This is a genomic window from Streptomyces sp. A18 (assembly GCF_059026065.1).
In genome coordinates, this window is the sequence record NZ_JBWLKL010000008.1 from 1 (window position 1) to 111820 (window position 111820).

The 111820-nt window shown below is 70.0% G+C and carries 106 protein-coding genes and 2 pseudogenes (1 of these 108 cut by a window edge); 55 read left to right on the plus strand and 53 right to left on the minus strand.

Going from position 1 to position 111820, the window contains the following annotated elements:
* Positions 1-614: 614 nt before the first annotated feature.
* The 12 genes from AC5P1C_RS15265 to AC5P1C_RS15320 form a co-directional block, all read right to left on the minus strand.
* Entirely contained in the window at positions 615-770 is a 156-nt protein-coding gene (locus AC5P1C_RS15265) for a hypothetical protein (RefSeq protein WP_493866356.1), read from the minus strand.
* A gap of 1002 nt (positions 771-1772) precedes the next feature.
* Entirely contained in the window at positions 1773-2456 is a 684-nt protein-coding gene (locus AC5P1C_RS15270) for an OmpA family protein (RefSeq protein ID WP_493866357.1), read from the minus strand.
* Positions 2457-2458: 2 nt separating this feature from the next.
* Positions 2459-3052 (minus strand): hypothetical protein, encoded by a 594-nt coding sequence (locus AC5P1C_RS15275; RefSeq protein WP_493866358.1) that lies wholly within the window; start codon positions 3050-3052, stop codon positions 2459-2461.
* 32 nt (positions 3053-3084) lie between these two features.
* A complete protein-coding gene (locus AC5P1C_RS15280; RefSeq protein ID WP_493866359.1) occupies positions 3085-3696 on the minus strand; it encodes a pilus assembly protein TadG-related protein in 612 nt (203 codons plus the stop codon).
* Positions 3693-3884 (minus strand): hypothetical protein, encoded by a 192-nt coding sequence (locus AC5P1C_RS15285; protein WP_493866607.1) that lies wholly within the window; start codon positions 3882-3884, stop codon positions 3693-3695. The genes AC5P1C_RS15280 and AC5P1C_RS15285 overlap by 4 nt, the downstream gene beginning before the upstream one ends.
* Before the next feature lie 508 nt (positions 3885-4392).
* Positions 4393-5283: a DUF5936 domain-containing protein gene (locus AC5P1C_RS15290; RefSeq protein WP_493866360.1), complete on the minus strand. Its 891-nt coding sequence runs from the start codon at positions 5281-5283 to the stop codon at positions 4393-4395.
* 30 nt (positions 5284-5313) lie between these two features.
* Positions 5314-6258: a type II secretion system F family protein gene (locus AC5P1C_RS15295; RefSeq protein WP_493866361.1), complete on the minus strand. Its 945-nt coding sequence runs from the start codon at positions 6256-6258 to the stop codon at positions 5314-5316.
* Positions 6259-6327: 69 nt separating this feature from the next.
* Positions 6328-7686, minus strand: coding sequence for a TadA family conjugal transfer-associated ATPase (locus tag AC5P1C_RS15300; protein WP_493866362.1), 1359 nt, complete (start codon positions 7684-7686; stop codon positions 6328-6330).
* A 10-nt stretch (positions 7687-7696) separates the two neighbouring features.
* Positions 7697-8026, minus strand: a complete 330-nt coding sequence (locus tag AC5P1C_RS15305; RefSeq protein WP_493866363.1) for a TadE/TadG family type IV pilus assembly protein — start codon at positions 8024-8026, stop codon at positions 7697-7699.
* A gap of 149 nt (positions 8027-8175) precedes the next feature.
* Complete coding sequence (locus AC5P1C_RS15310; RefSeq protein ID WP_493866364.1) at positions 8176-9783, minus strand: CpaE/TadZ family protein; 1608 nt, start codon at positions 9781-9783, stop codon at positions 8176-8178.
* Positions 9784-9871: 88 nt separating this feature from the next.
* Entirely contained in the window at positions 9872-10591 is a 720-nt protein-coding gene (gene cpaB, locus AC5P1C_RS15315; RefSeq protein ID WP_493866365.1) for a Flp pilus assembly protein CpaB, read from the minus strand.
* A 116-nt stretch (positions 10592-10707) separates the two neighbouring features.
* Positions 10708-11607 carry a hypothetical protein gene (locus AC5P1C_RS15320; RefSeq protein ID WP_493866366.1) on the minus strand — a complete coding sequence of 300 codons (900 nt, stop codon included), beginning with the start codon at positions 11605-11607 and terminating at the stop codon, positions 10708-10710.
* 317 nt (positions 11608-11924) lie between these two features.
* Between AC5P1C_RS15320 and AC5P1C_RS15325 the strand changes: the two genes are divergently transcribed.
* Complete coding sequence (locus AC5P1C_RS15325; protein WP_493866367.1) at positions 11925-12887, plus strand: chitinase; 963 nt, start codon at positions 11925-11927, stop codon at positions 12885-12887.
* A 70-nt stretch (positions 12888-12957) separates the two neighbouring features.
* Here AC5P1C_RS15325 and AC5P1C_RS15330 read toward each other — a convergent pair whose 3' ends face one another.
* On the minus strand, positions 12958-14289 hold the full coding sequence (locus AC5P1C_RS15330; protein WP_493866368.1) for an Nramp family divalent metal transporter: 1332 nt from the start codon (positions 14287-14289) through the stop codon (positions 12958-12960).
* Between the two features lie 157 nt (positions 14290-14446).
* Between AC5P1C_RS15330 and AC5P1C_RS15335 the strand changes: the two genes are divergently transcribed.
* Both AC5P1C_RS15335 and AC5P1C_RS15340 read left to right on the plus strand, forming a co-directional pair.
* The gene (locus AC5P1C_RS15335) at positions 14447-15787 is read left to right on the plus strand and encodes a M14 family metallopeptidase (protein WP_493866369.1); all 1341 of its coding nucleotides are present in this window, start codon (positions 14447-14449) and stop codon (positions 15785-15787) included.
* A gap of 139 nt (positions 15788-15926) precedes the next feature.
* Positions 15927-16748, plus strand: coding sequence for an MBL fold metallo-hydrolase (locus AC5P1C_RS15340; protein WP_493866370.1), 822 nt, complete (start codon positions 15927-15929; stop codon positions 16746-16748).
* Between the two features lie 110 nt (positions 16749-16858).
* On the opposite strand, the gene AC5P1C_RS15345 is transcribed toward AC5P1C_RS15340, so the two are convergent.
* From AC5P1C_RS15345 to AC5P1C_RS15360, 4 genes are all read right to left on the minus strand, one after another.
* Positions 16859-18355 (minus strand): GntP family permease, encoded by a 1497-nt coding sequence (locus AC5P1C_RS15345; RefSeq protein ID WP_493866371.1) that lies wholly within the window; start codon positions 18353-18355, stop codon positions 16859-16861.
* A 131-nt stretch (positions 18356-18486) separates the two neighbouring features.
* A complete protein-coding gene (locus AC5P1C_RS15350) occupies positions 18487-18897 on the minus strand; it encodes a RidA family protein (RefSeq protein ID WP_355803368.1) in 411 nt (136 codons plus the stop codon).
* 6 nt (positions 18898-18903) lie between these two features.
* Positions 18904-19662, minus strand: a complete 759-nt coding sequence (locus AC5P1C_RS15355) for an IclR family transcriptional regulator (RefSeq protein ID WP_493866372.1) — start codon at positions 19660-19662, stop codon at positions 18904-18906.
* Positions 19659-20648 (minus strand): sugar kinase, encoded by a 990-nt coding sequence (locus AC5P1C_RS15360; RefSeq protein ID WP_493866608.1) that lies wholly within the window; start codon positions 20646-20648, stop codon positions 19659-19661. The genes AC5P1C_RS15355 and AC5P1C_RS15360 overlap by 4 nt, the downstream gene beginning before the upstream one ends.
* A 200-nt stretch (positions 20649-20848) precedes the next feature.
* Between AC5P1C_RS15360 and AC5P1C_RS15365 the strand changes: the two genes are divergently transcribed.
* The 3 genes from AC5P1C_RS15365 to AC5P1C_RS15375 all read left to right on the plus strand — a co-directional run bounded on the left by AC5P1C_RS15365 (position 20849) and on the right by AC5P1C_RS15375 (position 25628).
* Entirely contained in the window at positions 20849-22156 is a 1308-nt protein-coding gene (locus AC5P1C_RS15365; RefSeq protein WP_493866373.1) for an amino acid deaminase, read from the plus strand.
* A 104-nt stretch (positions 22157-22260) separates the two neighbouring features.
* Positions 22261-23874, plus strand: coding sequence for an N-acyl-D-amino-acid deacylase family protein (locus AC5P1C_RS15370; protein ID WP_493866374.1), 1614 nt, complete (start codon positions 22261-22263; stop codon positions 23872-23874).
* Positions 23875-24206: 332 nt separating this feature from the next.
* Positions 24207-25628, plus strand: a complete 1422-nt coding sequence (locus tag AC5P1C_RS15375; protein ID WP_493866375.1) for an FG-GAP-like repeat-containing protein — start codon at positions 24207-24209, stop codon at positions 25626-25628.
* A gap of 67 nt (positions 25629-25695) precedes the next feature.
* Here the strand turns inward: AC5P1C_RS15375 and AC5P1C_RS15380 are convergent, their stop codons facing one another.
* The gene (locus tag AC5P1C_RS15380; RefSeq protein ID WP_493866376.1) at positions 25696-26565 is read right to left on the minus strand and encodes a trypsin-like peptidase domain-containing protein; all 870 of its coding nucleotides are present in this window, start codon (positions 26563-26565) and stop codon (positions 25696-25698) included.
* A 204-nt stretch (positions 26566-26769) separates the two neighbouring features.
* Positions 26770-27603 (minus strand): trypsin-like serine peptidase, encoded by an 834-nt coding sequence (locus tag AC5P1C_RS15385; RefSeq protein WP_493866377.1) that lies wholly within the window; start codon positions 27601-27603, stop codon positions 26770-26772.
* A 188-nt stretch (positions 27604-27791) separates the two neighbouring features.
* Here AC5P1C_RS15385 and AC5P1C_RS15390 point away from each other — a divergent pair, with 188 nt between their 5' ends.
* Complete coding sequence (locus AC5P1C_RS15390; RefSeq protein WP_493866378.1) at positions 27792-29003, plus strand: pyridoxal phosphate-dependent aminotransferase; 1212 nt, start codon at positions 27792-27794, stop codon at positions 29001-29003.
* Positions 29004-29084: 81 nt separating this feature from the next.
* Positions 29085-29495, plus strand: coding sequence for an SCO4983 family protein (locus AC5P1C_RS15395; protein ID WP_493866379.1), 411 nt, complete (start codon positions 29085-29087; stop codon positions 29493-29495).
* A gap of 126 nt (positions 29496-29621) precedes the next feature.
* Here the strand turns inward: AC5P1C_RS15395 and AC5P1C_RS15400 are convergent, their stop codons facing one another.
* Entirely contained in the window at positions 29622-31475 is a 1854-nt protein-coding gene (locus tag AC5P1C_RS15400) for a phosphoenolpyruvate carboxykinase (GTP) (protein WP_493866380.1), read from the minus strand.
* Positions 31476-31785: 310 nt separating this feature from the next.
* Between AC5P1C_RS15400 and trhA the strand changes: the two genes are divergently transcribed.
* From trhA to AC5P1C_RS15420, 4 genes are all read left to right on the plus strand, one after another.
* Positions 31786-32529 carry a PAQR family membrane homeostasis protein TrhA gene (gene trhA / locus AC5P1C_RS15405; RefSeq protein WP_493866381.1) on the plus strand — a complete coding sequence of 248 codons (744 nt, stop codon included), beginning with the start codon at positions 31786-31788 and terminating at the stop codon, positions 32527-32529.
* Positions 32530-32657: 128 nt separating this feature from the next.
* The gene (locus AC5P1C_RS15410) at positions 32658-34217 is read left to right on the plus strand and encodes an MFS transporter (RefSeq protein ID WP_493866382.1); all 1560 of its coding nucleotides are present in this window, start codon (positions 32658-32660) and stop codon (positions 34215-34217) included.
* Positions 34218-34222: 5 nt separating this feature from the next.
* On the plus strand, positions 34223-34879 hold the full coding sequence (locus tag AC5P1C_RS15415) for a TetR/AcrR family transcriptional regulator (protein WP_493866383.1): 657 nt from the start codon (positions 34223-34225) through the stop codon (positions 34877-34879).
* Between the two features lie 41 nt (positions 34880-34920).
* Entirely contained in the window at positions 34921-35673 is a 753-nt protein-coding gene (locus AC5P1C_RS15420; RefSeq protein WP_493866384.1) for a Mut7-C RNAse domain-containing protein, read from the plus strand.
* A 171-nt stretch (positions 35674-35844) separates the two neighbouring features.
* Here the strand turns inward: AC5P1C_RS15420 and AC5P1C_RS15425 are convergent, their stop codons facing one another.
* Entirely contained in the window at positions 35845-37869 is a 2025-nt protein-coding gene (locus tag AC5P1C_RS15425) for a thioredoxin domain-containing protein (protein WP_493866385.1), read from the minus strand.
* Between the two features lie 167 nt (positions 37870-38036).
* Here AC5P1C_RS15425 and AC5P1C_RS15430 point away from each other — a divergent pair, with 167 nt between their 5' ends.
* Positions 38037-41237 carry a tetratricopeptide repeat protein gene (locus AC5P1C_RS15430; protein ID WP_493866386.1) on the plus strand — a complete coding sequence of 1067 codons (3201 nt, stop codon included), beginning with the start codon at positions 38037-38039 and terminating at the stop codon, positions 41235-41237.
* On the opposite strand, the gene AC5P1C_RS15435 is transcribed toward AC5P1C_RS15430, so the two are convergent.
* Complete coding sequence (locus AC5P1C_RS15435) at positions 41234-41497, minus strand: hypothetical protein (RefSeq protein WP_493866387.1); 264 nt, start codon at positions 41495-41497, stop codon at positions 41234-41236. The genes AC5P1C_RS15430 and AC5P1C_RS15435 overlap by 4 nt on opposite strands.
* Positions 41490-42371, minus strand: coding sequence for a mycothiol conjugate amidase Mca (mca, locus tag AC5P1C_RS15440; protein ID WP_493866388.1), 882 nt, complete (start codon positions 42369-42371; stop codon positions 41490-41492). Before mca ends, AC5P1C_RS15435 begins: the two co-directional genes overlap by 8 nt.
* Positions 42372-42485: 114 nt before the next feature.
* On the opposite strand from mca, the gene AC5P1C_RS15445 reads away from it, so the two are divergent.
* Both AC5P1C_RS15445 and greA read left to right on the plus strand, forming a co-directional pair.
* A complete protein-coding gene (locus AC5P1C_RS15445) occupies positions 42486-42893 on the plus strand; it encodes a DUF4307 domain-containing protein (RefSeq protein ID WP_493866389.1) in 408 nt (135 codons plus the stop codon).
* Between the two features lie 244 nt (positions 42894-43137).
* Positions 43138-43635: a transcription elongation factor GreA gene (gene greA, locus AC5P1C_RS15450; RefSeq protein WP_493866390.1), complete on the plus strand. Its 498-nt coding sequence runs from the start codon at positions 43138-43140 to the stop codon at positions 43633-43635.
* An 82-nt stretch (positions 43636-43717) separates the two neighbouring features.
* On the opposite strand, the gene AC5P1C_RS15455 is transcribed toward greA, so the two are convergent.
* The 3 genes from AC5P1C_RS15455 to ilvA all read right to left on the minus strand — a co-directional run bounded on the left by AC5P1C_RS15455 (position 43718) and on the right by ilvA (position 47048).
* Positions 43718-44566, minus strand: coding sequence for an ABC transporter permease (locus AC5P1C_RS15455; protein ID WP_493866609.1), 849 nt, complete (start codon positions 44564-44566; stop codon positions 43718-43720).
* 5 nt (positions 44567-44571) lie between these two features.
* Positions 44572-45582: an ATP-binding cassette domain-containing protein gene (locus tag AC5P1C_RS15460; RefSeq protein WP_493866391.1), complete on the minus strand. Its 1011-nt coding sequence runs from the start codon at positions 45580-45582 to the stop codon at positions 44572-44574.
* 236 nt (positions 45583-45818) lie between these two features.
* Positions 45819-47048 carry a threonine ammonia-lyase gene (gene ilvA / locus AC5P1C_RS15465; protein WP_493866392.1) on the minus strand — a complete coding sequence of 410 codons (1230 nt, stop codon included), beginning with the start codon at positions 47046-47048 and terminating at the stop codon, positions 45819-45821.
* Positions 47049-47193: 145 nt separating this feature from the next.
* Here ilvA and AC5P1C_RS15470 point away from each other — a divergent pair, with 145 nt between their 5' ends.
* From AC5P1C_RS15470 to AC5P1C_RS15480, 3 genes are all read left to right on the plus strand, one after another.
* Positions 47194-47697: a MarR family winged helix-turn-helix transcriptional regulator gene (locus tag AC5P1C_RS15470; protein WP_493866393.1), complete on the plus strand. Its 504-nt coding sequence runs from the start codon at positions 47194-47196 to the stop codon at positions 47695-47697.
* A 116-nt stretch (positions 47698-47813) separates the two neighbouring features.
* Positions 47814-48296: a sigma factor-like helix-turn-helix DNA-binding protein gene (locus AC5P1C_RS15475; protein WP_493866394.1), complete on the plus strand. Its 483-nt coding sequence runs from the start codon at positions 47814-47816 to the stop codon at positions 48294-48296.
* On the plus strand, positions 48293-48547 hold the full coding sequence (locus tag AC5P1C_RS15480; protein WP_493866395.1) for a hypothetical protein: 255 nt from the start codon (positions 48293-48295) through the stop codon (positions 48545-48547). Before AC5P1C_RS15475 ends, AC5P1C_RS15480 begins: the two co-directional genes overlap by 4 nt.
* A gap of 29 nt (positions 48548-48576) precedes the next feature.
* Here the strand turns inward: AC5P1C_RS15480 and AC5P1C_RS15485 are convergent, their stop codons facing one another.
* A complete protein-coding gene (locus AC5P1C_RS15485) occupies positions 48577-49731 on the minus strand; it encodes a cystathionine gamma-synthase (protein ID WP_493866396.1) in 1155 nt (384 codons plus the stop codon).
* 89 nt (positions 49732-49820) lie between these two features.
* Here AC5P1C_RS15485 and AC5P1C_RS15490 point away from each other — a divergent pair, with 89 nt between their 5' ends.
* From AC5P1C_RS15490 to AC5P1C_RS15500, 3 genes are all read left to right on the plus strand, one after another.
* On the plus strand, positions 49821-50939 hold the full coding sequence (locus AC5P1C_RS15490) for a hypothetical protein (RefSeq protein ID WP_493866397.1): 1119 nt from the start codon (positions 49821-49823) through the stop codon (positions 50937-50939).
* 162 nt (positions 50940-51101) lie between these two features.
* Entirely contained in the window at positions 51102-51812 is a 711-nt protein-coding gene (gene msrA / locus AC5P1C_RS15495) for a peptide-methionine (S)-S-oxide reductase MsrA (RefSeq protein ID WP_493866398.1), read from the plus strand.
* 184 nt (positions 51813-51996) lie between these two features.
* Positions 51997-52410, plus strand: a complete 414-nt coding sequence (locus AC5P1C_RS15500) for a hypothetical protein (RefSeq protein ID WP_493866399.1) — start codon at positions 51997-51999, stop codon at positions 52408-52410.
* Positions 52411-52480: 70 nt separating this feature from the next.
* Here AC5P1C_RS15500 and AC5P1C_RS15505 read toward each other — a convergent pair whose 3' ends face one another.
* Complete coding sequence (locus tag AC5P1C_RS15505) at positions 52481-53602, minus strand: helix-turn-helix domain-containing protein (RefSeq protein ID WP_493866400.1); 1122 nt, start codon at positions 53600-53602, stop codon at positions 52481-52483.
* Positions 53603-54144: 542 nt separating this feature from the next.
* Here AC5P1C_RS15505 and AC5P1C_RS15510 point away from each other — a divergent pair.
* From AC5P1C_RS15510 to AC5P1C_RS15520, 3 genes and pseudogenes are all read left to right on the plus strand, one after another.
* Positions 54145-54399, plus strand: a complete 255-nt coding sequence (locus AC5P1C_RS15510) for a hypothetical protein (protein ID WP_493866401.1) — start codon at positions 54145-54147, stop codon at positions 54397-54399.
* Positions 54396-54662: a DUF7848 domain-containing protein gene (locus tag AC5P1C_RS15515; protein ID WP_493866402.1), complete on the plus strand. Its 267-nt coding sequence runs from the start codon at positions 54396-54398 to the stop codon at positions 54660-54662. Before AC5P1C_RS15510 ends, AC5P1C_RS15515 begins: the two co-directional genes overlap by 4 nt.
* A gap of 508 nt (positions 54663-55170) precedes the next feature.
* Positions 55171-55335: pseudogene (locus AC5P1C_RS15520) on the plus strand (peptide-methionine (S)-S-oxide reductase MsrA); the annotation flags it as partial.
* Between the two features lie 51 nt (positions 55336-55386).
* Here the strand turns inward: AC5P1C_RS15520 and AC5P1C_RS15525 are convergent.
* On the minus strand, positions 55387-55824 hold the full coding sequence (locus AC5P1C_RS15525; protein WP_493866403.1) for an ester cyclase: 438 nt from the start codon (positions 55822-55824) through the stop codon (positions 55387-55389).
* A 276-nt stretch (positions 55825-56100) separates the two neighbouring features.
* On the opposite strand from AC5P1C_RS15525, the gene AC5P1C_RS15530 reads away from it, so the two are divergent.
* Positions 56101-56742, plus strand: coding sequence for a ClpP family protease (locus AC5P1C_RS15530; RefSeq protein WP_493866404.1), 642 nt, complete (start codon positions 56101-56103; stop codon positions 56740-56742).
* Between the two features lie 2 nt (positions 56743-56744).
* On the plus strand, positions 56745-57353 hold the full coding sequence (locus tag AC5P1C_RS15535) for a ClpP family protease (protein ID WP_493866405.1): 609 nt from the start codon (positions 56745-56747) through the stop codon (positions 57351-57353).
* Between the two features lie 26 nt (positions 57354-57379).
* Here the strand turns inward: AC5P1C_RS15535 and AC5P1C_RS15540 are convergent, their stop codons facing one another.
* Both AC5P1C_RS15540 and AC5P1C_RS15545 read right to left on the minus strand, forming a co-directional pair.
* Entirely contained in the window at positions 57380-57820 is a 441-nt protein-coding gene (locus tag AC5P1C_RS15540) for a helix-turn-helix domain-containing protein (protein ID WP_493866406.1), read from the minus strand.
* Positions 57821-57910: 90 nt separating this feature from the next.
* Complete coding sequence (locus AC5P1C_RS15545) at positions 57911-58849, minus strand: aminoglycoside phosphotransferase family protein (RefSeq protein WP_493866407.1); 939 nt, start codon at positions 58847-58849, stop codon at positions 57911-57913.
* 55 nt (positions 58850-58904) lie between these two features.
* Between AC5P1C_RS15545 and AC5P1C_RS15550 the strand changes: the two genes are divergently transcribed.
* Positions 58905-59723, plus strand: a complete 819-nt coding sequence (locus AC5P1C_RS15550; protein ID WP_493866408.1) for an alpha/beta fold hydrolase — start codon at positions 58905-58907, stop codon at positions 59721-59723.
* Here the strand turns inward: AC5P1C_RS15550 and AC5P1C_RS15555 are convergent.
* The gene (locus AC5P1C_RS15555; protein ID WP_493866409.1) at positions 59720-60112 is read right to left on the minus strand and encodes a VOC family protein; all 393 of its coding nucleotides are present in this window, start codon (positions 60110-60112) and stop codon (positions 59720-59722) included. The genes AC5P1C_RS15550 and AC5P1C_RS15555 overlap by 4 nt on opposite strands.
* 230 nt (positions 60113-60342) lie before the next feature.
* Positions 60343-61404, minus strand: coding sequence for an NAD(P)-dependent alcohol dehydrogenase (locus tag AC5P1C_RS15560; protein ID WP_493866410.1), 1062 nt, complete (start codon positions 61402-61404; stop codon positions 60343-60345).
* Between the two features lie 117 nt (positions 61405-61521).
* On the opposite strand from AC5P1C_RS15560, the gene AC5P1C_RS15565 reads away from it, so the two are divergent.
* On the plus strand, positions 61522-62415 hold the full coding sequence (locus tag AC5P1C_RS15565) for a helix-turn-helix domain-containing protein (RefSeq protein ID WP_493866411.1): 894 nt from the start codon (positions 61522-61524) through the stop codon (positions 62413-62415).
* 268 nt (positions 62416-62683) lie between these two features.
* Positions 62684-62779 (plus strand): annotated as a pseudogene (locus AC5P1C_RS15570) (DUF4440 domain-containing protein); the annotation flags it as partial.
* Between the two features lie 18 nt (positions 62780-62797).
* On the opposite strand, the gene AC5P1C_RS15575 reads toward AC5P1C_RS15570, so the two are convergent.
* The 5 genes from AC5P1C_RS15575 to AC5P1C_RS15595 form a co-directional block, all read right to left on the minus strand.
* Positions 62798-66079 (minus strand): S8 family peptidase, encoded by a 3282-nt coding sequence (locus tag AC5P1C_RS15575; protein ID WP_493866610.1) that lies wholly within the window; start codon positions 66077-66079, stop codon positions 62798-62800.
* A gap of 198 nt (positions 66080-66277) precedes the next feature.
* Complete coding sequence (locus AC5P1C_RS15580; RefSeq protein WP_493866412.1) at positions 66278-66961, minus strand: ABC transporter ATP-binding protein; 684 nt, start codon at positions 66959-66961, stop codon at positions 66278-66280.
* 60 nt (positions 66962-67021) lie between these two features.
* Positions 67022-68488 (minus strand): ABC transporter permease, encoded by a 1467-nt coding sequence (locus AC5P1C_RS15585; protein WP_493866413.1) that lies wholly within the window; start codon positions 68486-68488, stop codon positions 67022-67024.
* 132 nt (positions 68489-68620) lie between these two features.
* On the minus strand, positions 68621-69880 hold the full coding sequence (locus AC5P1C_RS15590; protein ID WP_493866414.1) for a L,D-transpeptidase: 1260 nt from the start codon (positions 69878-69880) through the stop codon (positions 68621-68623).
* 252 nt (positions 69881-70132) lie between these two features.
* On the minus strand, positions 70133-70501 hold the full coding sequence (locus AC5P1C_RS15595) for a hypothetical protein (RefSeq protein WP_493866415.1): 369 nt from the start codon (positions 70499-70501) through the stop codon (positions 70133-70135).
* A gap of 110 nt (positions 70502-70611) precedes the next feature.
* Here AC5P1C_RS15595 and AC5P1C_RS15600 point away from each other — a divergent pair, with 110 nt between their 5' ends.
* Entirely contained in the window at positions 70612-70965 is a 354-nt protein-coding gene (locus AC5P1C_RS15600; RefSeq protein WP_493866416.1) for a hypothetical protein, read from the plus strand.
* 376 nt (positions 70966-71341) lie between these two features.
* On the plus strand, positions 71342-72112 hold the full coding sequence (locus tag AC5P1C_RS15605) for a PepSY domain-containing protein (RefSeq protein WP_493866417.1): 771 nt from the start codon (positions 71342-71344) through the stop codon (positions 72110-72112).
* A 74-nt stretch (positions 72113-72186) separates the two neighbouring features.
* On the opposite strand, the gene hutH is transcribed toward AC5P1C_RS15605, so the two are convergent.
* The 5 genes from hutH to AC5P1C_RS15630 all read right to left on the minus strand — a co-directional run bounded on the left by hutH (position 72187) and on the right by AC5P1C_RS15630 (position 78611).
* Complete coding sequence (hutH, locus tag AC5P1C_RS15610; RefSeq protein WP_493866611.1) at positions 72187-73725, minus strand: histidine ammonia-lyase; 1539 nt, start codon at positions 73723-73725, stop codon at positions 72187-72189.
* Between the two features lie 158 nt (positions 73726-73883).
* On the minus strand, positions 73884-75116 hold the full coding sequence (locus AC5P1C_RS15615) for a GGDEF domain-containing protein (protein ID WP_493866418.1): 1233 nt from the start codon (positions 75114-75116) through the stop codon (positions 73884-73886).
* A gap of 73 nt (positions 75117-75189) precedes the next feature.
* Complete coding sequence (locus tag AC5P1C_RS15620; RefSeq protein ID WP_493866419.1) at positions 75190-75987, minus strand: enoyl-CoA hydratase/isomerase family protein; 798 nt, start codon at positions 75985-75987, stop codon at positions 75190-75192.
* Positions 75988-76112: 125 nt separating this feature from the next.
* A complete protein-coding gene (locus AC5P1C_RS15625; RefSeq protein ID WP_493866420.1) occupies positions 76113-77285 on the minus strand; it encodes an adenylate/guanylate cyclase domain-containing protein in 1173 nt (390 codons plus the stop codon).
* Between the two features lie 399 nt (positions 77286-77684).
* The gene (locus AC5P1C_RS15630) at positions 77685-78611 is read right to left on the minus strand and encodes a biotin--[acetyl-CoA-carboxylase] ligase (RefSeq protein WP_493866421.1); all 927 of its coding nucleotides are present in this window, start codon (positions 78609-78611) and stop codon (positions 77685-77687) included.
* Between the two features lie 148 nt (positions 78612-78759).
* Between AC5P1C_RS15630 and AC5P1C_RS15635 the strand changes: the two genes are divergently transcribed.
* The 4 genes from AC5P1C_RS15635 (at position 78760) to AC5P1C_RS15650 (ending at position 81513) form a co-directional block, all read left to right on the plus strand.
* Positions 78760-80409, plus strand: coding sequence for an acyl-CoA carboxylase subunit beta (locus AC5P1C_RS15635; protein ID WP_493866422.1), 1650 nt, complete (start codon positions 78760-78762; stop codon positions 80407-80409).
* Positions 80410-80435: 26 nt separating this feature from the next.
* Complete coding sequence (locus AC5P1C_RS15640; protein ID WP_493866423.1) at positions 80436-80642, plus strand: acyl-CoA carboxylase subunit epsilon; 207 nt, start codon at positions 80436-80438, stop codon at positions 80640-80642.
* Positions 80643-80737: 95 nt separating this feature from the next.
* Entirely contained in the window at positions 80738-80866 is a 129-nt protein-coding gene (mmpB, locus tag AC5P1C_RS15645) for a morphogenic membrane protein MmpB (RefSeq protein WP_272902837.1), read from the plus strand.
* A gap of 29 nt (positions 80867-80895) precedes the next feature.
* Positions 80896-81513, plus strand: coding sequence for a nucleoside triphosphate pyrophosphatase (locus tag AC5P1C_RS15650; protein WP_478754419.1), 618 nt, complete (start codon positions 80896-80898; stop codon positions 81511-81513).
* A 37-nt stretch (positions 81514-81550) separates the two neighbouring features.
* Here AC5P1C_RS15650 and AC5P1C_RS15655 read toward each other — a convergent pair whose 3' ends face one another.
* Positions 81551-82027, minus strand: coding sequence for a hypothetical protein (locus AC5P1C_RS15655; RefSeq protein ID WP_493866424.1), 477 nt, complete (start codon positions 82025-82027; stop codon positions 81551-81553).
* 349 nt (positions 82028-82376) lie between these two features.
* Between AC5P1C_RS15655 and AC5P1C_RS15660 the strand changes: the two genes are divergently transcribed.
* Complete coding sequence (locus tag AC5P1C_RS15660) at positions 82377-84152, plus strand: acetyl/propionyl/methylcrotonyl-CoA carboxylase subunit alpha (RefSeq protein WP_493866425.1); 1776 nt, start codon at positions 82377-82379, stop codon at positions 84150-84152.
* A gap of 258 nt (positions 84153-84410) precedes the next feature.
* Positions 84411-85067, plus strand: a complete 657-nt coding sequence (locus tag AC5P1C_RS15665; RefSeq protein WP_493866426.1) for a TetR/AcrR family transcriptional regulator — start codon at positions 84411-84413, stop codon at positions 85065-85067.
* On the opposite strand, the gene AC5P1C_RS15670 is transcribed toward AC5P1C_RS15665, so the two are convergent.
* Together AC5P1C_RS15670 and AC5P1C_RS15675 are read right to left on the minus strand one after the other, a co-directional pair.
* On the minus strand, positions 85053-86018 hold the full coding sequence (locus AC5P1C_RS15670; protein WP_493866427.1) for a DeoR/GlpR family DNA-binding transcription regulator: 966 nt from the start codon (positions 86016-86018) through the stop codon (positions 85053-85055). The two genes, AC5P1C_RS15665 and AC5P1C_RS15670, sit on opposite strands and share 15 nt — an antisense overlap.
* Positions 86019-86228: 210 nt before the next feature.
* Complete coding sequence (locus AC5P1C_RS15675; RefSeq protein WP_393473638.1) at positions 86229-87677, minus strand: NAD(P)H-quinone dehydrogenase; 1449 nt, start codon at positions 87675-87677, stop codon at positions 86229-86231.
* Between the two features lie 118 nt (positions 87678-87795).
* On the opposite strand from AC5P1C_RS15675, the gene AC5P1C_RS15680 reads away from it, so the two are divergent.
* From AC5P1C_RS15680 to AC5P1C_RS15695, 4 genes are all read left to right on the plus strand, one after another.
* Complete coding sequence (locus tag AC5P1C_RS15680; protein WP_493866428.1) at positions 87796-88233, plus strand: gamma-glutamylcyclotransferase family protein; 438 nt, start codon at positions 87796-87798, stop codon at positions 88231-88233.
* A 111-nt stretch (positions 88234-88344) separates the two neighbouring features.
* On the plus strand, positions 88345-89169 hold the full coding sequence (locus tag AC5P1C_RS15685) for a purine-nucleoside phosphorylase (RefSeq protein WP_493866429.1): 825 nt from the start codon (positions 88345-88347) through the stop codon (positions 89167-89169).
* A gap of 231 nt (positions 89170-89400) precedes the next feature.
* A complete protein-coding gene (locus AC5P1C_RS15690; protein WP_493866430.1) occupies positions 89401-91050 on the plus strand; it encodes a phospho-sugar mutase in 1650 nt (549 codons plus the stop codon).
* 258 nt (positions 91051-91308) lie between these two features.
* Positions 91309-92559, plus strand: coding sequence for a hypothetical protein (locus AC5P1C_RS15695; protein ID WP_493866431.1), 1251 nt, complete (start codon positions 91309-91311; stop codon positions 92557-92559).
* 17 nt (positions 92560-92576) lie between these two features.
* Here the strand turns inward: AC5P1C_RS15695 and AC5P1C_RS15700 are convergent, their stop codons facing one another.
* Entirely contained in the window at positions 92577-93227 is a 651-nt protein-coding gene (locus AC5P1C_RS15700; RefSeq protein WP_493866432.1) for a PH domain-containing protein, read from the minus strand.
* Positions 93228-93359: 132 nt separating this feature from the next.
* On the opposite strand from AC5P1C_RS15700, the gene deoC reads away from it, so the two are divergent.
* From deoC to AC5P1C_RS15715, 3 genes are read left to right on the plus strand one after another with little or no spacing between them, the layout of a single operon-like run.
* Positions 93360-94328, plus strand: coding sequence for a deoxyribose-phosphate aldolase (gene deoC / locus AC5P1C_RS15705; RefSeq protein WP_493866612.1), 969 nt, complete (start codon positions 93360-93362; stop codon positions 94326-94328).
* 3 nt (positions 94329-94331) lie between these two features.
* Positions 94332-95786, plus strand: a complete 1455-nt coding sequence (locus tag AC5P1C_RS15710) for an aldehyde dehydrogenase family protein (RefSeq protein WP_493866433.1) — start codon at positions 94332-94334, stop codon at positions 95784-95786.
* Entirely contained in the window at positions 95779-96669 is an 891-nt protein-coding gene (locus AC5P1C_RS15715; protein WP_493866434.1) for an aldehyde dehydrogenase family protein, read from the plus strand. The genes AC5P1C_RS15710 and AC5P1C_RS15715 overlap by 8 nt, the downstream gene beginning before the upstream one ends.
* A 103-nt stretch (positions 96670-96772) precedes the next feature.
* Here the strand turns inward: AC5P1C_RS15715 and AC5P1C_RS15720 are convergent, their stop codons facing one another.
* Positions 96773-97510 carry a TetR/AcrR family transcriptional regulator gene (locus AC5P1C_RS15720; RefSeq protein ID WP_493866435.1) on the minus strand — a complete coding sequence of 246 codons (738 nt, stop codon included), beginning with the start codon at positions 97508-97510 and terminating at the stop codon, positions 96773-96775.
* 127 nt (positions 97511-97637) lie between these two features.
* Here AC5P1C_RS15720 and AC5P1C_RS15725 point away from each other — a divergent pair, with 127 nt between their 5' ends.
* Both AC5P1C_RS15725 and AC5P1C_RS15730 read left to right on the plus strand, forming a co-directional pair.
* Positions 97638-98237: an NADPH-dependent FMN reductase gene (locus tag AC5P1C_RS15725; RefSeq protein WP_493866436.1), complete on the plus strand. Its 600-nt coding sequence runs from the start codon at positions 97638-97640 to the stop codon at positions 98235-98237.
* 27 nt (positions 98238-98264) lie between these two features.
* A complete protein-coding gene (locus AC5P1C_RS15730) occupies positions 98265-99776 on the plus strand; it encodes an MDR family MFS transporter (RefSeq protein ID WP_493866437.1) in 1512 nt (503 codons plus the stop codon).
* 11 nt (positions 99777-99787) lie between these two features.
* Here the strand turns inward: AC5P1C_RS15730 and AC5P1C_RS15735 are convergent, their stop codons facing one another.
* Positions 99788-100189, minus strand: a complete 402-nt coding sequence (locus AC5P1C_RS15735; protein WP_493866438.1) for a hypothetical protein — start codon at positions 100187-100189, stop codon at positions 99788-99790.
* Positions 100190-100312: 123 nt separating this feature from the next.
* Between AC5P1C_RS15735 and AC5P1C_RS15740 the strand changes: the two genes are divergently transcribed.
* Complete coding sequence (locus tag AC5P1C_RS15740; RefSeq protein ID WP_493866439.1) at positions 100313-100951, plus strand: uridine kinase family protein; 639 nt, start codon at positions 100313-100315, stop codon at positions 100949-100951.
* A gap of 206 nt (positions 100952-101157) precedes the next feature.
* Here AC5P1C_RS15740 and AC5P1C_RS15745 read toward each other — a convergent pair whose 3' ends face one another.
* Positions 101158-101928, minus strand: a complete 771-nt coding sequence (locus AC5P1C_RS15745) for a SigE family RNA polymerase sigma factor (protein WP_493866440.1) — start codon at positions 101926-101928, stop codon at positions 101158-101160.
* A gap of 181 nt (positions 101929-102109) precedes the next feature.
* On the opposite strand from AC5P1C_RS15745, the gene afsQ1 reads away from it, so the two are divergent.
* From afsQ1 to AC5P1C_RS15770, 5 genes are all read left to right on the plus strand, one after another.
* Positions 102110-102787, plus strand: a complete 678-nt coding sequence (gene afsQ1 / locus AC5P1C_RS15750) for a two-component system response regulator AfsQ1 (protein ID WP_030562528.1) — start codon at positions 102110-102112, stop codon at positions 102785-102787.
* Positions 102784-104373 (plus strand): ATP-binding protein, encoded by a 1590-nt coding sequence (locus tag AC5P1C_RS15755; protein WP_493866441.1) that lies wholly within the window; start codon positions 102784-102786, stop codon positions 104371-104373. The genes afsQ1 and AC5P1C_RS15755 overlap by 4 nt, the downstream gene beginning before the upstream one ends.
* Positions 104370-104972 carry a hypothetical protein gene (locus tag AC5P1C_RS15760; RefSeq protein ID WP_493866442.1) on the plus strand — a complete coding sequence of 201 codons (603 nt, stop codon included), beginning with the start codon at positions 104370-104372 and terminating at the stop codon, positions 104970-104972. Before AC5P1C_RS15755 ends, AC5P1C_RS15760 begins: the two co-directional genes overlap by 4 nt.
* A gap of 57 nt (positions 104973-105029) precedes the next feature.
* Positions 105030-105620 (plus strand): VanZ family protein, encoded by a 591-nt coding sequence (locus tag AC5P1C_RS15765; protein ID WP_493866443.1) that lies wholly within the window; start codon positions 105030-105032, stop codon positions 105618-105620.
* 111 nt (positions 105621-105731) lie between these two features.
* Positions 105732-105935 (plus strand): PspC domain-containing protein, encoded by a 204-nt coding sequence (locus AC5P1C_RS15770; RefSeq protein ID WP_493866444.1) that lies wholly within the window; start codon positions 105732-105734, stop codon positions 105933-105935.
* 92 nt (positions 105936-106027) lie between these two features.
* On the opposite strand, the gene AC5P1C_RS15775 is transcribed toward AC5P1C_RS15770, so the two are convergent.
* Positions 106028-106447 carry an ATP-binding protein gene (locus AC5P1C_RS15775; protein WP_493866445.1) on the minus strand — a complete coding sequence of 140 codons (420 nt, stop codon included), beginning with the start codon at positions 106445-106447 and terminating at the stop codon, positions 106028-106030.
* 143 nt (positions 106448-106590) lie between these two features.
* The gene (locus AC5P1C_RS15780) at positions 106591-107760 is read right to left on the minus strand and encodes an adenosine deaminase (protein ID WP_493866446.1); all 1170 of its coding nucleotides are present in this window, start codon (positions 107758-107760) and stop codon (positions 106591-106593) included.
* 114 nt (positions 107761-107874) lie between these two features.
* Here AC5P1C_RS15780 and AC5P1C_RS15785 point away from each other — a divergent pair, with 114 nt between their 5' ends.
* Complete coding sequence (locus AC5P1C_RS15785) at positions 107875-108639, plus strand: alpha/beta fold hydrolase (RefSeq protein WP_493866447.1); 765 nt, start codon at positions 107875-107877, stop codon at positions 108637-108639.
* A gap of 100 nt (positions 108640-108739) precedes the next feature.
* Here AC5P1C_RS15785 and AC5P1C_RS15790 read toward each other — a convergent pair whose 3' ends face one another.
* Complete coding sequence (locus AC5P1C_RS15790; protein WP_493866448.1) at positions 108740-109741, minus strand: LysR family transcriptional regulator; 1002 nt, start codon at positions 109739-109741, stop codon at positions 108740-108742.
* Between the two features lie 62 nt (positions 109742-109803).
* On the opposite strand from AC5P1C_RS15790, the gene AC5P1C_RS15795 reads away from it, so the two are divergent.
* Positions 109804-111096, plus strand: coding sequence for an MFS transporter (locus tag AC5P1C_RS15795; protein WP_493866449.1), 1293 nt, complete (start codon positions 109804-109806; stop codon positions 111094-111096).
* A 118-nt stretch (positions 111097-111214) separates the two neighbouring features.
* Positions 111215-111820: the 5' portion of a sigma-70 family RNA polymerase sigma factor gene (locus AC5P1C_RS15800; RefSeq protein ID WP_493866450.1), read on the plus strand. It continues 402 nt past the right edge of the window; 606 of the gene's 1008 nt are visible here — the first part of the coding sequence; it begins with the start codon at positions 111215-111217; its stop codon lies beyond the right edge, outside the window.

Below are 111820 nucleotides of genomic sequence, written 5' to 3' on the forward strand. Positions count from 1 at the left end.
CGGCTGCGCCGATTCCGCTGCGCTCCACCCTTGACACCCGTCCCTCCACCGCGCGAGGGAAGACGACCGGACGGCCCGAGGAGCGGGACTCTCGACCACTCCCGGTGGCTGTGCGGCTTGCCTGCCGGGTGCGGACCGGATCTTCCGGCGTGACCGTCACGGGCCCCTCACCGCCGGGCGCGCGGCCGGTCCGGGGATGGGTGCCGGTCTCGTCAAGCGTCTACCGACCGGATCTCCCGGGGCGGCGCAAGGCGGGAGAGGTGCGCGCGGCGGGCCCGGGGGCGGGTGGCGCTCGGTAAGCGGCCGGCCGACCGGACCTTCCAGGGTGGGCGGTGGGCGGTGGGCGTCGCGGGGCAGGTGTGCGCTGGTGGCGGCGCAGCTCGTTGTCAGTGGGTGGGAGTTGTGACCTCCGTTGCAGGAAAGTCTCACTCCGCCACGCGTATGGGGCTGGCTTGGTGCGACTTTCTTGCAAGCCGTGGGGTGTGGCTCACCTACTTTGGGAAAGTTGTGTTCTGGCAGACAGGGGGCGCACGCGTTCCGTGATGCGCCTTCTCGGGATTTGGTGCCGGCCACCCCCCTAGCACCCGCCCCAACAGCGGGCGGCTGCTGACCCGCTAGCCCATGGGGTTCGGGACCTTGCCGGGGCCCTGGCGGGGCCAGTCGCTCGGGGACGGGGCGGCTCGGTCCTTGAAGTCCTCCTCGCGCCAGCTGCCGTCTCGGCACACGTAGGACCGGGCCTTGCCGCTGACGTCCCATGCGCCCTCGTCCACACAGGGCTCCTTCCCCTGAGGAGGGGTACGCCAGCGCCATCGTCCGCTGATCTGCTCGCACCACACCCGCGTACCGTGTCGGGTCACACCAGCCCTACCCCGCTCCTCCGCCCGACAACTGGGGTTGTGCCAGCCCCACTTCGCATCCTCCTCCGGAGCCATGGTCACCGTGGGCAGTGGGCTGGGGGACGGCTGCTCCGGGCAGCCGGTGGGCGTCCGGTGGCTCGGCGGCGGTTCTGTGCCCGGCCGGACGCAGAACATCCCTCCCTCCCCGCCTCGGGACTCCCCGGCGGAACGCGGCTCAACAGCCCCACCGCTCCCACACGCGGTGATCAGCGCCAAGACGCCAACGCCGAACAGAAGACCGGGTGTTCGTATCCGCCCCATAGGGCCGCAGCCTACTGAGCCATGCCCGGCGCCCCCGCCCCCAGAAAAGCCGGTCGGCCGACGCTTGACGAGACCGGTGCCCACCCCTGGAGCGACCGCGTGCCCCGTCCCCTGACGGTCACCCCAGAAGATCCGGTCCGCGCCCGGCAGCGAGACCGGACGACCCAGCTCGCTCCCCGATAGCCCCGCCTCCTGGGCCGTCCGGTCGTCTTCCCCTCGCGCGGTGGAGGGGCGGGTGTCAAGGGTGGAGCGCAGCGGAATCGGAGCAGCCGACGCGACCGAAGGGAGCGCCCTTTACACCCGGCCCGCAACCGCCAACCTCGCGACAACCGGGCGGCCCCGGCACGCAGCAAGGCCGCAGGCCCGCCGAAGCCCGGCCTCCGGCGCTCTCACCGTGCGGGACCAACGAGCGAAGCACCCGCGGCCTTCCCCATCTGATCGAGCTGGCCGAGGACGTCGATACGAACTCGCCGTGGAGGCCGTGGAGATCGTCTCGCCGTCCTCGGTGGACCCTTTTCACGGACCCCGCCCCGATCGTCTACCGGGAACGCGCTTCCGAGCCCTACGGCAAGAAGCTGAAGCCGGCCTACTGGGGCCAAGGGCTGCCGGGAGATGTCACTCCTGGCTCCCGGAGGGGGCTGTCCCTGTGTCCGACCCGGTAGAACCCCGTGGGAAGGACACCTCGACGCGGCGGTTCTTCTTGCGGCCCTCCTCGGAGCCGTTGTCCGCGATCGGATAGTCCTCGCTGTAGCCGCGTACGGAGTACGTGACCTCGGGGCCCAGGTAAGCGGCCATCTTGTCGTGCACCGCCTCCGCGCGTTCGCGGGACAGTTTCTTGCCGTGGTTGTACGAGCCGAGGTCGTCCGTGAAACCGAACACCCGGACATTCGTGGCCTTTTGAGCCTTCGCCTCCTCGGCGATCGCCTTGATACGGGCGTTCGCCTCGGGGTTCAGCTTCGGGCTGTCCTTCGGGAACAACACCTCCGCCTGCAGCGCGAACTTCACGTCCGTGTTGGTGTCCTCGCGCCGCTCCTCGCCCCCGAGGTCTTCGACCACGGACTTGATGTCCAGGACCTTCGCGGGCGCGAGGGTCGCGCCGTCGGCAAGCTTCAGGCCGGGGCTGTTGGAGTCGACCTCCTGGGGCGGGGTGGAAGTTGTGCTGCCGGGGGGTGCGCTGGGGTCTTCGTCGTCGGCGGAGGCGGGGGTGGCAGTGCCTGTCAGGAGGAGCAGGGCGGCCGTGAGGGTGGCGGTGGCGGTGGCTGTCGCCAGGGTGCGGGGGCGTGGTCGGGGGTGGGACATGGTCACTCACCCTCGGCGAGTTCGATGGAGGCGGGGGGCATCCCGCCTACCTGGAACGACACCTTCTTCGTCCCCTCCGGCGGGGCGGGGAACTGCGCGAACCAGTCGGCCGTGTTCCCCGAATCGATGCCACCCTCGAACTTGGTGCAGAGGCAGCGCCCGGTGGTGTCACGCAGGACCAAGTACCGCTTCTTCCCCTGTTCATCCACAAGACTTGCACCAGCAACGGACCCGCCGTTCTTCTGCAACTCCTGTTCGTCTCCGCGCCATTGACCACCGGTCCAAAGACCGCCAGAGGTGTTCGTCACCTTGCCTGAAACGGTAAGGAAGCCACCCTCATCGCGTTTGGCCGAGTTGATGACCAGAGTCACCCCGTCCCCCTTGGACTCAGCGAGAGTCTGGTCGGCAGCGGGTGGCTGCGACTCCTTCTCGTCGCCCCCATCGTCGTCCTTTGCCGGCGCGGAGGGCTTGGAGTCCTTGTCGGACTTGTCGTCGCCCCCACCGCCGCCGCAGCCAGCGACCGTGAGGACCAGCCCAGTCGTGATCGCCACAGCGGTCATTGCTCTGCGAGTCATCATGGTGCGCCGAATGTTCATCGCTACGGCTTCCTTCTTTCGTCGATCACTAATCAGTCGGCCAGGTGCACGGAGAAGAGGACGGATGCATCCGGGAGATCCTCGAGATCGAATTCCTCCGGATCGAGCTCGAAGGAATCGCCGCCGTCACACTCGAACTCCACTTTCTTCTCCGGGTCGGAAGATGGAGCGATCCCGCAGCGCGGCTTGATGATGGCGGTTGCCCCGGCCTTGGCGTGCTGGGACTCCGTGCCGGGAATGATCGAGTCGCCAACGGTGTAGTTGGTCTCGATCTCCACCCGGTAGCCCGGGTATCCGTTCACTTCGTCCGGGCCAAAGCCAGTTACGGCCGAGTCGTTGTCGGCGGCCAGTTCATCAGCCGCAGCCTGGGCCCCGTCGCCGGTGAACTTGTCACCGTCCAGCCAGTCGAGCCAGGCATCGCCATCCCCAATGGATTTGCCCAACCCTTCGACCAGCTCATCCCTGGAGTCCTGTGCAGCGGCCAACGCTGCGGCGTCCGCTGCCGACTGGGCGCCGTTGCGCGCAGATGCCGCTTGGGCAAACGCAAAGAAGGCGAACGCAACGAAAAGCAGAATCCCCGTCATCCAGATGTAGATGGGGAGAGTCTGCCCTCGGTCGCTTCGCAGTGAGAGGCGCTCCGTCACCCGCCGCCGATGACGTCGCCCACCGCGTTGCCGATTGCCGTGGAAATCTTGTTGTCCAGGGCCAGGCTGTCGATCAACGTATAGATCCCGGCAATCAAGATCATGAGCCCCGCATACTCCACAAACCCAGCCCCCGCATCCCGCCCCCTCCCCCGAACCCGGGAAGCCACGGTCACGGTCCAGTCCACCCAGACTCTGAGTACGCGATCCTTCAGCACGACGGCCCCTTCTCTCCCACCCGATACACGCATAAGCACAAGCACAAGAACCCGCACCGCCGGCGCAACCCATTCCGACGCCGCTGTCGCCATAGGCAACGTACGCGAGATCTTGTGACCCAACAGCCACTCTCCGCAACCAATGTCGTTTGATACGCGGAAGTTGTGGAAGTTGGCGAGTTCCCTTCCCCGGCGGTGAGGTCATCACGCACCCCGGAGGCATGTGGCAGAGGTCCGCGACCGGGCCGGTGGTGATTCCATCCGTCTCACGACTTCCCCTCCCGCGAATCCCGTGAACTCGTCTTTTGCAAAGGCCAGTCGGGGAATCCGACCCCGGCAGGGGCCACCCCCGGAGTCACCGCGCCCTTCCCGCCCTCCGGGCGACTGTCCCACATCGGGTTGCAGCCGCGAAGAGGTTTCGCCGAGTGGCTTGATACCAGCTCCCACCGCAGGGCCCGCCGCACCGGTCACAGCACCCTCACTTCCCCAGGATCGAGCCGAAGTCCGACCCCGAGCCGAGGAACATTCCCGCCGCGATCAGAATCATCGTGGCCGGAAGCATGAAGACCAGGGTCACCATCGTGGCCTTGGGGATCGTCTTGGCCGCCCTGCGGCGCGAGTTCTGCGCGTCCGTGCGGCGCATGTCCGTCGCCAGTTGGATGAGCGTGTCCGCGATGGGCGAGCCCAGCTCCTCGCCCTGTTGGAGTGCCGAGACGAACTGCGACACCTGCTCCGAGGCGTTCCTGCGGCGCAGTTCGTCGAACGCCTGGCGGCGGCTGACTCCCATGTCCATCTGGCGCAGGGTGATTCTCAATTCGTCTGCCCACGGGCCCTCGTAGCGCTCCGCCACGCGGTCAAGCGCCTGGCGGAAGCCCAGGCCCGCCGACACCACCACCGCCAGTACGTCCAGGAAGTCCGGCAGCGTGCGGTCGATGACCTCGCGCCGCTCCCGTATCGCCTGCCAGATCAGCGCGTCCGCCGCCGTCACGCCGAAGGCGAAGGTCAGGAGGCCGAAGAGCGATGAGCCGTTGGAGAAGAAGACCAGGCCCATCACGAAGCCGAACAGTCCGTACACCGCACGCCTCGCCGCGTAGCGGTCGATCGTCAGGCCGCCTGGGTTGCCCGCCATGTCGATCTTGCGGCGCTTGGCGTCCACCCGTTTCGGGCCCATCAGGCGCAGGACCAGCGGTGCGAACCGCATGCCCAGGCGGTCCACCGCCGAGCCCGCCGTCGAGACGCGGGTGGCGCCGACCTCCAGGGCGATGGCCAGGTCCGTGGGGAGCTTCGCCTCCGCGCGGTACATGCGCACGCCTTGGCAGACGCCCGCCACGGCGAGTCCCATCACCACCGCCAGAGCCAGTGCCAGCAACGTGACTCCCCCTCCCACTCGAATCGGTTCTCAGACTTCGATCTTGCCCAGGCGTCTGATCACGAAGAAGCCCACCGCGTACAGGCCCAGCGCGATCAGGATCAGCATCTGGCCCATCGGTGAGCCCGTCACCCTCGCCAGCGCTCCCTCATTGGAAGAATTGATGAGCAGCAGGGAGCCGAGGCCCAGGAGCGGCACCGTGAACGCCGTCGCGTGGACCTCCGAGAGCATCGTGCGGACCTCGCGGCGGGTCTCCTTGCGGTCCTCCAGGGTCTGGGTGAGGTTCCGGAGGGAGTTCACCACCGACCCGCCCGCCTTGTTGGAGAGCACCAAGGTCGTGACGAGGACGATCAGTTCGCGGGACGGGAGGCGTTCCGCCAACTCCCCCAACGTGTCGTCGACCGAGCGGCCCAGCGTCAACTGATCTGCCACCATCGACAGTTCCTCGCCTGCGGGGGCCTCCAGCTCCTCCGCCGCCATTGCCAGCGATGTGCGCAGGGCCAGACCCGCCGCCGTCGCGTTGGCCAGGATGCGGGCCACGTCCGGGAGTTGGTTGATGAAGGCCTCGATCCGCTTCTGGCGTTGCCAGTTGAGGAACACCACCGCGCTCCAGACCGCCACCACTCCCGCGATCGGGCCGAAGAACGGCGCCAGCGTCGCCGCCGCCATCAGCCAGAGCGCGGCGACCACCGCCACGACGTAGACGAAGAACTCGCCCGCCGTCAGGTCGAGTCCCGTCGCCGAGAGGCGCAGGTGGATGGAGCGGCCCAGGCGCGTGCGGCGCAGGCGGCGGTCCACGGCAGAGAAGCGGCGGCCTCGGCCGGCGGTGTCGCCCGTGCCGGGGCCGATCGAGAGGCGGTCCACCAGCGCCTGGCGCTGGGCACGCCCCGACGCGTACGCGTGGATTCCCGCGACGGCGAGCGTGCCGGTCAGGATCGTCGCGCCGAGTGCCAGGAGAGCGGCTTGGTTCTCCATCAGCCGCTCGCCATTCTCGTACGCTCCCTCGCGTTCATGCCACGACCTCCCAAGTACGCTCCCCCGCGCTCATCCGATCGCCTCTCTCGTGTTCAGTACGTCGATCGCCTGCGCCACCCCGAAACCGGGCGGCACCGGCTCCCCCGCCACGTACAGCCGCTCGGCGACGGAGCGCGGCAGCGGCAGGTGCTCGAAGTAGCCGTGCACCCGGCGGTCGAAGCCGCCGCCGCCCGGTTGGTGCGGGACGAAGCGGGTCGCCGGGGCGATGCGGAACTGTTCGCGGCCGTGCGAGACGAGCAGGACTATCTCGGCGATCTTGCGGGAGCCGTCCGCGTGCCGGGCGAGCTGGACGACCACGTCCACCGCCGAGTTGATCTGGTCCTTCAGCGCCTCGAAGGGGATCTGGACCTCCGACATCGAGCCGAGGGTCTGCAGGCGCATCAGGGCGTCCTCCGCCGTGTTCGCGTGGACGGTCGCCAATGATCCGTCGTGGCCCGTCGACATCGCCTGGAGCATGTCCAGGGTCTCGCCGCCTCGTACCTCGCCGACGATGATGCGGTCCGGGCGCATACGGAGGCTGTTGCGGACCAGGTCGCGAATGGTGATCTGGCCCTTGCCCTCGACGTTCGGGGGGCGCGATTCGAGGCGGATGACGTGGTCCTGCTGGAGCTGGAGCTCCGCCGAGTCCTCGATGGTGATGATGCGTTCGTGGGCGGGGAGCAGGCCCGAGAGCGCGTTGAGGAGCGTTGTTTTCCCGGAGCCTGTGCCGCCGCTCACGATGATGTTGAAGCGGGCGCGTACGAAGGCGGAGAGCAGGAGCAGCATGTGCTCGTCGAGCGAGCCGAGCCCGATGAGCTCGTGCAGCGTGTACGCGCGGGGGAAGCGGCGGATCGTGAGCGTCGCGCCGGTGAGGGCCAGGGGCGGGATGATCACGTTCACTCGCTCGCCCGTGGGCAGGCGCGCGTCGACCATCGGGTTCGACTCGTCGACGCGGCGGTTGACCGTGGAGACGATGCGTTCGATGGTCTGCATGAGCTGCTCGTTCGACGCGAAGCGCAGGGGGAGTTGTTCGACTCGGCCCGCTCGCTCCACGAAGATCGAGTCGGGGCCGTTGACCATGATCTCCGTGATGGAGGCGTCGGCGAGGAGCGGTTCCAGTACGCCGAGTCCCAGGGCCTCGTCCACGACGCGGCGGATGAGCTGGGAGCGCTCCGAGGTCGAGAGGACAGGGCCCTCGCGGCTGATGATGTGGCCCATGACGCGTTCCAGGCGCACCCGGCGGTCCGCCGTCGTGAGGGACGACATCTCGGCGAGGTCGATCTCTTCCAGGAGCTTGGCCCGGTAGACGGCCACGAGGCCGTCGTCGCGGCTGGGGTCGCTGCCCTTGCCGTGGTCCTGCGGGGTCGCTATGCGGTCGCGGAGGCTCATCGCTTCTCTCTCAGCTCCCGTCTTCGTCTTCGTCGTTGGGCATGGTGGCCGACTTCGTGACGGACCACCCCGCGTCCACGAAGGGCAGCAGGGTGGGGACTTGGACGGTGACATCAGCCGTGGTCGTGGCGCCGCCTCCACCGAGGGCGACCTGAGCGTCGAGGTTGCCGTCCATCGCCGCCAGGCCCGCCGCTTCGCCGCCCTCGCCCTGGGAGGCGACGCGTGCTGCCGCGCGGGCGCCCGAGCCTGCTTGGTTGACGGCGTAGCCGACGAGGCCCAGCTGGATGGTGGCCAGGCCGATGAGGAGCAGGATGGGCAGGAAGCCGGCGAATTCCAGCATGGATACGCCTCGGTCGTCGAGGCGCGCTCTCTTCAGCCGAAGCCGCCGGTGATCCAGTCGAAGCCGCCGGTGATCCAGCCCGTCCGGCGTTCGAGGACGAACTCGGCGGAGCCGGTGATCGACGGTGCGCAAAGGCCGGCGGCAACCTGTCACCCGTCCTCACCCTCCTTCGCCGCCCCCGCCTCCCCGCTCACGCTCCACCCCGCGTCGATCCCGGGGAAGAACAGCGGGACGTCCGCGTCCACGTGGGCCTTCCACACCGCCCCGTCGTCCGTGCAGGACACCTCCGCGCCCTGCCATGCCGACGGCAGATGCTCCTTCGCCGCGGACTCGCACGCCGCGGCCCCGCCCTCGCCCACCGCGTACGCGGCCGTCGCCGCCCGCGCCGCCTCGTCCGCTGCGTTTCCCGCGAGGGAGAACGTGTAGCCGTACAGCGCGCACTGCCACAGGAGGCCCATCACGGCGAGCAGGAGCGGGAACATTCCGGCGAACTCCAGCGTGACCGCGCCCCGGTCGCCCCCGACGCGCTTCCGCAGGGTGAGCCGCTTGGCTCCGGCGGACGCCGCCTCCGGGTCCACCAGGCCCAGTTCGCCCGCGAGGGCCCACAGCGCCTGCTTCACCGTGGACTTGCTGTCCAGGTCCTGCATGCGGCCCGCGTCGACCGCGCCCTGCAGCTCCTTGAAGTTCGCGGGGACGGTGGTGCGGGCCGCCCGTGTCCCCGTCACCCGTTCCACCAGGGAGGGCTGGATCTCCGCGCCCTTGCCGTGGCGGTTGACGACGGTGAGCGTCTCCTCCGCCTTGCGGATCTGGAGGCGGTCCCACAGGCGCACCATGCGCTTGGCGGCGCGTACGGAGACGACGTCCGGGGTGACCAGCAGGAGGGCTTGATCGGCTAGTTCGATGGCCGCCGCGCTCGCCCCGGTGACGTACGTACCGCAGTCGACGAGCACGACGTCGTAGCGGCTGCGCAGGGCGCCGAGCGTCTGGCGGGCCACCCGGTCGGTGATCTCCTCGCCCCGCTCGCCGTCGCCGGGGGCCAGGAGGAGGCCGATGCCGGTCTCGTGGGTGTAGACGGCATCCTGGAGGACGCGGGGCGTGATGTCGGTGATCGCCGCGAGGTCCGCGATGGAGCGGCGGAACTGGACGTCCAGGTAGGACGAGACGTCACCGGACTGCAGGTCCAGGTCGAGGAGGGCGACCGTACGGCCGGACGCCCTTGCCGCAAGGGCGAGTTGGACCGCGGCGAGGGTCGTGCCCACGCCTCCCTTGGCCCCGCTCACCGCGACCACGTGCCCGCCGCCCGGGGACTCCCCTGTACCGGTGTAGAGCTCGAGGCCCGAGCCGCCCAGGTGCCTGCGCATCCCGGCGGACCAGGCCGCCGCCGCGTGCACCCGCTCGGCGAGCGCGTCGTAGGCGAGCGGGAAGCCGACGATGCCGCGGGCGCCGGAGTCCATGGCGGCGGTGAGGAGGGTGGGGCTGGTGTCGGCGGTGATGAGGACGACGCCGACCGCGGGGAAGCGCAGGACGAGGTCGCGGATGAGGTCGAGGGCGGGGACGGGGCCGATGCGCTCGTGGATGAGCACGACCTCGGGAAGCTCGTCGAGCGACTCCGCGGCGAGGCGCGCCAGGGTGTCGAGCAGCGCGGTCGAGTCCGCGACCGGCAGCGCGGGTTCCGCGTCCGGCAGTTGTCCCGTCAGCGTCGAGAGCGCTCGGGCTGCGTCCATGTCCCCCACGGCGGGCAGGATGCGGACCGTCATGCGGGATCACCTCCCGCCAGCAGGCGCTGACGATCAGACCTCTCCCGCCCACCCGACCGATCGCCCCGAAGCAACATCCGCAGGCCCCCTACTTGTCCTCGTCGAGTGTGTAAGTCCGGTCGCCCCGCGGGATGGCGCTCTCCCCGCCCTGCCCCACCAGGGCGAGCCGCACATGCGTGGCGAACGACTCCGCGTAGGCCACGCGCTGTGCGTCCGCCGTGTCCAGGGCGAAGGTGATGGGCACCGCCTCCGTCGCCGTACGACGGCTGTTGGAGGCGCGATCGTCCTGGTCGGGGTCGAGCGCCGTCAGCCTGCCGACGTCGATCACCTTCGCGGACTCGACGATGACCTTCGACTGGTCCTTGGCGTTGTCCGTCTCGCCCTTGAAGGTGGCGTAGATGTTGACCGTAGAGCCGGGCGTGATCTTGCCCGCCACGCCCGTCGCCGCGTCGATCATGATGGCGATCTCCTGCTGCCCCGGCTGGAGTTCGGGGCGGTTCACGATCATGTCCGTCTGGAGCAGCGAGCCCTTGCGCAGCTCCGTCACCGCGATCTTGCCGCGCACCTGGCGGAGATCGGTGACCGCGTTCTCCGAGAGCCACCGCTCGGGCATCTCGACCTTCTCGAACTGGTCGGCGCTCAGCTCCTTGTAGGGGGCGATGTCCCCCTTGAGCTTGTACGCGGCCACCTCCGGCCCCACCTTCGAGTTCACGTCCCGGATCACCGAGAGGACGCCCGCGAACGCGCCGAACGCGGCCAGGACCGACAGGACCAGCAGGATGACGCCGCGGCGCTGGCGTGAGTTCATGAACCGGACTACCTCGATCGGGAGCGGATGGCTACGGACAGTGATCGGTGTGGGGCGCGTTCAGTTCGGGTCGTATCGGGTTCGTATCGGGTTCGTACGCACAGGGGACCTGGTCCCTATGTCGCGCCTCGCGGCAGCGCTCGTAGAGCGGGGGCGGGGGCGGATGCGGGCGCCGAGCGTTCAGGGGGCGGCGGCAGTGGCGCGGCGCAGAAGCCGCAGCGGTCGCCGATGAGTTCGAGGCCGCACCAGTGGCAGTCGTCCCGCCGGACGGACGACACCAGTTGGTAGAGCACGGAGATGTCGGGGATCGCCGCGGCGAACTCGACGAGCTTGCCCGTCGCCCACCAACGCGCGGACTCGCCCGGAAGGCGCGCCTCCGACACCCCCTGGGTCCGCCACGCGGGGGCGAGTGTCTCGGTGACCCAGTCGGATGTCAGTTGGCCGGTGGCGTACAGCATCTTCGTACTGAATCCGGGGCCGGGGAGCGTCGCGTCCCCCGTCACCTTGATCAGCTCGGGGCGCGGCGTCGCGAGGACGGCGAACTGGGTGCCGGGCACCCATGACTTGGCGTGCGACTGCAGGGTGACGGGTACCCGGTCCAGCTTCGCCACCGATCCGAGCAGCGCGCCCGCGTAGATGTAGTGCGACAGGAGACGGGCGGCCGAGGCGAGTACGCCGGGGCTGAAGTCGCAGATCGACAGCTGGCGGAGCTGGAGCGCGAGGACCGCCATGCCGAGCGGCGGCAGGTCGGGGCGGAGGATCGAGATGCGGTCGCTCTCCAGGACGGAGCGGATCGCGTACATGCGCTGGACCACGGCGGACGGCGCGGAGGCGGGGCACAGGACGATCACATAGCCGTGGTGCTCGACGAGCGTGTGCATCTCGGTGAGCGCCTGGTCCAGGGAGTACGTCCGCGGTGACTGGACGGCGCTCTGGAGGACGGCCGCCGACGGGGTGTGCCGGTCGGGTGATGGCAGCACCAGGTCAGGGCCGGTGACGGCTATGGCGGTCGGCATATGCACACCCCCCGGTCTTCGTGCACTTCGCACCGGACTCTGCGCACTTCGGCCCGGTCTCCGTGCACTTCTGCACTTCTGCCTCAGCACCTTATCCAGGTCATCGCCACCTCAACACCCAACTTCCCACTGTTCACATTGAGGTTGGCCGGACTGGCGAGGTCCCGGTGGTGTCAGAGGTCTTGACAACTCAATTGGTCTGGACCAGCTTGTACGACCAAGTGAGAGCTCTCCGAATGCCCCAACTCCCCCCACCGGAGGCAGAAGTGGACCACGCACGCGGCAGGACACGCAGGAAGGCAGGTTCCGTCATCGGGATGGCAACGGCACTCGCCCTCGCGCTCACCGGCCTGCTCACCGGCGGCGCCGACGAAGCCGACGCCGAGACCCGCGCGGTGCCCAAGCACGCGGTGACCGGCTACTGGCAGAACTTCAACAACGGCGCCACGGTCCAGAAGCTGAGCGACGTGCAGGACGAGTACGACATCATCGCGGTCTCGTTCGCGGACGCGACCGGCACACCGGGCGAGCTGGCCTTCAACCTCGACTCGGCCGGGCTCGGCGGGTACACCGTCGACCAGTTCAAGGCCGACATCAAGGCCAAGCAAACGGCCGGGAAGTCAGTGATCCTCTCGGTCGGCGGCGAGAAGGGCGCGGTGTCGGTCAACGACTCGGCGTCCGCGACCGCCTTCGCCGACTCCGCGTACAAACTCATGCAGGAGTACGGTTTCGACGGCGTCGACATCGACCTGGAGAACGGGCTCAATTCGACCTATATGTCGCAGGCCCTGAAGTCCCTGTCCGGGAAGGCCGGTTCGGGGTTCGTCCTGACCATGGCCCCGCAGACGATCGACATGCAGTCGACGTCGAACGAGTACTTCAAGACGGCGCTCGCCGTGAAGGACATCCTCACCGTCGTCAACATGCAGTACTACAACAGCGGTTCGATGCTGGGCTGTGACGGCAAGGTCTACAGCCAGGGCTCGGTCGACTTCCTCACCGCGCTCGCCTGCATCCAGCTGGAGGGCGGCCTCGCCCCCTCGCAGGTCGGCATAGGCGTCCCGGCGTCCGCGAAGGCGGCCGGCGGCGGCTACGTCTCGCCGTCCGTCGTGAACCAGGCCCTGGACTGCCTGGCGAAGGGCACCAGCTGCGGTTCCTTCAAGCCGTCCAAGACGTACCCCGACATCCGGGGCGCGATGACCTGGTCGACGAACTGGGATGCCGCGGACGGCAGTTCCTGGTCCAAGGCGGTGGGACCGCACGTCCACGGCCTGCCGTAGCCGGCGGGCACGCCCTCACACCTGCAGCGCCGCCGCTCCCCCGGCGGCGCTGCGGCATGCGCGCCGACCGTCAGAAGAAGTTCCCCCAGTCCTGGTCGTAGATCTGCTTGACGCACAGCACCAGGAACAGCAGGCCCGCGATCGTCAGCATGCCGTTGCTGAGCCAGCCGTTGCGCCACTCGCCGGGCGTGCGCGAGGAGTTGAGCAGCCAGACCAGGGTCAGCGCCAGGAACGGCATGAAGGCCGCGCCGAGAACGCCGTAGATGATGATCAGGCGGAAGGGCTCTCCCTGGAAGAGGAGAACCATCGGCGGGAACGTGAGCCACAGCAGGTACGCACGGAACGGCACCGACTTCTCGCGGGCCCCGGACGCCACCTCGGTGCCGGAGAGCGCCTTGTCGTCGGCGCCCGCCCGCAGCTTGCGGTAGCGCTCGACGAAGTCCGCGAACATCAGGCTCACGCCGTGCCAGACGCCGATCAGCGAGGTGAAGGACGTGGCGAGGAAGCCGATCAGGAAGAGCTTGGCGGTGGCGCCTCCGTACTCCTTCTCCAGGATGTCGGAGAGCTGCACCAGACCCTTGTCGCCGCCGGCGATCGCGATGTTCGCGGAGTGCAGCAGCTCGGCGCCGACGAAGAGCATGGAGACGACGAAGATGCCGGTGGTGATGTACGCGACGCGGTTGTCGAGCCGCATCACCTTCATCCAGCCCGTGTTCGTCCAGCCCTTGGCGTTGACCCAGTAGCCGTACGCGGCAAGGGTGATGGTGCCGCCGACGCCGCCGATCAGGCCGAGCGTGTTGAGGATGGAGTCCTTCTCGTCGGGCAGCACCGGCAGCAGGCCCGCGAACGCGTCGCCCAGGTTCGGGGTGACGCGGATGGCGAGATAGAGGGTGACGACGAACATGATGCCGACGAGCACCGTCATGACCTTCTCGAAGACGGCGTACTTGTTGAACCAGACGAAGACCAGGCCGACGAGGCCGGTCAGGATCGCCCACCACTTGAGGTCCATGACGTCGGGGAAGAGGGCCTGAAGCGGCAGCCCGGACGACGACATGGCCGCCGCCCCGTACACGAAGCCCCAGATCACGACGTAGATCCCGAAGTACCACGACGTCCAGCTGCCCAGGCTCGCCCAGCCGTCGAAGAGGGTGCGCCCGGTCGCCAGGTGCCAGCGTCCGCAGGCCTCGGCGAGCGAGATCTTCACGACGCAGCCGATGACGGCGGCCCAGAGCAGGGTGTAGCCGAAGTTGCTGCCCGCGATGAGCGTGGCGACGAGGTCGCCCGCGCCGACGCCGGTCGCGGCGACGACGATGCCGGGTCCGATGTATTTCCAACTGGACTTGCGCGGCTGGGGAGCCGCATCTCCCGTGGCAGTGCCACTGCCTGTCGTTTCAGCCATGCCGATCAAGAAACCGCATGGCGGCCCACGGCACAAGGGGTTGGCCGAAGACAGCGTTGACCTGAGCATGCCAGAGCTCCACGATGGGGCCGCGCAACCCGCACCGCACACCTCGCACGCGTCGCACTGAACCACCCCCCCACCCCCAGGAGACTTCATGCGACTCCGCATACGCGGCAGAAGATCCGCCGCACTCGCGGTCCTACTCGCCCTCGCAGTGGCGGCTCCCATCACCGCCAACGCCTCACCGGACTCCACCGACCGGACCGCACGCAGCACGGCGGCCGACAGCGACGAAACGCGCCAGTACGAGATCCCCCTCGGCGACGACCGCGCCGAGCGCACCGCGCTCGCCCGCACCGGCGTCGCCATCGACGAGGTCCACGCCCGCGCGGTGGTCGTCTCGGCCGACACCCGCGAGGCGGCACGGCTGAGGGGCGCGGGCTACGAGCTCAAGGCCCTGGCCGGCCCCCCGAAGCGTACGAACGGCCTGCCCGTGGAGGCCAAGGACTTCCCGCCCGCGGACGCGAGATACCACAACTACGCGGAGATGAACGCGGAGATCGACCAGCGCATCGCGGCCCATCCGAACCTGATGAGCAAGAAGGTCATCGGCAAGTCCTACGCGGGCCGGGACATCGTCGCCATCAAGATCAGCGACAACGTCGCCACCGACGAGGCCGAGCCCGAGGTCCTCTTCACCCACCACCAGCACGCCCGCGAGCACCTGACCGTCGAGATGGCGCTCTATCTGCTGCGCGAACTCGGCGACGACTACGGCACGGACGCGCGCATCAAGAAGATGGTCGACGAGCGCGAGATCTGGATCGTGCCGGACCTGAACCCGGACGGCGGCGAGTACGACATCGCGACCGGCTCCTACCGCAGCTGGCGCAAGAACCGCCAGCCCAACAGCGGTTCGTCGAACGTCGGCACCGACCTGAACCGCAACTGGGCCTACCGGTGGGGCTGCTGCGGCGGCTCGTCCGGCTCCACGGGCTCCGAGACCTACCGCGGTCCGAGCGCCGAGTCGGCCCCCGAGGTGAAGGTCGTGTCCAACTTCGTGCGCAGCCGCATCGTCGGCGGCAAGCAGCAGATCAGAGCCTCCATCGACTTCCACACGTACAGCGAGCTGGTCCTGTGGCCGTACGGCTACACGTACAGCGACACGGGCCCCGGCCTCACCCAGGACGACCGCGACGCGCACGCCGCCGTCGGCCGGAAGATGGCCGCGAGCAACGGCTACACGCCGCAGCAGTCCAGTGACCTGTACATCACGGACGGGTCGATCAACGACTGGCTCTGGGGCAACCAGAAGATCTTCAGCTACACGTTCGAGATGTACCCGTCCTCCGCGGGCGGCGGCGGCTTCTACCCGCCCGACGAGGTGATCGAGCGGGAGACGAACCGCAACAGGGACGCGGTCCTGCAGCTCATGGAGAACTCGGACTGCATGTACCGCTCCATCGGCAAGGAGCAGCAGTACTGCACCGGTTGACCGGACCGGGCGGTCCGAAGGGCTGTCGCCGTGCGGCGGCGGCCCTTCGCGCAGGTGCGGCGGCGCCCGAACAGGACGACGATGGACACATAGAGGCCGCGGCACGATCACCGTCCCAGAGGGGGGATGGAGATGTGTCATGCGCGTCCACAAGGTACGCCCCGACATCAGCGCCCTGAGCGACAGCCTGGAGGTCCCGGGGATCGGGCACATTCCGGTCAACGCCTTTGTGCTGCACGCCACCCAGCCCGTCGTCGTCGACACCGGTCTCGGGCTGCCCGACCGCAACTTCCTGGAGTCTCTCGCCACCGTCATCGACCCCGCCGACGTGCGCTGGATCTGGCTCACCCACCCGGACCGGGACCACACCGGCGGGATCTTCGATCTGCTGGTCGCGGCGCCCAAGGCGCGGGTCGTGACCACGTTCGCGGGCGCGGGGATCATGTCCTGTGAGCGCCCGCTGCCGCTCGACCGCGTCTATCTGCTCAACCCGGGGCAGACCCTGGACGTCGGCGACCGCACCCTCACCGGGTTCCGGCCGCCCCTGTTCGACAATCCGGCCACGGTCGGCTTCTTCGACGACAAGTCGGGGGCCTGTTTCAGCTCCGACTGCTTCGGAGGGCCGATGCCCACCGCCGATCTGGCAGAGGCGGACGACGTCCGCGACGTGCCCGTGGCGGATCTGCGGGCCGCGCAGCTGCTGTGGGCGACGGTCGACAGCCCCTGGGTGCAGATCGTGGACCAAGGGAAGTTCCTGGACAGCTTCCAGCCGCTGCGGGACGGTGCGCCCGAGGTCGTCCTCTGCACGCATCTGCCGCCGGCCCTCGGCATCACCGGGACGATGATGGACACGCTGGGCTCGGCGCCCGGGGCCTCGCCGTTCGTGGGTCCCGACCAGGCGGCGCTGAAGCAGATGCTGGCCGGCTTCGAGCCCGCGGGCGGGCACCCGGTCGCGACATGACGAGGGCGCCCCGGACCGTCGCGGCCCGGGGCGCCTTCGGTGACGTACGAGAGTGACGCCGTACGAAGCTGACGTCGTACGAGACTGACGTACGAGAAGGAATGGTGCGGCTAGACGAACAGACTCACCACGGCCGCCACCGCGAACCCGGCGACGGAGAGCACCGACTCCAGGACCGTCCACGTCTTCAGCGTGTCCCGCTCCGAGATGCCGAAGTACTTCGCCACCATCCAGAAGCCGCCGTCGTTGACGTGCGAGGCGAAGATCGAGCCCGCCGAGATCGCCATGATCACCAGGGCGACGAAGGCCTGCGAGTGGTTCCCCTCGGTGAGCAGCGGGGCCACGATGCCCGCCGTCGTCACGATCGCGACCGTCGCCGAGCCCTGGGCGACGCGCAGGACCAGGGAGAGCAGGTAGGCGAGGACGATGATCGGCAGGCCGACGTCCTGGAAGGTGTCCGAGAGGGCCGTCGCCACACCGCTCGCCTTGAGGACCGCGCCGAAGATGCCGCCGGCGCCGACCACGAGCAGGATGTTGCCGACCGGCTTCAGGGACGACGTCGACACCGTCTCCAGAGACTTGCGCGACCAGCCGCGGCGGATGCCGAGCAGGTAGTACGCCATGAGCAGGGCGATCGTCAGGGCCACGAACGGGCTGCCGAAGAACTCGATGACGCTTCGGAGGGTCGAGGGGTCGAAGGCGATCGACGAGAAGGTCGCGAGGAGGATCAGGAACAGCGGCGTTCCGATGATCGCGAAGACCATGCCGAGCGGCACCGGCTTCTCGCGCGGCTCCACGCCCGCCGCACGCTGCTCGGCGACGACCGCCGCCTTCGCCTCTTCGGCGGCCTCGACCATGTCCTGCGGGACGGGCACGAAGATGCGCTTGCCGATCCACGCGGAGTAGACCCACGCGGCGATGACGGCCGGGATACCGCAGACGATGCCCATCAGGATGACCCAGCCGAGGTCCACCTTGAGCAGTCCCGCGGCGGCCACCGGGCCGGGGTGCGGGGGCAGGAACGCGTGGGTCATCGACAGACCCGCGAGCAGGGGCAGGCAGTAGATCAGGATCGACTTGCCGCTGCGCTTGGCGGCGGCGTACACGATCGGCGCGAGGACGAAGATGCCGACGTCGAAGAAGACCGGGATACCGAAGATCAGGCCCGTGAGGCCCATCGCGAGGGGCGCACGCTTCTCGCCGAAGAGGCCGAGGAGGCGGGATGCCAACACCTCGGCTCCGCCCGAGACCTCGAGGATCGCGCCGAGCATCGTACCCAGGCCGATGATGATCGCCACATGGCCGAGGATGCCGCCCATGCCGGACTCGATGACGGAGACCACGTCGGACTTCTGGACCGTGCCGAAGAGTTCGGTGACGGAGAGACCGGCCGAGAGGCCGACGACTATGGAGACCGCGAGCAGCGCCACGAAGGGCTGCAGCCTGACCTTGATGATCAGGAAGAGGAGAAGCAGGATGCCGAGCGCGGCGACGGTCAGCAGACCGGCCGTGCCGTCGATCAGGGCGAGGATGCCGCCGGTGTGGGGTGGTGTATCGGCGGGGGCGGCGGCCGCGAGCGCGGCGAAGGGGGACGGAGACGGGGACATCTTTGACCTCGTAAGTGCATGGGGCTTTCGGGGCAGGGGGGATCACGGCGCGGCGCCACCAGGGGAGTTGGCGCCGCGCCGTGAAGACGTACGGCTTGCGGGAGGTTGTTCAGTTCAGGAGGCGCGCGGCGTCAGCCGAGGACGGCGAGCGCGTCGATCTCGATGAGCAGCCCCTTGGGCAGGCCCACGTAGACCGTGGTGCGGGCCGAGGCGGGGGCCTTGAGGCCCTGCTCCTCGAAGTACGCGTTGTAGATCTCGTTCATCTCGGCGAAGTGGTCCACGTCCGTGAGGTAGACGCGCATCATCATCACGTCGTCCCAGCTCGCGCCGCCCTCTTCGAGGATCGCCTTGACGTTGGCGAACGTCTGGAGGGTCTGCTCGCGCAGGGTCGGGCCCGCGGGGGTGGGGGCCTTGCCCTCCTCGGCCGGGAGGAAGCCGACCTGACCGGCGACCTGAAGGATGTTGCCCTTCTTCACGCCGTGGGAGAACTTCGCGGGCGGGGTGGTGTGGGTGGCCGGGGTGAGCGCGGTCTTCTCGGTCATGGTCGTTCAGGCTTCCTTGAGGGGTGACTTGCCGGAGTACTCCCGGCTGATGGAGTCCGCCGTACGGCGCACCAGCGGGAGCAGCGTGAGGAGTTCGTCGGCGGTGACGACGACATTCGGCGCGGAGACCGACATGGCGGCGACGACCCGGCCGTCCGCACCGCGGATGGGGGCCCCGATGCAGTTGATGGACTCCTCGTGACCACCGAGGTCGGTGGCCCATCCCTGCTCGCGCACGGCGCTGAGTTCCTTGAGGAACGCGGCGGCGTTGGGCGTCGAACGGGACGTGTACGTGGGGTAGTCGAGCTTCTCCGCGATGGCGCGGCGCTCGGCCTCGGGAAAGTCGGAGAGCAGCAGCTTGGCCACGGCGGCGACCGTGATCGCCACCGGCTTCCCGATGCGCGAGTACATCCGCACCGGGTAGCGGCTCTCGACCTTGTCGATGTAGAGGACTTCCTGCTCCTCGTAGACCGCGAGGTGCACGGTGTGGCCGCACTTCTCGTTGAGCGCGAGGAGGTGGGGGTGCGCGATCTCGCGTACGTCGAGGTTCTCGACGGCCTCTTGGGCGAGCGCGAAGAGGCGGGCCCCCAGGCGGTAGCGCTGGTCGGACTGGCGGTAGACCAGGCCGTGTTCGTGCAGCGTGCGCAAGAGACGCAGGGCGGTGGACTTGTGCACTTCGAGGCGCTCGGCGACCTGGCCGAGGTCCGCGGGGCCTTCGGCGAGCAGCGGCAGGATGGACAGGGCGCGGTCGACGGTCTGGCTCATGTACGTGCCTCCTCCTTGGCCTCAGTGTTCATGGGGACGCCGTCCGTCCAGCCGGGGCCGAGGTGCAGTCTCCCCCAGGCGGTCGCGTCGAGGGCGGCGAGACGGTCGGCGTGGTCGCGGGACGGCGGCGTGGCGAGGTCGCCGGGGACGGTGAGGGCTGCGGCGGCCATGAGGTGGCCGTGGCGAAGGCGCTGCCTCACGGGGAGCTTCCGCAGAGTCGCGGACAGGAACCCGGCGGCGAAGGCGTCACCGGCGCCGACGGCCGCGACGACATCGACGCGGGGTGCGGGCTCCTCGTACCGCACGCCGCCGCTGCCGTAGGCGACGGCGCCGTCCGCTCCCCGCTTGACGACGAGGAGCTGAGGCTCGGGCAGGGCGGCGCGGATGGCGTCCGGGCCGCCGGTGACGCCCCAGGCTTCGGCGGCCTCGTCCTCGCCGACGAAGACGAGGTCGGCGCCGCGGGCGAGGTCGAGGAGGACTTCCTGGCCGCCGTCCGGCCACAGGCCCGGCCGGTAGTTGACGTCGAAGGAGACGCCGTCCGCTCCCTTCGCGGTGTCCGTGAGCGCGCGCAGCAGGTCCAGGCAGTCCGTGGAGAGCGCGGCGGTGATCCCGGACAGGTGCAGGAGGTACCCGGAGCGCAGTGCGGCCTGGTCGATGTTGGCCGTGGACATCGCGGAGGCGGCCGAGCCCGCGCGGTAGTAGAGGACCTCGTGGGCGTCGGTGTCGCGGTCGTCGGCGGTGCGGAAGTAGATGCCGGTGGGGCGGTGCGGGTCGCGGCCGACGCAGCGGGTGTCGACGCCGTAGCGGGCGATCGTCTCGACGAGGTGGTCCCCGAAGCCGTCGGCGCCGACGCGGCTGACCCAGCGGGTGCGGTGTCCGGCCGCGGCGAGCGCGCAGACGACGTTCGACTCGGCGCCGCCGATCCCGCGATCGAAGGAGGGTACGTCGGCGAGGCGGCCGGCGCGGGAGGGCAGGAACGTGACCATGGACTCGCCGAGCGCGACGACGTCCACTGCTGCCTGCGCGGCCTCTGCGGCGTTTGCGGCCTCTGCGGTCACGATCTTCCTGCCCCTCAACCGACTGTCCGGATCCGTTGACCCGGCGTTGGCTCGGATGTTAGACAGCAGTAAGCGACATACGCAATGACCGTTGCATATCATGCAACGCACCTTTTGGAGGAGGCGCCATGGCCGCCGACAACGCCGCAGACCACTCCGCCGGACGTGCAGCCCGGGAGCTCGACCGGCTCGCCCAGGAGCGGGTCGACCACCGCTTCAAGGGCCTGCCGCCGGACGCGGAGGGCCTGACGGTCGGCGAGCTCGCGGCCCAGCGCCGGAACCTCTTCACGGACGGCTTCACCACCCCGGTCCTCGCGCTCTCCGCCGAGCGCCTCGAGCACAACCTCGCGCTGATGGAGTCGTACTCCACGCGGCACGGCCTCGCCTTCGCCCCGCACGGCAAGACGTCGATGGCACCGCAGCTCTTCGCGCGTCAGATGGAGCACGGCGCGTGGGGCATCACCCTCGCCGTGCCGCACCAGGTGCGGGTGGCGCGGGCCTACGGCGTGGAGCGGATCTTCCTCGCCAACGAGCTGGTGGATGCGTCGGCGCTGCGCTGGATCGCGGCCGAGCTGGACGCGGACCCCGCCTTCCGCTTCATCTGCTACGTCGATTCCGTGCCCGGCGTCGCCCTGATGGACGCCGCTCTGCGCGAGGCGGGCGCGACGCGTCCCGTGGACGTCGTGGTGGAGCTCGGCGCGGGCGAGGGTGCGCGCACGGGTGTGCGTACCGAGTCCGAGTGCGTCGACATCGCCAACGCGGTCGCTGCGGCGGACACACTGCGTCTGGTGGGTGTCGCCGGGTACGAGGGCGAGGTGCCGGAGGCCACGCCCGAGCGCGTGCGGGCCTGGCTCGAGCGGCTCACCTCGCTCGCGGTCGAGTTCGACAAGGCGAACCGGTTCGCGGACCTGGACGAGGTCGTCGTCAGCGCGGGCGGCAGCGCGTGGTTCGACGCGGTGGCGGACGTGTTCGCGGAGATCCCCGAACTGTCGGTGCCGGTCCTGAAGTTGCTCCGCTCAGGCGCGTACGTCTCTCATGACGACGGCCACTACCGCCACTTGACGCCCTTCAACCGCGTCCCGGACGAGGGCACGCTGCACCCCGCCTTCCGCCTCTGGACGCAGGTGGTGTCCCGGCCGACGTCCGAGCAGGCGTTCACGAACGCGGGCAAGCGGGACGCAGCGTACGACATCGACCTGCCCGAGGCGCAGGTCGTGCACCGGGACGGGGTGGACCGGCCCGCGACGGGGGTCACGGTGACGGGCCTCTCCGACCAGCACGGGTGGGTCCGCACGACCCCGGAGGCGGATCTCGCCGTGGGCGACTGGGTTGGCCTGGGCCTCTCGCACCCCTGCACTTCGTTCGACAAGTGGCAGCTGATCCCTCTGGTCGAGGCGGACGGAACGGTCACGGATTACATCCGTACCTATTTCTGACCCCTGGGTCTTGGGCGGATTCCCTGCACCGCCGCTTCGCGGCGGATGTCTCCCACCCGCCCCACCCGATACCCCGTAGTCGAGCAAAGTAGAGAGGCACCCCCATGGACCTGGTGATCCGGGACGCACGCGTCATCGACGGCACCGGAGGTGCCTCCTACCGAGCCGACGTCGGCGTACACGAGGGCAGGATCACCACGATCCACCGCGAGGGGGACGCGGGGCCCCGCCCCACGGGGACCCGCACGGTCGAGGCCCACGGCCTGGCCCTCGCCCCCGGTTTCATCGACATGCATGCCCACAGCGACCTCGCCCTCCTCCGCGACCCGGACCACAGCGCGAAGGCCGCCCAGGGCGTGACCCTGGAGGTCATCGGTCAGGACGGGCTGAGCTACGCCCCGGTCGACGACCGCACCCTCGCCCAGGTCCGCCAGGCCATCACCGGCTGGAACGGCGACGGCAGCGACATCGACTTCGACTGGCGCACGGTCGGCGAGTACCTGGACCGCCTCGACCGCTCCCACGGCGGCCACGGCATCGCCGTGAACGCGGCCTACCTCATCCCCCAGGGCACCGTCCGCATGTACGCGGTCGGCTGGGACGACCGTCCGGCCACCCCCGCCGAGGTCGAGCGCATGAAGCAGCTCGTCGCGGAGGGAATGGAGCAGGGCGCCGTCGGCATGTCCTCCGGGCTCACCTACACGCCCGGCATGTACGCCGACGACTCCGAACTCACCGAGCTCTGCAAGGTCGTGGCGCAGTTCAACGGCTACTACTGCCCCCACCACCGCAGTTACGGCGCCGGCGCCCTCCAGGCGTACGAGGAGATGGTCAACCTCACGCGGACCGCGAACTGCCCGCTCCATCTCGCGCACGCCACCATGAACTTCGGCGTGAACAAGGGCAAGGCCCCCGACCTGCTCGCCCTCCTGGACACCGCGCTCGCGGGTGGCGCCGACATCAGCCTCGACACCTACCCCTACACCCCCGGCTGCACGACTCTCGTCGCCATGCTGCCCAGTTGGGCCAGCGAGGGCGGGCCCGACGCGATCCTCACCCGTCTCCAGGACGACGAGACCGCCGAGAAGATCCGCCACCACATGGAGGTCATCGGCGCCGACGGCTGTCACGGCGTACCGATCGAGTGGGACAAGATCGAGATCTCCGGCGTGAGCGACCCGGGTCTTGCCTCCTGCGTGGGCAAGACCGTCGCCCAGTCCGCCGAGCAGCGCGGCGAGGAGCCCTGGGTGACCGCCCGGCGCCTGCTCATCAACGACAAGCTCGGCTCGACGATCCTCCAGCACGTCGGCCACGAGGAGAACGTCCAGGCGATCATGCGCCACCCCGTGCACACGGGCGGCAGCGACGGCATCCTCCAGGGCTTCAAACCGCACCCGCGCGCGTACGGCACGTTCCCGCAGTACCTGGGGCGTTACGTACGCGAGCTGGGCGTCCTCACCCTCGAAGAGTGCGTCGCCCACCTCACCGCACGCCCGGCCGCCCGCCTCCGCCTCCCCGACCGGGGCATCGTCCGCGAGGGCTACCGCGCCGACCTGGTCCTCTTCGACCCGGAGACGGTGGCGGCGGGCTCCACCTTCGACGCCCCTCGTACGCTCCCGACGGGCATCCCACATGTCCTGATCGACGGCAAGTTCGTGATGGAGGACGGGCGACGCACGGACGTCCTCGCGGGACGGTCGGTACGCCGGACTCCCTAGATCCCGCGCCGTCGAGGCGGGAGGCTTCGCTGGGCCTGCGGCCTTGCTGCGTGCCGGGGCCATCCGGTGTCCCCGACCTGCCCCTTGCCGAGCGCCGCTTGTCCTCGATCTCGGTCGAGTAGAGCCGGGGGCAGGGCGATGCGGCAGGGCCACAGCCCGCCACCGGCGCCGCGCTGTCACCCCACGAGGTACGTCGTCGAGTGGCGGCACCCAAAAGCCGTAAAAGCCTTACCGCTTAGGGAATCGCGCTCGTACCGCCCGTCCCGTACAACCCTCCGACTCCTTGGATGGTCTTTGGCACCGTCCAGCACAGCTCCAAGGAGTGAACCTTCATGCCCCTGCCCTTCCGCACCGTTGTTGCCACCGCGGCCGTCACCGCGCTGACCGGCGGTCTGTTCGTCGTCGGTCCAGTGGCTTCGGCCGCCGCTGCCCCTGCCAAGCTCGCCGATGACTTCAACGGCGACGGGCACCGGGACATCGTGATCGGCGCGCCGTACAAGACCGTCGGCGGGGCGGAGGCCGCGGGTGAGGTGGTCGTGGCTTTCGGGACGGCCGACGGCCTGACGACCACCGGCAAGGTCTCTCTCACCCAGAGTTCCGCGGGAGTGCCGGGTACGCCGGAAGACAGTGACCATTTCGGGATCTCGATCGCCGGCGGCGACCTCGACGGTGATGGATACGCGGACCTAGTGGTGGGCGCCGACGGCGAGGACGTGGGGGCCTACGAGGGCCAGGGCAGCGTCACGATCCTGTGGGGCGGCACCAAGCCGTTCACCAGCAGCACCACGACCACCGTGCAGAATCCGCAGCAGTGGCAGGCCCACGGCTGGGACGTCGCGGTGGGGGACTTCACCGGTGACAGCGGCGCGGACCTCGCGGTGATCGAACCGGACGGGGCCGTCGTGTACAAGGGGGGCCTCGAACGTGGAAGCAAGCCGGTTCCCGCGTTCACCCTGTCGTCCCCGGGTCTCCGGTACACGGAGGCCGCCGTGGGCGATGTCAACGGGGACGGCAGGGACGACCTGGCGGTGACCGGCGACGCGGGCACCGGCCGTCCGGGCACCGACATCTTCACGGGCCAGGAGGGGACCCCGAACCGGATTCAGCGCGTGGACGACGGGGACACCTCCGTCGCTCTCGGCGACATCAACGGCGACGGCTTCGACGATATGGCCACCTCTCTGACCTGGCCCGATTTCTTCTCCATCGACGACCCCAGCAACGGCTCCGGCTACGTCACCGTCCGCTACGGCAGTCGGACGGGCTTCGGCGACCCGGTGACCCTGCACCAGGACAGCAGTGGCGTGCCCGGCGTCAACGAGGACGGCGACAACTGGGGCGCCTCGGTGGCGATCGGTGACGTCACCGGAGACGGCAAGGCCGAACTGGTGGTCGGCGCCAACGGCGAACAGCTCGGCGACCTGGACAACGCCGGTGACGTGACCGTGTTCCGCGGTTCCGCCTCCGGTGTCTCGCAGTCCGGCGTCGTGCGCGTTTCCCAGGACTCCACCGGAGTTCCGGGCGCCGTCGAGGCCGGGGACCTCTTCGGCGCGCAGGTCCGGATCGCCGACTACGACAAGAACGGCAAGGGCGACCTGGCCGTGACGGCCTCCTTCGAGAACAACCGCAGCGGTGGCCTGTGGACCCTGCCGGGCACGTCCTCCGGCCTCACTGGTTCCGGCTCCAAGTCCCTCAGCTCGGCGGAGTTCGGCCTCGCGACCGGCTCGCGGTTCGGCGAGAGCCTGCTCGACTGAGAACGGCCCCTGTCTCGGTCCCTGTCCCTGTCCCCGTCACCGACGGGGACAGGGGCAGGGACGGGCGCTACCTCTGAGCGGCGGCCGGACGCGGCAGCTTGCAGCCCTTCCGGCCGAGGTCGATCTTGCTGTCGTGTCCGACGCACGGCACGATCCCGTACGTCTGCTGGGCGTAGTTGATGCCCTTGCGGACCGTCACCTCGCCCTTCCGGTCGACCTCACACGGGTTGTTGAGGGTGCAGCGCTCGCCGTCCTCGTTCCCCGTGTTGTTGACGGCCGTGACCTTGCCGGTCTTGTGGTCGATCACCGGCGAGCCGGACGTGCCGCCGATGGTCTGGCACTCGGGGGTGTAGCGGACCGAGTCCTTCCAGGTCCACTCGCCCTCCTTCATCCGGTACACGAACCCGTCGATCTTGCAGGTGTACGTCTCTTTCCAGTACCCGGAGACGACGGTGATGGCCCGCTTCTTGACCGGGTGGTCGTCCTCGATCTCCAGCGCCTTGATGCCGTACTTCTTCTTGATGTCGGCGTAGCTGGTGGTGAGTTGGTACAGCGAGATGTCCGTGTCGGTCATCGTCGCGTACGAGATCTTGCTCGCCTTGAGCGTGGCCTTCTCCGCGCCCTTCGCGTCCAGGAGCTTGAAGGTGCGGGTGGACGGCTGGTCGACGATGACTTCGCCCGCCGCGGGGAATCCGCTCTCCAGACAGTGGCCGTTGGAGAGGACGAGCGCGGGGTCGTCCGACTTCGACTGCGGCATGCGGACGACGGAGCCCGAGCAGTTGCTGAGCGCGACGGTCCCGGCGAAGTCGACGCCCTTCTTCACGGCCTCCCCTGCCGCCTGCTCCTTCGGTGCGCTGTCCGGTACCGCGACCGCCGGTGCGGATCCGACCCCTACGAGGGTGAGGGCGAGTAATCCGCCCGCGAGAGCCTTCTTCATGTGTGGAGCCCCCCTTGTAGCTGTGCCCTGTGTTGTTGTCATGGGCATTCTTCGGGGGCCACGGATGGGGGACAAGGGGTGAGAACTCTTGCATTTCGGTGCGTCCGCCGGGACGGGTGCGCACGAAAACGGCGGGACGGTGGTGGGGCCGACCCCTGCGGAGCCGGCCCCACCACCGTCAGAAGCCTTACGGCTTGAGAAGCCTTACGGCTTGGGCAGCTCACAGCCCTCGCGGCTCAGGTCGATCTTGTTGCCGGGTGCCACGCACGGCACGACCCCGTACGTCTGCTGGGCGTAGTTGATGCCCTCGCGGACCGTCACCTTGCCGTTCTCGTCGACCTCGCACGGGTTGTTGTCCGTGCACTCCTCGCCGCTCTCGTTGCCGGTGTTGTTGACGGCGACGACCTTGCCGGTCTCGTCGTCGATCACCGGTGAGCCCGAAGTGCCGCCGATCGTCTGGCAGTCGGGGGTGTAGCGGACCGAGTCCTTCCAGGTCCAGTTGCCCTCCTTGAGGCGGTACGCGAAGCCGTCGATGCTGCACTTGTACAGCTTCTTCCAGTAGCCGGACGCGACGGTGATGGCCCGCCCCTGCTCCGGACGCGCCGCGTTCAGCTCCAGCGCCTTGATGCCGAATTCGCTCTCGATCTCGCTGTAGGTGCTGGTCAGTTCGTAGAGCGACAGGTCGGTGTCCGTCATGGTCCCGTACGAGATCTTGCTCGCCTTGACCGTTCCCGCCTCGCCGCCCGCGGCGTCCAGGAGCCTGAAGCTGCGCGACGACGGCTTGTCGACGACGACCTCACCGGGCGCCGGGAATCCGCTCTCCAGGCAGTGGCCGTTGGACATCACGAGCGCCGGGTCGCCGGGCTGCGAGTCGGGCACGCGCACGACGGAGCCGGAACAGTTGCTCAGCGCCACGGTGCCCGCGAAGTCAACCGCCTTGGCTTTGGCGGGCCGTTCATCGCTGACGGCCGCCGCGGGCGCCGCCGTCGCTCCGAGGAGCAGAGCGGCGAGGCACGCACCGACGAGAGGCTTGTTCATGTGGGGGTCCCCTCTGATGACTGTGTGACCGAAGTTGCTTCGGTTTTGTCATGCGCATTGTTGGGGTACTCGGCCGCGAGGACAAGACCGCATGCGGACACAACTGACCGCTGACAGGACACCCCCCTCTGCGCTACGTGGCGCAAAACACGAGGCGGGTCTCGTTAAGCGCCCGTAAGCTCGCGGACATGCAGGTCATCCAGTCGACGAAGCTCGCCAACGTCTGTTACGAGATCCGGGGCCCGGTGCTCGAGGAGGCGATGCGGCTGGAAGCTGCGGGCCACCGCATCCTCAAGCTGAACACCGGCAACCCCGCGGCCTTCGGGTTCGAGTGCCCGCCCGAGATCCTGGAGGACGTCCTCCGCAACGTCGGCGACGCGCACGGCTACGGCGACGCGAAGGGCCTGCTCGCGGCCCGCCGCGCGGTGGTCATGCACAACCAGACCCTGGGCATCGAGACCGACGTCGAGCACGTCTTCATCGGCAACGGCGTCTCCGAGCTGATCGTCATGGCCATGCAGGGCCTGCTCGACGACGGCGACGAGGTCCTCGTACCGGCGCCGGACTATCCGCTGTGGACCGCCGCGGTCTCGCTCTCCGGCGGCACGGCCGTGCACTACCGCTGCGACGAGCAGGCGGACTGGATGCCTGACCTCGCCGACATCGAGCGCAAGGTGACCGACCGCACCAAGGCGCTCGTGATCATCAACCCGAACAATCCGACGGGCGCCGTCTACAGCGAGGAGATGCTGCGCGGCCTTACCGACATCGCGCGCCGCCACAATCTCCTGGTCTGCTCGGACGAGATCTACGACAAGATCCTCTACGACGACGCGGTCCACACCCCCACCGCAGCCATCGCCCCCGACCTGCTCACCCTCACCTTCAACGGCATGTCGAAGGCCTACCGGGTGGCCGGTTACCGCGTCGGCTGGGTGGCCATCTCAGGGCCGAAGGCGCACGCGTCCTCGTACATCGAGGGCCTGACGATCCTCGCGAACATGCGCCTGTGCGCGAACATGCCGGGCCAGCACGGCGTGGTCGCCGCGCTCAGCGGGCGGCAGACGATCAACGACCTCGTGCTTCCGGGCGGCCGACTCGTGGAGCAGCGCGACACGGCGTACGACCTGCTCACGCAGATCCCCGGCGTGAGCTGTGTGAAGCCGAAGGGCTCGCTCTACCTCTTCCCGCGGCTCGACCCGAAGGTCTTCAAGATCAAGGACGACCGCCAGATGGTGCTCGACCTGCTGCGCGCCGAGAAGATCATGGTCGTCCACGGCACCGGCTTCAACTGGCCCGAGCCCGATCACTTCCGCGTCGTCACCCTGCCCACGGCGACGGACCTGACCGAGGCCGTGACCCGGATCGGCAACTTCCTGGACGGCTACAGCCAGACGTAGGCCCCGAAGAGCAACCCGAATCAACTTTAGACAGAATCTAATGTAGGATGGCTTTCAAGCTACCCGCCAGGAGGCCATCCCATGTACGAGCCGATCCGCACCAAGTCGGTCCACGCCATGGCCGACCCCGGCGACTTCCCGCACCGCTCCCGCGAGGAGGAGCTGGACATCCAGCTCGCCGCGCACCTGGCCGCGCTCCTCGCCGTCACGGACGAGCTGCGTGCCCTCGCGCCCGCCACCGACCTGGACGACGCGGCCGAGCAGTTGGCGGCCGAGGTGGCACGGCTGCGCGGCGGCCTGGCGCCGGTCCGCTCCGCCGTGGTGACCGCGATCCACGAGCCGCATCTCAACGCCCTGCACCAGCGCGCCCACGCCCTCGCCGGGCGTGCGCTGGTTGTGGCCGCGTCCCGGGCGGACACGGCCGCCGCGATTCTCGCCGCGCGACGTATGGATGCGCATGAAGGCGCGGCCCGGCTGGTCGGCGCCCTCTAGACGGCCCCGGTCCGCGGCCGGTGAGGCCGTGGACCGGGTGCCACACACCCGCCGCGTGTCACACCGCACACGGAAGGGCCCCGCACGCCTTTGTGCGGGGCCCTTCCGTGTCGTACGACGGGACCGTCAGCCCAGGCGCTGCACCAGGGCGCGGTACTCGTCCCACAGCTCCTTGGGCGTGTGGTCGCCGAAGGTGTTCAGGTGCTCGGGGATCAGCGAGGCCTCGTCGCGCCAGACCTCCTTGTCGACCGTGAGCAGGAACTCCAGGTCGGCGGTGGGCAGTTCGAGGCCCTCCGTGTCCAGCGAGTCCACCGTCGGCAGGATGCCGATGGGGGTCTCGACGCCCTCCGCCTTGCCGTCGAGGCGGTCGACGATCCACTTCAGGACGCGGCTGTTCTCACCGAAGCCGGGCCACACGAACTTGCCGTCGGCGTTCTTGCGGAACCAGTTCACGTAGTAGATCTTCGGGAGCTTCGACTGGTCCGGCTTGTCCGCGCCGACCTTGACCCAGTGGGCCATGTAGTCGCCCATGTTGTAGCCGCAGAACGGCAGCATCGCGAACGGGTCGCGGCGCAGCTCGCCTACCTTGCCCTCGGCCGCGGCGGTCTTCTCGCTCGCCACGTTCGCGCCGAGGAAGACGCCGTGCTGCCAGTTGAAGGACTCCGTCACCAGCGGCACCGCGCTGGCGCGACGGCCGCCGAAGAGGATCGCCGAGATCGGCACGCCCTTGGGGTCCTCCCACTCGGGCGCGATGATCGGGCACTGCGAGGCGGGCGTGGTGAAGCGGGCGTTCGGGTGGGCCGCCGGGACGCCCGACTCGGGCGTCCAGTCGTTGCCCTTCCAGTCGGTGAGGTGGGCGGGAGTCTCCTCCGTCATGCCCTCCCACCAGACGTCGTTGTCGTCGGTGAGCGCGACGTTCGTGAAGACCGAGTTGCCCCACAGGGTCTTCATGGCGTTGGCGTTGGTGTGCTCGCCGGTGCCGGGCGCGACGCCGAAGAAGCCGGCCTCGGGGTTGATCGCGTAGAGCCGGCCGTCCTCGCCGAAGCGCATCCAGGCGATGTCGTCACCGATGGTCTCGACGGTCCAGCCGCGGACCGTCGGCTCCAGCATGGCGAGGTTGGTCTTGCCGCAGGCGGACGGGAAGGCCGCCGCGACGTACTTGCTCTCGCCCTGCGGGGGCGTGAGCTTGAGGATCAGCATGTGCTCGGCCAGCCAGCCCTCGTCGCGCGCCATGACGGAGGCGATGCGCAGGGCGTAGCACTTCTTGCCGAGCAGGGCGTTGCCGCCGTAACCCGAACCGTACGACCAGATCTCGCGGTCCTCGGGGAAGTGCGAGATGTACTTCGTGGAGTTGCAGGGCCACGGCACGTCGGCCTCGCCCTCCTCCAGCGGCGCGCCGAGCGTGTGGACGGCCTTGACGAAGAAGCCGTCGTCGCCGAGTTCGTCCAGGACCGCCTGACCCATGCGGGTCATGGTGCGCATGGAGACGGCGACGTACGCGGAGTCGGTGATCTCCACACCGATGGCGGACAGCGGCGAGCCGACCGGGCCCATGCAGAAGGGCACCACGTACATCGTGCGGCCACGCATCGAGCCGCGGAAGACGCCGCCCTGCTCGTCCTTGCCCCGGAAGATCTCCCGCATCTCGGCGGGGGCCTTCCAGTGGTTGGTCGGGCCCGCGTCCTCCTCCTTCTCGGAGCAGATGAAGGTGCGGTCCTCGACGCGCGCGACGTCGGTCGGGTCGGAGGCCGCGTAGTACGAGTTCGGGCGCTTGATCGGGTCGAGTTTCTTGAAGGTGCCCTTGGCGACGAGCTCCTCGCACAGGCGCTCGTACTCGGCCTCGGATCCGTCACACCAGACCACGCTGTCCGGCTGCGTCAGTTCGGCGATCTCGCTCACCCAGGAGGCGAGGTCCTTGTGGTTGGTGGGAACGGTGCCCAGGGACTCGGAGAGAAGGGGAGCCGCGATGTCGCGCGCCACGATTGCTCCTATATGAGGGGTTTATAGGTTTGTTGCCCCGTGGGGGCTGCGACCCGGACGCTTCACGTGTTGATCCCTCTGGCGCTCATCCGGTGCCGACCGCACTCATTTGATCATCCGACGCTTCCGCGCATATGTCCAGAGGGCCTCACACCTGAGCGGCGTGAGCATCGCCACTCGCTCGGGCGGCCTCCCGTACACGAATCCGTCACTTGTACGCTCGGGTATCACCGTGAGCATCGCCACTTGTACGCCACGGTTCTCCCACGACTGATACCTAACTTACGGTTGCGTAGGTACGATTCCCCTTATGACCGGACCCGCCCATGACGCGATCACGGACTCCCAGACCAAGGACTCCCAGACCAAGGACTCCGACTCGTCCGCGCTCGACGCCCTGCCGCTCCCGGACCTCTCCGAAGTGAAGCCGAAGATGCGCGGCTGGCTGCACGCGGGCATGTTCCCCCTGGTGCTCGTCTCCGGCATCGTGCTCACGGCACTCACGGACTCCACCCGCGGCCGGATCGCCGTCGGGATCTACGTCCTTTCGGCCTGCCTGCTCTTCGGAGTGAGCGCGATCTACCACCGGGGCACCTGGACCCCGCGCGCGGACGGCGTGCTGCGCAGACTCGACCACGCGAACATCTTCCTGATCATCGCGGGCACGTACACCCCGCTCACGATGCTGCTCCTGCCCGGCTCCAAGGGTCAGTGGCTGCTGTGGGGCGTCTGGGGCGCGGCGGTGGCCGGCATCCTCTTCCGGGTCTTCTGGGTCGGCGCGCCGCGCTGGCTCTACACCCCTTGTTACATCGCGATGGGCTGGGCGGCGGTGTTCTTCCTGCCCGACTTCATGCGGGCGGGCGGCATCGCGGTCCTGGTCCTGGTGATCGTGGGCGGACTGCTCTACAGCGCGGGCGGCGTGATCTACGGGATCAAGCGGCCCAACCCCTCTCCGCGCTTCTTCGGCTTCCACGAGGTCTTCCACTCGCTGACGTTGGCCGCGTTCGCGGTGCATTACGTGGGCATCTCGCTGGTGGCGTACCAGCACGGATAGCCAAGCATGGAGGGCTACCCCCTCCCCCGTTCATGGCCGCGGCTTTCGAGCCGCGGCCATTTGCGTGCACCCGCTCGCGTCTGCACACTGATTGACAGTAACTACCTTTTGAGAGTTACTCTCATTTCATGGACGCTGTCACAAGCTCGCCTGCCGCGCAGCGGCAGGACCCCCGTCGCTGGTGGGCGCTCGCCGCCCTGGTCGCGAGCATGCTCGTGCTCGGTTTCGACATGACGATCCTCAACGTCGCCCTGCCGACGATGGCCGGGCAACTGGACGCGAGTACGGGCGAGCAACAGTGGATGGCGGACGCGTACATCGTCGTCTTCGCGGCCCTGATGCTCCCGGCCGGACTGCTCGGCGACCGGTTCGGGCGCCGCAGGATGCTGATCACCGGGCTCGGGATCTTCCTGGTGGGCTCGCTGCTCGGCACCCTGGTCGACTCCGTCGCGCTGGTCGTCGTGGCCCGAGCGGTCATGGGCATGGGCGGCGCGCTCGTCATGCCCCTGGCCCTGGCCGTGCTGCCCGCGCTCTTCGCCCCCGGCGAGCGGACCAAGGCCATCGGCATCGTCTCGGCGGCCTCCGCGCTCGGCGCGCCGCTCGGACCGATCATCGGCGGCTGGCTCCTCGACCACTTCTGGTGGGGCTCGATCTTCCTGATCAACGTCCCGATGGTCGCGATCGGGATCACGGCCTGCGTCTTCCTGCTCCCGGAGACGACCGACCCGTCGTCCCCCAAGGTCGACGTCGCCTCCACCGCGCTCACAGCGGCCGGGCTCGGCGCGCTCATCTACGGGATCATCGAGGCCCCCGTACGCGGCTGGGGCGATCCGCTGGTCCTCGCCATGTTCGGCGGGGCGGCCGTCCTGATCGCCGTGCTCGTCCTGCGGGAACGGCACGTGCCGCGCCCGATGCTCGACATGGCACTGCTCCGCAACCGCGGCTTCCTCCTGAATACGCTCGCGGCGACGCTCGTCATGTTCGTCCTGTCGGGCCTGATGTTCGTGCTCCCGCAGTATCTGCAGGCGGTGCTCGGCCATGACGCCTTCGGCACCGGTGTGCGGATGCTGCCGATGATGGGCGGTCTCCTGGTCGCCGCGAAGGGCGCGGAGCCCGTCGTACGACGCTTCGGCCCGCGTGCGGTGATCAGCGCCGGGCTCGTCGTCCTCGCCTTCGCGGCGCTCCTCGGCAGCCGTACGACGATCGACTCCGGCTACGGCTTCACCGCGCTGTGGCTCACCATCGCCGGCCTCGGCTTCGGCTTCGCGGTTGTGCCGTCCATGGACTCGGCCCTCGGCGCGCTGCCCGTGGAGCGGGCGGGGTCGGGCACGGGGCTCCTGATGACCGTGCGTCAGGTGGGCAGCGCCGTCGGGATCGCGCTGCTCGGCTCGCTCCTGGCCGGTGTGTACGTCGACCGCCTCGACACCGGGAAGCTTCCGGCCGGGGCGGCACGGACCGCGGGCGACTCGGTGGTGGGCGCCCACGCGGTAGCCGACCGGCTGGGCATCCCCCGGCTGATCGCCTCGGCCGACGAGGCGTACATCGACGGCATGGCGACGGTCCTCCTGGTGAGCGGGATCGCGGCGCTGGTGACGGCGCTGCTGGTCGCGGCGCTGTTGCCGAAGGCGACTCCCACGCCGCCCGGCGGTGCCGACATGGCACGGCGGCCGGAGGATGCCCGACAATGAGCGCCATGACGGCCGCACGTACCACCGCTTCCGCGCACGGCCCCCAGATGGGGCTCCGCGAGCGGAAGAAGCTCAAGACCCGCATCGCCATCCGTGACGCCACGTACCGGCTGATCGAGGAGCAGGGGTACGAGGCGACGACCGTCGAGCAGATCGCGGAGGCCGCGGAGGTGTCGGCGTCGACGGTCTTCCGGTACTTCCCGACGAAGGAGGACATCGTCCTCACCGACGAGTACGACCCGCTGCTCGAGGACGAGTTGCGGGCGCGCCCGGCGGACGAGCCGATCGTGGAGTCCTTGCGGCACGTGCTGCGCAGGGCTGTGGGCCTCGGCTTCACCGAGGAGCCGGAGATCTCGCGCCTGCGTACGCGCCTGATGATCGAGGTCCCCGCCGTGCGCTCCCGGCTCCTGGAGAGCATGTCGGTGACCGGCCGGATGCTGTGCCGCGTCATCGCGGAACGCACCGGCCGCGACGCCGGGGAGCTGGAGGTACGGGTCTTCGCGATGGGCCTGATCGCCGCGCTGACGGAGACGGCGGCGTACTGGGCGGAGCACGGTCACAAGGACGACCTGGGTGAGCTGGTGGACCGGGCCCTGACGATGCTGGCGGACGGCTTCGCCCCCGGGCACGGAGCCGGACACGGGGGACACGGGGCGCCGTAAATCCCCGGCCTTCCGCTCGCACCCCATGCCATCCTGACCGCATGAACGGTCCGGAGATCCTCATCCGCTTCGCCCCCGAGCTGGGGCTCTTCGTCCCGCACGAGCGAAGGGGCGGCCCCACCAAGGCCGTTACGGACGGCGTGTCCACGCTCGGGCACGTCGTCGAATCGCTCGGGGTTCCGCTGACGGAGGTCGGCTCGCTCGTCGTGGACGGTACCGAGGTCCCGGTCTCGCACGTCCCCTCGGCGGAGGAGTCGGTGGAGGTCCGCCCCGTCCCCCGCCCCCAGCCCCTCCCCGATGCTCCCCTGCGCTTCCTCCTTGACGTCCATCTGGGCACGCTGGCACGCCGGTTGCGCCTCCTGGGCGTGGACGCGGCGTACGAGAGCACGGACATCGGCGACCCGGCCCTCGCCACGCGCTCGGCCACGGAGCGGCGGGTGCTGCTCAGCCGGGACAGGGGCCTGTTGCGGCGACGGGAACTGTGGGCGGGCGCGTACGTCTACAGCGACGCGCCGGACGAGCAACTCCGGGACGTGCTGGGCCGTTTCGCCCCTGCGCTGCGGCCCTGGACTCGCTGCACTGCGTGCAATGGCTCGCTGCGGGCGGCCGGCAAGGAGGATGTGGCGGACCGGTTGGAGGGGGGTACGCGGGGGTCGTATGACGTGTTCGCGGAGTGCGTTGCTTGTGGGCGGGTGTACTGGCGGGGGGCGCATCATGATCGACTGGAGGGAATTGTGGCGGGGGCGGTGAGGGAGTTTTCCCCAACCCCGCCCCTTCCCGGCTGTATCGATTAGCGGCTCCGCCGCGTGGCGTGCCTGCGCCCCGGACCTACCTGGGGCTCCGCCCCAGACCCCGCTCCTCAAACGCCGGAGGGGCTGATTTTCCCATCTCTAGCCCGTCCGGCGTTTGAGGACGAACTCGGCGGAGCCGGTGATGACGGCAACCACGGCCCCGCGTCAGAGCCCTCAGCCGGAAAGCTTCGCCGCCAGTTCCCCCACGTCAGTGGTCGGCGCGTCGCAGACGAACCGACGGCAGACATAAGCCGCCGGAAGCCCCCCGACCTGCACCCTCCCCTCCAGCAGCGGGAGCTCGCCGCCGCCCGCAGGGCCCACGGCGACCACGGCCCCCGGCGCCGTCCCCAGCAGCGCGGTGCGGTGCAGTTCCCCGCCCACCGAGCCGATCACCGCCACCTCACGGGGGCCGTCAAGCGCCGCCTCCGCCACCGCCAACCCGTGCCCGATGAACCGCGGCGCCCGAGGCGCTAGCCCCTTCACCACGCCCAACGCCCGCTCCGCCGCCCGGCGATGCGGCTCCGCGCCCGTCTGCGCCGCGTACGAAAGGAGCGCCCCCGCAGCCGCCGTCCACCCGGACGGCACCGCGTTGTCCGTGGGGTCCTGCGGCCGCCGGATCAAACGCTCCGCGTCCGCGGCCGTGTCGTACAGGGACCCGGACTCCTCGTCCACGAACTGGTCGAGCACGTGGTCGAGCAGGAACCCGGAGAACTCCAGCCACACGCCTTCCCCCGTCACGGAGGCCAGCGCGAGGAACCCCTCGGCGACATCCGCGTAGTCCTCCAACACGCCCGCGTTCGTGCCCACTTGACCGTCCTTGGACGTACGGGAGAGCCGCGCCCGGTCGTCCATGTGCACCCGCACCAGCAAGTCACCGGCGCAGACCGCCGCAGCCACCAGATCCGGCCGCTCGAAGTACGCGCCCACCTCCGCGAGCGCGGCGATCGCGAGGCCGTTCCAGGCCGCGACGATCTTGTCGTCACGTCCGGGCGCGGGCCGCTCCGAGCGCGCCGCGAGCAGCCTCTCCCGGATCGAGGCGATCCGAGCGGCATCCGCCACCGTGCCACCCGTATCGGGAAGTTGAAGCACCGAGGCGCCCTCCTCGAAGGTCCCCTCCTCCGTCACGCCGAAGTACGTGACGGCCAGCTCGGCGTCCGCGTCGCCGAGGACCTCGCGCAGCTGCTCCGGCGTCCACACGTAGTACGAGCCCTCGACGTGCTTGCCGGTCTCGGCATCCTCGCTGTCCGCGTCGAGGGCGGAAGCGAATCCGCCCTCGTTCGTGCGGAGTTCGCGCACCATGAAGTCGGCGGTCTCCAGGGCGACGCGCCGCGCGAGGTCAGAGCCCGTGGCCCGCCACAGGTGGGCGTAGACCCGGCAGAGCAGGGCGTTGTCGTACAGCATCTTCTCGAAGTGGGGCACGACCCACTCACGGTCCACGGAGTAGCGCGCGAACCCGCCGCCCAGCTGGTCGTAGATCCCGCCGCGCGCCATCCGCTCGCAGGTGTCGGCGGCCATCTGGAGGGCGCCCTCCGAGCCGGTGCGGGCGTAGTGCCGCAGCAGGAACTCGACGACCATGGACGGCGGGAACTTGGGCGCGCCCCCGAAACCGCCCCGCGTGGCGTCGTAGTCGCGCGTCAGGCCGAGCAGCGCCTGTGCGAGCTCGTCCTCGCCGGGCAGTTCGCCGGCGCCGAACGCGAGCCGGCGGTCGGCGAGGTCCCGCACGATCTTCCCCGCGACCTCGGCGACCTCGTCGCGCCGGTCCACCCAGGCACGCCGGACCCCGTCGGCCACCTGCTGGAAGGAGGGCATGCCGTGCCGGGGCTCGGGCGGGAAGTACGTACCGAAGTAGAAGGGCTCGGCGTCGGGCGTCAGGAAGACCGTCATGGGCCAGCCGCCCTGGCCCGTCGCTGCCTGCACGGCCTCCATGTAGACGGCGTCGACGTCGGGCCGCTCCTCGCGGTCGACCTTGACGTTGACGAAGTGCGCGTTCAGGAAGGCGGCCGTGTCGGCGTCCTCGAAGGACTCGTGCGCCATGACGTGGCACCAGTGGCAACTGCTGTACCCGACGCTGAGCAGCACAGGGACTCCACGCTCCCGCGCCTCGGCGAAGGCCTCCGCCGACCAGGGCCACCAGTCGACGGGGTTGTCGGCGTGCTGAAGAAGGTAGGGGGACGTCTCATGGGCCAGTCGGTTCGGCATGCCTTCATCCTCGCGCACATGGCCCGCTGATCCGGGTACTGGCCCACGTGATCCGCGGACCGGCCCACGTGATCCGCTGACTCCCTCGCGTCGAAGCCCTGTACGCAGGACACTTGTGACCGCAGGTGACTGCTGATCTCAGATGTTGCTCTCGGAGGGGGACCCATATGCGGGACAGCCATCGGGCCGAAGCCGAGCGGCTGTTGGTGCGGGCCGTGGAGGAAGAGGTGCGGCGCTCCGGTGGGCGGGCCGACGGGGGGCTGCTGCTCTCCCGGGCCCGGGGTGCGCTGGATGCCATGGGGCAGACCGCCGACGAGGAGTACGCCGCTTATACGCAGGCCGTCGACGAGGCGGAGGCCGGGCAGCTCTCCTTCGGGCAGCGGTATGCCAAGGAGGGCGCCGGAACTCCCCTGCTCGTGGCCGTCGTTGCGGCCGTCTCCGCGTGTCTGGCCGACCTCGTGCTCGGGACCGGCACCTCGACCGCCCTGGGCGCGGGCGCCGCCGTCGCCGTGATCGGTGCGGCCACCACCGTGCTGAAGGTCACCGCGTCCCACGTGCCCGAGGTCAGCCGCCGCGCCGGTGCGGCCGGCCAGCCGGGCGGGCCCGAGCAGCTGCGGCTGCAGTGGCTGACGGCCCTGGAGGTGCGGGGCATCCGGCCCTTCATCGACCAGCAGCGGGTGCTCCAGGCCTCCTCCGGCTCCGGCAAGAAGAAGGCGGCGCCCCAGCTGCGGGGCACGGACAAGAGCGCGGCGGCACGCAGGCGCACCGTACTGGAGCAGTCCTTCGCTCAACTGCCCGAGCCGGACGGGCCGTTCGCCGGGCGCCGCGCCGAGCTCGCCCGCGTCGCCCAGTGGGTGCACGCGGCGCGGGCCAGCACCGAGACCCGGCCCACCGTCGTCGTGCTGCACGGCGCGCCGGGCTCCGGGCGCTCCTCGCTCGCCGTCCGTGCCGCGCACGACCTGTCGGACCAGTTCCGCGGCGCCTGCGTCGTCGACCTGCGGGGCGAGAGTTCCCAGCCGCTGTCCACGCGGGACGCGCTCCTGCATCTGCTGAATCGATTGGGCGCCCCGCGCGAGCAGTTGCTGTTCCGGGAGCGGTCCTCGCAGGAACAGCAGGTGAAGCGGCTCAGCGAGCTCTACCACCAGTATCTGACCGGGCTCGCGGTGACCGTCGTACTCGACGACGCGTCCGACCCGGAGCAGGTGCGCACCCTGGTGCCCGAGCGCTCCGACAGCCTCGTCATCGTCACCGCCCGGGGGCCACTCGAACTGCCCGCGGACCTCCCGGCCTGGGTGCACCAGCTGCCGGTGGAGCCGCTGGACGCGGCAGGCGCCGAGCAGCTCCTGAGGGAGTCCGCGGAGGACGCCTCAGGGCCGTACGACGCCGAATCCGCGGACGCCGTGCGGGAGTTGTGCGGCGGCCTGCCGCTCGCCCTGCGCGTCGCCGGGTCCTCGATCGGCGCCCGTACCCCGCGTCAGCTCGCCGCCGATCTGTCCGCGTACGGCCCCGTTGAGCCCGTCGAGCGCGTCCTGTGGCTGCGCTACACCGATCAGACCGAGCCCGCGCGGCGCCTCCTGCGCAGGCTCGCCCTCGCCGGCCGCGCGTCCCTGGGCGCCGCTGCCGCCGCGGCGCTGCTCGGCGCCGACGAGACGGAAGCGGCCCGCCAGCTGGCCGCGCTCTCCCGCGCCGGGCTCGTCGACCACGTGCGCGGCAGCCGCTACCGCCTGCACGATCTCGTACGCGCCTTCGCGCTCGCCCGCCTCATCGACGAGGAGGAGCCCGCGGAGCGCACGGCCGCGCAGGAGCGGCTCATCGTCAGCTACAGCGAGCTCGCCGGATCGGTGATCCGCCTGGTCGACGGCAAGATGTCGACGCGGGCGGGCCAGTTCGACCGGCATGGCTTCTCCTCGCTCGAAGCCGCCCTGCGCTGGCTCGACGACGAGTCGAGCTTCATCACGGCGACGCTGCGGCACGCGGAGGGCGTCGACCAGGCAGCGGTCCTCAACCTCCTGGGGGCGCTGTGCGACTACTGCCTGCTGCGCGGCGACCTCTACCGCCTGGGCGAGATCAGCGAGCTGGCGCAGGCCGTCGACCAGGGTCTTCTCGTACGGAGCGTGCAGTGGCGCACGGGCATCGCGTCCCGCCAGCTCGGCGAACTCGACCAGGCGCGGACGACCCTGACGTCGGTCGTGGACCTGTACATGGAGGCCCACCAGGACGCGGGCGCCGCCCTGGCCCTGTGCTCCCTGGGGATCACGCTGCACCACCAGGGCAATCTGACGGAGGCGGCGGCACGCCTGAGCGAGGCCCTGGAACTGCAGGCCCCCGACGAGCTCGCCGGTGACCGTGCCTGGACGATGCACGCCCTCGCTGCGGTGGAACGCGACCGCTCCAACCTGAACAAGGCCCTGGGCCTCCTGGAGGCCTCGCTCACCCTGCACCGCGAGAACGACTCCCTGCACGGCGAGGCGTGGGCGCACTTCCAGCTCGGCCAGCTCTGCCTGCGCATGGGCGACGTACCGCGCGCGGAGGAGCAGCTGCGGGGCGCCCTCGACCTGTACGGGCGCACACGCGACGGCCGCGGCGAGGCCTGGGCGCTGACGCAGCTCGCGCGGGCCCGCCTGGTGGACGGCGACGCGTCGGCCGCGGTCGACGGCCTGCGGCAGGCGGTGTCCCGGCACCGCGACAACGAAGACGCGCGCGGCGAGGCGTGGAGCGCCTACTACCTGGGCCAGGCGCTGGAGGAGGCGGGCAGTCTTGACCAGGCGGTGCGCGAGCTGGAGCGCTCGCGGACGATGTTCTCGCGGATGCGGGACGTGTACGGCCTGGCCTGCGCGCGCCACCACTCGGCACGCGTGACCCGCGACCAGCGCGCCGCGCAGACGGGCTCGCTGCGCAACTCCGGCTTCGCGCGCCAGCTCCTGGTGGACGCCCGCGCCGACTTCCAGCGCATCGGCGTCGCGCACGGCGAGGCCTGGACGATGCTGGAGCTCGCGGTGGTGGACGCGGGGAACACACGCGCCCAGCAGGCGCTCGCCCTGTGCGACGAGGCCGCCGCGCTCTTCGCCTCGTACGGCGACCGCAGGGGCGAGGACTGGGCCCGCTTCCTGCGCTGCACCCTACTGCCGTACGGATCGCCCGGCGGCTGGGAGATCGGCACCGCCGTCGCCCAGGAGGAGCTCAGCCAGCTGGCCCGCGCCGGTCATCCGACGCGTGACGGGAAGCTGGCCGACTACATGGAGGCGTTCGGCCTCCTCCTGGAGCGCGGCGCCGACCTGGAGGCCGGCTGGCAGGCCTGGCGCCTGGGCATGGTGCCGAACCGTCACTCCCGAGAGGTGATGGGAGTGACGGTGACGACGGCGGGCTAGCCCTTGCGGGCCTCGGTCTCGGAGGGCTTGCTCTCTGAGGCCGTGCTCTCGCCGGAGGCACCGGCCGAGGACTCCGCGGGCTCCTTGAAGTCGACCTTCCGCATGTGCTTGTTCATCGACTTCATCAGCCCCCAGACGGCGAGAGCCATCACCGCGAAGACGATGAAGCCGAGAACACCCGGGGTCACCTTGTCATCGTCGACCTCTTTGGCGAGAGGGACGAGATGCGTCATTGCCAGATGTGCGTTCACGCTAGGCATTGTCGCGGATGCCCGCAAAGAGGTCGTCCTCGGGGAGGGATGTATCGACGAGCGACTTCGCGAGCTCGTACTCCTCCGTGGGCCAGACCTCCTTCTGGAGCTCCATCGGCACCCGGAACCAGCCGCCCTCGGGGTCGATCTGCGTGGCGTGCGCGATCAGCGCCCGGTCGCGGACCTCGTAGAAGTCGGCGCAGGGGACGTGCGTGGTCAGCGTGCGCTCCACCCGCTCGAACTCGTCCCAGCGCTTGAGCCAGTCCTCGTAGGGCGACTCCAGGCCCTTGTCGAGCATGGCGTGGTGCAGGGCCTCGGTGCGCGGCCGGTTGAAGCCCTGGTTGTAGTAGAGCTTCTGCGGCTGGTAGATCGGCCCGAACTCGCTCTCGGGGTACTTCTCGGCGTCCGCCGCACCGTCGAAGGCCACCATCGAGATCTTGTGGGTCATGATGTGGTCGGGGTGCGGATAGCCGCCGTTCTCGTCGTACGTCGTGATGACCTGCGGACGGAAGGAGCGGATCTGCCGGACCAGTTCCCCGGCGGCCTTGTCGACGTCCTCCAGTGCGAAGCAGCCCTCGGGAAGCGGCGGCAGCGGGTCGCCCTCGGGCAGACCCGAATCGACGAATCCGAGCCAGTCCTGCTTGACGCCGAGGATCTCGCGCGCTTCGTCCATCTCCTTCCTGCGCACCTCGTGGATGTTCTCCTGGATGTACTTGTCCCCCTGGAGCTTGGGGTTGAGGATGTCGCCGCGCTCCCCGCCCGTGCAGGTCACGACATGCACGTCCACCCCCTCGGACACGTACTTGGCCATGGTGGCCGCGCCCTTCGACGACTCATCGTCGGGGTGGGCGTGAACGGCCATCAGTCGCAGCTGCTCAGTCAAGACTCGTTCCTCAGTCATCCGGCGCCCTGGTCAATTCATGGCAATGGGCGGCTTCTATAGTGACGGAACCGGGGGGCGGAAAATTCCGGCATCCCCTTTTCCTGGAGGACGATCATGACGGCCGTGAGCGAGAAGCCCGTCGAGGGCCGATACGGCCGCTCACGCTCGGCCGACGAGCGCGCGGACCGCAAGCTGAAGATCATCGGCGGGGTCCTCGGCGTGCTCTTCGTCCTGATGATCGGCTGGTTCGGATACGACTACGTGTCCGGTTCGAAGGTCAGCGCCGAAGTGATCAAGTTCGACGTCGTCTCGGACAGCGCGGTCAAGGTGCACCTGGAGGTGCGCAAGGACGCGGACGCGAAGGGCTACTGCACCTTGCGCTCACAGGCCGAGGACGGCGAAGAGGTGGGCCGCAAGGACTTCCGCTTCGACCAGAACGAGGGACGGATCGACCAGGTCGTCACGCTACGCACCAAGGCGCGCGGGACGAGCGCCGAGCTGCTCGGCTGCCACTCGGACTGACGCGGGCCGCCCTGCGGACCGTCTACGGGCCGCCTGGGGGCGCCTGCGGGCCGCCCCAGGCGTCACACCGAACGCCCGACGTCCCCGCCGTACCGGCTCTCACCTGCGTTGACGTATTTCTGATGGCTTATGTCCTCCCCCTGGCGCGCCTGAATTGTTAGGCTCGTGGTTTCGCCCACCCGTGAGGGAACATCCTTCTGGGTAGGGCGATGCTTTGTATTCCCAGTACCTACGAGGAGCACCTGTGACCCAGACCAGCGAGAACGTCACCTGGCTGACCCAGGAGGCGTACAACCAGCTCAAGGCCGAGCTGGAGTACCTGTCTGGTCCCGCGCGCACCGAGATCGCCACGAAGATCGCGGCGGCGCGCGAGGAGGGCGACCTGCGCGAGAACGGCGGGTACCACGCGGCCAAGGAGGAGCAGGGCAAGCAGGAGCTCCGCGTCCGCCAGCTGACCCAGCTCCTGGAGCATGCGAAGGTCGGTGAGGCGCCGGCCGCGGACGGCGCGGTCGCGCCCGGCATGGTCGTGACGATCGCTTTCGACGGCGACGAGGACGACACCCTGGCGTTCCTGCTCGCCTCGCGCGAGTACGCGAGCGCCGACATCGAGACGTATTCGCCGCAGTCCCCGCTGGGCAGCGGCGTGAACGGCAAGAAGATCGGCGAGGACGCGCAGTACGAACTGCCGAACGGCAAGCTCGCCTCGGTGAAGATCCTCGAGGCGAAGCCGTACCAGGCCTGAGGCCCACGGCTTCTTCGGTCGATGCGAGAGGCCCCCGGCGCCGAGTGCGCCGGGGGCCTCTCGTGTGTCCGCGGTCGGGTCGTCAGGCCGTGGCCGAGCGGTACTTGCGGACCGCGAGCGTCCGGAAGACCACGATGATCAGGATCGAGTAGATCACCGAGGCCCAGACCGGATGCTGCATGGGCCAGGCCGACGAGGCCGAGACGCCGGGATTGCCGAAGAGCTCCCGGCAGGCCTGGACTGTCGCGCTGAAGGGGTTCCAGTCGGCGACGTGCCGCAACCAGGGCGTCATCTGGCTGGAGTCCACGAACGCGTTCGAGATGAACGTGACCGGGAAGAGCCAGATCAGGCCGCCGGAGGTCGCCGCTTCCGGGGTGCGCACCGAGAGGCCGATGAGCGCGCCGACCCAGGTGAACGCATAGCCGAGCAGGAGCAGCAGCCCGAAGGCGCCGAGTGCCTTCCCGATCCCCTCGTGGATGCGCCAGCCGACCAGGAGCGCCACGATCGCCAGGACCAGGAGGGTCAGCGCGGTCTGCACGAGGTCGGCGATGGTCCGTCCGGTGAGGACGGCGCCGCGCGCCATGGGCAGCGACCGGAAGCGGTCGATGAGGCCCTTGTGCATGTCGTCGGCGATTCCGGCCCCGGCGCCCGCGGTGGCGAAGGTGACCGTCTGGGCGAAGATGCCCGCCATCAGGAAGTTGCGGTAGATCGCGGGGTCCGTGCTGGCGCCGATCTTCATGGATCCGCCGAAGACGTAGCTGAACAGGACCACGAACATGATCGGCTGGATCAGGCCGAAGATGATCATCTCCGGGATGCGCGACATCCGGATGAGGTTGCGCTTGGCGACGACCAGGGAGTCCCTGACGGACTGGCCGATGCCGCCCGCGGGCGTGGGGCCCGCGGCGGGCTTGGTGACGATGCCGGTCACGGAGCTCACTTGTCGGCCTCCTTCTTGGGCTCGGGCTTCGCGTCCTCGACGCCGTTCCCCTTGGCTGCTTCGTCCACCTCGGCCACGTGGCCCGTGAGGGAGATGAACACGTCGTCCAGGGTCGGGCGGCGCAGCCCGATGTCGTCGATCTCGACGCCGCGGTTGTCCAGCTCGCGGATGACCTCGGCGAGCAGCTTGGCGCCGCCGGAGACCGGGACCGTGAGCTTGCGGGTGTGGCTCTCGACGGCGACCTCGCCCTTGCCGAGGCCGCGCAGGACCTCCGTGGCCGCAGTGATGTGCTCGCGCTCGTGCACCACGACCTCGACGCGCTCGCCGCCGGTCTGCGCCTTGAGCTGGTCCGATGTGCCGCGCGCGATGACCCGGCCGTGGTCGATGACGCAGATGTCGTGCGCCAGGTGGTCGGCCTCTTCGAGGTACTGGGTGGTGAGCAGCAGGGTCGTGCCGCCCGACACCAGCTCCTGGATGACCTCCCAGAGCTGCTGGCGGTTGCGCGGGTCCAGGCCCGTCGTCGGCTCGTCCATGAACATCACCGGGGGCGACACGACGAGCGCGGCGGCGAGGTCGAGGCGGCGGCGCATGCCTCCCGAATACGTCTTGGAGGGGCGGTCCGCGGCGTCGGCGAGATTGAACCGGTCGAGCAACTCGCCCGCCCTGGCCTTCGCCTCCTTGGCCTTCATCTGGTAGAGCTGGCCGACCATTTGGAGGTTCTCGCGGCCCGTCAGGTACTCGTCGACCGCGGCGAACTGGCCGGAGAGACCGATCGAGCGCCGCACTTCGTTCGGATGCTTCAGCACGTCGACGCCCGCGACGACCGCCCGGCCGCTGTCCGGCGTCAGAAGCGTCGTCAGACAGCGCACCGCCGTGGTCTTGCCCGCGCCGTTCGGCCCGAGGAGGCCGAGCACGGTGCCTTCCGGGACATCCAGATCGACGCCGTCCAGAGCCTTTACGTCGCCGAAGGTCTTCACGAGGCCTTCGGCGTAGATGGCGCCTGGCATGTGGGTTCTCCCAGTGGTTTGGGTGACTTCCTGAGGAAAAGCTTAGATTTACCGGAGCATCAAGCGCCCGGCGACCAGTGACGTGAGACACACCATAACGCGATACATCGCGTCTCTTCAACGGGATGAGCGAAGCCTGTGGACAACGCGAGATGAAGCCTGTGGACAACGCAAAATAGCGGGGAACGGCGTCGCATGTACGGGTTTTTCCGCGGGCCCGCCCCAGGGGCCGGCCGTCAGCCGATGACGGTGTAGCCCGCCTCGCGCAGGGCCGCGCCGACCTCCGTGCAGTGCTCGGGACCCTTGGTCTCCAGGTGCAACTCCACCTCCACCTCCGTGAGCCCCAGGCGCGGATCGATCCGCACATGGCCCACGTCAAGGACGTTAGCGTCCACCACTGACAACACCCCCAGAAGCGTGGCCAGCGCCCCTGGACGGTCCGTGAGGCGCAGCCGCAGCGACAGATAGCGGCCGGCCGCCGCCATGCCGTGACGCAGGATCCGCTGCATCAGGAGCGGGTCGACATTGCCGCCGGACAGGAGCGCGACCACCGGGCCCTGGAAGTCCCGCGGCCGGCTCAGGAGCGCCGCTACGGGGCTCGCGCCCGCGGGCTCGACGACCATCTTGGCCCGCTCCAGGCAGAGCAGCAGCGCGCTGGACAGCTCGTCCTCGGAGACGGTGACGACGTCGTCGATCAGGTCCTCGATGATCTGGAACGGCACGTCCCCGGGGCGTCCGACCTTGATGCCGTCGGCCATCGTCGCCGGGTTGTCGATCGACACCGGGTGCCCGGCGGCGAGCGAGGGCGGGTAGGCCGCCGACCCCGCGGCCTGCACGCCGATCACCTTGACGTCCGGGCGCAGCGTCTTGACCGCCACCGCGATGCCCGCGGCAAGACCGCCGCCGCCGACGCCAAGGACCAGGGTGCGCAGCTCGGGGCACTGCTCCAGGATCTCCAGGCCCACCGTGCCCTGCCCCGCGATGATGTCGGGGTGGTCGAAGGGGTGGATGAAGACGGCGCCCGTCTCGCGCGCGTACTCCTGCGCCGCGGCCAGCGTCTCGTCGACGACCTGACCGTGCATCCGCACCTCCGCGCCGTACTCGCGCGTCGCCGCGACCTTGGGCAGCGGGGCGCCCACCGGCATGAAGACCGTCGACCGCACGCCGAGCAGGGAGGACGCGAGGGCCACGCCCTGCGCGTGATTGCCCGCGCTCGCGGCGACCACACCGGCCGCGCGCTCCTCGGGGAGCAGGCCCGCGATCCGTACGTACGCGCCGCGCAGCTTGAAGGAGCCCGTCCGCTGGAGGTTCTCGCACTTGAAGTGGACCGGCGAACCCACCAGCTGCGACAGGTGCCTGCTACCTTCCATCGCTGTCACCCTGGACACGCCCAGGAGCATCTTCTGGGCGCCACGCACGTCGTCGAGAGTGACCGTCGGCAAGGAGTGAGGCGTGCGGTAGCTCATGACCGCAAGTCTCCCAGTTCACACCAGGGTCCTCCTGCGGTGACCACGTGCCGAGACTGGTTTGCGCAGCGCCGGTACGCCTCGCGTCCCGGCCGCGTACCCTGTCCCCCAACCCATCGCCCTCGCATGAAGTGAGCCCCCGGCCATGCCCACAACTCCGGACATGACGACCGCCAGCGATCCCGGCCTCCTCGACACGCTGCAGCACCAGGTGGCAGTGTTCGCCCGCCGTGCGGAGCAGACCCGCCTCGGCGGCGTAGGACAGGTCCGCAACTCCATGGACCGCGCCGCATACCTGCTGCTCAACCGCCTCGACAAGGAGGGGCCGATGGGCGTGAAGGCCCTCGCGGCGAGCATGGGCATCGACTCCTCGACGGTCACCCGGCAGGTCGCCCCGCTGGTCGACACGGGTCTCGTCAAGCGCACGTCGCACCCCGAGGACGGCCGCGCCGTGGTCCTCCAGCTGTCGCCGCGCGGCGAGGCACGCCTCAACGAAGTGCGGTCGTCGCGGCGTGACCTGATGGCCGAGTTGACGGAAGACTGGTCCGCGGAGGAGCGCGAAAGCTTCTGCACGCTCCTCACGCGCTTCAATTCCGCGCTCTCCGCCCGCCAGACCTCGCAGTCGGCTCCGGACGCGCCCGCTTCCTGACTCCCACGGGCGTCCGGCGGCATCCGACGGCTCCCGCGGCGCCCGCCTCTTGACCTGGGCCATGTGCCTGGCCTCATATGAGACCGGGGGCCCGTCCCCTCCAGGCGGGAGGCGCGGTGCGCGAGCGGCAGGCGTTTCTGGACGCCCGCCGGGCCCGGGAGTTCGAGGCATTCGTCGCGGGCGCGGCAGGGCGGCTGCTGCATGCCGCCACGCTGCTCACCACCGAACCGCCGGACGCCAACCCACGCGCGCGTGCCCTGCTGACGGCGTCCCTCGCGCATTCGTACGCGGTCTGGGACCGGATGCACGGCGAGGACCCGTACGACCGCACCCGCCAGCAACTGGCCATCCGCTTCGCACGCGGGGCCTGGCGGCGGCACCGCGGCCACGGCGGCGTCCTGGCCGGGCTCACGCCCCAGGAGCGGCTGATCGTCGTGCTGCGGCTGTACGAGGGCGTCGCCGAGGAGCAGACGGCGGCGCTGCTCGGCCTGCCGACCGACCGGGTCGGGACGATCTGCGCCCGCGCGATGGAAACGGTCCTGCACCCGCCGCGCGGCCCGGCGCCGACGCGTCCCCTGGGGGAGGCGGCCCCGTCATGAGCCAGTACGACCGCAAGGAGAACGCGGTCCGCGACCTCCTGGACCACGGCACCCCGCCCTCGGTCCCGGCCGAGCTCTACGAAGAGGCGGTCCGCCGCGGCGGCCGCATGCTGCGCCGCAGGAGGGCGCTGCGGCGGCTGCTGTGGCTGCTGCTGCTCGTGGCGGCGGTCACGTTCGTGGTCTGGGCGTCGGTCGAGCAGCCGTGGGTGGAGCCGCCGTCGGAGACGACTCCACCGCTGACGCGCTGGTGACCGCGGGGCTTCCCCTGCCCAGCCCGTGCCTAGCCCAGCGCCTGCTGCAGGTCGGCGAGCAGATCGTCCGCGTTCTCGATGCCCACGGAGAGCCGCACCAGGTCGGCGGGGACCTCAAGGGCCGAGCCCACCACGGAGGCGTGCGTCATCCGACCCGGGTGCTCGATCAGGGACTCCACTCCACCCAGCGACTCGCCCAGAGTGAACAGCTTCGCGCGGTCGCAGACGGCGACCGCCGCCTCCTCGCCGCCGACGACCTGGAAGGACACCATCCCGCCGAACGCCTTCATCTGCTTGGCGGCGGTCTCGTGACCGGGGTGCTCCGGAAGCCCGGGGTAGAGAACACGCGTCACGCGCGCGTGCCGCGTCAGCATCTCGGCGACCTTCGTCGCGTTCTCGCTGTGCCGGTCCATCCGGACGGCCAGCGTCTTGATGCCGCGCAGGACCAGCCACGCGTCGAAGGGCCCGGCCACCGCGCCCATCGCGTTCTGGTGGTACGCCAACTCCTCGCCCAGCTCCTGATCGCCCACGACGAGCGCGCCGCCCACGACGTCCGAGTGCCCGCCCATGTACTTCGTCAGGGAGTGCACGACGACGTCCGCGCCGAGCGAAAGGGGCTGCTGGAGGTAGGGACTCGCGAAGGTGTTGTCGACGACGAGGCGGGCCCCCGCCTCCTTGGCGACCTGGGCGACGGCGGCGATGTCGGTGATGCCGAGCAGCGGGTTGGAGGGGGTCTCCACCCAGATCGCCTTCGTACGGTCGGTCACCGCGGCCCGTACCGCCGCGGGGTCGGAGGTGTCGGCGACCGACCACTCGACGCCCCACCGCGAGACGACCTTCGCGAAGAGCCGGAACGTGCCGCCGTACGCGTCATTGGGGATGACCACGTGGTCACCGGGGGCGAGCAGCGTACGCAGGAGGCAGTCCTCGGCGGCGAGACCCGAGGCGAAGGCGAGCCCGCGCCTGCCGCCCTCAAGTGCGGCCAGGTTCTCCTCCAGGGCGGTACGGGTGGGGTTGGCGCTGCGGCTGTACTCATAGCCGCCGCGCAGCCCGCCGACGCCGTCCTGCTTGTACGTCGACACCTGGTAGATCGGCGGGACGACCGCGCCGGTGAGCGGGTCGGCGGTGTTGCCCGCGTGGATCGCGGCGGTCTCGAAACTCTGACTCCTGAACGTGTCACTCATGTGGCCAGAGCCTAGTCCTGGACGGGGAGCGGGCAGACGAGTTCGGGACTGGTTCGCCAAGTGTCAGACCCGTCTGGTTCGCTTGAGGCATGGAGATTCTCTGGGCGCTGATGGCAGTGATCATGATCGGGGCGGTCCTGGGCCCGTTCCTGCTGCGCAGGCGCGGCGGAATCCGCCAGGTCGCCCCCGGTTCGCCCGACGCCGCGGACCCGGCGGACTACGGCTTCGCGCGCCAGGAGGAGCTGGACATCCGCATGCCGGGCCCGGACCACGACCTCCTGGACGTCCTTGACGTCGTGCAGCAGTCGCACAGCTGGAACGCGGCCTCGCAGCTGCTCGCGGGCACGGAGGTGCACGGCGAGGTGCGCTGGCAGCGCGTGCAGGCGTTCGCGGGCGCGGCGTCCCTGGAGCTGCAGCAGCATCCCGGCGGGGTCAGCGACCAGCCGGGCGGGCAGTGGCTGCGGGTGTGGCGGGCCGAGGCTCCCAAGGACGCGGGCGGCGCGGCCGTGCACGCGGAGTTCCTGGTCCAGCAGGCCTGGAGGTCCTCGCAGTCCGGGACGGACGAGTTCCGGATCATCCTGGAGGAGGCGAAGGAGGCCTGCGCGCAGGCGGCGCTGCTCTCCCCCGGGGACCCCGTTCCGTACATCATCGAGCTCTCCATCGCCCGCGGCCTCGCGTACCCGCGAGAGGAGTTCGAGCAACTGTGGCTGAAGATCCTGGACCGCGCGCCCGCGCACATGGGGGCGCATCTGGCGGCCCTGCACTACTGGTGCGAGAAGTGGCACGGCTCGCGTGAGTTGGCGACCGAGTTCACGGAGGCCGCCGCGGCCCGCGCCCCCAAGGGCTCGCTCCTCTCCGCGCTCCCGCTCTTCGCGGTGTACGAACACCTGCCGGACGTGAATCTCGTCCGTGGTTTCTACGAGAGCGAGGTCGTCAGGAAGGCGGTGGAGGGCGCCCTCTTCGCGGTGCACTCGGCCCGCCCGGACGACCCGATGCTGGCGCATGTCCGGCACCTCCTGATCTTCTTCCTGGTCCGCAGCGAGCGCTGGGCGGAGGCGATGAACCAGCTGATCCACGTGGACGGCCACGTGGGCGCCCTGCCCTGGACCGTCTCCTCGGACCCGGCCGCGGACTATGCGGTGTACCGCGCGCTTGCGGTCGCGGGGTACGAGGCGAACGGCGGCAGTCCGGCGACGCTTTCGCACTAGCGGTCGCACTGGCTGTCCCATTGGCTGTCCCATTGGCTGTCGCACTGGGCGGAATGCGGTTTCCGCCGAGAGCGTTGACAGGAGAACCGCAGTCCCCAAGCACAAATGCCCGCCTCGTTCCGCCTTCCGCCTTCCGCCTTCCGCCCCAGGAGGACAGCCCTCATGCTCTTCGGCCGTACGCCCGAGCTCCCCACCCCCGAGCAGGCCCTGAAGGGCCGCGCGACCCCCGAATTCGAGGTCCCGTCCCGCCATACGGTCCTCGGCAACCCTCTCCTGGGCCCGTACCCCGAAGGCCTGGAGATCGCGGACTTCGGTCTGGGCTGCTTCTGGGGGGCGGAGCGCAAGTTCTGGCAGGCGGAGGGCGTCTGGACGACGTACGTCGGCTACCAGGGCGGCTACACGGAGAATCCCTCGTACGAGGAGGTCTGCTCGGGCCTCACGGGCCACACGGAAGCGGTCCGCGTGGTCTTCGACCCGACCCAGGTCTCGTACGCGGCGCTCCTGAAGCTCTTCTGGGAGTCCCACAACCCCACGCAGGGCTTCCGCCAGGGCAACGACGTGGGCACCCAGTACCGCTCGGCGATCTACACGCACTCAGCCGAGCAGGAAGCGGGAGCGGTGGCGTCCCGAGACGCGTACCAGCAGGTCCTCACGGCGGCGAACCACGGCGAGATCACGACAACGATCCTCCCGGCGGCGTCCCGCCCGTTCTGGCCCGCGGAGGGCTACCACCAGCAGTACTTGGACAAGAACCCGGACGGCTACTGCGGAATCGGCGGGACCGGCCTTGAGCTGGACAGCCCGTCGGAGACGAACTGGGGCCGGGCTTGCCCGACGGGGATCGCTCCGGCGCCTGAGGCTTCGGAGCAGTAGGCCTTCAGGGTCCCGCTCGACCCAACAGGCTGTGCCGCCGACTGTGCGTCAGTACGGCGGCACAGGCGTTCCACGCATCGATCAAGTGCCGTAAAGCGCAAGGCCCTAGCCGTCCTGAAGCCCTATTCGGCCATACCGCCCGCTTACTGCATGAATCATCAACCGCATCGCCACGATTACAGACATGGCGACTTCGGGGGCAAGAGGCAGTCTGCTTGGCGGTCTAGGGCAATGGTGGGGCGTCTTGGCTGGTGCCCTACTCATCGCCGCGTGGATCAATGAGGCAGCGGGCCCGGCGGCGATCGTCGCCCTGTCCGCCGTGGTCCTCCTCTGGTCCTTCTTCCAAGCCCCGGTGACCTGCGGAGCGCCGGTCAGAGGACGAAAGGACGGCTGCCGCAACAACGCAACCGGCATCCTCCTGGGCTGCCACATCCATCAGCATCGATGGCAGAAGCTCAAGATGCTGATCTTTCGGCGGCGAGTACGTGAGTTCTGCTCTGGGCTGTTCTCAGATGGCAAGGGGACCCTCGTCACGTTGGCAGCAGCGGGCAGTTTTCTGTCCGGGCTAGTGGCGCTGATACCTGGCGTCGCCGTCTGACGTGCTCCGGGCACCGTGTGCTCTCCTCCGTGAGCGCGCACGGTCCAGTCGCCGAGAGCGAGCGGCTGCCTCAGGGAGTGATCGTTGCGACTGTGTCCCGGACAAGAGCCGAGAGGCCCGCAGGAACTGAAGCTGCTTGATCGACCACTTGCAGCGCATCCCGCAAGAGGAGACGGTTCCGGCCTGAGCTGATGGTGTCCAGAAGAGGCAAGATCTTGTGGATTTCCTCCTCGACCTCTTTCCACGCTTTCCCTTGCGCGTAACTACGCACAAGCTCGATGCGGTAGAGCATGGCACCCCTCGGTGTGGCGCGTTCGAGCGCCTCGTGAAAGGTGGGGATAGCCGAATCCAGATCGCTGAGACTCAAGAAGGCATGTCCCGAATGCCCTCTGACCTCTTGCTGGTTTACCCACCATGTCCACTCTGGGTCTCGCGAATCTAGGGACTCTTCAAGCCCTCCACGTGCCGCACTCAGGTCGGCCAGGGCGCGCTGGCGTTCCCCTATCTGTGCGAGCGCCCTACCACGCCTGACGCGTGCGAGCAGTGCCACGCGTGGGGGAATTCGGCGCTGCGACAAGACCTCGTCAGCAATGCGGAGAACTCCTCCAGGCCGATCTCGCTCCGTGTCGAGCATGGCGAGCATGTCCAGGGCAAACCACTCAAGTGCCCGCTCCCCGGCGTGACGGGCCAGCATGTGCGATTCGAGAAATGCGTTGCGGGCGGCGGCGTGCTCACCAGCATCGAAGAGAAGCCAGCCAGCGACTTCGGCTGCTTCCGACACGGCGGCCAGGTAGCGTCGCTGGGCCGCGTCCGGGATCTCTCCGGCATCAAGCTTGCGTTGGGCAGAGCGCCAGACTTGAACTGCGACGGGCACCACGGCATCCCCGCCGTACTGGTCGGCGTGCCGGAGAGAGAATGTAGAACTTTCTTTCATGTGCAAGATATCTGAATCCGGCCCACTGGACTCAAGTACTGCAACTGGGCCTCTCGCTGTGGCCAACTGCACCAATTCCCCGTCAGCCTGGAGGAATTCATCCAGGCCCTCAGCCAATTGGGCGGAGGGACGCTGATGGCCGTTGGAGACACGGGACAGATAGGCCACGTTGTAGTTGAGCGCACGGGCAGTACCGCGCAGACTCATGCCTCTGTCCTTGAGGAGTACGCGGAGCTTGGTTCCGAAGTCGGCGCTCATGTGCTTCCCCTGGTGTTGACCGTTGTCTCCAGCGTAGCTGTCAACGGCTGTCAACTCCCGCTAGTGCACGCCCTATAACAAGGATGGCGATACAGACCCCGGCGACCATGCGACCGGCCCCGGGGCATGGTCAACGCTGATTGGAGCGCCGACATGCCGGACTGTATCGCCCGAATCTTCGAGCCGTTGTTACAGCTCCTGCTTCCCTTTGCGGGACGCCACCGGCCCCCCGAACCGTCCTTGCATGCCCGGAACACCGAGGCGCCAACTCGTCCTCTGACACGCGTGCCCGTACCGCGGGGTGAGGACATCAGCTTGGTGCGCCCGTACCTCGTTGCCATCGAACGGCGGCAGGAAGAGCGTCGGCAGAGGACGCGGCGGCGTGAGCTGTGGCTGGCCGTGCACGGCATGGAAATCGGCCCGCGCATGATCCATGGCGTGGAGGTGACAGCATGACGAATCAAACGCGGTTGCTGCCGTGGGCGACGCTGGAGGGAAACCCCTGCGTTCTTGTGGGTCCGGGAACGGGCTTCATGTCGCGGATGGCCGACAACATCGAGAGTGTCCAACTCGGCATGGCGGGTGACCTTCTCGGGCACGCGGCGGACACGCTCGCCGACCCAAAGGCCACGCCTGAGGAACTCCGCTTCGTGGCCGCTCGGTTGACTGAATCGCTCCGCGAGGTTCACCGGATCGCAGAGAGCCGGGGAGATCGCTTGCCCTCATCCGATCACGCCGACGTGGACGACGGCGACGACGACGAGGGGCCGCAGCTTTCGGCGGGGGCGTTCGGATGAGCAAGGGCGGCGTTACGCGGGGCCGCTACGTGCCGCTCGAATGGACGCTGGCGGTCATGCCCGCGATGGACGTGCGTCATGTCGGCAAGTGCCTCGTCTGTAGTGAGCACTCGGTGGATACGGCCGATCCGGATGAGGCGCAGTTGTGGTGCCTCAAGCACGCGGGCATGACGCGCCATCTCGGCTATGAGCTGTCGGCGTTTCAGTTCTTCAGTGCCACGATCACTGATCCTGCGGTGGGCGAGACGGCCCCGCCGACGTAGAGCAGGGCGGGGCTGGCGTGGCCTCACTCCGTCAGTCCCGCCCGTTCGACTCCCCTGGCTTGGATGGCGAGAGCGGTAGACGCTAGTTCCCCCGGTCTGCCGCTGCAGCCCCGGTTCTCTCTTGCCTGTGGGAGAGCCGGGCCGTGTCGCGCCCGGGGACATCGGTGGTCTCCTCCCTGAGGTCAGCGTGTGGGCCTGAGCTGGGGTAATGGTGCGCGGTGATCGCGCCGCCGGCCGCAGAGGCTTTGGGCGGGAGCTGCCATGGGGCGAGTGAATAGGGGGCCTTACGCTCGCCAGCGGATCGGGCAGTCTCGTGGAGCCTGCCCGCATGAGCCCGATCGGCCCCCTGTTCTTAGAGGCTCGCCCCATGACGGCTGCCTAAAGCCTCGGAGGCCGTCGGCCCCAGCCGTGGCCTGAGTGAACCCCGGATGCCGCTCCGGTGGGCCCTGGGGGCGCCTGGTGTGGGAGTCCGTACGGGGAGGCAACTCGCGGTCTGAAGTCGTCCGCTCCCTTACTGCCCGAAGAGCAGAGGTACCACCAGCAGTACTTGGACAAGAACCCGGACGGCTACTGCGGAATCGGCGGCACGGGCCTCCAGTTGGACAGCCCGTCCGAGACGAACTGGGGCCGTGCCTGCCCGACGGGTATCGCTCCCGCTCCCACGGCGGAGTAACGGCACCGGGCAGGCACCGGGGCGAGAGCTCAGGACGGCTTCGGCGAGAACTCAGGACGGCTCCTCGTCGGGCAGCATTCCCAGCTGCCCCAGGAAGTCCATCTCGTCGAAGTAGAGCCGGTAGTCGACGATCCGGCCGTCCGCCACGGTGGCGATGTCCACCCCGCGGATCCTGATCTCCTTCTGCGTCGGGGGAAGAGTCTCCCCGGTCGGCAGATGCAGCGGCCCGGTGTTCCTGCCGCTGAAGATCCCCTCGTCGATGGCCGTGTCGCCGGCCTCGTACGCATGCAACGTCTCGAACGTGGCCTCGGGGACCGCCTCCGTCATCTGTCGCCAGTACTCCACGATGTTGTCGCGGCCGCGGATCTCCCCCTCATCGGGGGTGATGGCCACCGCGTCCTCGGCGTACAGCTCGCCGAGGGCCTTGAGATCCGGGTGTGTGGTGAGCGCATCCGTGAGCCGGTCCATGACTTCACGAGCCTGTCCCATGATCCACCTCCTCGACTGCGGATCACCCGCTTCCATTTTCCCACCGCGGGGGTGCGCGAGCAGATCGGCGAACGGTCTTCCCGGCAGCCGCTCTGCCGTCAGCGAATCTGCTGCAGGGCAGAGATCGGCGAACGGTCTTCCCGGCAGCCGCTCTGCCGTCAGCGAATCTGCTGCAGGGCAAGAAGCCTGACGTGGCGGGTGTGGGCGGGCAAAGGTGATGGGACCGGGCAGCGGCACGTAGGTGCGCCGCCGCATCCATCGTCAGGAGGACCCACGATGCCAACCGTAGTCAATGCCCCGCGAGCATCCGAGGGCGAGACGCCCTCGACGCGGTTCGACGATCACCTCGCCGCGCAGTTGCTGACCCAGCGGATCGTCTTTCTCGGGACCCAGGTCGACGAGGTCTCCGCGAATCGCGTCTGCGCGCAGCTCCTGTTGCTCTCCGCCGAGGACCCGCGGACCGACATCAGCCTCTACATCAACAGCCCCGGCGGCTCCGTCACCGCCGGGCTCGCCATCTACGACACCATGCGGTTGATCCCGAACGACGTGTCGACCCTCGCCATGGGATTCGCCGCCAGCATGGGGCAGTTCCTGCTGACCGTCGGCACCGCGGGGAAGCGGTACGCCCTGCCCAACGCGCGGATCATGATGCACCAGCCCTCCGCCGGCATCGGCGGCACCACCGCCGACATCGCGATCCAGGCCGAGAACCTGGAGTTCACCAAGAAGTCGGTCGAACGGATCACCGCCGAGCACACCGGGCAGAGCGAGGAGACCATCTCGCGTGACGGTGACCGTGACCGGTGGTTCACCGCCGAGCAGGCCAAGGAATACGGGATGGTCGACCGCGTGCTTGACTCGCTCGCCGATGTGCGGCCTGCCGCGTCCAAACCGCGTATGGGACTGGGGGTCTGATCATGAGTCAGTACACGATTCCTACCGTCGTCGAGCGCACTCCGCAGGGCGAGCGCGCCTACGACATCTACAGTCGGCTCCTCTCGGAGCGGATCATCTTCCTCGGCACCGAGATCGACGACGGCGTGGCCAACGTCGTCATCGCGCAGCTGCTCCACCTGGAGTCCTCCAACGCCGAGCGCGAGGTGTCCATTTACATCAACTCGCCCGGTGGTTCCTTCACTTCGCTCATGGCCATCTACGACACCATGAGCTTCATCAGCGCGCCCATCTCGACCGTCTGCGTCGGACAGGCCGCGTCCACCGCCGCCGTGCTCCTCGCCGGAGGCGATCCCGGACGGCGGTTCGTGCTCGAGCACTCGCGCGTCCTGCTCGGGCAGCCCGCGAGCGGCGGGCAGCAGGGGACGGTCTCCGACCTCACGCTCCAGGCCAAGGAGATGGTGCGGATCCGCTCGCAGGTGGAGGACGTGCTGTCCCGGCACTCCGGGCACGACGTCGCCACGCTGCGCGCGGACATGGACCGCGACAAGGTGTTCACCGCCGAGGACGCCGTCGCGTACGGGATCGCCGACGAGGTGCTCAGCCGGCGGGCACTCGCCGCAGCCGCCTGAGCCCGGCGAGGACCCGTGGAGCGGCCCTACGCCGCCAGGCGGATGTCTCCCTGGCGCGGTCGCGCCGGCTGCGCGTGGCGGGTCAACTCGGTCTGGGCCAGGGAGAGTAGATCCGCCAGGCTCAGGCCGAGGGCTCGGGCGCCGGCCGCGAGGACTTCGGACGAAGCCTCCTTGCGGCCGCGCTCAAGCTCGGAGAGGTACGGCATCGAGATGCGGGCCGCCTCTGCCACGTCCTTGAGCGTGCGCTCCTGGGCCAGACGCTCGCGGCGCAGCACGTCACCGACCACGTCCCGCCACAGGGGCTCTTTCGCCGCCGGGGACACGGGAGTCGGAGTCGTACGCAGAGGCTGCGGCTGGGCCACTGGCTGTGGCTGTGCCACTGAACGTGGGCGCAACTGGATGACGCGGGCCTGCCGATCCGCCTTCGGGGCCTGCTCCGGCTCGTGGTACCGCTCTTGGCTGCTCACCCTCCCAGAGTAGGAGCCGCCCCGGCCGCCGGTAAGCGATCAGCGTTCTGCCCCCGGCGAACGCCCCCGTCAGCGCCTTCGGCGAACGCCTCACGTCAGCGCCTCCGCCAGCGCCTCCGTCGCCTTGATCACCCACGCCGGATCCCCGTGCCGCAACCCCCAGTGCACCGCCGTCACCGCCCGCGCCTGCGCCCACCTCCTGGCCCGGTCGCGGTCGACCTCCGCCGCGTCGGCGAACACCGCCAGGCGATGCAGGATCGCGGCCCTGGGGTCGGGGGCGGTGAGCAGGGGCTCGAAGCGGGTGCGGAGCAGCGTGATCGAGTCGTACGCCGGGTCTCCGACATATCCCTTGGGGTCGATGGCGAGCCAGGGTTCGCGTTCCGCCCGCAGGACGTTGGTGAAGTGCAGGTCCCCGTGGATCAGGGTGTCCGGCTGGTCCCTGCCCAGTTCGCGTACGGTCCCGATCGCCGCGGACACCACGCGGGCGGGCAGCGGCGAGCCCAACTCGCGGTCCTCGTCCAGCAGTTCGCACTCCCACTCGGCCACGAGCGAACTCATCCGCGGCAGCCCCGCGGGCGCCGGCACGGCGAGGCGGCGTGCCAGGCGCCCTGCCGCGGTCACCGCCTCGTCGATGTCCTCGACGTCGGCGAGGGAAGCCGCCCCCGGGTTCGCCCCCGCGCCCTCCCCCACCCGCTCAAGGAGCATCGCGAACCGCGCGTCGTCCCGCTCGTACAGGCGGACCGCGCCCCGCCCCTGCCACACCGCGAAGGCGTCCGGCTCGTGCACGTTGCCGGGGTGCGGGAAGGAGATCTTCAGGACGGCGGGCGTGCCGTCGTACCGCCGTCTCACGGGGACGACGATGCCGACCTGCCCGTGCGTGACCGCTTCCGTCGGCTCGCAGTCCCAGCGCCGGAGCAGCTCGTCGGCAAGTCCCGGCAGTGTCGCGAGCCAGGTCCGGCCCCGCTCACCCTCCCGCTGGACCGTGCTCAGCGCGAAGCCCTCTGGTACGTCGATGAGTGTCCCGGTCATCCCGGCACCCTAGCGAGGACCGCAGACAGGGCGGCCGGTGGCTACCGTTCACCCCATGCCCTTCGCTGAAGCCGCCGACGGCACCGCCCTGCACTACGAGGTCCACGGCTCCGGCCGCCCCCTGGTCCTGCTCAGCGGGCAGTCCAACAGCCGCCGTTGGTGGGACCCGGTGCTCGCCGACTTCGCCGCGGTGTACCGGACCGTCGTACTGGACTGGCGCGGCACCGGCGCGAGCGGCCACCCCGACACCGACAGCTACAGCACCCCCGGCTTCGCCCGCGACGTCGTCGCCGTCCTCGACCACGCGGGCATCGACCGCGCCCATGTGTACGGCACGTCGATGGGCGGCCGCGTCGCCCAGTGGATCGCCGCCGATCACTCCGAAAGGGTGGACCGGCTCGTCCTCGGATGTACGTCGCCGGGGGCTCCGCACGGCATCGAGCGCGGGCCCGAGGTGCGTGCCGCACTCGGTCAGCGCGACGCGGTAGCCGCGCGCCGCGCGCTGCTGGAGTTGATGTACACCCCGGACTGGATCGCCCGGCAGAAGGCCCTGCACGGGGAGAAGCCGGTGTTCCACACCCTCGGCGATCGGGACATGCCACCGCACGCGCGTCGGCGGCATCTGCGGGCCAGCGCCCGTCACGACGCGTGGGACGCGCTGCCGCGGATCACCGCGCCGACCCTCGTCGTGCACGGCACCGACGACGCGTTCAACCCGACCGCCAACGCGCCCCTGCTCACGGAACGCGTTCCCGGGGCCCGGATGCGGCTTGTCCCCGGTGCGCGGCACGCGTACTTCGAGGAGTTCGCGGAGGTCGCGACGCCGCTCGTACTCGGCTTCCTCGCCGGTACCGAGCGGGAGGAAGCGGCTTAGGACCCGCTGCCGTACGGCCTCGTGATGATCTCCAGGACGTGGCCGTTCGGGTCGTCCCAATAGACGCCCCGGCCGCCGTCGTTGGTGTTGGTCTCGTTGACGATCTTGTGGTGCGGGTCGGCCCAGTAGGTGAGCCCCGCGTCCTTGATGCGGCCGAAGATGGCGTCGAACTCGTCCTCGGAGACCAGGAACGCGTAGTGCTGTGCGGTGATCGGCGCGCCGCCGACCTCGGCCTCGTAGTAGTCCAGCGTGACGCCGTTCGGGATCTCGACGGGAATGAACGGGCCGTACTGGGGGCTCACTTCGAGGCCCAGGATGTCGGCGAGGAACTGAGCGGACGCCTTCTTGTCCTGTGCGGCGACGATGGTGTGGTTGAGCTCGATGGTCATCGTGCGACCTCTCCCTCTGCGTCTGAAGTGCCCGTGTTGACGCCCACCACACTAGGCACGGGCCACGCGCCCGGCATCCGTCACACGGCCCCCCACCTGGTGCGCAATGCGACCTAGGGCCGCGGGCCGAGGCGAGTTCCGGCCACGCGGCCCAAGGCCCCAGGTCGCAGAGCCCAGGTCCCGGAGCCCAGGTCGCAGTGCCCGGAGCCCGGAGCCCGAGGGGCGCTGCCTCAGATCGTTGCCGTGTCGATCACGAAGCGGTAGCGCACGTCACTGGCGAGGACACGCTCGTACGCCTCGTTGATCTGGTCGGCGTCGATCAGCTCGATCTCCGAGCCCAGGCCGTGCTCGGCGCAGAAGTCCAGCATTTCCTGGGTCTCCTGGATGCCGCCGATCATGGAGCCCGCGAGGGTCTTGCCGCCGCCGATCACGGAGAACAGGTTGAGCGAGACCGGCTCCTCGGGAGCGCCGACGTTCACGAAGGCACCCTCCGGGCGCAGCAGACCCAGGTACTTGTCCAGCGGCAGCGGTGCGGAGACCGTCGAGAGGATCAGGTCGAAGGTGCCCGCCAGCTGCTCGAAGGTGGCGTCGTCGCTGGTCGCGTAGTAGTGGGTGGCGCCCAGCTTCAGGCCGTCGTCCTTCTTGCGCAGGGACTGCGAGAGGACGGTCACCTCGGCGCCCATGGCGTGCGCGATCTTGACGGCCATGTGGCCGAGACCGCCCAGGCCCACGACGGCGATCTTCTTGCCGGGGCCCGCGTTCCAGCGGTGGAGCGGGGAGTACGTGGTGATGCCCGCGCACAGCAGCGGCGCGGCCTCGTCCAGGGCGAGGCCGTCGGGGATGCGCAGGGTGAAGGCCTCGTCGACGACGATGTGCGAGGAGTAGCCGCCGTAGGTGGGCTCGCCGCTCTTGTCGAGGGCGTTGTACGTCTGGATGTTGCCCTTGGCGCAGTACTGCTCAAGGCCCGCCCTGCAGTTCTCGCACTCGCGGCAGGAGTCGACCATGCAGCCGACGCCTACGCGGTCGCCGACGGCGAACTTGGTGACGGCCGAGCCGACCTCGGTGACGACACCGGCGATCTCGTGGCCCGGGACCATCGGGAAGATGCCCTCGCCCCAGCCGTCGCGCGCCTGGTGGATGTCCGAGTGACAGATGCCCGCGTACTTGATGTCGATCAGTACGTCGGACTCGCCCACCGGGCGGCGCGGGATGGTGGTCCGCTCCAGGGGGGCCTTGGCGGACGGGGCGGCGTAAGCGGTGACGGTGGTGCTGGTGCTTGTCTGTGCGGTCATGTCCTCAACCGTGCCAGCCGCGCGGACATCTACCCAGGTCACGGCTCTGCCTACGTCCATTGGTCCTACTACTGACGGGGACAGGCTCGTATGCCTACGACCCCGGATACTGGAAGCATGGACGACGACCGGGCCCAGCGCTTCCCCGCCCCCGAGCCCCTCGACGGCCGCGCCGAGCTGAGCGAGTTCCTGCGCACCCGCAGGGCCCGGCTGCAGCCGGAGGACGTCGGCCTGCCGAACTTCGGGCGCCACCGGCGGGTGCCCGGCCTGCGCCGCGAGGAGCTGGCGCAGCTCGCGGGGGTGTCCGTGGCGTACTACACGCGTCTCGAGCAGGGCAACGGCCGCAACGTCTCGGGCGAGGTCCTGGACGCGATCGCGCGCGCCCTGCGCCTCACGGACGCCGAGCACGCCCATCTGACGCACCTGGCCAAGCCCAAGCAGCACAAGAAGAAGCGCCCGGCCCGCCCGCAGCACGTGCGGCCCGCGCTGCTCCAGCTCCTGGACGCGATGGACGGCGTCCCCGCCTACGTGGTGGGCCGCCGCACGGACATCCTCGGCTGGAACCGCATGTCCGCCGCGGTCTTCGGCGACTGGGGCGCGCTGCCGCCCGAGGAGCGGAACTGGGCGCGCGTCTGTTTCCTGCACCCCGAGGCGCGGGCCCTGTTCCGTGACTGGGAGCGGAAGGCGTCGGACATCGTGAGCTACCTGCGGATGGACGCGGGCTGCTATCCGAACGACCCGCTGCTCTCGGCCCTGGTCGGCGAGCTCTCCGTGAAGAGCGAGGAGTTCCGCAGCCTGTGGGCCACGCATGACGTGCAGGAGAAGGGCCACGGGGTCAAGCACCTGCACCACTCCCTGGTGGGCGACCTGACCCTGTCGTTCGAGACGCTGAAGCTGCCGGACGACCACGATCAGTCACTGGTCACGTACCACGCGGAGCCGGACTCGGCGTCGGCGGACGCGCTGCGGCTGCTCGCCAGCTGGGGAGCGGACGCGACGCGCGCTCGGTGACCCCCGTGGCCCCCGTAAGGGGCGCGGGGAGCTGCGCGACCAGCCCCCACCGGCCCGCAGATCCAGCACCGCGATTCCAGCGGAGTGCCTAGGCGGTCGGTGGCGCACACGCGTGCGCTCCCCAGTCCCACAACGCCTGTAGGACCGGGCCCAGTTCTCTTCCGTGCGGGGTGAGTTCGCGGCCCGGCCCAGGGCCCTTCCAGGAGGGTTGCGCATGTCGGCGATGGCTCTTCCCACCCGTGTCGTCGACCGGGAGATCGAGGGCGTCGTGAAGTCGACCGCCACGGACGTGGCACGCCGCGGCGCCGACGGGTACTGGCGATACGTGATCGACAGTCCCTTCGGCGCCGCGGCTCCTGCCTAGACGCGCGCTGCGGCTAACTCACTTGCCGTAGTACGCGTTGTAGATCGACAGCGTCGACTTGTTCCCCTTCTTGTCCGTGATCTTGGCGTGGAAGGAAATCCCCTTGCCCGCGGCCGGGTTCTTGACCTTGATCTTGCCGCCGCTGACGGTGACCTTCTTCCAGGTCTGGCCGTAGTCGTACGACACGTACGTGGCAAGGGACTTGAGGTTCGAGCCCGCTGCCGCGCCCTGGACCGTCACCGGCACGGACTGCGTCTCGCCGGCCTTGGCCCTGCTGCTCGGGTCGACCGCCGCGTTGAACCGCGCCGTGGAGACCGGCAGCCTCGCGTTGTCGGCCTTCTTGGAGCGGAACGTCCAGCTCGCGTCGATGCGCGTGGAGGCGGCGGCCACCTTGACGCTGCGCTTCACGGACGTCGACAGCTTGTACCCGGCGTCGGCCGCGGGGACCTTGAACGTGGCGCCGCCGACCAGCGGGTCCTCGTTCTCGCCGATCTTGGTGGAGCCCTTGTAGAGGGTCGTCTTCACCGACGAGTAGAGCGAGGAGCCCGCGTGCGTCTTGCCGTCGGCGAACAGCGGCAGGTAGCCGCCGATCTCGTTGCCCTGCCGGGAGACCCCGTACTCGCCGCCGATGCGCGGGCCGAAGACGGCCGTGTTGAACGTCTTCTCGTAGCTCTTGCCGCCCGCGAACTTCTGCGCGGCACCGAGCGAGTAGGCGGCGTCGATGATCGGCCAGCCGTCCGGGTCGACCCCGGACTGCTGCTCGAAGTTCATGCCCCACTTCACGTCGTCGGCCGTGGACAGGTACAGCGTCCGGGTGCCGGGCAGCGGCTGCGCGATGTTGATCGAGGAGCCGCCGGAGCTGCCGGGCAGGTATCCCAGGGCGCCGATCGTGCCCTTCTTGCCCTTGGCCGACGCGCCGAGGTCGACCTTCACCGTGGCCAGTTCGGACGCCTTGAAGTGCTTGGTGTAGCCGGTGGCGACCTGCTTGACCTTGCCTCCGAGCACGGTGTCGTACTCGGCGTCGTCACCCTTGGTCCAGTGGCCGTCCCACTGCTGGTGCAGCGAGCCGTCGGTGACCTGCGGGCCCAGGTGCGCGGTCCGGAAGTCGGTGTACGAGTCGAGCCACCAGCCGAAGGAGTAGCTGCCGCGCGCCGTGTCGACCGTGTAGTCGGGCGAGGCGAAGAACGACTTGGCGTCCGCCGACGGGACCGTGATGTCGACCGGCTTCGCCTTGCGGGCGTCCAGCGTCACCGTCGTGTCCTTGGTGACGCTCAGCTTCGGCTGGGCGATCCAGTCGGCGCCCTTGGTGAAGTCCTCCGGGTCGGCGTACATGCTGGTGTTCAGCAGGTAACCGCCCTTGGGGACACGGATCTTGACCGTGCCGGAGGGGTCGGACGGGTTGTAGGACTTGTCGGTGGCGAGCCCGGAGACACCCTCCAGGTCGCTGTCGTAGTACTTCGGGGCCTGTCCGTCACGCCCGATGTGCTTCAGCGTCAGCTCGTACGACTCGACCTCGCGCTCGACCGCGGCCGCCGTGCGCACGGACTGCCCGCCGCCGGTCGCCACGACATACGCGGAGTACGCGCCGTCGACCGTGCCGCCGAGCTTGGTGTCGGTGGTCAGGTCGACCGACGCGGTGCCGCCCGCGGGGACCTTGACCGTCTTCGCACCGAGCGTGAAGAAGCCCGCGGGGGCGGGGGCGCCCTTGGGGTCAGTGCCCGTGACGGCGAGGTCGAGGGTGACGTCCTCCTTGCCGAGGTTCTTGTACGTCACCTTCTTCGTGACCGGCTTGTCGTCGGTGTGCGGCCACTGCTGGGACGCGAAGGAGAGCGACACCGGCTCGGCGACGACCGACTGCTTGATGGCCTTGTCGACGGCGACGCGGCCCGAACCCTGCTGGAACGGCGTGTACTTGCCGCCCTCGGTGGACGCGGTCAGTGCGCCCTTGAGCTCGGCGTACGACCACTCCGGGTGCTGCTGCTTGAGCAGCGCGGCGGCGCCCGCCACATGCGGGGTCGCCATCGACGTACCGGAGATCGTCAGGTAGCCCTCGGGCTGCTGTCCGACCTCCTGCTCGATGACGCTGCCGGGGGCGGCGGCCGCGGTGATGTCCACGCCGGGGGCGGTGACGTCGGGCTTGATGGCACCGTCGCCGACGCGCGGGCCCTGGCTGGAGAAGTCGGCGAGCTTGTCGTTGTCGTCGACCGCGCCGACCGTGAGGGCCGCGTCCGCGCTGCCGGGGGAGCCGACGGAGCCGGGCTCTCCGTCGTTGCCCGCCGCGATCGCGAAGAGGATGCCCTTGTCCGCGGAGAGCTTGTTCACCTGGGCTTCGAGGGGGTCGACGCCGGGGGTGTCGCCGCCGCCGAGGCTCAGGTTCACGACGTCGGCGCCCTGCTCGGCCGCCCAGTCCATGCCCGCGATGATCCCGGAGTCGTCGCCGTAGCCGGTGTCGTCCAGGACCTTGCCGTTCAGGAGATCGGCGCCGGGCGCCACGCCCTTGAACTTGCCGCCCGACTTCGCGCCGGTGCCGGCCGCGATGGAGGCGACGTGAGTGCCGTGGCCGTAGCGGTCCTTGGCGTCCGCGGCCTTCGTGAAGTTCTTCTCGCCGACGACCTGGTCCTTCAGGTCGGCGTGCGTGGCGTCGACGCCGGTGTCCAGTACGGCGATCTTGACGCCCTTGCCGTCGAAGCCGGCGGCCCACGCCTTGTCGGCGCCGATCTGCTTGACGCTCTTGTCGAGCCTCGCCTTGCGGACGCCGTCCAGCCATACGCGGCTGACGCCGGACGCGGTGGCGTCGCCCTTCCCCGTGATCAGTGCGGACCACAGGTCGGAGGCGTCCTGCTTCGGGGTCGTGATGGCGTCGGCGTTCAGGGACTTCAGGGTCCTGCGGACCGTGGTGTCACCGGCGGCACGCACATCGGCCTTGGCCCCGGCGGCTGCCCCCTTGTAGCCGACGATCAGCTTGAGGCCCTTCTTCTGGGCCCTGCGGTTGTCCTTCTTGCTCAACTCGGTGATGTCGAAAAGCCGCTGGTCAAGCTTGCCGCCGGCTATCAGGCGCTGCGCGTCGGCCGGTATCACGAGCGTGTGACCGCCGACGCGCTTGGTCAGTACGGGGATCCGCTCGCGCCCCTTCGCCCGCTCGAAGGCGGTGACGCGCCCCTTGGAGTCGGCCGTGACCCGGTCGCCGGTGATGAGGGTGATGCGGTGCGTGGTCTGCTCGGCGCTCTTGAGGCCCGCCGCCTGCGCGGCCGCCGGAAGTGCGTCGGGCGACTGCTTCGCCGCCGACGCCGGGCTGGTCATGCCCGCGGCGAGGGCCACGGCCGCCGCTGTGGCGATCGTGGCCCCGTAGGCTCTCTTCACTTTTCTGCGCAAGTCTCCCCCTGGAGGTCAAGGGGCTCCCGCCCCTGGGCGAGGAAGTATTGCCCAGCGTCGAACATCTGCTCAATAGCGCGTCAGAAGTTCAATAGAGCACCAGAAGTGACGAGTTGGGAGAGCCGGTCACTGGGGTGTCCGCTCGGTGACCTTGATCTGCCCGCGCCTGATCGTCGCGAGGCGCGGCGCCTTCCGGGCGATCGCGCTGTCGTGCGTGACCATCACGAACGTCAGACCGTGCTCCTTCCAGAGCCCTTCGAGCAGTTCCACGATCTCGTCGCGCATGGACTCGTCGAGGTTGCCGGTCGGTTCGTCGGCGAGCAGCACCTTCGGCCGTTTGACCAGGGCGCGGGCGATGGCGACGCGCTGCTGCTGGCCGCCGGAGAGCTCGGCGGGCAGGTGGCTGCGGCGTTCGCCGAGGCCCACTGACTCCAGTGCGTCGGCGGCGCGTTCGCGACGGTCCACGGCGCGCAGGCCCAGCGGGACGAGCGCCGTCTCGACGTTCTCCTGGGCGCTGAGGGTGGGGATCAGGTTGAAGGACTGGAAGACGAAGCCGATCGACTCGGCACGCACCTTGGTCAGGCGCGCCTCGGGCAGCGCGGCCAGGTCGACGCCGTCGAGTTCGACGCTGCCGGACGTCGGCCGGTCGAGCCCGCCGAGCATCTGCAGGAGCGTGGACTTGCCGCCGCCCGTCGGGCCCTGGATGACGAGCCGGTCACCGTCGCCGATGGCCAGGTCGACCCCGGCCAGCGCGTCGACGGTCTCCTTGCCCCTGCGGTACTGCTTGGTGACGCCTCTGAGCTGATACATGGTGTGACTCCTGCGATGCGTAAGGGGGTTGGCGGCGTGCGCGGCGGTCGCTCGCGCCGCCTACTCGACGCGGCGCAGGGCGTCCGCGGGCCGCAGCCGCGAGGCGCGCAAGGCGCCGAAGGCGCCCGCGACGAGGCCACCGGCCACAGCGAGGCCGACGGCGAGCGCGACGGTGGTGGCGCTGACCGGTGCGGTCAGCGAGATGTCCAGGGCCTTGGCCGCCGAGTCACCGAGCGCGGCACCGGGACCCCTGCCGCCGGGGCCGCCGCCCATGGCCCCGCCGCCCGAGCCGAGTTCCGCGGTCAGGGTGGGGCTGATCGCCGTCACCACGTACGCGCCGCCGAGGCCGACCGCGATGCCGAGCACGCCTCCCACAAGGCCGTTCACGACCGCCTCGCCGACGACCTGCCGGGTCACGCGCCCGCTCTTCCACCCGAGCGCCTTGAGGGTGCCGAACTCCCGTACGCGACGGCTCACCGCGGACGACGTGAGGAGTCCCGCGACGAGGAAGGCCGCGACGAGCACGGCGATCGACAGCCACTTGCCGACGCTGGACGCGAGGTCGGACGCGGTGGAGAGCGATCCCGATACGGTGTCGGCGAGGTCGGCCGACGTGGTCACGGTCGTACCGGAGACGTTCTTCTGGATCGCGCTCTTGACCGCGCCGATCTGCTGCGAGTCGGCGGCCTTGACGTACACCGTCGTGATCTTGTTCTTCGAGTCGGCGAGAGTCTGGGCGCGCTTGAGCGGCAGGTAGAGGTTGGCCGCGGCGTCCCCGCTGTCGGGCGTCGCGATGCCGACGACCTCGATCTTGGTGCCGGAGATCGTGACGGTGTCGCCCACGGAGAGCTTCTTCTCCTTGGCGTACGAGGCATCGGCGACGGCCACCTTGGCGTCGGACTCCGACCCCGTGAACGTACGCCCCTCGCTGATCCTGGAGGAGGTCATCGGGCCCAGGTCGAGCTTGCTGACGTCGGTGCCGTAGACGCTGTAGGAGTCGACGTCGAAGTCGGCGCCACCGCCGCGCACCTTCCCGTTCTGCTGATCGCTGCCGCCGGGCGGCTGAGCCTTGCCGTCCGTGCCCGGTGCCTTCTCGAACTCACCGCGCTCGAACTGGCCGTTGACCTTCATGACTTGCAGGCTCAGCCCGCCGACGGCGTCCGCGACCCCGCTCTGGCCGTCGACCTTCGCGACGGTGGTCGAGGGCAGCGTCTGGAAGCCCTGCACCATGACGCGGTCGCTGCTCTGCTCCTTGCCGCCCTCGTCGGCGTCCTTGGCGTCGAACTTGAAGCGCGGGCGCCCGCCCTGACCACTCCCCTCATCGGCCGGGTCGGCCGCCTTGGTGACGGTCATGTCGGTGCCGAGCCCGTAGAGCGACTCGAGGACCTTGCCCTGCGCCTGATTCATGCCGGACGACACGGAGCTGACGACGATGACCAGCGCGATGCCGAGCGCGAGACCGGAGGCCACGACGAGGGCCGCTTTTCTGCGGCGGCGCAGCTCGCGCCGCAGGTAGGTGAAGAACATGTGCGTGAAGCTAGGTACGCACCGTGACGAATGGATAAGGGCGGCATAAGAGATGCATGAGAAGCCTCAACGGCAGCGACCCGCACCCCTGTTGCGGGGTGCGGGCCGCTGCCTGCGTCTTTCCGGGCCGTACTAGACGGCCGAACCGGCCTTCCACTGCGCCCAGTCCATGACCCAGCCGTTGAAGCCGTTGTCGGGCTGGACCGTCTTGTCGCCGGTGTTCCGGACGTCCACGACGTCACCGACCATCGAGTTGTCGTAGAACCAGGCACCCGGGGTGCTCTTGTCGCCCGCACCCTTGGCGTCTTCCAGGCCCACGCAGCCGTGGCTGGTGTTGGCGCCGCCGAAGATGGACTTCGCGCCCCAGTAGTTGCCGTGGATGAACGTGCCCGAGTTCGACAGGCGCATGGCGTGCGGCACGTCCTTGATGTCGTACTCGCCCTTGCCGTCGTCGTCCGTGAAGCCGACGGTCGCGCCGTTCATGCGGGTCTCCTTGAACATCTCGGAGACCACCATCTGACCTTCGTACGTCTTGTTCTCCGGAGAACCCGCGGAGATCGGGATGGTCTTGATGACCTTGCCGTCCCGCATGACCTTCATCTGCTTCGTCTTGGCATCGACGATCGAGACCTGGTTACGGCCGATCTTGAACTGGACCGTCTTCTCCTGGACGCCGGTGACGCCGTCCGCGCCCTCGACGCCGTCCAGGGAGAGCTTCATGGTGACCGTGGAGTCACCCTTCCAGTACTCCTCGGGGCGGAAGTCCAGGCGGTTGTTGCCGAACCAGTGGCCGACGACTTCCTGGCCGCTGCTCGACGACACCTTGATGTGGGACTGGACGTCCTTCTTGTTCGTGATCGCCTTGTCGAAGTTGATCGACACCGGCATGCCCACGCCGACCGTGGAGCCGTCCTCGGGCGTGAAGTTCCCGATGAAGCTGTTCGTCGGCGAGACCGTCGTGAACTTGGAGTTCTCGTGCGCCTTGCGGCCCTCGGAGTCCTTGGCGGTGGCGCTGATCTTGTAAGTGGTCGCCCGCTCCAGCTGGCCGCTGGGCTTCCAGCTCTTCTTGTCGGCAGCTATCTGCCCCGCGACCTCGGTGCCCGTCTCCGTGGTCATGGTGACCTTCGTCAGGGAACCCTTGCTCACCTTGACCGCGGCCGCGCTGTTGATGCTCGCGTTGTCGGAGCCGTTCTTCGGCGCGATCTTGATGTCGGCATCGGAAGACTTCTTGGCGGCTGCTTCGTCGACCTGGTTCTGCGATTCCTTGGCGCCGGCACTGCTCTTGTCGCCGTCGTCGCTGCTACAGGCCGAGAGCACCAGGACGCCGCCGACCAGAGCGGACACGGCCGCAAGACCCTTGCGCCGTCCGCGCTGCCGCCTACTGTCCGTCATCACACGCTTCTCCATCGTTGCCGAAAATCCCCAACACGCCATGAACGCCGAGAGTCCCCGTAGTCCCGCATAACGTCCTGCCCGGTTCGTCCCGTTCCACTTCCGCCGAGGATGTGGGGAATACCACGTCATGCGGTGCGCCGGTGACAGCCGTGCACCTCTGAGACGACGGAACCCCGGACAGCGGTTGCCGTCCGGGGCTACGGGTTCCGTTTTTTCCGTCCGGTAGACGTAACACCTCTCGCCTACCGCTTACAGCCCCCGGCCGCCCGAGCCGCCCCCGGCCTCATCCTCGTCGGCCTCGTCGTCGTCATCATCCTCGTCCGGGTCCCAGTCCGGCGAATCGGGGTCGTATTCGATCCGCTCGCTGCTCCAGGAGGCCTGCGAGAGCTCCACTCCGGGGACCGAGCTGACCAGATCGAACGGGTCCACCAGATAGGCGAGTGCCTCCGCGTCGTCCTCCTTGACGGCCGTCTCGGCGTGCAGCCGCTCCTCGGCGGGCATGTGCTCGTCCTCCGCGATCCGGCGCAGGGCGGAGGCGGCCAGCTCGCCGGAGTCGTCGACCTCCACCACCAATTCGACGCGAAGTCGTACAAAACGTGATGTCTCAGATGCGCTCATGAGTCGGAGCGTACGACCCATGACCCCCGCGGCTTTCCCACGACCCGCGCCTTTCATTACCATCGCCCCACACGGCCAATTCGCCAGCGCCACAAGGGGGATCCGATTCCGTGTCCGCACGCCGATCGCTGCTGACCGCCACCGCCGCGGGGGCCCTCCTCGGCGCCCTGTGGTTCGTCCCCTCCGCCAACGCGACGGCGACGCTCAGATCCCCTCAGGCCCCTGAATCTCCCCGGGTCGTCCACACCGAGCAGCGCCGCGCGACGCTGCCCTCCGAGAAGTCGGAGAACTCCGAGAGCTCGAAGAACACGGCCGCCGCCCCCACGGAGGACCGCCTCGCGGACACGGGCGCGGGCGTCGACACCACCCCGTACCTGATCGGCGGGACGGCGTTCCTGGCGCTCGGGGCTGGGTTCGTGGCCCATTCCGTACGGAGGGAACGGCAGGGCGGCCCGGCTCACTGAGGCACGCTCTTCGCGGGGTCTCCGTGCCGGGCGCACGAAGAGCAGGGCCGCGGTGAAGACCAGGAAGCCCGCCCCGTCGGCCGCGAAGCAGGCGGCGATCCCGGGTCCCGCGATGAGGACGCCGCCGAGCGCGGGGCCGAGCAGCTCGGCGAGCTGCGTGGAAGCCGCCCCCGTGGCTGCGGTCCGGCTCGTCCGGCTCCGCGGGCGAGCTGCCCCACCTGCGCCGTGCGGGCGAGGAGCTGGCGGCCGAATCGCCGGACTCCCTCTTCGAGTTCGCGGTGGTCGTGCTGCTGGAGGGTCTCGCACGCCGTGCACTCGGGTGACCCGGCCGCGCGGCAACATCGCCGGGTACGGGGTGCGGGCTAGGCATGCGGTTATGAGATTCGAGCCCCGGAACAGGAAGACCGGCGCCCCGCGCGCCCGCCATCTCCGTCTCGTCGGTGCCGTGTGCGCCGTCGTGGCCTCAGCGGCCCTGGTGACAGGCTGCGGGGAGGACAGCGGCAAGCCGTCCGCCCAGACGACCTCGAATGCGGCGAAGACGGTCCCGAAGGAGGCTCCGACGGAGAGCCCCACGGGCAGCGCGTCCCTCACGCAGGACCAGCAGGAGCGCAAGGCCCTGCTGGCCGCCACCAAGGTCACCTACGACAAGGCGGCCACCACGGCGGTGGAGAAGGTCCCGGGCGGCAAGCTGACCGACCTCGACCTGGACGGCGTGGACGACGACAACGACCGCGACGACGACGATGACGCGAGCGGAAGCCCGAGCCCCAGCCCCAGCCCGAGCGGCAGCGCGGCCGCCCCGCAATGGGTCGCCGAGGTCGCCGAGAAGGACGGCACCGTGCACGACGTCCGCATCGACGCGGTCTCGGGCAAGGTGATCAGCTCGGCGCCCGACAGCGACCAGGACGCCGACGACAAGAAGGAGATCGCCGACCGGCTCTCCCGCGTCAAGCAGTCGCCGGAGCAGGCGGCCAAGGTCGCGACGGACAAGAAGCCGGGCACGGTCACGTCCATCGGCCTGGACGAGAATGACAGCAACACGCTCATCTGGTCCGTCGATGTCGTCACCAAGGACTGGAACAAGACCGACTTCGAGATCGACGCGGTCAAGGGCGCCATCACCCGTGAGGACGTCGACCGCGACTGACAAGCGGCCGGCATGCGATGGGGGCGCCGTCACCAGGTGACGGCGCCCCCATCGACGTACGGAAACGCCGCCCGCTAGGCCAGCGGGCCCGTCACCGGCTCCACCGCGGCGAGCAGCGCGCCGGAGCGCACGAACTCGTCGGCCGCCGCGAGATCCGGCGCGAGGAAGCGGTCAGGACCCGGGCCCTGGACGCCCGCCTTGCGGACCGCCTCGATGACCGCCCGCGTCGCCGGGGCCGGCGTGAGGCCCTCGCGGAGTTCGACCGCGCGCGTCGCCGCGTACAGCTCGATCGCGACGATGCGGGTGAGGTTGTCGACCGCGGTACGGAGCTTGCGGGCCGCCGACCAGCCCATCGACACGTGATCCTCCTGCATCGCGGAGGAGGGGATGGAGTCGGCGGACGCCGGGACGGCGAGCCGCTTCATCTCACTCACCAGGGCCGCCTGCGTGTACTGGGCGATCATCAGGCCCGAGTCCACGCCCGCGTCGTCCGCGAGGAACGGCGGCAGGCCGTGCGAGCGGTTCTTGTCGAGCAGCCGGTCCGTGCGGCGCTCGGCGATCGAACCGAGGTCAGCGGCGGCGATGGCGAGGAAGTCGAGGACGTACGCGACGGGCGCCCCGTGGAAGTTGCCGTTGGACTCGACGCGGCCGTCGGGCAGGACGACGGGGTTGTCGACGGCGGCGGCCAGTTCGCGTTCGGCGACCGTACGGGCGTGGGCGAGGGTGTCCCGGCCCGCGCCCGCCACCTGCGGCGCGCACCGCACCGAGTACGCGTCCTGCACGCGCGGCGCGTCGTCCTGGTGGTGACCGGTCAGGCCCGAACCGGCAAGGACCGCGAGCATGTTGGCGGCGGACGCGCCCTGGCCCGGGTGCGGCCGGATGGCGTGCAGCTCGGGGGCGAGGACCTTGGCGGTGCCGAGGAGTGCTTCGAGGGTGAGGGCCGCGGTGACGTCCGCGGACTTGTAGAGGGCGTCGAGGTCGGCGAGGGCCATCACCAGCATGCCGAGCATGCCGTCGGTGCCGTTCAGGAGGGCAAGGCCCTCCTTCTCGCGCAGCTCGACCGGCGTGATGCCGTGCGCGGCGAGCAGCTCGCCCGCCGGCTTCAGCTCGCCGTCCGGGCCCTCGGCGTCGCCCTCGCCCATGAGCGTCAGCGCGCAGTGGCTGAGCGGCGCGAGGTCGCCGGAGCAGCCGAGCGAGCCGTACTCGTGGACGACGGGCGTGATCCCCGCGTTGAGCACGTCGGCCATGGTCCGGGCGACCTCGGGCCGTACGCCGGTACGCCCCGAACAAACCGTCTTCAGCCGCAGGAACATCAGCGCGCGCACCACCTCGCGCTCCACACGCGGGCCCATCCCCGCCGCGTGCGAGCGGACGATGTTGCGCTGCAGCTGGGCGCGGAGGTCCGGGCCGATGTGCCGGGTGGCGAGGGCGCCGAAGCCGGTCGACACGCCGTAGACCGGCTCGGGCTTGGCCGCGAGGGCGTCGACGATCTCGCGCGACGTGGCGAGTGCGGTCACGGCTTCGGCCGAGAGTTCGATGCGGGCGTTGCCGCGCGCGACGGCGATGACGTCCGCTGCGGTTGTCCCGGACGTCCCCAGGACCACGGTGTGCATATCCATATTCAGCAGCGTACGGACTGAATCGCCAAGTGTCACGGGTGAATACGCACAGAGCCTCTTACGCCCCGTAAGGGGCGCGGGGAACTGCGCGACACCGTGCCCGTAAGGGGCGCGGGGAACTGCGCGACAAGCCCCCACCGGGCCGCAGCCCCTCACCGACCCCCCTGCCCACCCTCCCGCCGGAAGCCCTGCTCACCGCCGGGCGCGAAGCCTCGCTCACCGCCCCGAGGATCGGGCCCCCGCCCCCGCCCCCGGAATCGCCGCCTCTCCCCCGCGGGCCGCGCCCCCTCCGAGTCCGCGAGCCGCACCACGGAGTCATCCGCGCCCTCGCGCCCCGCGACGACCGGCTTCGGCGCGCGTGCCGCCTTCGCGCGGTACTGCGCCGCGTCCGCGAGGCGGAACAGGCGGCGGGCCGAGCGGACCTCGCCGATCGGGTCCTCCGTGGAGGCGACCCCGCACGCGACGCCGTCTCCCAGCTCCAACTCGGCTGCCCGTACGCAGAGTTCATCGGCGACCCGCACCACCTCATCGGCGGTTGGGCCCACCGAGAGCAGACAGAACTCGTCCCCACCAAGCCGCGCGGCCAGCGTCCCCGGCAGCATCGCCCCACACAAGGAGAGCACTGAACCGAAGCGTTCGAGGAGCCGGTCGCCTACCGCGTGGCCCTGGGTGTCGTTGACCCACTTGAGGCCGTTCACGTCGCACACGACCAGGCTCACCACCGTCCCGTCGGCACGGTGCCGCGCCACCGCCTCCTCCAGGCGCAGATCGACCGCGCGCCGGTTGGCGAGCCCCGTCAGCGCGTCCGTGAAGGCGAGACGCCGGGCCTCCTCAAGACGCTCGGTCTGTGCGATACCGGCCGCGACGACCGAGGCGAGCACCGTCGCGAAGTCCGCGTCCTCGCGGCCGAAGACCGGCGCCCCCACCGGGCGCGCCACATACAGCTCGCCCCAGGCCCGCCCGTGCAGCACGATCGGTGCGACCACGCAGCAGCCGCGTCCGCGCCTGCGCAGGGCGGCGACGCGCTGGTGGCAGTAGCCCGGAGTCGCGACCCCCGCGGGGCCCTGCGACGTCTCCACCCACGCGTGCGGCTCACCGCCGCCCGCCCACCGCTCGTGCAGGAACTCGGTGATCTCCGGGAACTCGTTCACCGGATACGCCTCGCGCTCCGGGAACTCTTCCTCCCCCTCGGCCCGTTCGCCCACGTTCACGAGCACCCTCAGCCGCCCGAGGTCACGCTCCCAGACGGACAGGGCCGCGAAACTCCCGGACAGCGCACGGCACGCGCCGCGGGCAGCCGCCCGCCAGGACTCACGTGGAGTGTGCGCGGCAGCCATCCCCTGCGCCAGCACGACCACGGCCCGCAGTCGGACATCCTCTCCCATCTCCCTAGGCTAGGAGATTTACGACATTTTGGGCGATCGGAACATTACACAGAGTGCGGACCGTGCGGATCATTCACTCCCCGGGCCAGTTCGGCTTCCGCTTCTCGTTGAACGCCGCGACACCCTCGGCCCGGTCGCCGGAGAAGGCGACCGAGCGCCAGGCCGCGTCCTCGACCTCGAGACCGGCGCGCAGGTCGAGCCCGTGCCCGAGCCGCAGGGCGCGCTTCGCGGCGCGCAGTCCCACGGGCGAGTTGGCGGCGATCCGCGCGGCGAGCGCGAGCGCTTCCGTACGGTCATCGCCCTCGCCCACGAGCTGGTCGACGAGCCCCAACTCCCGCGCCTCGGCCGCCTCCACGCGACGCGCGCTGAAGATCAGTTCGGCGGCCCGAGCGGCACCCACGCGGCGCGGAAGCAGCTGCGTACCGCCGCCGCCCGGGATCACGCCGACCGACACCTCGGGGAGCCCGACCACGGCGGTGGGGTCCGCGACGATGAGATCGCAGGCGAGCGCCAGCTCGAACCCGCCGCCGAGCGCGAAGCCGTGCAGGGCCGCGACGGTCGGCATGGGCAGTTCGAGTACGCCGGTGTAGGCGGCCCGAGCGGTGGGCCGCTGGCGCACCAACTCGGCGTCGGAAAAGGAGTTCCGCTCCTTCAGGTCGGCACCGACGCAGAAGGCGCGCTCGTGGGTGGACGTCACGACCACGACGCGTGCATCGCGATCCTCCGCGAGGGCGGCGCAGGCGGAGCCGATGGAGCGGGCCATGTCCGTGGACACGGCGTTCATGGCCTTGGGCCGGTCAAGGACGAGCTCGGCGACGTGGCCGTGCCGCCTGACGGCGACGAATTCCCCGAACCGCTGCTCGGCACCCATTGCTTTCCTCCACGTCTGGTTAACGCCCGTTACCGGGCCCACCCAGCGGATCATGCCACCGCTACGGGGCAATCGGGTGGGCGTGCGGGAAAATTCCGCGGCGAAGCGGCGGTTCAGCGGGGAACTCAGCCCCGCCGGGCCAGCAGCCAGGGCTCGACGACGCCAAGGCCTCGTACGGGCCGCTGCCACATCGGCTGCAGGGCGAAGCGGTAGGAGGGCGGCTCCGCGCCTTCCTTCTCCGCGGCCTCGGCCGCCTCGGCCGCCTCGGTCTCGGAGGCGGGCGCGTCCCCGGTCCGCGTCAGCTCCTCGGCGAGCGCGCCGTCCACCAGGACGGCGTCCTTGGGCGCTATCGACGTGAGACGGCTCGCGAGGTTCACCGTCGTACCGAAGACGTCGCCCATCCGCGTCGTGACCGTGCCGAAGGCGATGCCGACGCGCAGCTCGGGCATCGTCTCGTCGTTGGCCATGGTCTCGATCAGCCGCAGCGCGATCTCGGCGGCGACGCCGGCGTCATCGGCGGCGTAGAGCACCTCGTCGCCCAGGGTCTTGATGAGCCGCCCGCCATGCGCGGCGACGAGATCGGCGGCAGTGGTCTCGAAGGCCTCGACGAGCTCACCGAGCTCCTCTTCCTCCATGCGTCGGGTGAGCCGCGTGAAGCCGACGAGGTCGGCGAACCCGACGGCGAGCCGCCGGTCGACCATTTCCTCGTCGTCCGCGGCCTGCACGACGCGGCCGGTGGCAGCGGCAAGCTGCCGCCGCCACACATAGACGAGGAACTCCTCCAACTCGGGCAACAGCAGCTCTATCAGCGGATACGTGACTTCGGTCCGCGTCATGCCCGGCTCGGGCGGCTCCGTCAGACCCTCCAGGAAGGAGTCGATCTGCCATTCGGCCAGCCGGGCGGTGGTCTGCCCGGTGGACCGGGCCACCTGCACGGCCATCGCCTCGCTGAGCAGCCCCGCTTCGACGAGACCGGCGAGGCGGCGCAGCGCGAGCACGTCCGCCTCGGTCAGGGCCTTGGCCTGGCCGATGTCGGGAAAGCCCATGGCCCGCCAGAAACGGGAGGCGAGCTCCATGGATACGCCGGCGCTGCGGGCCGCCTGGAACGGGGTGTAGCGGCGGTCGGCGCCGAGGATCAGCCCTTCGAGGCGCAGCGCGAGGGGATCCCTCTCCGGGTCCCCCGGCTTCTCGTCCCCGGAGTCCATCGAGTCGAACGCATGGGTGACGGACCCAGCGGTACGTCCGGGCTCGCCGTCGGGGGATGCACCCGTGCCGGAGCCCGTGTCGTCGACGGTCACGCCTGCTGCCCTTCCGATCTGCCGCGGTCAGATATCGACCGGCGCCAACTTTACGGCAGGTGTGCCGCAGCTCACGCCTTTCCCTGGCGTGGGCGCCTTGGACAGCGCTTTCCCCGCCGGGGTGGGCGCGAACACCCTTTCCCCATCCACCCGCCCGTTTGCCCCGCATCCTCACCTGGACGAACAAGCCTTCCCGCCCTCCCCGAAGCTCTTAAAGGAGCAGGGGGACCTCCATCCCGATTGCCCCGAAGCGACCAGCGATCAGCGATCAGCTGCGGCCGAGAGCGCACGCGAAGCAACCCCGCGGCCACCGGACGATAGGGAATGACAGACACCGGCACGGCCCCGCCCTCAAGACGCACCCGCACCCGCACCCGCACCGGAAACGCCCCCGCCCCCCTACACCCCCCGCAAATGCACAACATCCCCCGCCCCCACAGGCTCCTGCACCCCATCCCCCGTAGCCAGCACGAGGCGTCCGTCGCCGTCTACCGCCACCGCCTCCCCCGTGATCGACCGATCACCCGGCAGCTCCGCGCGGACCTTGCGGCCGAGCGTCGCGCAGCCCGCCGCGTACGTCTCCTGGAGGCGGGAAGCCACGGGATCGCCCTCCGCCGCGCGCCAGTCCCCGTACCACCGCGCCAAGGAACGCAGCACCGCCCGCAGCACCGTGTCCCGGTCAGTGCTCGTCGCCCCGGCCAGCGCCAGCGACCCCGCCCCCGGCACCGGCAGTTCGTCCTCGCGCAGCGTCACGTTGATGCCGATGCCGACCACGACGGCCCCGCCGTCCCCACCGGAACCCGCCCGCTCGGCGAGGATGCCCCCGGCCTTCCGTTCCTCTCCCCCCACCGTCACCAGCAGGTCGTTCGGCCACTTGAGCCCCGTGTCCACCCCGGCGGCCCCCGAAAGCCCCGTGGCGACGGCGACCCCCGTGAGCAGCGGCAGCCAGCCCCACCGCTCGACCGGCACCGTGGGCCCCGGCTTCAGGAGTACGGAGAAGAAGAGACCCGAGCGAGCGGGAGCCGACCAGCGGCGGTCGAGGCGTCCACGCCCGGAGCTCTGCTCCTCGGCGACGAGTACCGCCCCCTCCGGCAGCTCGTCCGCTCGCGCGGCCAGATCCGTGTTGGTCGACCCCGTCGCGGGCACGACGTCCAGAGAGGTCCACAGCCCTCCGTCCCGCACCAGCGCGCGCCGCAGCGAAGCGGCGTTCAGCGGCGGCCGGTCGAGGTCGGACCAACGGCTGCCCCGAGAGGGGTCGGAAGCGGGGTCGGGAGAGGAGTCGGAAGGGAGGTCGGAGGGGTCGTCTGAAGCATCTCGCGGCGTCATGCAAGCCACCTTAGGTGTGGTAAACGCCGCACTGCCGAACCGTATGCGCGCCGATACCCTACGACTCAGTAGCAAGCGATCACAGCAGCCACAAGCCACGCCGCAAGCCGCCAGTCGCCCCTTTGAGCAGGCAGGGAGCCGCATCCCTATGTCCGAGCCGGAAGAGCCCAACGTGCCCGTGCCAAGCGCCGCAAGCGATACCCCCGCCACCCCTGACGCGGGTATCGACATCCATACGACTGCGGGCAAGCTCGCTGATCTGCAGCGCCGCATCGAGGAGGCCAAGCACGCCGGTTCGGCCCGCGCTGTCGAGAAGCAGCACGCCAAGGGCAAGTTGACGGCGCGCGAACGCATCGACCTGCTCCTGGACGAGAACTCCTTCGTCGAGTTCGACGAGTTCGCCCAGCACCGCTCGACGGACTTCGGCCTGGAGGCCAACCGCCCTTACGGCGACGGCGTCGTGACCGGTTACGGCACCGTCGACGGCCGCCCCGTGGCCGTCTTCTCGCAGGATTTCACCGTCTTCGGCGGCGCACTCGGCGAGGTCTTCGGCCAGAAGATCGTCAAGGTCATGGACTTCGCCCTGAAGACCGGCTGTCCGGTCGTCGGCATCAACGACTCCGGCGGCGCCCGCATCCAGGAGGGCGTCATGGCCCTCGGCATGTACGGAGAGATCTTCCGCAGGAACACCCACGCCTCCGGCGTGATCCCGCAGATCAGCCTGGTCGTCGGGCCCTGCGCGGGCGGCGCGGTCTACTCCCCCGCGATCACCGACTTCACCGTCATGGTCGACCAGACCTCGCACATGTTCATCACCGGGCCCGACGTCATCAAGACGGTCACCGGCGAGGACGTCGGCTTCGAGGAGCTCGGCGGCGCGCGCACCCACAACAGCACCTCCGGTGTCGCGCACCACATGGCGGGCGACGAGAAGGACGCGATCGAGTACGTCAAGTCCCTTCTCTCCTACCTGCCTTCGAACAACCTCAGCGAGCCCCCCGCCTTCCCCGAGGACGCGGACCTGGAGCTGACGGACGAGGACCGCGAGCTCGACACCCTCATCCCGGACAGCGCGAACCAGCCGTACGACATGCACACGGTGATCGAACACGTCCTGGACGACGCCGAGTTCTTCGAGACGCAGCCGCTGTTCGCGCCGAACATCATCACCGGCTTCGGCCGGATCGAGGGCCGCCCGGTCGGCATCGTCGCCAACCAGCCGACGCAGTTCGCCGGTTGCCTGAACATCGACGCGTCCGAGAAGGGCGCCCGCTTCGTCCGCACCTGCGACGCGTTCAACGTCCCGGTCATCACCTTCGTCGACGTGCCGGGCTTCCTGCCGGGCGTCGAGCAGGAGCACACGGGCATCATCCGCCGGGGCGCGAAGCTGATCTACGCCTACGCGGAGGCGACGGTCCCGCTGATCACCATCATCACTCGCAAGGCGTTCGGCGGCGCATACGACGTCATGGGCTCCAAGCACCTGGGCGCCGACCTCAACCTGGCCTGGCCGACCGCGCAGATCGCGGTGATGGGCGCGCAGGGCGCGGTCAACATCCTGCACCGCAAGACCATCGCCGCGGCCGAGGCCTCCGGGGACGTGGAGGCCACCCGCGCCCGCCTCATCCAGGAGTACGAGGACCGGCTGCTCAACCCGTACACGGCCGCCGAGCGCGGCTACATCGACGCCGTGGTCATGCCGTCGGAGACCCGCTCGCACCTGGTGCGCGGCCTGCGTCAGCTGCGTACGAAGCGGGAATCCCTTCCCCCGAAGAAGCACGGCAACATCCCCCTCTAGGCCGTGCCGCAGTAAGGAGACCGTTCATGATCAAGGTCGTACGGGGCAATCCCACCCCGGAGGAGCTTGCCGCCGCGCTCGCGGTGGTCCAGGCACGCGCCGCGGCGGTCGCGAACCAGCCGTCCGGCGCGCCCGCGGTCCTCGACGCCTGGTCGGACCCCGCCCGTGTGGCCCGCCACCGGCTGCCCGCACCGGGGCCGACGGCGTGGGGCCGCACGTACTGGCCCGGGTGAGCCGGAGGCGTCGCCCGAGAATGAGTGAGACGGGCCGGGGCGCCTGAGTACGCGTACTCAGGCGCCCCGACGTCACCGAGCGCAGTATCGATCTCATGCTGTGGTCGGACCCGGAGAACAACCCGCCCAAGGACATGCGGGACATGCAGGCGAAGATGCGCCGTGCGGGACTCGTCCTCGCGCTGGCCATGGTCGTGGCGATGTTCGTCCTGGGCATCCACTGAGACATCCGGGCGCTCGCTAACCTGACCGCATGAGCGATCAGCCACGTCAGCCCCGCCGCCTCGTCCTCGCCTCCAAGTCCCCCGCCCGGCTCGGCCTCCTGCGCCAGGCCGGTCTCGCCCCCGAGGTGATCGTCAGCGGGGTCGACGAGGACGCGATCTCCGCACCGACCCCCGCCGAGCTCGCCCTCGCCCTGGCCGAGGCCAAGGCGTCGGTCGTCTCCGCGCGCCCGGACGCCAAGGGCGCCCTGGTCGTCGGCTGTGACTCGGTCCTGGAACTGGACGGCCAGGCACTCGGCAAGCCCGCCGACGCCGAGGAGGCCACGGCCCGCTGGAAGTCGATGCGCGGGCGCGCGGGCGTCCTGCAGACCGGCCACTGCGTGTACGACACCGTGGCGGGCCGCCACGTGTCGGCGCTCGCCTCGACCGTCGTGCGCTTCGGCGAACCCTCGGACGAGGAGATCGCCGCGTACGTGGCGAGCGGCGAACCGCTGCACGTGGCGGGCGCGTTCACGCTCGACGGCCGCTCGGCACCCTTCGTCGACTCGATCGAGGGCGACCACGGCAACGTCATCGGCCTCTCTCTGCCGCTGCTCCGCCGCCTTCTGGCCGAATTGGGCGTCGGGATCACGGAGTTGTGGGCGGAGTAGACCCGCCGAGTAGACCCCACGCAGGCCCAGAAGAGGCTCAGGCGGGCTGTGGGGCGCCGTTCTCCGGCGTCCCGCCGCCCGCTGCCCCCTTGCCGTCGCGGGGCGCGTCGGAGACCGCGTCGGGCTTCTTGTCGTACGCCACCAGGGTCAGCACGATCAGGCCGAGCACGACCATCATGAACACGAAGGCGGGCCAGCCCACCAGGCCGACCGAGAACGCCCCGAGAAGCCCGTGCACCACGGCGGCGCTGATCAGCAGGATCCGGCCGAAGCGGGCCGGCGCCCGGTCGCGTATCGCCGAGCGCGCCATGATGACGCCGCACAGCGCGAGGTAGAGACCGAAGACGGCGCCCGCGATCCACGTCGACACGGACATGGCGTGCGGGTCGAGCCCGGCGAGCGACATGTCCTGCTTGTTCACGACGAGCCCCAGGAACCAGTTGAGCAACGCGATGCCCACCGCCTCCACCAGAAGCACGATCGCGCCCACCCAGGCCACCGGTCTACGCGCCACGGCGCCCACCCACTTCCGCTGTTACCGCTAGTACGTGCCAGACATCGCGAACGCTACTAACGGGTAAACCGAGGGACAAGGCTTCTGCCGAAGGCAAAGAATCATTGGGCCATTCGTAGGGACTCCACAAAGATTGCCCCCCTGCCGCAGCGCGCTCTCACAGAGACCTTGACCACACCGGCGCGTTAGTCTGCCCGGAAGGGACCCTGCGTACCGTGGTGCGACAAGGGATTTCGCGGACGGGCAGGCCCCGGATCACGCTCCGTGTGGGCAAGCTCACCATTGGGGACGGGTCGAAAGGTCGTGTCGGCAGTCCCTAAACTCGGCTTGTTTCAAGGAGGGAGCCATCGTGCGCAAGGTGCTCATCGCCAACCGTGGCGAAATCGCTGTCCGCGTTGCTCGGGCATGCCGGGATGCAGGGATCGCGAGCGTAGCCGTCTACGCAGATCCTGACCGGGATGCTCTGCATGTACGTGCGGCAGATGAGGCGTTCGCGCTGGGCGGTGACACTCCGGCCACCAGCTACTTGGACATCTCCAAGGTGCTGGCAGCGGCCAAGGACGCGGGGGCGGACGCGATCCACCCCGGCTACGGCTTCCTTTCGGAGAACGCCGACTTCGCGCAGGCCGTGCTGGACGCGGGCCTGATCTGGATCGGCCCGCCCCCGCAGGCCATCCGTGACCTGGGCGACAAGGTCGCCGCCCGGCACATCGCGCAGCGCGCGGGTGCCCCGCTGGTGGCCGGTACACCCGACCCCGTCAGCGGTTCCGACGAGGTCGTGGCCTTCGCCGAGGAGCATGGCCTGCCGATCGCGATCAAGGCCGCCTTCGGTGGCGGCGGGCGCGGTCTGAAGGTGGCCCGGACGCTCGAAGAGGTGCCCGAGCTGTACGACTCCGCGGTGCGCGAGGCCGTCGCGGCCTTCGGCCGCGGCGAGTGCTTCGTGGAGCGTTACCTCGACAAGCCGCGGCATGTGGAGACCCAGTGCCTGGCCGACAAGCACGGCAACGTGGTCGTCGTCTCGACCCGTGACTGCTCGCTGCAGCGCCGCCACCAGAAGCTGGTGGAGGAGGCGCCCGCGCCGTTCCTGAGCGAGGCCCAGAACGCCGAGCTGTACGCGGCGTCCAAGGCGATCCTGAAGGAAGCCGGCTACGAGGGCGCGGGCACCGTCGAGTTCCTCGTCGGCACCGACGGCACGATCTCCTTCCTGGAGGTCAACACCCGTCTCCAGGTGGAGCACCCGGTCACCGAGGAGATCACCGGCATCGACCTGGTCCGCGAGATGTTCCGCATCGCCGACGGCGAGGAACTGGGCTACGGCGACCCCGAGATGCGCGGCCACTCCTTCGAGTTCCGCATCAACGGCGAGGACCCGGGCCGCGGCTTCCTGCCCGCCCCCGGCACCGTGACCGAGTTCGCCCCGCCGTCGGGTCCCGGCGTGCGCCTGGACGCGGGCGTGGAGTCCGGCTCCGTGATCGGCCCGGCCTGGGACTCGCTCCTGGCCAAGCTGATCGTGACCGGCGCGACGCGTCAGCAGGCCCTGCAGCGGGCCGCGCGCGCCCTGGCGGAGTTCACCGTGGAGGGCATGGCCACGGCCATCCCGTTCCACCGCGCGGTCGTCAAGGACCCGGCGTTCGCCCCCGAACTGACCGGCTCCGCGGACCCGTTCACGGTCCACACGCGCTGGATCGAGACCGAGTTCGTCAATGAGATCCCCGCGTTCGCCGCCACGGCGACCGACGCGGAGACGGACGAGGAGCCGGGCCGCGAGACGGTGGTCGTCGAGGTCGGCGGAAAGCGCCTCGAGGTCTCGCTCCCGTCGTCGCTCGGCATGACCATCGCCCGCACGGCCGCCGCGGGCGGCGCCCGACCCAAGCGGCGCGCGGCGAAGAAGTCGGGCCCGGCGGCTTCCGGTGACACCCTGGCGTCCCCGATGCAGGGCACGATCGTCAAGATCGCTGTCGAGGAGGGCCAGGAGGTCAAGGAGGGCGACCTCGTCGTCGTCCTGGAGGCCATGAAGATGGAACAGCCCCTGAACGCGCACCGCTCGGGCACGATCAAGGGCCTCACCGCGGAGGTGGGCGCGAGCCTTACTTCCGGTGCGGTTATTTGCGAGATCAAGGACTGACCCCGCAGCGACGCGAGGCCCCTGGGGCTCCGCCCCAGACCCCGCTCCTCAAACGCCGGACGGGCTGATTCTCCCCGGCTCCGGCTGAAATCTTCAGCCGGAGCCGGGGGAGAATGTCCAGCCCGTCCGGCGTTTGAGGACGAGCTCGTCCGGCGTTTGAGGACGAGCTCGGCGAAGCCGTGATCGACGGTCCGCAAGGCCGGGCCCGCCCATCAGGCATCCTTGAAGCACGACTCACGTTCAGGGAGGACCGCGGCGATGAGCACCGGCACGGAACAGCGCCCCCGCTCGAAAAGAGCCGACGCGCGCCGCAACTACGACCGGCTCCTCGCGGAGGCCCGCGCCGCCTTCGGGGAACACGGCACAAGCGCCTCGCTGGAAGACATCGCCCGCCATGCGAACGTAGGCATCGGCACCCTCTACCGCCACTTCCCCAACCGGCACGCCCTGATGAGCGCCGTCTTCGAAGAGGCCGTCAGCGATCTCCTGGACCGCTCCCGCGCGCTGCTCGAAGATCCGCAGCCCTGCTCGGCCCTGGTGACCTGGCTGCGCGCCATCATCACTCATGCGGGTGAGTACCGCGGGCTCTCCCGCGCCCTCATGTCGGCGTCGCACGACGACAGTTCGGCACTCTCCCGATGCAGCAGGCCGATGCGCGAGGCGGGCACGGCCCTGCTCGTGCGGGCCCAGCGGGCAGGTGCCGTACGCCCCGGAGTCTCGATCAGCGACCTGATGCAGCTGACCAACGCGATCGCGCTGGCCGCCGAAGAGACCCCCGACGAACCGGAGTTGGCGGACCGTCTGCTGATGCTGACCCTGCGCGGCCTGAAGCCCGAAGGATCGGCACCCGACGAGTGCGGTCCCGCACCGGACGAGCCGGGCCCCGGCCCGGCGGCCGGTTCAGCGACGGCGTAGATCCGCCACCCGCGCGGCCCGCTCCCCGGGCTGCTGCTCCCCGAGCACCGCACTGCGCAACTGTGCCCCGGGGCCCCCGTGGTTACGGCGCTGGCCCGGCAGTGGCACGTCCCGGCGCGACTGCCGCGCCGGGACGGAATCCACCCCGGGTCCGGAGTTGGGGCTCGCCGACCCTCCCGCGACCGCGATCTGCACACCCTGATCGGCGAGGGCCTGCAGCTCGGTGGCCGCACGGTCGTCGTGCGTGGGCGGTTCGTCCGTGACCAGGCGGGTGATGACGTCCGTCGGCACCGTCTGGAACATCGTGTCGGTGCCGAGCTTGGTGTGGTCGGCGAGGACCACGACCTCGGCGGCCGCCTGGACGAGCGCACGGTCCACGCTCGCCGAGAGCATGTTGGACGTGGAGAGCCCGCGTTCGGCGGTCAGACCACTGCCCGACAGGAAGGCGCGCGAGACCCGCAGGCCCTGCAGGGACTGTTCGGCCCCGCTGCCCACGAGCGCGTAGTTGGAACCGCGCAGGGTGCCGCCGGTCATGACGACCTCGACGCGGTTGGCGTGGGCCAAGGCCTGTGCCACCAGAAGGGAGTTGGTGACGACGGTCAGACCGGGTACCCGCGCGAGCCGTCGGGCCAGCTCCTGCGTGGTCGTACCCGCCCCGACGACGATGGCTTCGCCTTCTTCGACGAGTCCCGCCGCGAGATCGGCGATGGCCGTCTTCTCGGCGGTCGCGAGATGTGATTTCTGCGGAAAGCCGGACTCCCGCGTGAATCCGCCCGGCAATACCGCACCGCCATGTCTGCGGTCGAGGAGTCCTTCTGCCTCCAGCGCGCGCACGTCCCGCCGTACGGTCACTTCGGAGGTCTGGACGACGCGGGCGAGCTCCCGGAGCGATACAGCTCCGTTGGCCCGCACCATTTCGAGGATCAATTGGCGACGTTCTGCAGCGAACACGAAACTGACAGTAACCCCAACGACCGTCTGCTTTCAGCAGTTTGCGCCGAATTACAGAAGTTGTTCGCACGGTTGGGTGGGAAGTGGTATACGCGCCTACGCCCACCGCCTATGCCGGGCGAATGGGCGACAACAGGCTGTGACCTGCGCGGAGTTGATACCCCGCGCGCACCCCGATCAGTCGGCGTTCAACGGACGATCAGTCCGCGATCAGGCTTCGCCCGCCGACTTCCGCGTGTGAAGTTGACGCGCGACCTCGGCGATCGAGCCCGAAAGGGATGGATACACGGTGAAGGCATTCGCGATCTGCTCGACCGTCAGATTGTTGTCGACCGCGATCGAGATGGGGTGGATCAGTTCCGAAGCGCGCGGCGCGACGACCACACCGCCCACCACGATGCCCGTACCGGGACGGCAGAAGATCTTGACGAAGCCGTCACGGATGCCCTGCATCTTCGCGCGCGGGTTGCGCAGGAGCGGCAGCTTGACGACGCGGGCGTCGATCTTGCCGCCGTCGACGTCGGACTGGCTGTAGCCGACGGTCGCGATCTCGGGGTCGGTGAAGACGTTCGACGACACGGTCTTCAGGTTCAGCGGCTGCACCGCGTCGCCCAGGAAGTGGTACATCGCGATGCGGCCCTGCATGGCGGCCACGGAGGCGAGCGCGAAGATCCCGGTCACGTCGCCGGCGGCGTACACGCCGGGCGCGGAGGTGCGCGAGACCTTGTCGGTCCAGATGTGCCCGGAGTCCTTGAGCTTGACCCCGGCCTCCTCCAGGCCCATGCCGCTGCTGTTCGGGATGGCGCCCACGGCCATCAGACAGTGCGTACCGGAAATGACGCGGCCGTCGTTGAGCGTGACCTCCACGCGGTCGCCCACGCGCTTGGCGGAGGCGGCGCGCGAGCGCGACATGACGTTCATGCCGCGGCGGCGGAAGACGTCCTCCAGGACGGCGGCGGCGTCCGGGTCCTCGCCGGGCAGCACGCGGTCACGGCTCGACACGAGCGTGACGTTCGAACCGAGCGCCTGATAGGCACCGGCGAACTCGGCACCGGTGACACCGGATCCGACCACGATGAGCTCCTCGGGGAGCTCGTCCAGGTCGTACACCTGCGTCCAGTTGAGGATCCGCTCGCCGTCGGGCAGCGCGTCGGGGACCTCGCGGGGGTGACCGCCGGTGGCGATGAGGACGGCGTCGGCGACGAGCGTCTCTTCGGTCCCGTCGGCCGCGCGCACGACGACCTTGCGCGAGCCGTCGGTGTCCTGCTGCCCCTCCAGGCGGCCGCGGCCGCGCAGCACGCGGGCGCCGGCACGCGTGACGGAGGCGGTGATGTCGTGGGACTGCGCGAGCGCGAGGCGCTTCACACGGCGGTTGACCTTGCCGAGGTCGACGCCGACGACGCGCGCGGGGGTGTCGATGTGCGGAGTGTCGTCCGCGACGATGATGCCGAGCTCCTCATAAGAGGAGTCGAAGCTGGTCATCACCTCGGCCGTGGCGATCAGAGTCTTGGACGGGACACAGTCGGTGAGCACCGACGCCCCGCCCAGACCGTCGCAATCGACGACGGTCACCTCCGCGCCGAGCTGGGCGGCAACGAGTGCCGCCTCGTATCCGCCGGGTCCGCCGCCAATGATCACGATCCGAGTCACGTACTCCATTGTCCCGCACGCTTCAAGGTGCTTCGCCCCGGGGGCTCCATCCGGGCCCTTCTCCCTACAAGAAGGGCACTTCCGTTACCGGAGGGACGCACGCGTCGCCTGCCGTACCCTCGACCACATGTCGCTCTACGCCGCGTACGCCGGCAATCTGGATCCGCGGCTCATGTCACGCCGCGCCCCGCACTCGCCGCTGCGCCAGACGGGCTGGCTGAACGGATGGCGGCTGACCTTCGGCGGCGAGCACATGGGGTGGGAGGGCGCGCTCGCCACCATCGTCGAGGCACCGCGCTCGCAGGTCTTCGTGACGCTGTACGACATCGCCCCCATGGACGAGGACTCCCTCGACCGGTGGGAGGGCGTGGGGCTCGACATCTACCGCCGGATGCGCGTGCGGGTGCACACGCTGGACGGTGAGGAACCCGCCTGGGTGTACGTCCTCAATGGTTACGAGGGCGGTCTGCCGTCCGCGCGCTACCTGGGGGAGCTGGCCGACGCGGCGGAGACCGCGGGGGCGCCGCACGACTATGTGATGGAGCTGCGGAAGCGGCCTTGCTAGGTCCGCTTCCGCCCTGCCGGGGCCTCTCGTCGGAAACGACAAGACAACGATCCGAATCCCGTGAGCATCGTCATCTACGCGCGTAGGGCGTGAGCGGCTACTCTCGTCCGCGTGAACGCTTCAGTTATTCCGGACGACATCCAGGGCGACCCCTACGCCGCCGCCGACGCCGCCGCCGCGCGCCTGCGTGAGCTGACGGGCGCCGAGACCCACGACGTAGCCCTTGTGATGGGCTCCGGCTGGGCGCCGGCCGTTGACGCGCTCGGCGTGCCCGACGCCGAGTTCCCCGTCACCGAGCTGCCCGGCTTCCCGCCGCCGGCCGTGGAGGGCCACGGGGGCCGCATCCGCTCCTTCACGATCGGCGACAAGCGCGCCCTGGTCTTCCTGGGCCGCACCCACTACTACGAGGGCCGCGGCGTGGCCTCCGTCGCGCACGGCGTGCGGACGGCCGTGGCCGCGGGCTGCAAGACGATCGTGCTGACGAACGGCTGCGGCGGCCTGCGCGAGGGCATGCGCCCCGGTCAGCCGGTCCTGATCAGCGATCACCTCAACCTGACGGCCACGTCGCCGATCGTCGGCGCGAACTTCGTGGACCTCACGGACCTGTACTCCCCGCGCCTTCGCACCCTCTGCAAGGAGATCGACCCCACCCTCGAAGAGGGCGTCTACGCGCAGTTCCCCGGCCCGCACTACGAGACTCCGGCGGAGATCCGCATGGCCCGCACGATCGGTGCGGACCTGGTGGGCATGTCGACGGTCCTCGAGGCGATCGCCGCGCGCGAGGCGGGTGCGGAGGTGCTCGGCATCTCCCTGGTCACGAACCTCGCCGCGGGCATGACGGGCGAGCCCCTGAACCACGAGGAGGTCCTCCAGGCGGGCCGCGACAGCGCTACCCGCATGGGGGAGCTGCTGGGTCAGGTTCTGGGCCGCATCTAGCTTTTCCCTGGCGGGGCGCCTTGCCTGGCGGGGCGCCTTGCCTGTCCGTTCCCCGCAGTGGCGTCGGCGGACAGGCCTTTCCCGCTCACCCGCCCGATGACCCCGGAGCGGCGGGGTAAGGCCCCGCCCAATAGGCGTACCCGGCGGACAGGAAAGCCCCCGCGGGGGTCCGCCGGGTAGGAGTATCCGGACCCCCGCCACAGAACTCCGCATACGAGAGGCTGACGTCACGTGCTTGACGACTCTGAACTCATCGCGCGGGCCCAGGCCTGGCTGGCCGAGGACCCGGACCCCGACACCCGCGACGAGCTCGCCAAGCTCATCGACAGCGGGGACACCGAAGAGCTGACCGCCCGCTTCGGCGGCACGCTCCAGTTCGGTACCGCCGGCCTCCGCGGCGAGCTCGGCGCGGGCCCCATGCGCATGAACCGCTCCGTGGTCATCCGCGCCGCCGCGGGCCTCGCCGCGTACCTCAAGTCGAAGAACCAGACCGACGGCCCCGTGGTGATCGGTTACGACGCGCGCTACAAGTCGGAGGACTTCGCGCGCGACACGGCAGCCGTCATGACCGGCGCCGGGCTCAAGGCGGCGGTGCTTCCCCGCCCGCTCCCCACCCCCGTACTCGCCTTCGCCATAAGGCACCTCGGCGCCGTCGCGGGCGTGGAGGTGACGGCGAGCCACAACCCGCCGCGCGACAACGGCTACAAGGTCTACCTCGGCGACGGCTCCCAGATCGTCCCGCCCGCGGACGCGGAGATCGCGGCGCAGATCGACGCGATCGCCTCGCTGCACGACGTACCGCGCCCGGAGACCGGCTGGGAGACCCTCGCGGACGACGTCCTGAACGCCTATCTGGCCCGCACGGACGCCGTCCTGGCCCCCGGCTCCCCCCGCACGGCGCGCACGGTCTACACGGCGATGCACGGCGTCGGCAAGGACACCCTCATCGCGGCTTTCGACCGGGCAGGGTTCCCCGCCCCGGACCTCGTCGCCGAACAGGCGGAGCCCGACCCGGACTTCCCCACGGTCGCGTTCCCCAACCCGGAGGAGCCGGGCGCGATGGACCTCTCCTTCGCGAAGGCCCGCGAGGTGGACCCGGACCTGATCATCGCCAACGACCCGGACGCGGACCGCTGCGCGGCAGCGGTCAAGGACACCACGGAAGGCCGCACGGACTGGCGCATGCTCCGGGGCGACGAAGTGGGCGCGCTCCTCGCGGCCCACCTCGTGCGCCGGGGCGCTCGCGGCACGTTCGCCGAGTCGATCGTGTCCTCGTCGCTCCTGGGCCGGATCGCGGAGAAGGCGGGTCTCGGGTACGAGGAGACCCTCACCGGCTTCAAGTGGATCGCCCGCGTGGAGGGCCTGCGCTACGGCTACGAAGAGGCCCTCGGCTACTGCGTGGACCCCGAAGGCGTACGCGACAAGGACGGCATCACCGCGGCGCTCCTGCTCACGGAGCTGGCGTCCGAGCTGAAGGAGCAGGGGCGCACGCTGCTCGACCTCCTGGACGACCTGGCCGTGGAGCACGGTCTGCACGCCACCGACCAGTTGTCGGTCCGCGTGGAGGACCTCTCCCTGATCGCGGACGCGATGCGCCGCCTGCGCGAGCAGCCGCCGACCTCGCTCGCGGGCCTGCCCGTGACGAAGGCCGAGGACCTGACGCAGGGCACGGACAAGCTGCCGCCCACGGACGGCCTGCGCTACACGCTCGACGGGGCCCGCGTCATCGTGCGCCCGAGCGGCACGGAGCCGAAGCTGAAGTGCTACCTGGAGGTGGTGGTCCCGGTGGCGGCGAAGGCCGAGCTTGCCGCCGCCCGCACGAAGGCGGCGGACCTCCTCGCGGCGATCAAGCGCGACCTGTCCGCGGCAGCGGGCATCTAGGGCCGACCGAGGCGGGCGGGTGGGCCGCTGTCCCACTCGCCCGAACGGAGCCGGACCTGAGTTCACGGCCCGGGACAGCAGCCCGCGGGCCACCCGGGGCAGCTGAGCCAGGCCTCCCAAGCGCGCGCCCAACGCGGAGCCGCCGCGCCACCCGTCCGAGTGGTTCCGGCGGTGCGGCTGCCGCAGTGGTCCGGTGCGTCGCCGGTCTCCCGGGGAGGGTGACCGGCAGCGCACGATCACGTTCCGGGAGCTGCCGCAGTGCCGTACGGACCGACCCCGCAGACCTCGACCGCCTCGACCCCCACACAGGGCGCCGGCCCCGAGCCCCGGATCGTCTCCCCGACCCGAGGCCGCCCCCGCACTCCACCGGGCCGCTCCCCGGGCCGCGCCGCCCGCGCCCTGCGCCGCGCGTCGCCCGCACTCCTCGCGTACGCCGCCGTACGCCTCTTCGGCACCCTGGTCTTCGCCCTCTGGGCACGCAGCGAGCACCGAAGCGTCTGGCACCTCCTGGCGGAGTCGTGGGACTGCGACTGGTACCTGACGATCGCCGGGGACGGTTACGCGAACACGCTGGGCACCCGGATCGACGCGAACAACCTCGCCTTCTTCCCCCTGCACCCGCTACTCATCAGGGCGGGCAGCGTGATCGTCCCGGAGCCGCGCGGGGCCGTGGGGCTCGCGGTCTCCGTAGGCTGCTCGTTCCTCGCGGCGTGGGGGATCTTCGCGGTGGGCGACCGCCTGTACGGGCGCAGGACCGGCGTCCTGCTCGCCGCCCTCTGGGGTTCGCTCCCCGTCGCTCTCGTGCAGTGGATGGGCTACACGGAGTCGCTCTTCACGGCACTCACCGCGTGGGCGCTGTACGCCGTGCTCACCGGCCGCTGGATCTGGGCGGGCACGCTGGCCGCCCTCGCGGGCCTGACCCGCCCCACAGGGATCGCGCTCGCGGCGGCCGTCTCCCTGACGGCACTTCTCGCGCTGTGGCGCTCGCGCGACGGAGGGGGCGGCAAGCGCCGCGTACGCATGCTCCTGGGCGCCGCGCTCGCACCGCTCGGCTGGCTCTCGTACGTCGGCTGGGTGGGGTTCCGGCTCGGCCGCTGGGACGGCTACTTCGCCGTACAGAAGCTGTGGCGCAACGAATGGGACGGCGGGGTGGCGACCCTGCGGACGATGTACGACCTGCTCGCGGTGCAGCGGCCGCAGCTGTTCCTGACGATGGTGACCGCCACGCTGCTCGCGTCGGCGGCACTGTTCGTCCTGTCGGTGGCCGACCGGCAGCCGCTGCCGCTGCTTGTCTTCACGGGACTGCTGCTCCTGATCGTGCTCGGCAGCAAGGGGGTGTACTTCCCCCGGGCGCGCTTCCTGCTCCCCGGCTTCCCGCTGCTGCTGCCGCTCGCGGCGGCGCTGGCCCGCGCGCGGACGCATGTCGCCGTGACGGTGACGGTGGCCGCCGCCGTGACGTCGGCGGCGTTCGGGGGCCACATGCTCCTCGCGTGGATGGGCCCGCCGTAGGCCCGGCGCCCAGGGGCCTAGCCGACGGCCAGCACCACCGCGAGCAGCACCGCACCGGCCACGGCGGGCGCGAGGATCTCGTAGCCCCAGCGCACCACGGGCTCGCCCTGCGCGGACTCCGCTGAGGCCCGCTGCTCGGACAGGTCGCGCAGGTCGTCCATGATCTGGTCGCCGGCGGCGCGCGGGGAGGACGACTGACCGGGCCTCAGCGAAGCACGGAGACCCGGGCCGCCGACGCTCGGGTCACCGGCGGCCGCACCCTGCGCACTTCGCCTCGCGGCCTTCTTGCGGCCGCGCAGGGAGACCGGGATGGCCCAGAGCTGGTACTTGGTGCCTGACCGGGTGAGGACCTCGTTCGAGTACCCGGAGCGCAGGGTCGCGACGGACGCCCAGGGCAGCGTGATCGTCCGGAAGGGGTTGCGGATGCGCAGCCGGTCGTCGTTGACGTACACGGCGGGGCGCACGGTGTAGGCGACGACGAGCGGCACCGCCAGGAGCAGCCCGGCGAGCGCGAGCCACGGGGTGCGGCCCTCCCCCCGGATCATCGCGTCGATGCCCAGCCAGCCGCCGAGGGCGAGCAGCAGGACGCCTCCGGCGATACCGCCGGACGACCGGTAGGTCCGGTCCTTGTACTCGGGCTCCGCCTGGGGATGCTGGGGCTCACTCATGGGTTGATTCTGCCTGAGCGCTTCGCTGCGGGGTGAGCGGGTGGGCGGGCGCGACATCGCCGCCGCGAAGCGGCGGCCTTGAAGCGCCCTCTGTACAGCCGCTACGCGCGTAGATATGCTCCCCTCGTGACCATGCCCACTGCACCCGCAACCCCACACGCACAGGCGCACGCACTCGCCGACGCCACCGCGTCGGACCGCACCCTGCGCCGCTTCCTCCACGGGCTGCCCGGCGTCGACACGGTCGGCCTCGAGGCGCGCGCCGCAGCGCTCGGCACCCGTTCGATCAAGAGCACGGCGAAGGCGTACGCCATCGATCTCGCCATCTCGATGATCGACCTGACGACGTTGGAGGGCGCCGACACCCCGGGCAAGGTCCGGGCGCTCGGCGCGAAGGCCGTGAACCCGGATCCGACCGACCGCGGCACCCCGAAGACCGCCGCGGTCTGCGTCTATCCGGACATGGTGGCCACCGCCAAGGAGGCCGTCGGCGACAGCGGAGTGAAGGTCGCGTCCGTCGCGACCGCCTTCCCCGCGGGCCGCGCCGCCATCGACGTGAAGCTCGGTGACGTCCGCGAGGCCGTCGCGGCGGGTGCCGACGAGATCGACATGGTCATCGACCGCGGCGCCTTCCTCGCGGGTGACTACATGACGGTGTTCGAGCAGATCCGCGCCGTGAAGGAAGCGTCCGGCGCGGCCCGGCTCAAGGTCATCTTCGAGACCGGCGAGCTGTCCACGTACGACAACATCCGGCGTGCGAGCTGGATCGGCATGCTCGCGGGCGCGGACTTCATCAAGACGTCGACCGGCAAGGTCGGGGTCAACGCGACCCCCGCGAACACCCTCCTGATGCTGGAAGCCGTCCGCGACTTCCGCGAGCAGACCGGGGTACAGGTCGGGGTGAAGCCCGCGGGCGGCATCCGTACCTCCAAGGACGCGATCAAGTTCCTCGTCCTGGTGAACGAGACCGCGGGCGAGGACTGGCTGGACAACCACTGGTTCCGCTTCGGCGCCTCGTCGCTCCTCAACGACCTGCTGATGCAGCGCCAGAAGCTGGCCACGGGCCGCTACTCCGGCCCCGACTACGTGACGGTGGACTGACCCATGACTTCCACACCTTCGGCCTCCAAGGCTTTCGAGTACGCCCCCGCGCCGGAGTCCCGCTCCGTCGTCGACATCGCGCCTTCGTACGGCCTGTTCATCGACGGCGAGTTCGTGGAGGCGGCGGACGGCAAGGTCTTCAAGACCGTCTCGCCCTCCACCGAAGAGGTCCTCTCCGAAGTCGCGCAGGCATCCTCCGAAGACGTCGACCGCGCGGTGAAGGCCGCCCGCAAGGCCTTCGAGAAGTGGTCGGCTCTGCCGGGCGCCGAGCGCGCCAAGTACCTCTTCCGCATCGCGCGGATCATCCAGGAGCGCAGCCGCGAACTGGCCGTCCTGGAGACCCTCGACAACGGAAAGCCCATCAAGGAGACACGCGACGCCGACCTCCCGCTGGTCGCCGCGCACTTCTTCTACTACGCGGGCTGGGCCGACAAGCTCGACCACGCCGGGTACGGCGCGGACCCGAAGCCGCTCGGCGTCGCGGGCCAGGTCATCCCCTGGAACTTCCCGCTCCTGATGCTGGCGTGGAAGATCGCCCCGGCCCTGGCGACGGGCAACACGGTCGTCCTCAAGCCCGCCGAGACGACCCCCCTTTCCGCCCTGTTCTTCGCGGACATCTGCCGCCAGGCGGGCCTCCCCAAGGGCGTCGTCAACATCCTTCCCGGGTACGGCGACGCGGGCGCGGCCCTCACCGCGCACCCGGACGTGGACAAGGTCGCCTTCACCGGCTCGACCGCCGTCGGCAAGGCCATCGCGCGCCAGGTCGCGGGCACGGACAAGAAGGTCACGCTCGAACTGGGCGGCAAGGGCGCGAACATCGTCTTCGACGACGCCCCCATCGACCAGGCCGTCGAGGGCATCGTCACCGGCATCTTCTTCAACCAGGGCCAGGTCTGCTGCGCGGGCTCGCGCCTCCTCGTACAGGAGTCGGTCCAGGACGAGGTGCTCGACGCCCTCAAGCGGCGTCTGACCACCCTGCGCCTGGGCGACCCGCTGGACAAGAACACCGACATCGGCGCGATCAACTCCGCCGAGCAGCTCGCCCGCATCACCGCGCTCACCGAGACGGGCGAGGCGGAGGGCGCCGAGCGCTGGTCCGCCCCGTGCGAACTGCCCACGTCCGGCTACTGGTTCGCCCCGACGCTCTTCACGAACGTCACGCAGGCGCACACCGTCGCCCGCGACGAGATCTTCGGCCCGGTGCTCTCGGTGCTCACGTTCCGTACACCGGAAGAAGCCGTCGCCAAGGCCAACAACACCCAGTACGGCCTCTCCGCCGGCATCTGGACGGAGAAGGGCTCCCGCATCCTCGCGGTCGCCGAACGCCTGCGCGCGGGCGTCATCTGGGCCAACACGTTCAACAAGTTCGACCCGACCTCGCCCTTCGGCGGCTACAAGGAATCGGGTCACGGCCGCGAGGGCGGCCGCCACGGCCTGGAGGCTTACCTCGATGTCTGAGCAGCGTTTGAGCGTCTTCAAGACCTACAAGCTGTACGTCGGCGGGAAGTTCCCGCGTTCCGAGAGCGGCCGGGTGTACGAGGTGACGGACTCGAAGAACAAGTGGCTGGCCAACGCCCCGCTGTCGTCCCGCAAGGACGCCCGTGACGCGGTCGTGGCCGCGCGCAAGGCGCAGGGCGGCTGGGCGGGCAAGACGGCCTACCTGCGCGGGCAGATCCTCTACCGCGTCGCGGAGATGCTGGAGGGCCGCAAGGACCAGTTCGTCCGCGAGGTCGCCGAGGCGGAGGGCCTGTCCAAGTCCAAGGCCGCCGCGGTAGTGGACGCGGCCATCGACCGCTGGGTCTGGTACGCGGGCTGGACCGACAAGATCGCGCAGATCGTGGGCGGTGGAAACCCGGTAGCGGGCCCCTTCTTCAACCTCTCCTCGCCGGAGCCGACGGGCGTGGTGACGGTCGTCGCCCCGCAGAAGTCGTCGTTCCTGGGCCTGGTGTCGGTCATCGCCCCGGTGATCGCGACGGGCAACACGGCCGTGGTGATCGCCAGCGAGGACTCCCCGCTGCCCGCGCTCTCGCTGGGCGAGGTGCTCGCCACCTCGGACCTGCCGGGCGGCGTGGTCAACATCCTCTCGGGCCGTACGGCGGAGATCACCCCGTCGCTCGCCGCGCACCAGGACGTGAACGCGATCGACCTGGCGGGCGTCGAGGACGACGTACTGGCGAAGGAGCTGGAGATCGCCGCGGCGGACAACCTCAAGCGCGTCGTCCGTCCACAGGCTGTGGACTGGTCGGCGGATCCGGGCACGCACCGCCTGACGGCGTTCCTGGAGACCAAGACGGTCTGGCACCCGACGGGTTCGCTGGGCGCGTCCGGCTCCTCGTACTGAGGCAACCCAGGCCGCCTGAAGCCACCGGAAGCCACTCCGCACCACGAAGCCCCGGCCCTCCTCCGTCCAGGAGGACCGGGGCTTCGTCCGTTCATCGGCCGGGTCAGATGCCGAGCCGCGCCGCGATCCCGTCCAGGACGCAGTCGAGGCCCGTCTCGTACGTCCAGGTGGCGTCGTCCTTGCGGCGCGACCGCAGGCCGTAGCGCCGATAGGTGGGGTAGCGGCCGGTCTCCATCAGGTACGTCATCTGCGGCGCGAGGCCCATCCGGGTCTCGGCGCCGGACGACCAGCCCTCCGCCTGCGTCCAGTCCCGCAGGGCCACTTCGGACGAGGCCGCGCCGTGCGCGTAGGAGCTGACCGTGCGGAAGGCCACCATCATGGCGTCCTCGTCCAGTCCGAGGCCGTCGAGCGCCGCCAACTGCCGCTCGGCGATGGCCATCCGGCCCGGCGTGAGCACGAAGAGGGCCGTGGGCAGCTGACCCACCCACGGGTGGCGCAGCATCATCTCCCGGGTCAGCAGGGCGAAGGCCCGCAGCACCTCACGCCAGTGGGTCAGCTCTTCGGGAACGCGGTACTCGTCCGCCACCCGCTCGGCCATCAGCGCCCACAGGTCGTCCTTGCCCGAGACGTGCCGGTACGCGGCCATGGGCGCGACCCCCAGCTCCGTCGCGAGCCGCCGCATGGTGACGGCTGCGAAACCCTCCGCGTCGGCGACCTCCACCGCGACGGCCCCGATGCGCTCCAGGGACAGCGAGGCGCGGGGCGCGGCCGGCTGTTCCAGGCGCTCCCAGAGCGACTTGTCGGGCACCGCCGCCTTGCCGTCCTTCTTCTGGCCAGCCACAGCCGGGCTCCTCTCATCAGGACGTGAGCGTACAACGTATCCCTCAGTAGACGCCGTACACATTGCTGTGTACGTTGTACGCGTCGGGATACGCCGTACACATCACACACCGCACTCAGGGGGTCCCATGACCAGCACCGCAGCCCAGCCCCTCCGCCTGGCCGTCGTCGTCGGCAGCACCCGGGAGGGCCGGTTCGCGCCCGTCGTCACCCGGTGGCTGACCGGACACATCGCACAGCGCGACGACCTGACCGCCGACGTCGTCGACCTCGCCGAGACCCCGCTGCCGACCGTCTTCCCCGCCTTCGGCGGGCCGCCCGCGCCCGGCACCGAGGAGGCCCTCGCCCTGGTCTCGCCCCGCCTCGCGGCGGCCGACGCGTTCGTCTTCATCACGCCGGAGTACAACCACAGCTTCCCGGCGTCCCTGAAGAACGCCATCGACTGGCACAACGAGCAGTGGCACGCGAAGCCGGTCGCCTTCGTCTCCTACGGCGGCCTGTCCGGAGGCCTGCGCGCGGTGGAGCAACTCCGTGTCGTCATGGCCGAGTTGAACGCCACGACCATCCGCAACACGGTCAGCTTCCACAACGCCTGGGGCCAGTTCGGCGAGGACGGCACCGTCGAAGACCCCCAGGTCGACACGGCCGCCAAGGCACTGCTCGACCAGCTGACCTGGTGGGCGCATGCCCTGCGCGACGCCAAGTCCGTTCGCCCGTACGCAGCCTGACGTGACGTCACGATCGAAGGGGACACCATGAGTCAACGCACGGAAGGGAAAGCCGCTTCGGACGCCCCGGGCACCGGTGCGGACAAGGGCGCGGGCGGCGGCCCGTCCAAGCTGGTCCTCTTCGGGCTCCTGCTCGGCCTGATGCTCGGTCTGCTCGACGGCACGATCGTCGGCACCGCCCTGCCCACGATCGTCGGCGACCTGGGCGGCCTCGACCACCTCTCCTGGGTGGTGACCGCCTATCTGCTCACCGCCTCCGTCTCCACTCCCGTCTGGGGCAAGCTGGGCGACCTGTACGGGCGCAAGGGCAGCTTCGTCTGGTCGATCACGGTGTTCCTCGCGGGATCCGTGCTCTCCGGGCTCGCCCAGGACATGGGGCAGCTCATCGCCTTCCGCGCCGTGCAGGGGCTCGGCGCCGGCGGCCTCATGGTCGGCGCCATCTCGATCATCGGCGTCATGCTGCCGCCATCACAGACGGGCCGCTCACAGTCGATGGTCGGCGCGATGATGCCCATCGCGCTGGTCGGCGGACCCCTGCTCGGCGGCTTCCTCACCGACCAGCTCGACTGGCGCTGGGTCTTCTACGTCAACGTGCCCCTCGGCGCGATCGCCCTGCTCGTCGTCGGCCTCCACCTGCACCTGCCCGGTGAGCGGATCAGGGCACGGATCGACTACGCGGGCACCGCTCTGCTCTCCGCGGGCATCCTCGCCCTGACACTCCTGGGCAGTTGGGGCGGCACGACCTACGCCTGGACCTCGCCGCAGATCCTCGGGCTCGGCGTCATCGGCGGCTGCGCCCTGATCTGGTTCGCGCGGGTCGAGCGGCGGGCCCCCGAGCCGATCATCCCGCCCCGGCTCTTCGCCGACCGCAACTTCACGCTCGCCCAGGTACTCAGCTTCCTGGTGGGCGCGGCGATGCTCGGGGCCTCCGCCTATCTGCCGCAGTACATGCAGTTCGTACGCGGCGCGTCGTCGACGGCCAGCGGCATGCTGCTGCTTCCGCTGATGGCGGGCATGTTCGGGGCGCAGCTCCTGCTGGGCAAGGCCACGTCCGACGGCGGCGGCTACCGCGCCTACCCCATCATCGGCGGCGCGCTGACGGCCGCGGGCGGGCTCGCGCTCCTGGCGATCGGCGCGGACACCCCGACGGCGGTGACCTCCGCGCTCACCCTCGTGCTCGGCATCGGCATGGGCTTCCTGATGCAGAGCACGCTCCTGATCACCATCAACAGCGCCGCCCCGCGCGACATGGGCGCGGCCACCGGCACCGCCACCCTCCTCCGGACGATCGGCGGCTCGCTCGGGATCGCCGTACTCGGCGCGGTCTACTCGAGCCGGGTCGCGTCGGCCGGGATGCCGGACGGCGGCATGTCGTGGACGCCCGAAGCGGTGCGGGAGATGCCGGAGGGGGTGCGCGACGCGGTGCGGACGGCGGTCACCAGCGGGCTGCACGGCGTGGTGCTCGGAGCCGCGCTGCTGGGGGCCGCGGCGTTCGCCGTGGCCTGGCTCGTGCGGGAAGTCCCGCTGCGGAAGGGGTGATGCGCCGGGGGTCAGCCGGGCAGCAGACCCGTGGCCGGGCCCACCAGCGGCAGGTTGCCCAGGGCCGCGCCCTGCGTCAGCGGGGCCGTGAGCGGCGCCGTCGAGATCGGCTTGAAGTCCGCGATGCGGGTGCCCACCGCGTTGTCCAGCGGGTCGGAACCGGTGCCCGCGAGCGGGTTGAGCTTCAGGTTCTTGGCGGGCCCGAGCCCGCCGGCCGCGACCTCCTGCACCGCGCGGAAGACGCCCGCACCGGCCGCGGGAAGGTTGTCGGACGCCTGGGGCGCCGGGACGGGCGCGGCGCTCGCCGTCGCCGCGCCGCCGACGCCGAGCGCCGCGCCCGCGACGGTGACCGTCAGACCCGCGCGCAGGAGGGCGCGGGAGAGGTTCTCGGAGGCTGCTGCGTGCCGTGCCATGGGTACCGCCCGTATCCGCTGGAGTAATCAGATGCCCACGTAGAGTAGTTGAGGTGTGATGCGCGCACCAAAGCCCTACCCGTCGGGTCGTCAGGGCGGCTCAATGCAGCACACTGGTCTCTCGTGAGTTCCCACCCCCCGATACCCACCCGAGTCGTGCTGCTCGCCGGACCCTCGGGCTCCGGCAAGTCGTCGTTCGCCGCCCGCTCCGGGCTGCCCGTCCTGTGCCTGGATGACTTCTACAAGGAGGGCGACGACCCGACGCTGCCGCAGGTCCCCGGCAGCACGGACATCGACTGGGACTCCCCCGCCTCCTGGGACACGGACGACGCCGTCGCCGCCATCGAGCAGCTGTGCCGCACGGGCCGTACGCGCGTCCCCGTCTACGACATCGCCACCAGCTCCCGTACGGGCGAGTCCGCGATGGACATCGAGCGCACACCCCTATTCATCGCGGAGGGGATCTTCGCGGCGGACATCGTGGAGCGGTGCCGCGAGATCGGCGTGCTCGCCGACGCGATCTGCCTGCGGGGCCGCCCCTTCACCACCTTCCGGCGGCGGCTCCTGCGGGACCTGCGCGAGGGGCGCAAGTCCGTGCCGTTCCTGCTGCGTCGCGGGTGGCGGCTGATGCGTGCCGAGCGCGCCATCGTCGCCCGGCAGACCGCGCTGGGCGCTCATCCGTGCGGAACGGGCGAGGCCTTGGGGCGGGTCGCCGCTGCTGCCGCCGGGCGGTGCGTCAAGGCTCGCGCCGACGTGGCGTAGCTCCCGGCCGTGGCTCCGTAGCTCCGGGCCGTGGCTCCAGGCAGGGAGGAAGGGTGTGACAAAGCAGCAGGACCGGAAAGACCCCCCGGCCTTCCGGTCCTGCTACTTGTTTCCCCCGTGGATCCCCCGTGATCCCCGTATTTCCCCCGTGCTCCCCCCTCGAGCCACCACCGCCTCCCCCCGGAAGCGGCGGCCCCCCGTGATCCCTAGGCGACCAACTCGCCGAAGGACTCTTCCTGGTCACGGCCGAAGCTGAGGACCTCGTCCTCGCGCAGCCGGCGCAGGGAGCGCCAGATGCTGGACTTCACCGTGCCCACGCTGATGTCGAGGATGTCCGCGATCTCGGGGTCCGTGCGGCCCTCGTAGTAACGCAGGACCAGCATCGTCCGCTGCAGTTCGGGGAGGCGGGCCAGGGCCTGCCAGAGAACCGCACGGAGTTCGGTGCCACGCATCGCGTCCGTGTCGCCCGCCGTCTCCGGCAGCTCCTCGGTCGGGTATTCGTTGAGCTTGCGGCGCCGCCAGGCGCTGATGTGCAGGTTGGTCATGGTGCGGCGGAGGTACCCGCCGACCGCGGCCTTGTCGCTGATCCTGTCCCAGGCCCGGTACGTCGAGAAGAGGGCGCTCTGGAGCAGGTCCTCGGCCTCGAAACGGTCACCGGTCAGGTGATAGGCGGTTGCGTACAGGGAGGCACGACGCTCCTGGACGTAGGCGGTGAACTCCGCCTCCGACACTGATGTGCGCTCCCCCGTGTCCTCCCTGTACGCGGCTCCCCCGTGAGCCCCTCCATCGGTTCCCCCGGCGTTCTCCCCCCGGAACGCGTCAACCACCGTCATGTACGCGGTGTGCTGACGCCCGGTGCCGCGAGCGCACCCCCGCCCGCTCACGGCACCGGACTTCTCGTGCCTCTCGGCAACCCGGATCACGTCGTGGAGACGCGTGATAACTGCGCTTGAGCTGGTGCTTTGCAGTGTGTTCATCTCGCGCCCCCCGTCGGTGGTGTCCGGCTTCTTCCGTGTGACCAAAACTCTGCCCGACCCACTTCATGACGGTGTCCGCCGACTGTCACAGGCCTGCAACAGCCCTCCCATGTGTAGGGGGAACGTGTGGGAGCGCTCCAACAGTCGAACTGTGCCCGCACCATGGGACAGAATGACGTCCGTGCCTTCCCTGTTGCTGATCGAGGACGACGACGCCATCCGTACAGCCCTTGAGCTTTCGCTCACCCGCCAAGGGCATCGGGTGGCTACTGCTGCCACCGGCGAGGACGGTCTGAAGCTGCTCAGTGAGCAGCGTCCGGACCTGATCGTGCTGGACGTGATGCTGCCGGGCATCGACGGATTCGAGGTGTGCCGGCGCATCCGGCGCACCGACCAGCTGCCGATCATCTTGCTGACCGCGCGCAGTGACGACATCGACGTGGTCGTCGGGCTGGAGTCCGGCGCCGACGACTACGTGGTCAAACCTGTGCAGGGGCGGGTGCTCGACGCCCGTATCCGTGCGGTGCTTCGGCGCGGCGAGCGCGAGGCCAATGACGCGGCGACGTTCGGTTCGCTCGTCATCGACCGCGCCGCGATGACCGTCACGAAGAACGGCGAGGACCTCCAGCTCACGCCGACCGAGCTGCGGCTGCTCCTGGAGCTGAGCCGCAGGCCCGGACAGGCCCTGTCGCGGCAGCAGTTGCTGCGCCTGGTGTGGGAGCACGACTATCTCGGTGACTCGCGGCTCGTGGACGCGTGTGTGCAGCGGCTGCGCGCGAAGGTGGAGGACGTCCCGTCCTCGCCGACGCTGATCCGTACGGTGCGTGGGGTCGGCTACCGGCTGGACACGCCTCAGTGACCAAACCGCAGGACAGGCTCCGCGGTTGGGCCGCGGCGCGCAAGGCGATAATGGCGGGGCTCCGCTTCACGAGCCTGCGACTCCGGCTCGTCGTGGTGTTCGGCCTGGTGGCGCTCACCGCCGCCGTGACGGCTTCGGGAATCGCGTACTGGCTGAACCGCGAGGCGGTCCTGACCCGCGCGCAGGACGCGGCCCTGAAGGACTTCCAGCAGGAGATGCAGGCCCGTGCCGGCGCGCTGCCGCCCAATCCGACCCAGGACGAACTGCAGCAGGCCGCAGGGACGATGGCCAACAGCAGCCAGCGTTACAGCGTGCTCCTGATCGGGAAGGACGCCGACGGTGACACGATCGTCGGCTACTCCGACCTGGACGCCTTCACGCTCGCCGACGTACCCAAGTCGCTCCGCAAGACGGTGAACAAGGAGCAGCCGCTCACCTCCAGCAACAAGAGTCCCTACCACCTGTACTGGCAACGGACCGTCGACGGCGGCACCCCCTATCTGGTGGGCGGTGCCAAGGTCATCGGCGGCGGGCCGACCGGTTACATGCTCAAGTCCCTCGAGCCGGAGGCGAAGGACCTGAGTTCGCTCGGCTGGTCGCTCGCGATCGCCACCGGGCTCGCGCTCATCGGTTCCGCGCTGCTCGCGCAGGCCGCGGCGACCACCGTGCTCAAACCGGTGCACCGGCTCGGCGTCGCCGCGCGGCGGCTCGGCGAGGGCAAGCTGGACACGCGGCTTCGGGTGTCGGGCACGGATGAACTGGCTGATCTGTCACGGACGTTCAACCGGACCGCGGAGAGCCTGGAGAAGAAGGTCGACGACATGAGCGCGCGTGACGAGGCGTCGCGGCGCTTCGTCGCCGACATGTCGCACGAGCTGCGTACGCCGCTGACCGCGATCACCGCGGTGACGGAGGTCCTGGAGGAGGAGCTCGACGCGGAGACCGGCAGCGTCGACCCGATGATCGAGCCCGCCGTACGTCTCGTGGTCAGCGAGACCCGCCGGTTGAACGACCTGGTGGAGAACCTGATGGAGGTCACCCGCTTCGACGCGGGCACGGCCAGGCTCGTCCTGGACGACGTCGACATCGCCGACCAGATCACGGCCTGCATCGACGCCCGTGCCTGGCTCGACGCGGTCGAGCTCGACGCGGAGCGCGGCATCACGGTGCGGCTCGACCCGCGCCGCCTGGACGTGATCCTGGCGAACCTCATCGGCAACGCGCTCAAGCACGGTGGCTCCCCGGTGGAGGTCTCGGTGCGGCTCGCGGGCGAGAAGCTCGTCATCGCGGTGCGTGACGGAGGCCCCGGCATCCCCGAGGACGTACTGCCGCACGTCTTCGACCGGTTCTACAAGGCGAGCGCGTCCCGGCCGCGGTCGGAGGGCAGCGGTCTGGGGCTCTCCATCGCCCTGGAGAACGCGCACATCCACGGCGGTGAGATCACGGCCGCGAACTCGCCCAAGGGCGGCGCGGTGTTCACGCTGTGGCTGCCGCGCGATCCGTCGGCGCTGCTGCCCGGCGACGAGACGGCGGACGGCACGGACGGCGACGACGGCGTGGACGCCGTCGAGGGAGACAGACGATGAACCGCCGGCGGCTGCGGGCCGCACTTCTGGCCACCGCCCTGACCACGATGCTCGCCGGGTGCGGGATCCGCTCGACGGAGGTGCCGACGGACTTCGGGCCCGGCCCGTCCAGGGTGCCGTGCGTGATGTCCGGGTCGAGCATCGCGTCGCAGTCCACCAGCGGGGTCCCGGTGCAGGTCTTCCTGGTGTGCGCGGCGCAGCTCGTGACCGTGGACCGGTCGGTGCGGATCCCCACCGAGAAGGCGACGACCGACCGCGTCCGCATCGCGCAGGCGCTCCTCGACGAGCTGGCGCACACCCCGTCGGCCCCGGAGAAGCAGGCGGGCTTCGCGACGGACGTACGCGGCGGCACGGTCGTCAGCGGCCCGGAGAAGGGGGACCCCGAGGACGCGCTGCGGTTCAGCACGTCTCCGGAGGACCTTTCGGCGTTCGCACTGGCGCAGATCGTGTGCACCTTCGCGGACAGCGCGGCGGCGGGCGACGACCGCGAGGTGATCATGGGCGGCCCCGGCGACGACCCCCTGCGCCGCTACGAATGCACCCAGGCGGTGCGCCAGCGCCCCGGCACCGTGGCTCCGCCCACGGAGACGGTGACGTAGCGGCCGAAAGAGACAGTCACCCTGTGCGATCAGGACAGTGCCGCGCACCGGGACGAGATGCGCGGAACCGATCCTGCCGCTAGGCGCGTCTTGGGGTGCGTGCGTCAAGGCTCGGGCGGCCACGGGGCCGCCATCCGCTTCCGCGCGGCGGGAGGATTCCTCCTCGTCGCGCATCTTCTGCTCGTCGGCTGGTTCACGCTGCGTCCACTGGACGTGCCCTGGGTCAGCGCGGCGAACCTTCAGCCGTTCGCCGGCATCAAGGCGGATCTGGCTCTCGGCCCTGTCCAGGCCGCCCGGCAGATAGGCGGCAGTCTGCTGCTCCTTGCCCCGCTCGGGCTGCTGCTGCCGCTCGCCGGGGGGCGGGTCCATGTCTCGCCGCTTGGTTCGCTGGTGCGTACGGTCGCGGCGGGCGCGCTGATCTCGCTCGGCATCGAACTGCTGCAGACCGGGGTCCCGGGGCAGGTCGTCGACATCGACTCACTGTTCCTGAACACCGTGGGCGTGGCCCTCGTGCACCTCGCCGTGGTGCCCGCGGCCAGGGCCCGGCTACGCCGCCGTACGGACGTGGAGCATCGGGCGCCCCTCCTGCGGGAGGACGCTTCTCAGGGGTCGACCCCGACGATTCCCAGGGTCGGTATCGCACCCTAGAGCGACGCTTTGCCCGCTTCGTGAACATAGCTTTGAGTCATCGGGGAAAACGCCCCGGGAACCGGCCCTCGTACGAGGGCCGACCTTCCTACGGTTCACGAAGGAGCCACCATGACCGCCCTTGCCCGCCCCACCAACGGCCGGATGATCGGCGGAGTCTGTGCCGCCCTCGCCAAGCGCTTCGGCACATCGGCGAACACGATGCGCGTGATCTTCGCGGTCTCGTGCCTCCTTCCGGGACCGCAGTTCCTGCTCTACATCGCGCTCTGGGTGCTGCTGCCCTCCGAGAACAAGACCCGGCAGGCCGCCTGGTGATGCGGCGGCCCTCGCCGCCACCCGCGTACGCCGATGGGGCGCACCCTTGCGCAAGGGTGCGCCCCATCGGCGTACGCGGAGACCGGCGAGGGTCAGCCGAGCGGCAGGCCCTGGACGGGCAGACCCTGGGTGGGCAGGCCCTGCAGCGGCAGACCCTGGGTGGGCAGGGCGCCGGCGATCGGCAGGCCACCGAGCAGACCGGAGACCGGGTCGGCCGCGGCGGGCTTGCCACGGTCGGCGGCGTCCTTGGTGCTCTCGCCGAGCTTTTCGACGGTCGGCGCGGCGGCCTGCAGGGTGCTGCCGAGCGCGTTCTGGCCCGCGGCGACAGCCTCGGGGCCACCTGCGGGCAGGGCGTCGGCGACCTGCGAGGTGGGCAGCGTCGAGGTGGCGGAACCGAGCGCGTCCGTGGCGTCGGGCAGGCCCGGTGCGGCGTTCGCGGCACCCGCGCCGGCGGCGGCGAAGGCGGCACCGAGAGCGGCGACACCGAGGGTCTTGGCGGCAGACTGCTTCATCTTCAATGCGTCCTTGATCAGGGGGACTTTTGAGCGGCCCAAGACCGTAAACATGCGAAGGCGTCGTCCGCAAACAGCGAAACAGCAAAAAACACGGCCGGGAATTAATGTTCCCGGCCGTGCCCGCATTGCTTCAGTTTCTGTTACACGTCGACAGAATCCCTGGTGGAGGCGGTCTGACGGAACAGCCACTCGGACTTCAGCTCGGCATATCCGGGCTTGATCACGTCATTGATCATGGCAAGGCGTTCATCGAAAGGAATGAACGCTGATTTCATCGCATTGACTGTGAACCACTGCATGTCGTCGAGCGTGTAGCCGAATGTTCCGACCAGGTGCTCGAATTCGCGGCTCATGCTGGTGCCGGACATCAGGCGGTTGTCGGTGTTCACCGTGGCCCGGAAGTGCAGCTTGCGGAGCAGCCCGATGGGGTGCTCGGCGTACGAGCTCGCGGCGCCCGTCTGCAGGTTGGAACTGGGGCACAACTCCAGGGGGACGCGCTTGTCGCGTACGTAGCCGGCGAGGCGGCCGAGCTTCACCGTGCCGTCGTCGGCGACCTGGATGTCGTCGATGATCCGCACGCCGTGGCCGAGGCGGTCGGCACCGCACCACTGCAGGGCCTGCCAGATGGACGGCAGACCGAAGGCCTCGCCCGCGTGGATCGTGAAGTGGTTGTTCTCGCGCTTGAGGTACTCGAAGGCGTCGAGGTGCCGGGTGGGCGGGAAGCCCGCCTCCGCGCCCGCGATGTCGAAGCCGACGACGCCCAGGTCGCGGTAGCGGTTGGCGAGTTCGGCGATCTCCAGGGCACGGGCGGCGTGCCGCATGGCGGTGAGCAGCGCGCCCACGCGGATGCGGTGGCCATTGGCCTTCGCGCGCCGCTCGCCTTCCCGGAAGCCTTCGTTGACGGCCTCGACGACATCTTCGAGGGTGAGGCCCTGCTCCAGGTGCTGCTCGGGGGCGTACCGGATCTCGGCGTAGACGACGCCGTCCTCGGCGAGGTCCTCGGCGCACTCGGCCGCCACGCGCTTGAGGGCGTCCTTCGTCTGCATGACAGCGCAGGTGTGGGCGAAGGTCTCCAGATAGCGCGGCAGCGAACCGGAGTCGGCCGCTTCCCTGAACCAGATCCCCAGCTTGTCGGGGTCGGTCTCGGGCAGGCCCTCGTACCCCGACTCACGGGCGAGGTCGACGATCGTGCCGGGGCGCAGGCCACCGTCGAGGTGGTCGTGCAGGAGCGCCTTCGGGGCGCGGCGGATCTGTTCGGCGCTTGGCGTTTCGCGGTCCGTCTGACCGGCTTTGGTGGTCTGGCTCGTCATCTCGGCACTCTAGCGCCTACGCGCGTAGATCGCCGGGTGGATCTCACGGGTCGATACGTAACAGTGACCCCGCGGACGGGTGGCGTACACCATCGCTTCTGACACTGTTCTGTCATGGCACAGCAAGCGACGCCCGATTCCGCGCGCGCGGCCAGGCTCGGACGCGTGATCGGCGCCCGGCCTTCGGCGGTCAGCGGCGCGGTGCTGCTGCTCCCCGGCGGCCACGAGACCTCCGCCCGCAAGCCGTCCCCGTTCGCCGCGACCGCGGTGCGCGCGCTCGGCCGCAGGCTCGCCCACGACGGCCGCGCCGAGGGGCTCGCCGCGCACGTCGTGCACTACCGCTACCGGGGCTGGAACGGGGCACAGGCCGAGCTCGCGCGGGACGCGGAGTGGGCGGCGGACGAGATCGTCCGCCTCTACGGCGACGTCTCGATCTGCCTCGTCGGCGTGGACATGGGCGGCCGTGCGGCACTGCGGGCCGGTGGCCACGAAGCGGTCAACTCGGTCCTGGCCGTGGCCCCTTGGCTGCCCGAGGACGACGTGGCCGCGCCCCCCGAACCGGTGAAGCAGTTGGCGGGACGGCGGGTCCTGATCGTGCACGGCACGAACGACGAGCGGTCCGATCCCGAGCTTTCGTTCCGGCTCGCGGAGCGGGCGAAGAAGGCGAACCGGGAGGTGTGCCGGTTCGAAGTCCACTCCGACGGCCACCGGTTGCAGCAGCACCACTCCGAAGTACAGGCCCTGGCCTCGGACTTCGTCCTGGGCTCCCTGTTCGGCCACGCGTACGCGCGCCCCTTGGAGGACGCACTGGCGGCTCCGCCGCCGCTGGGTCTGCGGATGCCTCTTGCCTCCGGCTTTGGGCGGTCCATGCGGCACTGAGCGGGACCGCCGACAAGATGGCCTCAAACGCCGGACGGCAAGCTCCAGCCCGTCCGGCGTTCGAGGACGAACTCGGCGAAGCCGGTGATGACGGTGCGGATCACTCCGGCAGCAACCTGCCCCGCCGCCCCAGCAGGAACTTCTTGAACGCCGCCACCGGCGGCGTATCCGGATGCCCGTCCAGCCAGGCCACGCCGATCTCCCGCACCGCCCGCTGCCCCGTCACCGTGAGTTCCACAACTCCCGGGCGGGGCACAGCCGGTGGCGGCAGGAGGGCCACCCCGAGCCCCGCCGCCACAAGCCCCCGCAGTGTCTCCGCCTCCTCCCCCTCGAACGCGATCCGCGGCTTGAAGCCGGCCTCCTGACAGAGGTCGTCCGTGATGCGACGCAGCCCGTAGCCGGGTTCGAGGGTCACGAAGGCCTCGTCCGCCGCCTCCGCGAGGCGGACCCGCTTGCGGGAGGCCAGCCGGTGGTCGTCCGGCACCACGAGACGCAGCCGCTGCTCGTCCAGGCGGCGGGCCACGAGATCGGGAGCGTCCGGCACGGGCGAGGTCAGGCACAGGTCCAGCTCCCCCGCCCGCAGCCGCTCGATCATCGCCTCCCCGTAGTTCTGTACGAGGCTGAAGCGGATCCTCGGATGGTCCGCCCGGAAGGCGCGGATCAGGCCGGGCACGGTCTCCGAGCCCATCGTGTGGAGGAAACCGAAGGCCACCTTGCCCGACGCCGGGTCCGCGTCGGCCCGTACGGACTCCGCGGCCCGCTCCACCTCACCCAGCGCCCGCTCGACCGAGGCGAGGAACGTACGCCCCGCCGGGGTCAGGGACACCGTGCGGCCGTGCCGGGCGAACAGGTCGACCCCCAGGTCCTGTTCGAGGCGTACCAGCGCACGCGAGAGCGTCGACTGCGGAACCTGCATCTCCTGCGCGGCCCGCGTCACGTGCTCCGTCCGCGCGACCCCCGCGAAGTACGCGAGCCGCGGCGAGAGCAGCGCGGACCAGGACTCCGGGGTGAGCCCGGCGGGCGACGCGGCGACGACCGCCGAGATGTCTCCTACGTAACTGCTCTGCGACAGACGCCGCTCTGAACTGCGCACATGCACCATGGGAACGATTATGGCCAATCCATGCATTGGACGGATGAGTCTCGTGTGCCTACGTTCGATGCATGCCTCCTGCCAGTAGCGGGGCGTCCGCCACCCACGCGGTCGCCCTTCCTCCGTCGTCCCCTCCCACCGATGCCACCGACACGCGCCTGAATCCCGGCGGGCCCGGCTACCGCCGGATGAGCTTCGCCCTCTTCCTCGCGGGTGTCGCCACCTTCGCCCTCCTCTACTCCACGCAGGCCCTGCTCCCCCTCGTCTCCGCCGACTTCGGCGTCAGCGCGAGCACGGCGAGCTGGACGGTGTCGGCCGCCACGGGCGCGCTCGCCCTCTTCGTACTGCCCCTGAGCGCGCTCAGCGAGCGGTTCGGGCGGCGGACGCTGATGACGGTCTCCCTGACGGTCGCGGTGGTCGTGGGTCTTCTCGTCCCCTTCGCGCCCTCCATCGGCGCGCTCATCGCGCTGCGCGCCGTGCAGGGCGCCGCGCTCGCCGGGCTTCCGGCGTCCGCGATGGCCTTCCTCGCGGAGGAGGTGCGGCCCAAGGCGCTGGTCGCCGCGATCGGCATGTTCGTGGCGGGGAACTCCATCGGCGGCATGAGCGGTCGCGTCATCACGGGCTGGGTCGCGCAGGCCTGGGGCTGGCGCGTGGCCGTCGGTGTGGTGGGCATCGTGGCCGTGCTGTGCGCGCTCGCCTTCCGCGCGCTGCTGCCCGCGCCGCGCCACTTCACGGCGGGCTCGCTCAACCCCAAGGCGCTCGGCCGGACGATCCGTTCGCACCTCTCCAACCCGCTGCTGTGCCGCCTGTACGCGATCGGCGCGCTGTTCATGACCGTGTTCGGCGCGGTCTACACGGTGATCGGCTACCGCCTCACCGAGGCGCCCTTCTCGCTCCCGCAGGGCATCATCGGCTCGATCTTCCTGGTCTACCTCGTCGGTACGGTCTCGTCGGCCGCCGCGGGGAAGCTGGTGACGCGGCTCGGCAGGCGCGGGGCGCTGTACCTGGCGGTGAGCACGACGGCGGGGGGTCTGCTCCTCTCCCTCTCCGACGCCCTGGTCATGGTGCTGCTCGGGCTCGTCCTGATCACCGCGGGCTTCTTCGCCGGTCACGCGGTCGCCTCCTCGTCCGTGAGCCGTACGGCCACCACGGGGCGTGCGCAGGCTTCGGCGCTCTACCAGTCCGCGTACTACCTGGGCTCCAGCGCGGGCGGCACCCTCGGGGCGGTCGCCTTCCACTCCGGCGGCTGGGCCGGGACGGTGGGCCTGGGGCTGCTCGCGGTGCTCGGCGTCGTCTCGATCACCGTCTGGGGTTCGCACGCGGCTCGGACGCAGGAGCGGCGGGGGCTCGTGGCGGCGCACTAGCTGTTTCCGGGCCACCACTCCTGCCTGCGGGTTTTCCTACTCCGGGGGCCGTTGTCAGTGGGCTGCGGTAGCTTCCAAAGTGCTGGGACTTTCGTGGCAGCCGCAGGGGTGGGTTGGGATGACTGACATCGCAGGGACGACGTCCGAACTGGACGTCACGCTGGAGAAGCACCGGGTCGAGCTGACCGGGTACTGCTATCGCATGCTGGGCTCGGCCTTCGAGGCCGAGGACGCGGTGCAGGACACGATGGTCCGCGCCTGGCGGAGCCACGAGAAGTTCGAGGGCCGCTCCAGCCTGAGGTCGTGGCTGTACCGCATCGCGACGAACGTCTGCCTGGACATGCTGAACGCGGGCAACCGCCGCGCCCGGCCCATGGACCTGACCGCCGCGGCGCCGCTGGCCCAGGCCGCGCTGACGCCGCGCCCGGACAATGTGTGGCTGGAGCCGATGCCGGACGCGCGCGTGCTGCCGTCCGTCAGCGACCCCGCCGAGGCGGCCGTGGCGAAGGAGTCGGTGCGGCTCGCCTTCGTCGCCGCCCTGCAGCAACTGCCGCCGAAGCAGCGGGCGGTGCTGATCCTGCGCGAGGTCCTGGCGTGGAAGGCCAGCGAGGCCGCCGAGCTCCTCGACACCTCCGTGGCCTCCGTCAACAGTGCGTTGCAGCGGGCGCGGGCGACGCTGGCCGATGGCCACACCGACGACACGGCCGTATCCGACCCTCTGGAC

Bases quoted from the DNA above. Each gene is read 5' to 3' on its own strand.
- AC5P1C_RS15590 (WP_493866414.1), bottom strand. From the start codon at position 69,880: ATGACGGACAGTAGGCGGCAGCGCGGACGGCGCAAGGGTCTTGCGGCC.
- AC5P1C_RS15530 (WP_493866404.1), top strand. From the start codon at position 56,101: ATGCCAACCGTAGTCAATGCCCCGCGAGCATCCGAGGGCGAGACGCCC.
- cpaB (WP_493866365.1), bottom strand. From the start codon at position 10,591: ATGAACTCACGCCAGCGCCGCGGCGTCATCCTGCTGGTCCTGTCGGTC.
- deoC (WP_493866612.1), top strand. From the start codon at position 93,360: ATGCCCACTGCACCCGCAACCCCACACGCACAGGCGCACGCACTCGCC.
- AC5P1C_RS15525 (WP_493866403.1), bottom strand. From the start codon at position 55,824: ATGGGACAGGCTCGTGAAGTCATGGACCGGCTCACGGATGCGCTCACC.
- AC5P1C_RS15505 (WP_493866400.1), bottom strand. From the start codon at position 53,602: ATGAGCGCCGACTTCGGAACCAAGCTCCGCGTACTCCTCAAGGACAGA.
- AC5P1C_RS15370 (WP_493866374.1), top strand. From the start codon at position 22,261: ATGGACCTGGTGATCCGGGACGCACGCGTCATCGACGGCACCGGAGGT.
- AC5P1C_RS15585 (WP_493866413.1), bottom strand. From the start codon at position 68,488: ATGTTCTTCACCTACCTGCGGCGCGAGCTGCGCCGCCGCAGAAAAGCG.
- AC5P1C_RS15500 (WP_493866399.1), top strand. From the start codon at position 51,997: ATGGCGACTTCGGGGGCAAGAGGCAGTCTGCTTGGCGGTCTAGGGCAA.
- AC5P1C_RS15515 (WP_493866402.1), top strand. From the start codon at position 54,396: ATGAGCAAGGGCGGCGTTACGCGGGGCCGCTACGTGCCGCTCGAATGG.
- AC5P1C_RS15535 (WP_493866405.1), top strand. From the start codon at position 56,745: ATGAGTCAGTACACGATTCCTACCGTCGTCGAGCGCACTCCGCAGGGC.
- AC5P1C_RS15730 (WP_493866437.1), top strand. From the start codon at position 98,265: ATGAGTCAACGCACGGAAGGGAAAGCCGCTTCGGACGCCCCGGGCACC.
- AC5P1C_RS15375 (WP_493866375.1), top strand. From the start codon at position 24,207: ATGCCCCTGCCCTTCCGCACCGTTGTTGCCACCGCGGCCGTCACCGCG.
- AC5P1C_RS15565 (WP_493866411.1), top strand. From the start codon at position 61,522: ATGGACGACGACCGGGCCCAGCGCTTCCCCGCCCCCGAGCCCCTCGAC.
- AC5P1C_RS15770 (WP_493866444.1), top strand. From the start codon at position 105,732: ATGACCGCCCTTGCCCGCCCCACCAACGGCCGGATGATCGGCGGAGTC.
- AC5P1C_RS15320 (WP_493866366.1), bottom strand. From the start codon at position 11,607: ATGCCGACCGCCATAGCCGTCACCGGCCCTGACCTGGTGCTGCCATCA.
- AC5P1C_RS15295 (WP_493866361.1), bottom strand. From the start codon at position 6,258: ATGGAGAACCAAGCCGCTCTCCTGGCACTCGGCGCGACGATCCTGACC.
- AC5P1C_RS15485 (WP_493866396.1), bottom strand. From the start codon at position 49,731: ATGAGTGACACGTTCAGGAGTCAGAGTTTCGAGACCGCCGCGATCCAC.
- AC5P1C_RS15545 (WP_493866407.1), bottom strand. From the start codon at position 58,849: ATGACCGGGACACTCATCGACGTACCAGAGGGCTTCGCGCTGAGCACG.
- AC5P1C_RS15580 (WP_493866412.1), bottom strand. From the start codon at position 66,961: ATGTATCAGCTCAGAGGCGTCACCAAGCAGTACCGCAGGGGCAAGGAG.
- ilvA (WP_493866392.1), bottom strand. From the start codon at position 47,048: ATGAGCTACCGCACGCCTCACTCCTTGCCGACGGTCACTCTCGACGAC.
- AC5P1C_RS15595 (WP_493866415.1), bottom strand. From the start codon at position 70,501: ATGAGCGCATCTGAGACATCACGTTTTGTACGACTTCGCGTCGAATTG.
- AC5P1C_RS15790 (WP_493866448.1), bottom strand. From the start codon at position 109,741: ATGGTGCATGTGCGCAGTTCAGAGCGGCGTCTGTCGCAGAGCAGTTAC.
- AC5P1C_RS15340 (WP_493866370.1), top strand. From the start codon at position 15,927: ATGCGCGTCCACAAGGTACGCCCCGACATCAGCGCCCTGAGCGACAGC.
- AC5P1C_RS15275 (WP_493866358.1), bottom strand. From the start codon at position 3,052: ATGAACATTCGGCGCACCATGATGACTCGCAGAGCAATGACCGCTGTG.
- AC5P1C_RS15420 (WP_493866384.1), top strand. From the start codon at position 34,921: ATGAACGGTCCGGAGATCCTCATCCGCTTCGCCCCCGAGCTGGGGCTC.
- msrA (WP_493866398.1), top strand. From the start codon at position 51,102: ATGCTCTTCGGCCGTACGCCCGAGCTCCCCACCCCCGAGCAGGCCCTG.
- AC5P1C_RS15410 (WP_493866382.1), top strand. From the start codon at position 32,658: ATGGACGCTGTCACAAGCTCGCCTGCCGCGCAGCGGCAGGACCCCCGT.
- AC5P1C_RS15575 (WP_493866610.1), bottom strand. From the start codon at position 66,079: ATGACCAGCCCGGCGTCGGCGGCGAAGCAGTCGCCCGACGCACTTCCG.
- mmpB (WP_272902837.1), top strand. From the start codon at position 80,738: ATGCTGTGGTCGGACCCGGAGAACAACCCGCCCAAGGACATGCGGGAC.
- AC5P1C_RS15470 (WP_493866393.1), top strand. From the start codon at position 47,194: ATGCCCACAACTCCGGACATGACGACCGCCAGCGATCCCGGCCTCCTC.
- AC5P1C_RS15675 (WP_393473638.1), bottom strand. From the start codon at position 87,677: ATGGAGTACGTGACTCGGATCGTGATCATTGGCGGCGGACCCGGCGGA.
- AC5P1C_RS15330 (WP_493866368.1), bottom strand. From the start codon at position 14,289: ATGGCTGAAACGACAGGCAGTGGCACTGCCACGGGAGATGCGGCTCCC.
- AC5P1C_RS15510 (WP_493866401.1), top strand. From the start codon at position 54,145: ATGGCCGACAACATCGAGAGTGTCCAACTCGGCATGGCGGGTGACCTT.
- AC5P1C_RS15555 (WP_493866409.1), bottom strand. From the start codon at position 60,112: ATGACCATCGAGCTCAACCACACCATCGTCGCCGCACAGGACAAGAAG.
- AC5P1C_RS15490 (WP_493866397.1), top strand. From the start codon at position 49,821: ATGGAGATTCTCTGGGCGCTGATGGCAGTGATCATGATCGGGGCGGTC.
- AC5P1C_RS15415 (WP_493866383.1), top strand. From the start codon at position 34,223: ATGACGGCCGCACGTACCACCGCTTCCGCGCACGGCCCCCAGATGGGG.
- AC5P1C_RS15700 (WP_493866432.1), bottom strand. From the start codon at position 93,227: ATGAGTGAGCCCCAGCATCCCCAGGCGGAGCCCGAGTACAAGGACCGG.
- AC5P1C_RS15735 (WP_493866438.1), bottom strand. From the start codon at position 100,189: ATGGCACGGCACGCAGCAGCCTCCGAGAACCTCTCCCGCGCCCTCCTG.
- AC5P1C_RS15710 (WP_493866433.1), top strand. From the start codon at position 94,332: ATGACTTCCACACCTTCGGCCTCCAAGGCTTTCGAGTACGCCCCCGCG.
- AC5P1C_RS15385 (WP_493866377.1), bottom strand. From the start codon at position 27,603: ATGAACAAGCCTCTCGTCGGTGCGTGCCTCGCCGCTCTGCTCCTCGGA.
- AC5P1C_RS15640 (WP_493866423.1), top strand. From the start codon at position 80,436: ATGATCAAGGTCGTACGGGGCAATCCCACCCCGGAGGAGCTTGCCGCC.
- AC5P1C_RS15560 (WP_493866410.1), bottom strand. From the start codon at position 61,404: ATGACCGCACAGACAAGCACCAGCACCACCGTCACCGCTTACGCCGCC.
- AC5P1C_RS15605 (WP_493866417.1), top strand. From the start codon at position 71,342: ATGAGATTCGAGCCCCGGAACAGGAAGACCGGCGCCCCGCGCGCCCGC.
- AC5P1C_RS15680 (WP_493866428.1), top strand. From the start codon at position 87,796: ATGTCGCTCTACGCCGCGTACGCCGGCAATCTGGATCCGCGGCTCATG.
- AC5P1C_RS15350 (WP_355803368.1), bottom strand. From the start codon at position 18,897: ATGACCGAGAAGACCGCGCTCACCCCGGCCACCCACACCACCCCGCCC.
- AC5P1C_RS15395 (WP_493866379.1), top strand. From the start codon at position 29,085: ATGTACGAGCCGATCCGCACCAAGTCGGTCCACGCCATGGCCGACCCC.
- AC5P1C_RS15760 (WP_493866442.1), top strand. From the start codon at position 104,370: ATGAACCGCCGGCGGCTGCGGGCCGCACTTCTGGCCACCGCCCTGACC.
- AC5P1C_RS15390 (WP_493866378.1), top strand. From the start codon at position 27,792: ATGCAGGTCATCCAGTCGACGAAGCTCGCCAACGTCTGTTACGAGATC.
- AC5P1C_RS15665 (WP_493866426.1), top strand. From the start codon at position 84,411: ATGAGCACCGGCACGGAACAGCGCCCCCGCTCGAAAAGAGCCGACGCG.
- AC5P1C_RS15775 (WP_493866445.1), bottom strand. From the start codon at position 106,447: ATGAAGCAGTCTGCCGCCAAGACCCTCGGTGTCGCCGCTCTCGGTGCC.
- AC5P1C_RS15430 (WP_493866386.1), top strand. From the start codon at position 38,037: ATGCGGGACAGCCATCGGGCCGAAGCCGAGCGGCTGTTGGTGCGGGCC.
- AC5P1C_RS15435 (WP_493866387.1), bottom strand. From the start codon at position 41,497: ATGCCTAGCGTGAACGCACATCTGGCAATGACGCATCTCGTCCCTCTC.
- AC5P1C_RS15425 (WP_493866385.1), bottom strand. From the start codon at position 37,869: ATGCCGAACCGACTGGCCCATGAGACGTCCCCCTACCTTCTTCAGCAC.
- AC5P1C_RS15355 (WP_493866372.1), bottom strand. From the start codon at position 19,662: ATGAGCCAGACCGTCGACCGCGCCCTGTCCATCCTGCCGCTGCTCGCC.
- AC5P1C_RS15360 (WP_493866608.1), bottom strand. From the start codon at position 20,648: ATGGTCACGTTCCTGCCCTCCCGCGCCGGCCGCCTCGCCGACGTACCC.
- AC5P1C_RS15715 (WP_493866434.1), top strand. From the start codon at position 95,779: ATGTCTGAGCAGCGTTTGAGCGTCTTCAAGACCTACAAGCTGTACGTC.
- AC5P1C_RS15325 (WP_493866367.1), top strand. From the start codon at position 11,925: ATGGCAACGGCACTCGCCCTCGCGCTCACCGGCCTGCTCACCGGCGGC.
- AC5P1C_RS15780 (WP_493866446.1), bottom strand. From the start codon at position 107,760: ATGACGAGCCAGACCACCAAAGCCGGTCAGACGGACCGCGAAACGCCA.
- AC5P1C_RS15445 (WP_493866389.1), top strand. From the start codon at position 42,486: ATGACGGCCGTGAGCGAGAAGCCCGTCGAGGGCCGATACGGCCGCTCA.
- trhA (WP_493866381.1), top strand. From the start codon at position 31,786: ATGACCGGACCCGCCCATGACGCGATCACGGACTCCCAGACCAAGGAC.
- AC5P1C_RS15615 (WP_493866418.1), bottom strand. From the start codon at position 75,116: ATGGGAGAGGATGTCCGACTGCGGGCCGTGGTCGTGCTGGCGCAGGGG.
- AC5P1C_RS15630 (WP_493866421.1), bottom strand. From the start codon at position 78,611: ATGACGCCGCGAGATGCTTCAGACGACCCCTCCGACCTCCCTTCCGAC.
- AC5P1C_RS15785 (WP_493866447.1), top strand. From the start codon at position 107,875: ATGGCACAGCAAGCGACGCCCGATTCCGCGCGCGCGGCCAGGCTCGGA.
- AC5P1C_RS15310 (WP_493866364.1), bottom strand. From the start codon at position 9,783: ATGACGGTCCGCATCCTGCCCGCCGTGGGGGACATGGACGCAGCCCGA.
- AC5P1C_RS15480 (WP_493866395.1), top strand. From the start codon at position 48,293: ATGAGCCAGTACGACCGCAAGGAGAACGCGGTCCGCGACCTCCTGGAC.
- AC5P1C_RS15795 (WP_493866449.1), top strand. From the start codon at position 109,804: ATGCCTCCTGCCAGTAGCGGGGCGTCCGCCACCCACGCGGTCGCCCTT.
- AC5P1C_RS15620 (WP_493866419.1), bottom strand. From the start codon at position 75,987: ATGGGTGCCGAGCAGCGGTTCGGGGAATTCGTCGCCGTCAGGCGGCAC.
- AC5P1C_RS15635 (WP_493866422.1), top strand. From the start codon at position 78,760: ATGTCCGAGCCGGAAGAGCCCAACGTGCCCGTGCCAAGCGCCGCAAGC.
- AC5P1C_RS15365 (WP_493866373.1), top strand. From the start codon at position 20,849: ATGGCCGCCGACAACGCCGCAGACCACTCCGCCGGACGTGCAGCCCGG.
- AC5P1C_RS15745 (WP_493866440.1), bottom strand. From the start codon at position 101,928: ATGAACACACTGCAAAGCACCAGCTCAAGCGCAGTTATCACGCGTCTC.
- AC5P1C_RS15300 (WP_493866362.1), bottom strand. From the start codon at position 7,686: ATGAGCCTCCGCGACCGCATAGCGACCCCGCAGGACCACGGCAAGGGC.
- AC5P1C_RS15550 (WP_493866408.1), top strand. From the start codon at position 58,905: ATGCCCTTCGCTGAAGCCGCCGACGGCACCGCCCTGCACTACGAGGTC.
- AC5P1C_RS15305 (WP_493866363.1), bottom strand. From the start codon at position 8,026: ATGCTGGAATTCGCCGGCTTCCTGCCCATCCTGCTCCTCATCGGCCTG.
- AC5P1C_RS15650 (WP_478754419.1), top strand. From the start codon at position 80,896: ATGAGCGATCAGCCACGTCAGCCCCGCCGCCTCGTCCTCGCCTCCAAG.
- hutH (WP_493866611.1), bottom strand. From the start codon at position 73,725: ATGCACACCGTGGTCCTGGGGACGTCCGGGACAACCGCAGCGGACGTC.
- AC5P1C_RS15345 (WP_493866371.1), bottom strand. From the start codon at position 18,355: ATGTCCCCGTCTCCGTCCCCCTTCGCCGCGCTCGCGGCCGCCGCCCCC.
- AC5P1C_RS15335 (WP_493866369.1), top strand. From the start codon at position 14,447: ATGCGACTCCGCATACGCGGCAGAAGATCCGCCGCACTCGCGGTCCTA.
- AC5P1C_RS15380 (WP_493866376.1), bottom strand. From the start codon at position 26,565: ATGAAGAAGGCTCTCGCGGGCGGATTACTCGCCCTCACCCTCGTAGGG.
- AC5P1C_RS15725 (WP_493866436.1), top strand. From the start codon at position 97,638: ATGACCAGCACCGCAGCCCAGCCCCTCCGCCTGGCCGTCGTCGTCGGC.
- AC5P1C_RS15460 (WP_493866391.1), bottom strand. From the start codon at position 45,582: ATGCCAGGCGCCATCTACGCCGAAGGCCTCGTGAAGACCTTCGGCGAC.
- AC5P1C_RS15765 (WP_493866443.1), top strand. From the start codon at position 105,030: ATGCGCGGAACCGATCCTGCCGCTAGGCGCGTCTTGGGGTGCGTGCGT.
- AC5P1C_RS15270 (WP_493866357.1), bottom strand. From the start codon at position 2,456: ATGTCCCACCCCCGACCACGCCCCCGCACCCTGGCGACAGCCACCGCC.